The organism is Flavobacterium nackdongense, from assembly GCF_004355225.1.
Classification (GTDB): Bacteria; Bacteroidota; Bacteroidia; order Flavobacteriales; family Flavobacteriaceae; genus Flavobacterium; species Flavobacterium nackdongense.
This window is the reverse complement of sequence record NZ_CP037933.1, coordinates 1,499,457-1,612,526: the sequence shown is the minus strand read 5'-3', so window position 1 is coordinate 1,612,526 and position 113,070 is coordinate 1,499,457. Positions and strand designations below refer to the sequence as shown.

Annotated in this window: 126 protein-coding genes, 5 tRNA genes and 1 riboswitch (2 of these 132 running past the window's edge); of the genes, 67 read left to right on the top strand and 64 right to left on the bottom strand. The window is 36.3% G+C overall.

The genetic code is table 11. The annotated features are described in order from the left end of the window. The 6 genes from E1750_RS06795 to E1750_RS06770 form a co-directional block, all read left to right on the top strand. A protein-coding gene (locus E1750_RS06795; RefSeq protein ID WP_133276050.1) for a TetR family transcriptional regulator C-terminal domain-containing protein crosses the window boundary here: on the top strand, positions 1-430 show its 3' portion. The gene continues 230 nt to the left of window position 1, outside the view; 430 of the gene's 660 nt are visible here — the last part of the coding sequence; its start codon lies beyond the left edge, outside the window; its stop codon occupies positions 428-430. A 91-nt stretch (positions 431-521) separates the two neighbouring features. Continuing rightward, complete coding sequence (locus E1750_RS06790) at positions 522-1,832, top strand: ABC1 kinase family protein (protein ID WP_133276049.1); 1,311 nt, start codon at positions 522-524, stop codon at positions 1,830-1,832. Beyond that, positions 1,829-2,107: a TIGR03643 family protein gene (locus E1750_RS06785; protein WP_133276048.1), complete on the top strand. Its 279-nt coding sequence runs from the start codon at positions 1,829-1,831 to the stop codon at positions 2,105-2,107. The genes E1750_RS06790 and E1750_RS06785 overlap by 4 nt, the downstream gene beginning before the upstream one ends. 5 nt (positions 2,108-2,112) lie before the next feature. Then, a complete protein-coding gene (locus E1750_RS06780) occupies positions 2,113-2,796 on the top strand; it encodes an SDR family NAD(P)-dependent oxidoreductase (RefSeq protein ID WP_133276047.1) in 684 nt (227 codons plus the stop codon). A gap of 40 nt (positions 2,797-2,836) precedes the next feature. After that, positions 2,837-3,451, top strand: coding sequence for a GTP cyclohydrolase I FolE (gene folE / locus E1750_RS06775; protein ID WP_133276046.1), 615 nt, complete (start codon positions 2,837-2,839; stop codon positions 3,449-3,451). A 23-nt stretch (positions 3,452-3,474) separates the two neighbouring features. Further along, positions 3,475-4,893, top strand: a complete 1,419-nt coding sequence (locus tag E1750_RS06770) for an SDR family oxidoreductase (protein ID WP_133276045.1) — start codon at positions 3,475-3,477, stop codon at positions 4,891-4,893. Between the two features lie 158 nt (positions 4,894-5,051). Here E1750_RS06770 and E1750_RS06765 read toward each other — a convergent pair whose 3' ends face one another. From E1750_RS06765 to E1750_RS06735, 7 genes are all read right to left on the bottom strand, one after another. Then, entirely contained in the window at positions 5,052-6,347 is a 1,296-nt protein-coding gene (locus E1750_RS06765) for a cryptochrome/photolyase family protein (protein WP_133276044.1), read from the bottom strand. Next, positions 6,344-6,808, bottom strand: a complete 465-nt coding sequence (locus E1750_RS06760) for an SRPBCC family protein (protein ID WP_133276043.1) — start codon at positions 6,806-6,808, stop codon at positions 6,344-6,346. Before E1750_RS06760 ends, E1750_RS06765 begins: the two co-directional genes overlap by 4 nt. 2 nt (positions 6,809-6,810) lie before the next feature. Then, positions 6,811-7,488 (bottom strand): lycopene cyclase domain-containing protein, encoded by a 678-nt coding sequence (locus tag E1750_RS06755; RefSeq protein ID WP_165698013.1) that lies wholly within the window; start codon positions 7,486-7,488, stop codon positions 6,811-6,813. A gap of 1 nt (position 7,489) precedes the next feature. Continuing rightward, positions 7,490-7,930 (bottom strand): sterol desaturase family protein, encoded by a 441-nt coding sequence (locus E1750_RS06750; protein WP_133276041.1) that lies wholly within the window; start codon positions 7,928-7,930, stop codon positions 7,490-7,492. A 38-nt stretch (positions 7,931-7,968) separates the two neighbouring features. After that, complete coding sequence (locus E1750_RS06745) at positions 7,969-8,808, bottom strand: phytoene/squalene synthase family protein (RefSeq protein ID WP_133276040.1); 840 nt, start codon at positions 8,806-8,808, stop codon at positions 7,969-7,971. 302 nt (positions 8,809-9,110) lie between these two features. After that, complete coding sequence (locus tag E1750_RS06740; protein WP_133276039.1) at positions 9,111-10,673, bottom strand: phytoene desaturase family protein; 1,563 nt, start codon at positions 10,671-10,673, stop codon at positions 9,111-9,113. Positions 10,674-10,726: 53 nt separating this feature from the next. Further along, positions 10,727-11,635 carry a MerR family transcriptional regulator gene (locus tag E1750_RS06735; protein ID WP_133276038.1) on the bottom strand — a complete coding sequence of 303 codons (909 nt, stop codon included), beginning with the start codon at positions 11,633-11,635 and terminating at the stop codon, positions 10,727-10,729. Between the two features lie 157 nt (positions 11,636-11,792). On the opposite strand from E1750_RS06735, the gene E1750_RS06730 reads away from it, so the two are divergent. Beyond that, complete coding sequence (locus E1750_RS06730) at positions 11,793-12,032, top strand: CBU_0592 family membrane protein (RefSeq protein WP_133276037.1); 240 nt, start codon at positions 11,793-11,795, stop codon at positions 12,030-12,032. A gap of 60 nt (positions 12,033-12,092) precedes the next feature. Beyond that, the gene (locus E1750_RS06725; protein ID WP_133276036.1) at positions 12,093-12,701 is read left to right on the top strand and encodes a YkgJ family cysteine cluster protein; all 609 of its coding nucleotides are present in this window, start codon (positions 12,093-12,095) and stop codon (positions 12,699-12,701) included. Positions 12,702-12,912: 211 nt separating this feature from the next. Here the strand turns inward: E1750_RS06725 and E1750_RS06720 are convergent, their stop codons facing one another. Then, entirely contained in the window at positions 12,913-13,380 is a 468-nt protein-coding gene (locus E1750_RS06720; protein ID WP_133276035.1) for an Lrp/AsnC family transcriptional regulator, read from the bottom strand. 173 nt (positions 13,381-13,553) lie between these two features. On the opposite strand from E1750_RS06720, the gene E1750_RS06715 reads away from it, so the two are divergent. The 7 genes from E1750_RS06715 to E1750_RS06685 all read left to right on the top strand — a co-directional run bounded on the left by E1750_RS06715 (position 13,554) and on the right by E1750_RS06685 (position 22,252). Then, positions 13,554-14,843, top strand: a complete 1,290-nt coding sequence (locus tag E1750_RS06715; protein ID WP_133276034.1) for a Glu/Leu/Phe/Val dehydrogenase dimerization domain-containing protein — start codon at positions 13,554-13,556, stop codon at positions 14,841-14,843. Next, complete coding sequence (locus E1750_RS06710; protein ID WP_133276033.1) at positions 14,822-15,988, top strand: homogentisate 1,2-dioxygenase; 1,167 nt, start codon at positions 14,822-14,824, stop codon at positions 15,986-15,988. The genes E1750_RS06715 and E1750_RS06710 overlap by 22 nt, the downstream gene beginning before the upstream one ends. Before the next feature lie 18 nt (positions 15,989-16,006). Continuing rightward, positions 16,007-17,167: a 4-hydroxyphenylpyruvate dioxygenase gene (gene hppD / locus E1750_RS06705; protein WP_133276032.1), complete on the top strand. Its 1,161-nt coding sequence runs from the start codon at positions 16,007-16,009 to the stop codon at positions 17,165-17,167. Positions 17,168-17,183: 16 nt separating this feature from the next. After that, positions 17,184-18,935 carry an aromatic amino acid hydroxylase gene (locus E1750_RS06700; RefSeq protein ID WP_133276031.1) on the top strand — a complete coding sequence of 584 codons (1,752 nt, stop codon included), beginning with the start codon at positions 17,184-17,186 and terminating at the stop codon, positions 18,933-18,935. Between the two features lie 86 nt (positions 18,936-19,021). Next, a complete protein-coding gene (fahA, locus tag E1750_RS06695; RefSeq protein WP_133276030.1) occupies positions 19,022-20,257 on the top strand; it encodes a fumarylacetoacetase in 1,236 nt (411 codons plus the stop codon). A 10-nt stretch (positions 20,258-20,267) separates the two neighbouring features. Further along, the gene (locus E1750_RS06690; RefSeq protein ID WP_133276029.1) at positions 20,268-21,164 is read left to right on the top strand and encodes a flavin reductase family protein; all 897 of its coding nucleotides are present in this window, start codon (positions 20,268-20,270) and stop codon (positions 21,162-21,164) included. 194 nt (positions 21,165-21,358) lie between these two features. Beyond that, complete coding sequence (locus tag E1750_RS06685; protein WP_133276028.1) at positions 21,359-22,252, top strand: dienelactone hydrolase family protein; 894 nt, start codon at positions 21,359-21,361, stop codon at positions 22,250-22,252. A gap of 101 nt (positions 22,253-22,353) precedes the next feature. Here the strand turns inward: E1750_RS06685 and E1750_RS06680 are convergent, their stop codons facing one another. Further along, positions 22,354-23,313: an ion channel gene (locus tag E1750_RS06680; protein WP_133276027.1), complete on the bottom strand. Its 960-nt coding sequence runs from the start codon at positions 23,311-23,313 to the stop codon at positions 22,354-22,356. 236 nt (positions 23,314-23,549) lie between these two features. Here E1750_RS06680 and E1750_RS06675 point away from each other — a divergent pair, with 236 nt between their 5' ends. Further along, the gene (locus E1750_RS06675) at positions 23,550-24,497 is read left to right on the top strand and encodes a hypothetical protein (RefSeq protein ID WP_133276026.1); all 948 of its coding nucleotides are present in this window, start codon (positions 23,550-23,552) and stop codon (positions 24,495-24,497) included. 390 nt (positions 24,498-24,887) lie between these two features. Here the strand turns inward: E1750_RS06675 and E1750_RS06670 are convergent, their stop codons facing one another. The 6 genes from E1750_RS06670 to E1750_RS06645 all read right to left on the bottom strand — a co-directional run bounded on the left by E1750_RS06670 (position 24,888) and on the right by E1750_RS06645 (position 29,418). Further along, complete coding sequence (locus E1750_RS06670; protein ID WP_133276025.1) at positions 24,888-25,676, bottom strand: ABC transporter ATP-binding protein; 789 nt, start codon at positions 25,674-25,676, stop codon at positions 24,888-24,890. A 215-nt stretch (positions 25,677-25,891) separates the two neighbouring features. Continuing rightward, complete coding sequence (locus E1750_RS06665; RefSeq protein ID WP_133276024.1) at positions 25,892-26,305, bottom strand: GxxExxY protein; 414 nt, start codon at positions 26,303-26,305, stop codon at positions 25,892-25,894. A 144-nt stretch (positions 26,306-26,449) separates the two neighbouring features. Continuing rightward, the gene (locus tag E1750_RS06660) at positions 26,450-27,481 is read right to left on the bottom strand and encodes a FecCD family ABC transporter permease (protein ID WP_133276023.1); all 1,032 of its coding nucleotides are present in this window, start codon (positions 27,479-27,481) and stop codon (positions 26,450-26,452) included. A gap of 90 nt (positions 27,482-27,571) precedes the next feature. Further along, entirely contained in the window at positions 27,572-28,711 is a 1,140-nt protein-coding gene (locus E1750_RS06655; protein ID WP_133276022.1) for an ABC transporter substrate-binding protein, read from the bottom strand. A 315-nt stretch (positions 28,712-29,026) separates the two neighbouring features. After that, positions 29,027-29,215 carry a Txe/YoeB family addiction module toxin gene (locus E1750_RS06650; protein WP_133276021.1) on the bottom strand — a complete coding sequence of 63 codons (189 nt, stop codon included), beginning with the start codon at positions 29,213-29,215 and terminating at the stop codon, positions 29,027-29,029. Continuing rightward, complete coding sequence (locus tag E1750_RS06645; RefSeq protein WP_133276020.1) at positions 29,206-29,418, bottom strand: DUF2683 family protein; 213 nt, start codon at positions 29,416-29,418, stop codon at positions 29,206-29,208. Before E1750_RS06645 ends, E1750_RS06650 begins: the two co-directional genes overlap by 10 nt. A 63-nt stretch (positions 29,419-29,481) precedes the next feature. Next, positions 29,482-29,821: riboswitch (cobalamin riboswitch) on the top strand. Between the two features lie 31 nt (positions 29,822-29,852). Between E1750_RS06645 and E1750_RS06640 the strand changes: the two genes are divergently transcribed. Beyond that, the gene (locus E1750_RS06640; protein WP_133276019.1) at positions 29,853-31,682 is read left to right on the top strand and encodes a TonB-dependent receptor plug domain-containing protein; all 1,830 of its coding nucleotides are present in this window, start codon (positions 29,853-29,855) and stop codon (positions 31,680-31,682) included. A 4-nt stretch (positions 31,683-31,686) separates the two neighbouring features. Continuing rightward, entirely contained in the window at positions 31,687-32,757 is a 1,071-nt protein-coding gene (locus E1750_RS06635; RefSeq protein WP_133276018.1) for a YncE family protein, read from the top strand. Positions 32,758-32,956: 199 nt separating this feature from the next. On the opposite strand, the gene E1750_RS06630 is transcribed toward E1750_RS06635, so the two are convergent. Beyond that, entirely contained in the window at positions 32,957-34,414 is a 1,458-nt protein-coding gene (locus E1750_RS06630; protein ID WP_133276017.1) for a S41 family peptidase, read from the bottom strand. A 174-nt stretch (positions 34,415-34,588) separates the two neighbouring features. On the opposite strand from E1750_RS06630, the gene E1750_RS06625 reads away from it, so the two are divergent. Beyond that, positions 34,589-35,116 carry a DUF4252 domain-containing protein gene (locus E1750_RS06625; RefSeq protein ID WP_133276016.1) on the top strand — a complete coding sequence of 176 codons (528 nt, stop codon included), beginning with the start codon at positions 34,589-34,591 and terminating at the stop codon, positions 35,114-35,116. A gap of 76 nt (positions 35,117-35,192) precedes the next feature. Here E1750_RS06625 and E1750_RS06620 read toward each other — a convergent pair whose 3' ends face one another. From E1750_RS06620 to idi, 7 genes are all read right to left on the bottom strand, one after another. Next, complete coding sequence (locus E1750_RS06620; RefSeq protein WP_133276015.1) at positions 35,193-35,516, bottom strand: hypothetical protein; 324 nt, start codon at positions 35,514-35,516, stop codon at positions 35,193-35,195. A gap of 234 nt (positions 35,517-35,750) precedes the next feature. Then, a tRNA-Thr gene (locus E1750_RS06615) sits at positions 35,751-35,824 on the bottom strand. A 74-nt stretch (positions 35,825-35,898) separates the two neighbouring features. Beyond that, positions 35,899-36,168 (bottom strand): hypothetical protein, encoded by a 270-nt coding sequence (locus tag E1750_RS06610; RefSeq protein WP_133276014.1) that lies wholly within the window; start codon positions 36,166-36,168, stop codon positions 35,899-35,901. A 153-nt stretch (positions 36,169-36,321) separates the two neighbouring features. Continuing rightward, on the bottom strand, positions 36,322-37,284 hold the full coding sequence (locus E1750_RS06605) for a type I phosphomannose isomerase catalytic subunit (RefSeq protein WP_133276013.1): 963 nt from the start codon (positions 37,282-37,284) through the stop codon (positions 36,322-36,324). A gap of 78 nt (positions 37,285-37,362) precedes the next feature. After that, complete coding sequence (locus E1750_RS06600) at positions 37,363-37,818, bottom strand: peroxiredoxin (protein WP_133276012.1); 456 nt, start codon at positions 37,816-37,818, stop codon at positions 37,363-37,365. Beyond that, positions 37,818-38,228, bottom strand: a complete 411-nt coding sequence (locus E1750_RS06595; RefSeq protein WP_133276011.1) for a 6-pyruvoyl trahydropterin synthase family protein — start codon at positions 38,226-38,228, stop codon at positions 37,818-37,820. The genes E1750_RS06600 and E1750_RS06595 overlap by 1 nt, the downstream gene beginning before the upstream one ends. Positions 38,229-38,300: 72 nt before the next feature. Then, a complete protein-coding gene (idi, locus tag E1750_RS06590; protein ID WP_133276010.1) occupies positions 38,301-38,828 on the bottom strand; it encodes an isopentenyl-diphosphate Delta-isomerase in 528 nt (175 codons plus the stop codon). A gap of 262 nt (positions 38,829-39,090) precedes the next feature. Here idi and E1750_RS06585 point away from each other — a divergent pair, with 262 nt between their 5' ends. From E1750_RS06585 to E1750_RS06545, 9 genes are all read left to right on the top strand, one after another. After that, a complete protein-coding gene (locus E1750_RS06585) occupies positions 39,091-40,209 on the top strand; it encodes a bifunctional methionine sulfoxide reductase B/A protein (protein WP_133276009.1) in 1,119 nt (372 codons plus the stop codon). A 349-nt stretch (positions 40,210-40,558) separates the two neighbouring features. Then, complete coding sequence (locus E1750_RS06580; RefSeq protein ID WP_133276008.1) at positions 40,559-41,503, top strand: alpha/beta hydrolase; 945 nt, start codon at positions 40,559-40,561, stop codon at positions 41,501-41,503. A gap of 89 nt (positions 41,504-41,592) precedes the next feature. Continuing rightward, positions 41,593-42,819: a glycogen synthase gene (glgA, locus tag E1750_RS06575; RefSeq protein ID WP_133276007.1), complete on the top strand. Its 1,227-nt coding sequence runs from the start codon at positions 41,593-41,595 to the stop codon at positions 42,817-42,819. A gap of 170 nt (positions 42,820-42,989) precedes the next feature. Further along, entirely contained in the window at positions 42,990-43,526 is a 537-nt protein-coding gene (locus E1750_RS06570; protein ID WP_133276006.1) for a hypothetical protein, read from the top strand. Positions 43,527-43,597: 71 nt separating this feature from the next. Next, positions 43,598-44,464 (top strand): TolB family protein, encoded by an 867-nt coding sequence (locus E1750_RS06565; protein ID WP_133276005.1) that lies wholly within the window; start codon positions 43,598-43,600, stop codon positions 44,462-44,464. 251 nt (positions 44,465-44,715) lie between these two features. After that, the gene (locus tag E1750_RS06560) at positions 44,716-45,072 is read left to right on the top strand and encodes a bleomycin resistance protein (protein ID WP_133276004.1); all 357 of its coding nucleotides are present in this window, start codon (positions 44,716-44,718) and stop codon (positions 45,070-45,072) included. Positions 45,073-45,084: 12 nt separating this feature from the next. After that, positions 45,085-45,663 carry a peptidylprolyl isomerase gene (locus tag E1750_RS06555; RefSeq protein WP_133276003.1) on the top strand — a complete coding sequence of 193 codons (579 nt, stop codon included), beginning with the start codon at positions 45,085-45,087 and terminating at the stop codon, positions 45,661-45,663. A 259-nt stretch (positions 45,664-45,922) separates the two neighbouring features. Beyond that, positions 45,923-46,207 (top strand): rhodanese-like domain-containing protein, encoded by a 285-nt coding sequence (locus E1750_RS06550; protein WP_133276002.1) that lies wholly within the window; start codon positions 45,923-45,925, stop codon positions 46,205-46,207. A gap of 5 nt (positions 46,208-46,212) precedes the next feature. Further along, positions 46,213-46,530 carry a rhodanese-like domain-containing protein gene (locus tag E1750_RS06545; RefSeq protein ID WP_133276001.1) on the top strand — a complete coding sequence of 106 codons (318 nt, stop codon included), beginning with the start codon at positions 46,213-46,215 and terminating at the stop codon, positions 46,528-46,530. Between the two features lie 98 nt (positions 46,531-46,628). Here the strand turns inward: E1750_RS06545 and E1750_RS06540 are convergent, their stop codons facing one another. Beyond that, positions 46,629-47,756 carry an FKBP-type peptidyl-prolyl cis-trans isomerase gene (locus E1750_RS06540; RefSeq protein ID WP_133276000.1) on the bottom strand — a complete coding sequence of 376 codons (1,128 nt, stop codon included), beginning with the start codon at positions 47,754-47,756 and terminating at the stop codon, positions 46,629-46,631. A 79-nt stretch (positions 47,757-47,835) separates the two neighbouring features. Between E1750_RS06540 and E1750_RS06535 the strand changes: the two genes are divergently transcribed. Then, entirely contained in the window at positions 47,836-48,240 is a 405-nt protein-coding gene (locus E1750_RS06535) for an RNA-binding S4 domain-containing protein (protein WP_133275999.1), read from the top strand. Positions 48,241-48,297: 57 nt separating this feature from the next. After that, entirely contained in the window at positions 48,298-48,798 is a 501-nt protein-coding gene (locus E1750_RS06530; RefSeq protein ID WP_133275998.1) for a phosphoribosyltransferase family protein, read from the top strand. Here the strand turns inward: E1750_RS06530 and E1750_RS06525 are convergent. After that, entirely contained in the window at positions 48,790-49,308 is a 519-nt protein-coding gene (locus tag E1750_RS06525; protein ID WP_133275997.1) for a shikimate kinase, read from the bottom strand. The genes E1750_RS06530 and E1750_RS06525 overlap by 9 nt on opposite strands. Before the next feature lie 127 nt (positions 49,309-49,435). Here E1750_RS06525 and E1750_RS06520 point away from each other — a divergent pair. The 6 genes from E1750_RS06520 (at position 49,436) to E1750_RS06495 (ending at position 51,179) form a co-directional block, all read left to right on the top strand. Next, positions 49,436-49,508 (top strand) — tRNA-Lys (locus E1750_RS06520). Positions 49,509-49,546: 38 nt separating this feature from the next. Beyond that, positions 49,547-49,619 (top strand) — tRNA-Lys (locus E1750_RS06515). A 42-nt stretch (positions 49,620-49,661) separates the two neighbouring features. Continuing rightward, positions 49,662-49,734: transfer RNA gene (locus E1750_RS06510), tRNA-Lys, on the top strand. Between the two features lie 50 nt (positions 49,735-49,784). Further along, positions 49,785-49,867, top strand: a tRNA-Leu gene (locus E1750_RS06505). A 234-nt stretch (positions 49,868-50,101) separates the two neighbouring features. Then, positions 50,102-50,581 carry a hypothetical protein gene (locus E1750_RS06500; RefSeq protein WP_133275996.1) on the top strand — a complete coding sequence of 160 codons (480 nt, stop codon included), beginning with the start codon at positions 50,102-50,104 and terminating at the stop codon, positions 50,579-50,581. Between the two features lie 52 nt (positions 50,582-50,633). Further along, complete coding sequence (locus E1750_RS06495) at positions 50,634-51,179, top strand: transglycosylase domain-containing protein (RefSeq protein WP_133275995.1); 546 nt, start codon at positions 50,634-50,636, stop codon at positions 51,177-51,179. A 179-nt stretch (positions 51,180-51,358) separates the two neighbouring features. On the opposite strand, the gene E1750_RS06490 is transcribed toward E1750_RS06495, so the two are convergent. The 12 genes from E1750_RS06490 to htpG all read right to left on the bottom strand — a co-directional run bounded on the left by E1750_RS06490 (position 51,359) and on the right by htpG (position 64,601). Beyond that, positions 51,359-52,069, bottom strand: a complete 711-nt coding sequence (locus E1750_RS06490) for a DUF4369 domain-containing protein (protein WP_133275994.1) — start codon at positions 52,067-52,069, stop codon at positions 51,359-51,361. Positions 52,070-52,195: 126 nt separating this feature from the next. Further along, positions 52,196-54,055: a M61 family metallopeptidase gene (locus E1750_RS06485; protein WP_133275993.1), complete on the bottom strand. Its 1,860-nt coding sequence runs from the start codon at positions 54,053-54,055 to the stop codon at positions 52,196-52,198. A gap of 108 nt (positions 54,056-54,163) precedes the next feature. Beyond that, positions 54,164-54,442, bottom strand: a complete 279-nt coding sequence (locus tag E1750_RS06480; RefSeq protein WP_133275992.1) for a DUF2805 domain-containing protein — start codon at positions 54,440-54,442, stop codon at positions 54,164-54,166. A gap of 115 nt (positions 54,443-54,557) precedes the next feature. Further along, complete coding sequence (locus tag E1750_RS06475) at positions 54,558-55,394, bottom strand: sterol desaturase family protein (protein ID WP_133275991.1); 837 nt, start codon at positions 55,392-55,394, stop codon at positions 54,558-54,560. 44 nt (positions 55,395-55,438) lie between these two features. Then, positions 55,439-56,041, bottom strand: a complete 603-nt coding sequence (locus tag E1750_RS06470; protein WP_133275990.1) for an alpha-ketoglutarate-dependent dioxygenase AlkB family protein — start codon at positions 56,039-56,041, stop codon at positions 55,439-55,441. A 72-nt stretch (positions 56,042-56,113) separates the two neighbouring features. Then, on the bottom strand, positions 56,114-56,821 hold the full coding sequence (aqpZ, locus tag E1750_RS06465) for an aquaporin Z (RefSeq protein ID WP_133275989.1): 708 nt from the start codon (positions 56,819-56,821) through the stop codon (positions 56,114-56,116). A 151-nt stretch (positions 56,822-56,972) separates the two neighbouring features. Further along, positions 56,973-57,206, bottom strand: a complete 234-nt coding sequence (locus E1750_RS06460; protein WP_133275988.1) for a uroporphyrinogen decarboxylase — start codon at positions 57,204-57,206, stop codon at positions 56,973-56,975. A gap of 69 nt (positions 57,207-57,275) precedes the next feature. Next, on the bottom strand, positions 57,276-58,445 hold the full coding sequence (locus tag E1750_RS06455) for a DUF1501 domain-containing protein (protein ID WP_133275987.1): 1,170 nt from the start codon (positions 58,443-58,445) through the stop codon (positions 57,276-57,278). A gap of 11 nt (positions 58,446-58,456) precedes the next feature. After that, a complete protein-coding gene (locus E1750_RS06450) occupies positions 58,457-59,848 on the bottom strand; it encodes a DUF1800 domain-containing protein (protein ID WP_133275986.1) in 1,392 nt (463 codons plus the stop codon). Positions 59,849-59,913: 65 nt separating this feature from the next. Then, positions 59,914-60,324, bottom strand: coding sequence for a DUF2721 domain-containing protein (locus E1750_RS06445; protein ID WP_133275985.1), 411 nt, complete (start codon positions 60,322-60,324; stop codon positions 59,914-59,916). A 12-nt stretch (positions 60,325-60,336) separates the two neighbouring features. After that, positions 60,337-62,577, bottom strand: coding sequence for a M20/M25/M40 family metallo-hydrolase (locus tag E1750_RS06440; RefSeq protein ID WP_133275984.1), 2,241 nt, complete (start codon positions 62,575-62,577; stop codon positions 60,337-60,339). A 140-nt stretch (positions 62,578-62,717) separates the two neighbouring features. After that, the gene (gene htpG / locus E1750_RS06435) at positions 62,718-64,601 is read right to left on the bottom strand and encodes a molecular chaperone HtpG (RefSeq protein ID WP_133275983.1); all 1,884 of its coding nucleotides are present in this window, start codon (positions 64,599-64,601) and stop codon (positions 62,718-62,720) included. A gap of 250 nt (positions 64,602-64,851) precedes the next feature. Here htpG and E1750_RS06430 point away from each other — a divergent pair, with 250 nt between their 5' ends. The 14 genes from E1750_RS06430 (at position 64,852) to ftsY (ending at position 74,636) form a co-directional block, all read left to right on the top strand. Then, a complete protein-coding gene (locus tag E1750_RS06430) occupies positions 64,852-65,358 on the top strand; it encodes a lipocalin family protein (protein ID WP_133275982.1) in 507 nt (168 codons plus the stop codon). 12 nt (positions 65,359-65,370) lie between these two features. Continuing rightward, positions 65,371-66,057, top strand: coding sequence for an OmpA family protein (locus tag E1750_RS06425; RefSeq protein ID WP_133275981.1), 687 nt, complete (start codon positions 65,371-65,373; stop codon positions 66,055-66,057). Between the two features lie 90 nt (positions 66,058-66,147). Continuing rightward, complete coding sequence (locus E1750_RS06420) at positions 66,148-66,396, top strand: hypothetical protein (protein WP_133275980.1); 249 nt, start codon at positions 66,148-66,150, stop codon at positions 66,394-66,396. Next, a complete protein-coding gene (locus E1750_RS06415) occupies positions 66,396-66,686 on the top strand; it encodes a type II toxin-antitoxin system RelE/ParE family toxin (RefSeq protein ID WP_133275979.1) in 291 nt (96 codons plus the stop codon). The genes E1750_RS06420 and E1750_RS06415 overlap by 1 nt, the downstream gene beginning before the upstream one ends. 3 nt (positions 66,687-66,689) lie before the next feature. Then, entirely contained in the window at positions 66,690-67,856 is a 1,167-nt protein-coding gene (locus E1750_RS06410; RefSeq protein WP_133275978.1) for a glycosyltransferase family 2 protein, read from the top strand. Positions 67,857-67,948: 92 nt separating this feature from the next. Continuing rightward, the gene (locus tag E1750_RS06405) at positions 67,949-69,289 is read left to right on the top strand and encodes a dihydrolipoamide acetyltransferase family protein (protein ID WP_133275977.1); all 1,341 of its coding nucleotides are present in this window, start codon (positions 67,949-67,951) and stop codon (positions 69,287-69,289) included. A 137-nt stretch (positions 69,290-69,426) separates the two neighbouring features. After that, positions 69,427-70,197, top strand: coding sequence for a 3'-5' exonuclease (locus E1750_RS06400; RefSeq protein WP_133275976.1), 771 nt, complete (start codon positions 69,427-69,429; stop codon positions 70,195-70,197). Between the two features lie 73 nt (positions 70,198-70,270). Continuing rightward, on the top strand, positions 70,271-70,882 hold the full coding sequence (locus E1750_RS06395) for a fumarylacetoacetate hydrolase family protein (RefSeq protein WP_133275975.1): 612 nt from the start codon (positions 70,271-70,273) through the stop codon (positions 70,880-70,882). Next, complete coding sequence (locus tag E1750_RS06390) at positions 70,883-71,227, top strand: Hpt domain-containing protein (protein WP_133275974.1); 345 nt, start codon at positions 70,883-70,885, stop codon at positions 71,225-71,227. It begins immediately after the preceding gene. Positions 71,228-71,476: 249 nt separating this feature from the next. Next, a complete protein-coding gene (locus tag E1750_RS06385; RefSeq protein ID WP_133275973.1) occupies positions 71,477-72,727 on the top strand; it encodes a competence/damage-inducible protein A in 1,251 nt (416 codons plus the stop codon). A gap of 74 nt (positions 72,728-72,801) precedes the next feature. Beyond that, positions 72,802-73,038 (top strand): 50S ribosomal protein L28, encoded by a 237-nt coding sequence (gene rpmB, locus E1750_RS06380; protein ID WP_103806174.1) that lies wholly within the window; start codon positions 72,802-72,804, stop codon positions 73,036-73,038. A gap of 24 nt (positions 73,039-73,062) precedes the next feature. Continuing rightward, a complete protein-coding gene (gene rpmG / locus E1750_RS06375; RefSeq protein ID WP_103806173.1) occupies positions 73,063-73,251 on the top strand; it encodes a 50S ribosomal protein L33 in 189 nt (62 codons plus the stop codon). Between the two features lie 70 nt (positions 73,252-73,321). Beyond that, positions 73,322-73,474: a DUF4295 domain-containing protein gene (locus E1750_RS06370; protein WP_073370281.1), complete on the top strand. Its 153-nt coding sequence runs from the start codon at positions 73,322-73,324 to the stop codon at positions 73,472-73,474. Between the two features lie 208 nt (positions 73,475-73,682). After that, positions 73,683-74,636, top strand: a complete 954-nt coding sequence (gene ftsY / locus E1750_RS06365; protein WP_133275972.1) for a signal recognition particle-docking protein FtsY — start codon at positions 73,683-73,685, stop codon at positions 74,634-74,636. A 181-nt stretch (positions 74,637-74,817) separates the two neighbouring features. On the opposite strand, the gene E1750_RS06360 is transcribed toward ftsY, so the two are convergent. Next, the gene (locus E1750_RS06360) at positions 74,818-75,882 is read right to left on the bottom strand and encodes a serine hydrolase domain-containing protein (protein WP_133275971.1); all 1,065 of its coding nucleotides are present in this window, start codon (positions 75,880-75,882) and stop codon (positions 74,818-74,820) included. Positions 75,883-76,102: 220 nt separating this feature from the next. On the opposite strand from E1750_RS06360, the gene E1750_RS06355 reads away from it, so the two are divergent. Beyond that, positions 76,103-76,546: a lipocalin family protein gene (locus tag E1750_RS06355; RefSeq protein ID WP_133275970.1), complete on the top strand. Its 444-nt coding sequence runs from the start codon at positions 76,103-76,105 to the stop codon at positions 76,544-76,546. Continuing rightward, a complete protein-coding gene (locus tag E1750_RS06350) occupies positions 76,527-76,823 on the top strand; it encodes a DUF721 domain-containing protein (RefSeq protein WP_133275969.1) in 297 nt (98 codons plus the stop codon). The genes E1750_RS06355 and E1750_RS06350 overlap by 20 nt, the downstream gene beginning before the upstream one ends. A 234-nt stretch (positions 76,824-77,057) precedes the next feature. On the opposite strand, the gene E1750_RS06345 is transcribed toward E1750_RS06350, so the two are convergent. From E1750_RS06345 to E1750_RS06320, 6 genes are all read right to left on the bottom strand, one after another. Beyond that, positions 77,058-77,636: a PhnA domain-containing protein gene (locus E1750_RS06345; protein ID WP_133275968.1), complete on the bottom strand. Its 579-nt coding sequence runs from the start codon at positions 77,634-77,636 to the stop codon at positions 77,058-77,060. A gap of 254 nt (positions 77,637-77,890) precedes the next feature. Then, entirely contained in the window at positions 77,891-78,349 is a 459-nt protein-coding gene (coaD, locus tag E1750_RS06340) for a pantetheine-phosphate adenylyltransferase (RefSeq protein WP_133275967.1), read from the bottom strand. A gap of 1 nt (position 78,350) precedes the next feature. Then, entirely contained in the window at positions 78,351-78,929 is a 579-nt protein-coding gene (locus E1750_RS06335) for a TMEM175 family protein (protein ID WP_133275966.1), read from the bottom strand. Positions 78,930-78,944: 15 nt separating this feature from the next. Continuing rightward, entirely contained in the window at positions 78,945-79,187 is a 243-nt protein-coding gene (locus E1750_RS06330; protein ID WP_227873974.1) for a DUF433 domain-containing protein, read from the bottom strand. Between the two features lie 27 nt (positions 79,188-79,214). Beyond that, positions 79,215-79,826 carry a zinc ribbon domain-containing protein gene (locus E1750_RS06325; protein ID WP_133275965.1) on the bottom strand — a complete coding sequence of 204 codons (612 nt, stop codon included), beginning with the start codon at positions 79,824-79,826 and terminating at the stop codon, positions 79,215-79,217. A gap of 11 nt (positions 79,827-79,837) precedes the next feature. Continuing rightward, a complete protein-coding gene (locus tag E1750_RS06320) occupies positions 79,838-80,812 on the bottom strand; it encodes a D-alanine--D-alanine ligase (RefSeq protein WP_133275964.1) in 975 nt (324 codons plus the stop codon). Between the two features lie 119 nt (positions 80,813-80,931). Between E1750_RS06320 and E1750_RS06315 the strand changes: the two genes are divergently transcribed. The 5 genes from E1750_RS06315 to E1750_RS06295 all read left to right on the top strand — a co-directional run bounded on the left by E1750_RS06315 (position 80,932) and on the right by E1750_RS06295 (position 85,103). Then, positions 80,932-81,546: a PASTA domain-containing protein gene (locus E1750_RS06315; protein ID WP_133275963.1), complete on the top strand. Its 615-nt coding sequence runs from the start codon at positions 80,932-80,934 to the stop codon at positions 81,544-81,546. Next, positions 81,536-82,579: an RluA family pseudouridine synthase gene (locus tag E1750_RS06310; RefSeq protein WP_133275962.1), complete on the top strand. Its 1,044-nt coding sequence runs from the start codon at positions 81,536-81,538 to the stop codon at positions 82,577-82,579. The genes E1750_RS06315 and E1750_RS06310 overlap by 11 nt, the downstream gene beginning before the upstream one ends. Before the next feature lie 219 nt (positions 82,580-82,798). Next, a complete protein-coding gene (locus E1750_RS06305; RefSeq protein ID WP_133275961.1) occupies positions 82,799-83,287 on the top strand; it encodes a DUF4920 domain-containing protein in 489 nt (162 codons plus the stop codon). A 2-nt stretch (positions 83,288-83,289) separates the two neighbouring features. Continuing rightward, complete coding sequence (locus tag E1750_RS06300) at positions 83,290-83,742, top strand: hypothetical protein (protein WP_133275960.1); 453 nt, start codon at positions 83,290-83,292, stop codon at positions 83,740-83,742. A 263-nt stretch (positions 83,743-84,005) separates the two neighbouring features. Then, positions 84,006-85,103: a 6-phosphofructokinase gene (locus E1750_RS06295; RefSeq protein ID WP_133275959.1), complete on the top strand. Its 1,098-nt coding sequence runs from the start codon at positions 84,006-84,008 to the stop codon at positions 85,101-85,103. Between the two features lie 554 nt (positions 85,104-85,657). Here E1750_RS06295 and E1750_RS06290 read toward each other — a convergent pair. After that, positions 85,658-86,620, bottom strand: coding sequence for a TIGR01212 family radical SAM protein (locus tag E1750_RS06290; RefSeq protein WP_133275958.1), 963 nt, complete (start codon positions 86,618-86,620; stop codon positions 85,658-85,660). 26 nt (positions 86,621-86,646) lie between these two features. After that, positions 86,647-87,186, bottom strand: coding sequence for a GNAT family N-acetyltransferase (locus E1750_RS06285; RefSeq protein WP_133275957.1), 540 nt, complete (start codon positions 87,184-87,186; stop codon positions 86,647-86,649). Between the two features lie 119 nt (positions 87,187-87,305). Between E1750_RS06285 and yaaA the strand changes: the two genes are divergently transcribed. Together yaaA and E1750_RS06275 are read left to right on the top strand one after the other, a co-directional pair. Continuing rightward, entirely contained in the window at positions 87,306-88,064 is a 759-nt protein-coding gene (gene yaaA / locus E1750_RS06280; protein WP_133275956.1) for a peroxide stress protein YaaA, read from the top strand. Positions 88,065-88,123: 59 nt separating this feature from the next. Further along, positions 88,124-88,990, top strand: coding sequence for a M48 family metalloprotease (locus E1750_RS06275; protein ID WP_133275955.1), 867 nt, complete (start codon positions 88,124-88,126; stop codon positions 88,988-88,990). Between the two features lie 271 nt (positions 88,991-89,261). Here E1750_RS06275 and E1750_RS06270 read toward each other — a convergent pair whose 3' ends face one another. Then, a complete protein-coding gene (locus tag E1750_RS06270) occupies positions 89,262-90,065 on the bottom strand; it encodes an energy transducer TonB (RefSeq protein WP_133275954.1) in 804 nt (267 codons plus the stop codon). A gap of 538 nt (positions 90,066-90,603) precedes the next feature. On the opposite strand from E1750_RS06270, the gene E1750_RS06265 reads away from it, so the two are divergent. Both E1750_RS06265 and E1750_RS06260 read left to right on the top strand, forming a co-directional pair. Then, positions 90,604-91,434, top strand: a complete 831-nt coding sequence (locus tag E1750_RS06265) for a tyrosine-type recombinase/integrase (RefSeq protein ID WP_227873967.1) — start codon at positions 90,604-90,606, stop codon at positions 91,432-91,434. After that, a complete protein-coding gene (locus E1750_RS06260; RefSeq protein ID WP_133275953.1) occupies positions 91,419-92,528 on the top strand; it encodes an IS91 family transposase in 1,110 nt (369 codons plus the stop codon). Before E1750_RS06265 ends, E1750_RS06260 begins: the two co-directional genes overlap by 16 nt. 232 nt (positions 92,529-92,760) lie before the next feature. Here E1750_RS06260 and E1750_RS06255 read toward each other — a convergent pair whose 3' ends face one another. Further along, complete coding sequence (locus tag E1750_RS06255) at positions 92,761-93,120, bottom strand: hypothetical protein (protein ID WP_133275952.1); 360 nt, start codon at positions 93,118-93,120, stop codon at positions 92,761-92,763. Positions 93,121-93,465: 345 nt separating this feature from the next. Between E1750_RS06255 and E1750_RS06250 the strand changes: the two genes are divergently transcribed. Further along, positions 93,466-94,296 (top strand): tyrosine-type recombinase/integrase, encoded by an 831-nt coding sequence (locus E1750_RS06250; RefSeq protein ID WP_227873973.1) that lies wholly within the window; start codon positions 93,466-93,468, stop codon positions 94,294-94,296. After that, the gene (locus E1750_RS06245; RefSeq protein WP_133275951.1) at positions 94,281-95,390 is read left to right on the top strand and encodes an IS91 family transposase; all 1,110 of its coding nucleotides are present in this window, start codon (positions 94,281-94,283) and stop codon (positions 95,388-95,390) included. The genes E1750_RS06250 and E1750_RS06245 overlap by 16 nt, the downstream gene beginning before the upstream one ends. 234 nt (positions 95,391-95,624) lie before the next feature. Here E1750_RS06245 and E1750_RS06240 read toward each other — a convergent pair whose 3' ends face one another. Next, on the bottom strand, positions 95,625-95,861 hold the full coding sequence (locus tag E1750_RS06240) for a hypothetical protein (RefSeq protein ID WP_133275950.1): 237 nt from the start codon (positions 95,859-95,861) through the stop codon (positions 95,625-95,627). Between the two features lie 594 nt (positions 95,862-96,455). Here E1750_RS06240 and E1750_RS06235 point away from each other — a divergent pair. After that, positions 96,456-97,286 (top strand): tyrosine-type recombinase/integrase, encoded by an 831-nt coding sequence (locus tag E1750_RS06235; protein WP_227873972.1) that lies wholly within the window; start codon positions 96,456-96,458, stop codon positions 97,284-97,286. Then, positions 97,271-98,380 (top strand): IS91 family transposase, encoded by a 1,110-nt coding sequence (locus E1750_RS06230; RefSeq protein ID WP_133275949.1) that lies wholly within the window; start codon positions 97,271-97,273, stop codon positions 98,378-98,380. The genes E1750_RS06235 and E1750_RS06230 overlap by 16 nt, the downstream gene beginning before the upstream one ends. 235 nt (positions 98,381-98,615) lie before the next feature. Here E1750_RS06230 and E1750_RS06225 read toward each other — a convergent pair whose 3' ends face one another. Next, positions 98,616-98,960 (bottom strand): hypothetical protein, encoded by a 345-nt coding sequence (locus tag E1750_RS06225; RefSeq protein WP_133275948.1) that lies wholly within the window; start codon positions 98,958-98,960, stop codon positions 98,616-98,618. Between the two features lie 40 nt (positions 98,961-99,000). Then, positions 99,001-99,399: a hypothetical protein gene (locus E1750_RS06220; protein WP_133275947.1), complete on the bottom strand. Its 399-nt coding sequence runs from the start codon at positions 99,397-99,399 to the stop codon at positions 99,001-99,003. 307 nt (positions 99,400-99,706) lie between these two features. Between E1750_RS06220 and E1750_RS06215 the strand changes: the two genes are divergently transcribed. After that, the gene (locus E1750_RS06215) at positions 99,707-100,567 is read left to right on the top strand and encodes a tyrosine-type recombinase/integrase (RefSeq protein ID WP_227873971.1); all 861 of its coding nucleotides are present in this window, start codon (positions 99,707-99,709) and stop codon (positions 100,565-100,567) included. Then, on the top strand, positions 100,552-101,661 hold the full coding sequence (locus E1750_RS06210) for an IS91 family transposase (protein WP_133275945.1): 1,110 nt from the start codon (positions 100,552-100,554) through the stop codon (positions 101,659-101,661). Before E1750_RS06215 ends, E1750_RS06210 begins: the two co-directional genes overlap by 16 nt. A gap of 229 nt (positions 101,662-101,890) precedes the next feature. Here E1750_RS06210 and E1750_RS06205 read toward each other — a convergent pair whose 3' ends face one another. The 13 genes from E1750_RS06205 to E1750_RS06145 form a co-directional block, all read right to left on the bottom strand. Further along, positions 101,891-102,244: a hypothetical protein gene (locus E1750_RS06205; RefSeq protein WP_133275944.1), complete on the bottom strand. Its 354-nt coding sequence runs from the start codon at positions 102,242-102,244 to the stop codon at positions 101,891-101,893. Between the two features lie 10 nt (positions 102,245-102,254). Beyond that, positions 102,255-102,629, bottom strand: coding sequence for a hypothetical protein (locus E1750_RS06200; RefSeq protein WP_133275943.1), 375 nt, complete (start codon positions 102,627-102,629; stop codon positions 102,255-102,257). Between the two features lie 650 nt (positions 102,630-103,279). Then, entirely contained in the window at positions 103,280-103,810 is a 531-nt protein-coding gene (locus tag E1750_RS06195; RefSeq protein WP_133275942.1) for a hypothetical protein, read from the bottom strand. A 192-nt stretch (positions 103,811-104,002) separates the two neighbouring features. Next, positions 104,003-104,722: a class I SAM-dependent methyltransferase gene (locus E1750_RS06190; RefSeq protein ID WP_133275941.1), complete on the bottom strand. Its 720-nt coding sequence runs from the start codon at positions 104,720-104,722 to the stop codon at positions 104,003-104,005. Then, entirely contained in the window at positions 104,712-105,191 is a 480-nt protein-coding gene (locus tag E1750_RS06185) for an SRPBCC family protein (RefSeq protein ID WP_133275940.1), read from the bottom strand. The genes E1750_RS06190 and E1750_RS06185 overlap by 11 nt, the downstream gene beginning before the upstream one ends. Before the next feature lie 158 nt (positions 105,192-105,349). Beyond that, positions 105,350-106,393, bottom strand: coding sequence for a site-specific tyrosine recombinase/integron integrase (gene xerA, locus E1750_RS06180; RefSeq protein WP_133275939.1), 1,044 nt, complete (start codon positions 106,391-106,393; stop codon positions 105,350-105,352). 107 nt (positions 106,394-106,500) lie between these two features. Beyond that, positions 106,501-107,052: an RNA polymerase sigma factor gene (locus E1750_RS06175; protein WP_133275938.1), complete on the bottom strand. Its 552-nt coding sequence runs from the start codon at positions 107,050-107,052 to the stop codon at positions 106,501-106,503. Then, positions 107,043-108,149, bottom strand: coding sequence for a glycosyltransferase (locus tag E1750_RS06170; protein WP_133275937.1), 1,107 nt, complete (start codon positions 108,147-108,149; stop codon positions 107,043-107,045). Before E1750_RS06170 ends, E1750_RS06175 begins: the two co-directional genes overlap by 10 nt. A 106-nt stretch (positions 108,150-108,255) precedes the next feature. Next, positions 108,256-109,269, bottom strand: coding sequence for a UDP-N-acetylmuramate dehydrogenase (gene murB, locus E1750_RS06165; protein ID WP_133275936.1), 1,014 nt, complete (start codon positions 109,267-109,269; stop codon positions 108,256-108,258). Positions 109,270-109,287: 18 nt separating this feature from the next. Continuing rightward, a complete protein-coding gene (locus E1750_RS06160) occupies positions 109,288-109,971 on the bottom strand; it encodes a hypothetical protein (protein WP_133275935.1) in 684 nt (227 codons plus the stop codon). A gap of 55 nt (positions 109,972-110,026) precedes the next feature. Continuing rightward, complete coding sequence (asnB, locus tag E1750_RS06155; RefSeq protein ID WP_133275934.1) at positions 110,027-111,874, bottom strand: asparagine synthase (glutamine-hydrolyzing); 1,848 nt, start codon at positions 111,872-111,874, stop codon at positions 110,027-110,029. A 2-nt stretch (positions 111,875-111,876) separates the two neighbouring features. Next, entirely contained in the window at positions 111,877-112,941 is a 1,065-nt protein-coding gene (locus tag E1750_RS06150; RefSeq protein ID WP_133275933.1) for a glycosyltransferase family 4 protein, read from the bottom strand. 8 nt (positions 112,942-112,949) lie between these two features. Continuing rightward, a protein-coding gene (locus E1750_RS06145; RefSeq protein ID WP_133275932.1) for a DUF2461 domain-containing protein crosses the window boundary here: on the bottom strand, positions 112,950-113,070 show its end. 554 nt of this gene lie beyond the right edge of the window; the window shows 121 of its 675 coding nt (coding positions 555-675); its start codon lies off the right edge, out of view; the stop codon is at positions 112,950-112,952.

Genomic DNA, 113,070 nt, shown 5'->3' with positions numbered 1-113,070 from the left:
CGATAGTTATGACATGAAGACAAAAACCTTGAGTTTCTATTTCACATTTTTCGAAATGATGGCGGCCAATCGAAGCTATGTTCAATTGACGCTACAGGAGCACAAAAACCAACTCAAAAACCTGATGCAACTCGCCAGTTTGAGAGTTGAATTCAAAAATTTTATAGGCGAAATCTTTACAGACGATTTAAGAATTCAATATGAAAAATTTCATAACGTCCAAGAAAGAGCGCTCAAAGAATCGGCTTGGATTCAGTTTTTGATGATTTTAAAATTCTGGTTGGAGGATTCTTCACCGGCTTTCGAAAAGAGCGATATTTTTATCGAAAAATCAGTAAAAGCAAGTTTTGAATTAATGAATATGGCGCCAATTGAAAGCCTAATCGATTTTGGAAAATTTCTATTTAAAGAAAAAATACAGCATAACTAACGAACTGAGCATTGGAGGAAATACAATTCAATCGCCTATTAGGATAGATGCGAATTACATATGACCTTTAATAAACAATTAACAACGACATATGAAAACTATCGACTATATTCCCACGTCAAAAATTGAAAGAGCGACAAAACTCGTGCAAACGGGCGCTAAAGTTGGTGTCAACTACCTTAAATACTACAGTGAAAAAATGGTCAACACCGACCTGACTCGCGACAAACTGAACGAAGATAACGCTGAAGATATTTATGATGGACTAAAAAGTATGAAAGGCAGCGCATTGAAAGTGGCGCAAATGCTAAGTATGGACAAAAGTTTTTTGCCACAAGCCTATGTGGACAAATTTTCTTTGTCTCAGTTTTCGGTTCCACCGCTTTCTGCACCACTAGTATTGAAGACATTTAAGTCGAACTTCGGAAAAACACCTTATGAAATTTTCGATGAATTCAATCCCAATTCCGTAAATGCTGCGAGCATTGGGCAAGTTCATTTGGCCGTAAAAAACAATAAAAAACTAGCAGTCAAAATTCAATATCCAGGTGTTGCCAATAGTATTTCGTCTGATTTAGCCTTGGTAAAACCCGTTGCAATTCGAATGTTTAATCTTCAAGGCAAAGATTCTGATAAATATTTCAAGGAAGTGGAAGACAAACTTACCGAAGAAACCAACTATTTATTAGAACTTAAACAAAGTCAAGAAGTCGCCAAAGCTTGCCAGAAAATCGAAAACTTAGTTTTTCCTCAATACTATCCTGAATACTCTTCAGAGAAAATCATCACAATGGATTGGATGAGCGGAATTCACCTTTCGCAATTTACAACTAAAAACAAAGACGTAAAAGTCGCCCAAAAATTAGGTCAGGCACTTTGGGATTTTTATATGTATCAAATTCATATTTTAAGAAAAGTGCATGCCGATCCGCATCCTGGAAATTTTTTGGTCAACACTGAAAATCAATTGGTAGCCCTTGATTTTGGCTGTATGAAGAAAATTCCAAATGATTTTTACAATCCCTATTTTGAGTTGGTCAACAAAAAAGTCATCGACAACAAAATGCTTTTTGAAGAAATATTATTTGAATTAGAAATTCTTAGAAACGATGATTCGCAGGAAGAAATCGAGTATTTCAGCCAAATGTTTTATGATTTATTATCCTTGTTTACCAAGCCTTTTCAATCAGCAACATTTGATTTTTCGGACGAAGTGTTTTTTCAAAATATTGCCAAATTAGGAGAACGTTTCACCAAAGATACCACGCTACGAAAAATGAATGGCAATCGCGGTTCGAAACATTTTATTTATATGAACCGAACTTTCTTCGGATTGTACAATTTAATGTTTGATTTAAAAGCTGAAATTGTGGTCAATGAATTTAAAAAGTATAGCAATTGAAAAGAGATTTATCTGAAATTGAGATAGACCGCATCATAGAAATGGCTTGGGAGGATCGAACCACATTCGACGCGATTCAGATGCAATTTGGTCTAAAAGAACAAGAAGTTATCGACTTGATGCGACAAGAAATGAAACCTTCCAGTTTCAGAATGTGGCGAGAAAGAGTACAAGGAAGAAAAACAAAACACGAAAAATTGAGGGTTTTCGATAAAGGCAGATTCAAGTGCAGCAGACAACGACAAATCAACAACAATAAAATTTCTAAGAGATAGAATTTATGAGAAACATAGTAATCATAGGCGGTAGCAAAGGAATTGGCAAAGAAATTTTGCAACAGCAACTTGGCAGTAACCTAGTACATAACATCAGTAGAAATACGCCCGAAATTTCACATCCCAATTTAAAACATTATTCAATAAATGTGTTGCAAGACCCTTTACCCGAAATCGAAAATGTTGACGTTTTAATTTATTGTCCGGGATCCATCAATCTGAAACCCATTGGGAGTTTGAGCATAGAGGATTTCAGAAATGATTTTGAAATCAATGTGATCGGAGCGGTCAAAACAATTCAAAAATATTTACCCGCGTTAAAAAAAGGGAACAATCCCTCTATCATTCTGTTCAGCACGGTTGCCGCTAAACTAGGAATGCCTTTTCACGCCAGTGTAGCTGCGGCTAAAGCAGGGGTCGAAGGATTGGTAAAATCTCTCGGAGCCGAATTGGCATCGGTCGTTCGTGTCAACGCCATTGCGCCAACAATCACCGAAACTTCGCTTGCTGCAGGGATATTACGGAACGATCGAATGAAGGAAAATATGATGGAACGCCATCCGATGAAAAACTATTTGAAACCCGAAGAAGTGGCGAGTATGGCCAATTACCTCATTTCAGACCAAGCAAAATCAATATCAGGACAAGTATTTGAAATGGATTATGGAATCGTAAGCTTCAAAATCTAACCTCAATAAAATCAAATTCACTCACTAAAAAACGAATACAATGATCGCAAAAGAATTAAACGGATACGAAAAAATCGAAAATTACGATGAAGAGGCAGTACAAATAATGGCGGATAACTACCGTTCCATCATCGAAAACATCGGCGAAAATATTTACCGAGAAGGCCTATTAAAAACTCCGGAAAGAGCCGCAAAAGCAATGCTTTATTTGACCCACGGTTATGGTGTAAATCCGTTGGAAATACTGAAATCGGCATTGTTTACCGAGAATCATCAACAAATGATTGTTGTAAAAGATATAGAAGTGTACTCGATGTGCGAACATCATATGCTCCCCTTTTTCGGAAAAGCGCATATCGCCTACATCCCCAATGGCAAAATAGTAGGTTTAAGTAAAATCCCTAGAATCGTAGATGCGTTTTCAAGAAGAATGCAAGTGCAAGAACGACTCACTGACGAAATAAAAGATTGTATTCAAGAAGCCTTAAACCCGCAGGGAGTAGCCGTGGTTATTGAAGCCCAACATATGTGTATGTGCATGCGAGGCATCCAAAAACAAAACTCTGTGACTACCACCTCATCGTTCAACGGCGCATTTGAAAAAAATAAAACCAGAAAAGAATTTATTAGCTTGGTTTCCAATAAATTGAGTTAACTTTATGCATTAAAAATAAAACCATGAAAATCCTCTTAACCGGCGCAACAGGCTACATAGGCAAGCGACTTTTACCCATTTTGGTAGAACAAGGGCACGAAGTAGTTTGTTGTGTAAGAGATAAAAATAGGTTTTATGCACCAAAACCCTTGCTGAAAAGCATCAAAATTATAGAAGTTGATTTCTTAAAAAAAGAAAGCTTGACTGCTATTCCCGAAGATATCGATGCTGCGTATTATTTGATTCACTCGATGTCTTCATCTGCAGCGCATTATAATGAATTGGAGAGAATTTCGGCCGAAAATTTCGTGTCCCGAATCAACGAAACAAAGGCCCAGCAGGTCATCTATTTAAGTGGGATTGTTAATGACAGCTCACTTTCAAAACATCTTTCTTCGCGAAAAAAAGTGGAAGATGTATTGAATACTGGCAGTTTCGCCGTGACCACATTGAGAGCGGGAATTATTGTAGGTTCTGGCAGTGCTTCGTTTGAAATTATTCGGGATTTGATTCAAAAGCTCCCCATTATGATTACGCCGCGGTGGCTCGATACAAAATGTCAGCCCATAGCCATCAGTGATGTACTTGAATTTTTGTCGAAATCGCTGCTAAATCCTTTGACTTACGATCAAAATTTTGATATCGGCGGTCCTGATATTCTCACGTACAAAGAAATGCTATTGGGTTTTGCCAAAGCGAAAAATTTGAAAAGACGTATTTACACCATTCCGATAATGACGCCCAAATTATCATCCTATTGGTTGTATTTTGTAACTTCAACCTCCTACAAATTGGCTACGGCATTGGTCAGCAGTATGAAAGTGGAAGTAATTTGCAAAGACAACAGAATTAATACATTGCTTGATGTACAGCCTATGACCTACGAATTAGCCGTGTCGAAAGCGTTACTAAAAATAGATAAAGACGACGTCACTTCGAGCTGGAAAGATTCATTAATTAGCGGACGGTTTAGAGGGAACATTTCTAAATTTCTAAAAGTTCCGAAAAAAGATTGTTATATCGACCGTCGAAAAAAAGAAATCATCAACAAAGCCTTTACCATTGAAAGAATTTGGTCCATTGGCGGAGAAACAGGCTGGTATTATGGCGATTGGCTTTGGAACCTGAGAGGATTTATTGACAAATTATATGGAGGCGTGGGTTCTCGAAGAGGCAGAACGAACAAACACGACATACACGCTGGAGATGCCTTGGATTTTTGGAGGGTTTTGTATGCCAATAAAGAAGAAGGGAAATTAGTTTTGTTTGCTGAAATGAAGTTGCCAGGCGAAGCTTGGCTAGAATTCAAAATCATCAACAATACCTTGTATCAATCGGCAACTTTTAAGCCAAAAGGCATTTGGGGAAGACTCTATTGGTATTCCGTTTTACCTTTTCACGGCTTTATTTTTCAAGGAATGTTGAATAAATTAATTCAATAAATTCGACACTGCCACCATAGTGACTGCCCACATTTTTTTAAACCATTAAGCATAAAGAGCATTAGGTTTTTTTAGTTTTACTTAATTCCTTCTTGAAAGCTTAATGGTTTAAAAATCTTAAAGAAACTACCAGATTACTCCAAAAATCGGCGCCGTATTTACTTCAAAATCCCAGCCTTATAAGTAGCAATCGCTCTATCTCTGGCAAAGGCGTGATCAACCATCGGCGCACCATAACCCAAATCAAATTCGGGTATCCATTTTCGGATGTAAATTCCTTTTTCGTCAAATTTCTTTTGTTGAATTTCGGGATTGAAAACCCTGAAATATGGCGCAGCATCACAGCCTGTACCGGCGGCCCATTGCCAATTACCAACATTGGCAGACAATTCAAAATCCAATAATTTTTGGGCAAAATACGCCTCACCCCATTGCCAATTGATTAATAAATGTTTGCACAGAAAACTCGCCACCACCATTCGCACTCGGTTGTGCATATAGCCTGTGGCGTTCAATTCGCGCATGCCAGCATCGACCATCGGATAACCTGTAGTTCCAGAACACCACCGTTTGAAATCTTCCTCATCATTGCGCCATTGAATGCCATCATAAGCTGATTTGAAATTATGTGAAACCACTTTAGGGAAGCTGAACAGTATTTGCATAAAAAATTCTCTCCATATCAATTCACTCAAAAAAACTTGATTTTTCCGAGCTGCCCAATTCACTAATTTTCGAATACTGACGGTTCCAAAACGCAAATGCGGCGAAAGATGACTGGTAGTATCCAAGGCAGGAAAATCGCGGGTTTCATGATAATTGCCAATATTTTTGAGATTATGAGGAATGACTTTTATGGCACTTTCCTCAAATCCAATTTGGCCCAAAGAGGGAAATGCAAAATGGCCTTTATGAAAATTAAAAAATGTATTCGACGCATCGTATTCGGCTGCAGGAGCAATGGAGTTGTACTTTTCTAGCCATTTATTTTTATACGGGGTGTAAACCGTATAGGGCAAACCATCGGATTTACTGATTTCTTTTTCTTCGAAAATAACTTGGTCTTTATAGGCAAATGAGCTGATGTTTTTGGATTTCAAAAGTGCAACAATTGCCATATCTCTTGTGATGGCGTAAGGTTCGTAATCTTTATTGAAATAAACTTCTTTGACATCAAATTCTTGTAAAAGCTGCCCCCAAACCTCCTGAGTTTTACCTTTTTTTATCAAAATAGCGCTTCCTAATTCTTCCAATTGCTGATTTATTTTAGCCAACGACTCGTGTATAAAGCCAACGCGGGGATCATCTTTTGGCAAATTATCCAAAATTGCCAAGTCGAAAATAAACAACGGAACCACAGGAAACTTCGATTGCAATGCAAAAAAAAGACCTACATTATCTTCTAATCGCAAGTCTCTTCTGAACCAAAAAAATGTAATTTCTTGTTTGCTCATTTTTTAGAATTAAATATTTCGTCCACTTTTACTACTCGGTAATCGAAAATTTGTTTCAATTTATTTTTCACAACTAAAGTGTTCATTATTCTGCCAAGGAATCCCAAAGGCAAGGCATAATGAACGACATCGGTCATTTTTACGCCACTTTCGGTAGGCTCAAAAAAATGTTTGTGATGCCATAAAGCATAAGGTCCAAAGCGCTGTTCGTCGATAAAATAATGATTTTCCTTAACCGAAGTAATCACGGTCATCCAACTCAATTTTAGACCCAAAAGAGGCGAAACCTTGTACTGAATAACTTGTCCGGCATACACGCTCTTTCCATCATAATCAGTAATTTGAAAACCCATATCTTCGGGTGTAATCTTCTGTAAATTTCTTGGACTCGAAAAAAAGGCCCAACATGCTTCGATGCTAGTACTGATGTGCTGAACGGTTTCTATTTTGTAAATTTTCATTATTATTTATTTTCAATTTTAGTAATCAAAACCACACTCATCAACAGCATCGAAAAGGCGTAGCCAATATCTTCGATAGGAATAGTTCCGAGGCGAATTCCTAGATTTTCAGCATTGTTGTAGCTCACTACTGGCTCGTCTATAAAACTTCCGGTAAGAATCCCGTTGACAATAGAAAACGGAATGAGCACAATCAGGAAAGTGATAAAAAAAGTATTCAAAACATGGGGCACTTTAAAAACGGTATAAGTCAAAAGAAGTACCAAAACACTATAATTTATTACTGTATATAATTTAGTATAATTGAATATAATGGTAGGAATCAATAGTACAACCAAAGCCCAATATATCCTTTTCACCAATTGGTCAGAAAGCGCTACGGCTGGAAAGAAAAACCGAAAAGCAAAATGAATAAAAAGACTGGCATAAGGGATACAAATAAAAAACAACCATTCCTCGATGGGTAGTTCAAAAAATTCAACACCCAAATGGTAACGGGGATTGAAACTCCAGACTCCCAATTTGGTAAAAATAATATCCCAAACAATAAAGAAAATCGCCGTGATGAGTATAGCCGAAAAAACCGCCTTGGCTCTTTTAATATAGCGCATCCTGCTTTCGAAACTGTACAAGAATGGTATGATGAAAGAGGCTATATTTAAAAAAAAATATAAAGACATACTAAATCTTAAAGTATTTGAAAGGAACGAAAAGCATTCCAAAACATTCACCATCTTCTTTTCCCAGATGCTTGTGATGTACCTTGTGACCTTTGCGCAGGGCTACCAAATATTTGTTTTTAGTATTTTTAAACAATTTAAAACGTTGATGAATGATGATGTCGTGAACAATGAAGTAACTTAATCCATAAGCAAAAATTCCAAGTCCAATAAAAAATCTATAGTCGAAGCCCGCTTGCGCACCAAAATAAAATAACAAAATACTTGGGATGGCAAAAATTACGAAGAACACATCATTGCGTTCGAAAACATTAGCGTATTTAGGCTGATGATGATCTTCGTGCAAATACCACAAAAATCCGTGCATTACATATTTATGTGTACACCAAGTCACACATTCCATCAATAAATAAGTGCCTAGAAAAATTAAAAAAGAAATCATTTTGAATCGTTTTAGAGTTTCAATAAAGGTATAAAAAGTTACACCATTTTAAGTTTATAGGTCACAAAAGAATTGGCGAACAAAATTCCCTTGGTATAATTAGAAATCCTAACTCTTGAATTTCTGATTTCGAAATAAGGAGTATTTTCCAATTTTTTTAATAATTTTTTGTAATATACATAGGCGGTGTAAACACCAAACTTGGCTTCGATTGGTAATTTTTTAATTCCTTGAAGCGCCACTTTAAAATCTTCTTCGATTTCTTGAATAATCATGAGTTTATCTTTTTCATCAAAAGAGCGCAGATCTACTCCGGGAAAATAATTGCGATTCAGCACCAAATTATCATCTTTCAAATCACGCAGAAAATTGACTTTCTGAAAAGCAGATCCCAAACGCATGGCCTCGTCTTTCAATTCATCGTATTTGGTGTCGTCACCGTTCACAAAGACTTTCAAACACATTAAACCCACAACATCTGCTGAACCGTAAATGTATTCATCGTATTCTTCTTTACTATGATAATCTGATTTAATCAAGTCCATCTTCATACTCTTCATAAAAGATTGAATCATATCGTCCGGAATATTATATTTAGTGACCGTTTGCTGGAAAGAATTCAAAATGGGATTCAAACTAATACCCATTTTTTGGGCTTTATAGTACTCGTTTTCAAAATCCTCGATCAAAGTTTTTTTGTCGAAGCCGTGAAAGGAATCGACGATTTCATCAGCAAAACGAACAAAACCATAAATACTGTAAATGGCCTCACGAATACTTGGGGCAAGCATATATACCGCCAAAGAAAATGAAGTGCTATAACTTTTAGTCACTAACACACTGCATTTAAACGATACATCATCAAATAAATTTTTCATAGAAATAGTATTTTTGGTTGGTTTAGAATACTTTATAACCCGTTGGGTGTAATTCAATTTAATTTTTTTAAACACATAGAATCATAGTTTTTTATTAATTTTATTAAGACGCTTCGCTTGATTTTAGTAAATCATAGCTATGTGAACCCAAGAACTGGGCTATCCAACTCTTTTTTCTATGATTCTATGCGTTTCAATTTTACTATTTCTAAAAATTTAATAATTTCACCCAACGAGTTACTTTATAATATAAAACTAGTACAAGTAATTCTAATTTCAAAATCAATTAACAAATAAAATAATCAAACAAAGTAAGCCTTAACACTTCGCAAGCTTGAATCCGCTTTAATTTCCTTTGAATTTGTCTCCGCGCCATCAGATTTGCTACCCTTTTCGGATTGATTTTGAAATGATTTTTTAATCAATTCCGACACAATCTTTCCAGATATTATTGATGGAGGAACACCGGGTCCAGGCACAGTCAGTTGTCCGGTAAAGAATAAGTTTTTCACTTTTTTGCTAATGATTTTCGGTCTCAGAAAAGCTGTTTGCGTCAGGATGTTGGCCAACCCATAAGCATTGCCCTTGTATGAATTATAATCATTGATAAAATCAGTAACACAGAAGCTTTCTTTGAAGATGATATTATCCATCACTTTTTGGTGGGTCAAGGATTCAAATCGCTCCATTATACTGTTAAAATATTTCTCTCTAATTTCAGGCGTATCTTCGATTCCTGGCGCAATCGGGATTAAAAATATTCCAGCTTCTTTGCCTTCTGGTGCCACGGTTTCATCAGTTTTGCTTGGAAAACTAGCGTAAAATAGTGGTTTTTCAGGCCATTTTGGATCATCATAAATCGCTTGTGCGTGTACATCAAACTCAGTATCAAAAAATAAAGTATGATGCGACACATTTTTTATTTTTTTGTCGAAAGCCACATAAAACAATAATGAGGATGGAGCAAAGATTTTCGAATTCCAATATTTTTCGGAATAGCCGCGGTATTTTTTATCCAATAAAGTTTCGGTATGATGGTAATCTGCACCACTCAAAACCACATCTGAAAAAATGGTTTCGCCATTGGCAACCACACTTTTTACTGTGCCGTTGTCGACATTTATTTTTTCGACATTCTGATTGGTTTTAATTTTCACGCCCAATTCCATCGCCAAAACATAAATCGCTTTGATGACTTCATACATTCCGCCTTTGGGATGCCAAGTTCCTAAACCAAAATCAGCATAATTCATAAAACTGTAAAAAGAAGGCGTGTTGGATGGTTTTGCACCCAAAAACAACACTGGAAACTCCATAATTTGCTGCAAGCGACTGTCTTTTATATTTTCGCGAACTGCAGTACGAATGGTGCTAAAAAACTGATTGGCTTTTTTTATGGTAACAGGAGTAATTAATTCCGTAATAGAAATACCCGGACGATAAACCAAATCCTTGATAGCTACATCATAATTGTGCTTGGCATTGTCCAGAAACGATTGCAAGTGTTTGGAACTTCCTTTTTCTTGAATTTCAAAAATATCCAATATATCGGGTAAATTATCGGGAATTTGAACCGTGTCTAACTCATCAAAATAAACCACATACGCAGGATTTAATTTTTCGAGCTGATAATAATGAGAAGGCTCCTTGCCGAAATCAGCAAAAAATTTCTCGAACACATCGGGCATCCAATACCAAGTAGGCCCAATATCAAAAGTAAAGCCGTCTTTGATTAACTGCCGTGCTCTACCACCTATTGTGGCATTTTTTTCGAGGATAGTGACTTCATATCCTTCTTTCGCCAAATAGCAAGAAGCCGCTAAAGACGAAAACCCAGAACCGATTATTGTGATTGATTTTTTCATTTGTTTAGCAAATATACGTAAAAGTTAAACAGAATATTGATTTTAACAAAAAATTACAATTCTAATACAAAATCCGCAATCGAATCAAAGACTTTAACTTTATCTGATTTGAACTTGTCGTCGATGCATTCGATTTGGCGCCCTAGGAAACAAATTTCCGCATTCGAATCAATAATTTCGTCGGATATTTGCTTGATATAATTGGGCATTTCGTCTTTGGTTGGCTCAACGGTAAGATACGATACATAGACAATTGTATCAAAATATTTTTTCATATCCTTCAAGCTTTCAATCGGAACACTTTCGCCAAGATAAATCGTTTTGTAGCCATTTAACAAAATTTCATAATTCAAATACATCAACGCCAATTCGTGGATTTCATTTTCGGGCAGATACAAAACAAAGACTTTGTCGGTTCGAGTGGGTTCTAAGATTTGTAATTTCTCGGTATTCAAAAGCAATTTTTGTTTGATTAAAAAACTAATAAAATGCTCTTGCGCTGGTGTAATTGTTCCCGCCTGCCACAACAAACCAATTTCTTCCATTAAAGGGACAACCACTTCATAAAAAACATCACGAAAACTTTTTTCGGCTAGCAAGCTATTATAAGTATTAAAAAACAAAGCTTGATCAAAATTGATCATTGCCATTTTAAAAGCATTTAAAGCATGATTCTTGGTGCTTTTTTCGGAAATAATTTCACGCACCAGAATTTCTATCTTTTCGGATGAATGTTCCGCAATTCTGGATATCTTGTACCCATAATCATTCAACAAAACTACATTGAGTAGTTTTTGCAAGCTTTTTAAATCGTAATTTCTGATATTGGTATCAGAACGCATAGGTTCAAGGATATTGTATCTTTTTTCCCATATTCTAATGGTATGAGCCTTTATCCCCGATAAGTTTTCAAGATCCTTGATACTGAAAACACTCTTTACATTGTATGTACTGTTTATCATTTTTTGAAATTTATTAAACAAATGTATAAAAAATATATTAATTGATACTACTAAACCTAAATAAAATTTTAAAAGAAATAGAATTATATTTGAAATTTGCAATTTGGAGCAATCAAATCGAAGTTCTTTTCCCTTAATCACTAATTGTAAATGCATTATGACAAACGTAGATATCATTGGCTTCATAGGTGTCGCCATCCTATTATTTGCTTACTTTTTGAACCTAAATAACAAACTTGACAAGGATAATTTATCCTATTTGATGATGAATTTTATCGGAGCGGGTTTGGCATGTTTGGCTTCGGTGCTGATGCATTATATGCCATTTATAATTCTGGAAGGAAGTTGGACAATAGTTTCAGGTATTGGCATACTAAAACACATCCGTGCCAAATAAAACACAAATAAACCCTTTCTTTTCCTAAAGCCATTTTTAATAGACTACCTTACCAAAAAAATGGCAATTGAACAAAAAGTTCGGCAGGTTGAAGCATTGTATAGTCGACTTGAAAAAGAAATTACCGCTTTCAAATCCGCAACCAATTTACATTGCCTTGTTGGCTGTGGCAAATGTTGCTCCAAACCCGACATCGATGCATCGCCCTTGGAATTTCTACCTTGGGCATTTCATTTATTTTTAAACGGAAAAGCCGAAGAAGTCTTATTAGAATTAGACAATTCTCCCATCACAACTTGCCACATTTACCGACCTCTAGCCCTTTTGGAAGAATACAACGGAAGTTGCAGCAACTATAGCTATCGTGGAATGATTTGCCGACTTTTTGGCTATGCCGCCAGTCGAGACAAATACGCCAAACTCCGATTAGCCATCTGCAAAATCATAAAAGAAGACCAACTAGAAAACTTCAATTCGACTGAAAAATTAATAAGCGATGGACTCTATGTACCTATTTTTACCGATTACTATATGCAATTGGCACAAATAGATTACCAAATGGGAACCATTTTGGTCCCAATAAACGAGGCTTTGAAAATGGCGATTGAAGAGGTGCTACATTATTATGCTTACAGACCCTTCCCGGGCGGATTAGAGAATATTGCTTAATTTTATTTTAACCCGTTGGGTGAAATTATTAAATTTTTAGAAATAGTAAAATTGAAACGCATAGAATCATAGAAAAAAGAGTTGGATAGCCCAGTTCTTGGGTTCACATAGCTATGATTTACTAAAATCAAGCGAAGCGTCTTAATAAAATTAATAAAAAACTATGATTCTATGTGTTTAAAAAAAATTAAATTGAATTACACCCAACGGGTTATTTTAATTTAATTTTTGTTGAATTTTTGGATTCAGAAAGCGCAATATGACTTTGCACATTACCCAGATTGGACAACAGCGAAAGTTTGGTTAAAATAAATGTTTCGTAACTCTCAATATCTTCGACCAATACCTTTATTAAAAAATCGAAATTACCAGTAATTCGATAACATTCGATAACCTCTGGAAACTCTTTCACTTCTTTGACGAATTTTTCTAAGTAACTCCGCGTATGTTCTTTTAAGGTTAAATTGATAAAAATAACTTGTTTCAAACCCAATTTGCGTTCACTCAGTAAAGCCACATATTTCTTGATATAGCCGTTTTTTTCTAATTTTTTTATTCTTTCAAAAACGGGTGTCGCTGATAGTTTTAAAATTTCCGACATGCTTTTTATGGTGATGCGGCTATCTTCTTGCAATAAATCAAGAATTTGTAAATCGATAGGGTCTAATGGTGGATTCATATTCAGAATAAAATAATTGTTTCAACAAATCTACACAACTTTTTTAGAATAATATTCTGCTAAAATACATTTATACAGTCTAAAATACCAAAATTAAACATTATTAATAGTGATTTGTTCAATTATACAAGGGTTAATTTATGTTTGTTGCACGTAATTCTAAACACAATCACATGCCGAACCTAATTGAGATTTTCGAACATACTGCGCCAGAAATTATTTTTGAATGGAATGATAAAGAGACTGAGGCAAAAGGTTGGGTTGTTATTAATTCCTTGCGAGGGGGCGCCGCTGGAGGTGGAACGAGAATGCGCAAAGGGTTAAATAAAGATGAAGTGGTCTCTTTAGCAAAAACAATGGAGGTAAAATTCACCGTTTCTGGCCCTCAAATTGGGGGCGCAAAATCGGGTATTGATTTCGATCCGCACGACACTAGAAAGCTTGGTGTTCTAAAAAGATGGTATAAAGCCATTCTTCCCCTATTAAAAAATTATTACGGAACGGGCGGCGATTTGAATGTTGACGAATTGCATGAAGTTATTCCTATTACAGAAAATCTTGGATTAGCTCATCCACAAGAAGGTGTTGTAAACGGCTATTTTAATTTAGACCGAAGTCAAAACCAAACGAAAATAGAACGACTGCAATATGGAGTATCCAAAATCGTTACGGATAAAAATTATATTCCGTCGGGAACTGTTCGCTATAAAATAGCAGATTTAATCACAGGATTTGGCGTTGCAGAAGCAGTTAAACAGTATTATTCCATTTGGGGTGGCACGCTAAAAGGCAAAAGAGCCATCATCCAAGGTTGGGGAAATGTAGGCGCTGCGGCCGGATTTTATTTAGCCCAATATGGTGTCAAAATCGTTGGAATTCTCAATTATAACGGAGGATTTGTTAATGCAGAAGGATTTAATTTTGAAGAAATACAACATTTGTTAGCAAAAAAAACTAACTTAGAGTCGGAATTGTCCTTTCTTTCTTTTGAAGAGGTGATGCAAAAAAGTTGGTCCATTGGCGCAGAAATTTTTATACCAGCGGCTGGATCCAGAATGGTCGAAAAATCACAAATGGATACTTTAATTCAAAACGGATTAGAAGTAGTAAGCTGCGGAGCAAACGTACCTTTTAATGACAAGGAAATCTTTATGGGGCCTCTTTTGTCTGAAATAGACCGTAAAGTAGCCGTTATTCCAGATTTTATTGCCAATTGTGGTATGGCACGAGTTTTTTCCTATTTAATGGAACACGAAGATGAAATAACGGATGAAATTCTATTCGAAGACACCGCCGCCATTATTAAAGGCGCACTACTAAAAACCTTTGAATTATGCCCGAACGGTCTTAACCTAGCTGAAAATTCGCTACATTTAGCCATACAAAAATTACAGAACAATATCGAAAAGGGAAGTGAAACTATTAATTTTAATGAAAAATTATGCCATTTTATCACAAACTAGGAAATATACCCGCTAAAAAGCACACTATTTTTAAGAGCGAGCAAGGAGATTTCTACTACGAAGAGCTTTTTGGCACTGTCGGTTTCGATGGTATGTCTTCGCTATTATATCATACACAACGTCCGACCCAAGTAAAAGAAATTTTGAAATCTTACGATGTTTTACCAAAAATTGCGGTCGAAAAAAATATGAAATCTTTGAGCCTCAAGGGATTCAATATTACGCCAACAGATGATTTTTTAGAAAGCAGAAAAACAGTTTTAGCAAATAGTGATTGTTACATCGTTTTGGCCGCTCCAAAAAAATCCTTGCGCGACTATTTTTATAAAAACACTGATTCAGACGAAGTTATTTTCGTTCATAAAGGTACCGGTAAATTAAGAACGCACTTAGGGAATATTGACTTTAAATACGGTGATTATCTTGTCATTCCCCGTGGAATCATTTACCAAATCGATTTTGACTCGGAAGACAACCGACTTTTTATTGTAGAATCTAAAAGCCCTGTGTATACTCCTAAAAGATACCGCAATTGGTTTGGCCAACTGTTAGAACATGCTCCCTACTGCGAACGCGACATTCACGGACCTTCCGAATTAGAAACGCATAATGAACAAGGTGATTTTATCATCAAAGTCAAAAAGCAGAATACGATTCACGAATACGTTTATGCAGCACATCCCTTTAGTGTAGTGGGTTGGGATGGCTATAATTTTCCATACAAATTTTCGATTCATGATTTTGAACCCATAACAGGTCGCATTCATCAGCCGCCACCTGTGCACCAAACTTTTGAGACAAAGGCGTTTGTAATATGTTCATTTGTACCGAGGCTTTACGATTATCATCCCCAAGCTATTCCAGCACCGTATCATCACAGCAATATCGATTCCGACGAGGTTTTGTACTATGTTGATGGTGATTTTATGAGTAGAAAAAATGTAGAAAAAGGTCAAATCACTCTGCATCCTGCGGGTATACCACACGGACCACATCCGGGAACAATGGAAAAAAGTATTGGCAAAAAAGAAACTTTGGAGTTAGCGGTGATGGTCGATACATTCAAACCCCTTATGGTTACTGACGAAGCATTGAAGATTGCCGATGAAGACTATTATCAATCTTGGCTTGATAGCCATCATTAAATCCTAATAACAAACAAAATGGCAGAAATTAAACAATTAAAAGGGCTCCAAAACACAGAATACGGACTTAAAAAACTGTTTTCTGATGCGGAAGACTTTCTTCCTTTGTTAGGAACCGATTATGTGGAGTTATATGTAGGAAATGCAAAGCAAAGTGCTCACTTTTACAAAACCGCTTTTGGATTTCAGTCGCACGCTTATGCCGGTCTAGAAACAGGACTTAAAGATCGTGTTTCTTATGTATTAAAACAAGATAAGATAATACTTGTGCTAACCACTCCGTTGGGAAAAGATGGATTAATTAATGAGCACATAAACAAACACGGAGACGGCGTTAAGGTCATTGCACTCTGGGTTGAGGATGCTACAAAGGCTTTCGAAGAAACCACCAAAAGAGGTGCAAAACCCTTTATGGAGCCTACAAAAGAAGCCGATGAAAAGGGCTATGTCATTCGCTCAGGAATTTACACTTACGGCGAAACAGTTCACCTTTTTGTAGAACGAAAAAATTATAATGGAGTATTTTTACCCGGTTATAAAAAATGGGAATCACACTATAATCCCGAACCTATTGGGTTAAAATTTATAGACCACATGGTAGGCAACGTCGGCTGGAGCGAAATGAATACTTGGTGTAAATTTTATGCGGAAGTGATGGGATTTGCCCAAATTATTTCTTTTACTGACGACGATATTTCTACAGATTACACGGCACTAATGAGCAAGGTGATGAGTAACGGAAATGGCAGAATCAAATTTCCAATTAATGAACCTGCCAAAGGAATAAAGAAATCCCAGATTGAAGAATATTTAGATTTCTATGGTGGTCCTGGAGTCCAACATATCGCCGTAGCCACTGACGATATTGTCTCGACTGTTTCAGCAATGCGAGACCGAGGAGTAGAATTTTTGTATGTACCCGAAGCCTATTATGATGATTTAATAGCCCGAGTGGGAGCCATTGATGAAGATGTAGAAACACTAAAAAAACACGGAATTTTAATTGACCGGGACGAAGAAGGCTATTTATTGCAATTGTTTACGAAACCCATTGTCGATCGTCCGACGATGTTTTTTGAAGTGATACAGCGAAAAGGTGCACAATCTTTTGGTGTAGGAAACTTCAAATCTTTATTTGAAGCTATCGAAAGAGAACAACAAAATAGAGGAACATTATAAATTTATAAAAGCTACTATGGAAAGGGGTCTAAGTCATCAATTGAAATGGAATACAGTAACAAAACGACTGCCCAAGCATTTGCATGAATTTATTGTCAAGCAGCCCTACGAGCAATACACCGCGCAAAATCAAGCTGTTTGGCGTTATGTGATGCGATTAAATACGAATTATTTGCCAAATGTAGCTCACGGCTATTATCTGGAAGGGATTGCCAAAACAGGAATTTCCATCGACAAAATTCCTGAAATGGAAGGCATGAATCGCATCCTGAAGGACATTGGTTGGGCAGCGGTTTCAGTAGATGGTTTTATTCCGCCAAATGCGTTTATGGAGTTTCAGGCTTATAATGTACTCGTAATCGCCTCTGATATTCGTACCATTGATCATATTGCCTATACTCCAGCCCCCGATATTATTCACGAGGCTGCAGGACATGCTCCAATTATTGCAAACCCCGAATATGCAGAATACCTGAGGCGATTTGGCGAAATTGGCAGTAAAGCAATTTCTTCCTCTAAAGATTATGAATTATATGAAGCCGTCAGAAAAGTATCTATTTTAAAAGAGGATCCCAATACGCCCGAACCAGAAATAGAAGAAGCACTTGCCGTTTTAAATGATATTCAAAACAATATGGGTGAATTATCAGAAATGGCTCAGATTCGAAATCTCCATTGGTGGACCGTCGAGTATGGTTTAATTGGGGAATTATCGAATCCGAAAATATATGGTGCTGGATTATTATCTTCTATTGGAGAAAGCAAATTATGTTTGCAAGACAGTGTCAAAAAAATACCTTTTTCAATAGAAGCGGCAAATGTAAGTTTTGACATTACAAAGCAGCAACCACAGCTTTTTGTAACACCCGATTTTGCTTATTTAAGTTACGTTTTGGAAAAATTTGCCAATAAAATGGCTTTGCGGACTGGCGGACTTTCTGGAGTTGAAAAATTGATTCAATCCAAAAACATTGGTACCATCGAGCTGAGTACAGGAATTCAAATTTCTGGACTATTTTCGAAGGTCATCAGTAGTGAAAATAAACCGATTTATATTCAAACCAGTGGGAAAAGTGCTTTGGCTTCAAGAGACAAAGAACTAATCGGACACGGAACCAGTTATCACGCGGCAGGTTTCGGAAGCCCGATAGGAAAATTAGAAGGAATCAATTTGGCCATCGAGGATATGTCGCCCCGCGATTTAGAAATCTACGGCATTTATGAAGGAAAGCGAACTACTCTTTTATTCGAAGGTGGAATAAAAGTGGAAGGCCAGATTATTACTGGAAAGCGTGATTTAAGAGGGAAAATAATCCTAATCTCGTTCCAAGATTGTACCGTATCGCATTATGAAAACATCCTCTTTCAGCCTGAATGGGGCGTTTATGATATGGCTATCGGAAAAGAAATTATTTCGGCTTATGCAGGTCCTGCAGCGGTTGAATCTTTTCAGGATTTATACCAAGTTTCTACTGTTAAAACCCATAAAATAAACTATTCGGAATCCGAATTAAATCTGCACCAACACTATCAAACAGTGAGAGATATGCGCGATACTAAAATTGTGGATATCGAATTGCTGTCCAAAATATTAGACGAGTTAAAAGACAAATACCCCAAAGATTGGCTTTTGCCCTTGGAGATTTACGAACTAGTTTTCAATGCTGATACTCCACTAAAAAAAGTGGTTTATGACCATTTAACCCATTTGAAATCAGACAGTAATCTCGAAAAATTAATTTCTAATGGAATGAATTTAATTAGTTAACCAAAATTGATACTTTAATTTGATGGCCAAAAAGAGAATCTTTTAACCTCCGTTGTAAATAATTTCGAAACCTAAAAAATCACCTTATGAAAACTTGGATTTCCATACCCGATCCATCCGATTTTACAATTTATAATATTCCCTTCGGAATTTATTCCACTCCTTCCACAAAACCGAGAGTTTGCATTGCAATTGGAAATCAAATTTTAGATCTCACTATTGCACGAAAATTAGGCGTTTTTAAAGGATTGAAAATTAAAAAAAGTGTGTTTAAAAATAATTTTTTAAACGACTTTATTGCTTTAGGAAAAGAGAAAACCAATACCGTTCGCGAAATTATTCAAAAGGAATTGTGCGACGAAAATTCTGTTTTTAAAAAGAGTAAAAACCTATTTCATTTGCAAAGCGAGGTTCAAATGCATCTGCCGATTGCGATTGGCGATTACACCGATTTTTATTCCAGCATCGAGCACGCAACCAATGTAGGAATGATGTTTCGAGATCCCGATAATGCGCTTTTACCCAATTGGAAACATTTGCCTGTGGGATATCATGGCAGAGCCTCTTCGATTGTCGTGAGTGGTGAAAACATTCATCGACCGATGGGACAAGTTCAACCACCTAATTCAGATGCTCCAGTGTTTAAAGCCTCGTGTCGTGTCGACTTTGAATTAGAAATGGGTTTTATTATTGGCCAAAATACTAGTCTAGGTACAAAAATAAATACGGCTGATGCCGAGAACTATATTTTTGGAAAAGTGTTATTCAACGATTGGTCGGCAAGGGATATTCAAAAATGGGAATACGTTCCGCTAGGCCCCTTTTTAGCAAAAAACTTCGGCTCCTCAATGTCTCCGTGGGTAGTAACTTTAGAAGCTTTAGAACCATTTAGAATTAAAGGACCAGAACAAAATCCAAAAGTATTGCCGTACTTGGAGTATGATGGTCTAAAAAATTATGACATAAATTTGGAAGTAGCGATTGAGCCAAAAGACAAGTCTGAAACGATAGTATCACATTCTAATTTTAAATATATGTATTGGAATATGTCACAGCAATTGGCCCACCACACCAGCAATGGCTGCAATGTAAAAATAGGCGACTTGATGGCATCGGGCACTATTAGCGGGAAAGAATCCAATAGTTTTGGTTCTATGCTAGAACTCGCTTGGGGAGGTCAAAAACCAATCACTTTAAATGATGGCGAAAAAAGAACTTTTATCGAAGATTTTGACACCGTGATTATGAGAGGTTTTTGCGAAAAAGACGGCATTCGAGTGGGCTTTGGCGAAGTCAAATCGCAATTATTACCGGCATTATAAAGTATTTCAAATGGAAGAAAAAACGACCACAATAGACCCAAACACGATCTCCACAGTGGAGTTACAGCAACTATTGCTAACAGCCGTTGCGCCAAGACCTATTGCATTAGCAAGTACCGTGGACAAAAATGGAAATGTGAATTTGAGTCCATTTAGTTTTTTTAATGTTTTTAGTGCCAACCCGCCTATCCTGATATTTTCGCCCGCTAGAAGAATAAAAGATAGCACGACAAAGCACACTTACGAAAATGTCAAAGAAGTCAATGAGGTAGTGATCAATATTGTCAATTTTCCAATGGTGGAACAAATGTCACTCTCCAGCACAGAATACAAAAAAGGAATAAATGAATTTACAAAATCTGGATTTACTCCCGTTGCCTCCGACAAGGTAAAACCACCACGAGTTGCCGAAGCCCCAATTTCATTTGAATGTATTGTCGAAAATGTGATTGAATTAGGTGCCGAGGGTGGCGCCGGCAATTTAATCATTTCGAGAGTAGTAAATATTCATATCAGAAATGAATACAAAGGAAACGACGGCAATTTAGCTACCGAAAAACTGGATTTGGTGGCGCGAATGGGCGGAAATTGGTATTGCAGAGCAGGTAAAGATTCGCTATTTGAAATTCCAAAACCTATTTATAGCAAGGGAATTGGCGTAGATGCTTTGCCAATACACGCCATAAATAGTAAAGTCTTAACTGGAAATGATTTGGGAAGGTTAGGAAATATGGCCGAGAAACCTTCGCTTGAATCCATTGCAAAATGCAAAAAAATACCAGAAGTTATTGCCGCTTTACAAACTCCTGATTCAGAAGAAAAATACAAAAAACTGCATAGCATTGTAAAAAACCAATTGGATAATACGAATGTTGAACAAGCCTTGAGCATCTTATTTTGCATCTAATTTTTCGGTAGCCGAATACATTCGATTGCCAGCACGCACCACATTTTAAAGTTGTTTTTTGAAACAAGACGTCGGAGGTCGACTTTGCATATATTGGCAGATGCTCAAAAAAACTCTCTGACTTATTGCGCTTTAAAAAAAATAAGGCGACAATCATATTATTTGCTAAATTGTAGGCTTCAAAAACAGCTATTATGAAAAAGATAACTAAAGAAGCTATTAGTCAAGAAGTATTTGACTTGTACGACGACTACGCCCACAACAAAATCGAAAGAAGGGAATTCATCGAAAAACTATCCGTTTTTGCCGTGGGAAGCCTCACTTTGCCCACCTTACTCAGTTTTATGACACCCAATTACGTGGATTCGATTACTATAAAACCGGAAGATCCAAGGCTAAAATCAGAATTCATAACCTACGAATCTCCAAAAGGCGGAGGAAAAATAAAAGGGCTTTTATCACAACCCACGGGAACCAAGAAAAAATTACCGGGAATTATTGTTGTACACGAAAATCGCGGCCTAAATCCCTATATTGAGGACGTAGGAAGAAGAGCCGCTTTGGAAGGTTTTATTACTTTGGCTCCCGATGCATTGTCACCCTTGGGAGGTTATCCCGGCAATGATGATGCGGGAAGAGAATTACAAAAAAAACGAACTCGCGAAGAAATGCTCGAAGACTTTATTGCCGCCTACGAATACCTCAAATCGCACAAAGATTGTACTGGTTATGTTGGCGTGGTAGGATTTTGTTTTGGCGGTTGGATTTCGAATATGATGGCCGTGAAAATCCCCACTTTACCGGCCGCAGTTCCTTATTATGGAGGACAACCTACCGCTGAAGATGCCGAAAAAGTAGCCACTCCACTACTCTTACAATACGCCAGTTTAGACAGCAGAGTAAACGAAGGCTGGCCCGCTTATGAGGCCATTCTCAAAAAGAATAAAGTAGAGCACACCGCTTATTTCTACGAAGGTGTGAATCACGGTTTTCATAACAATACTACTCCACGTTATGATGAAAAAGCAGCTAGTTTGTCCTGGACAAGAACTATTGATTTTTTTAAAGAGAAATTGAAGAAAAAATAAATTCAGAATATGATAGTCAGAAAGTCCCTTTATTGGGACTTTTTTTATGTGAAGTTTGAAATTTTAAGAAAATACTTTGGAACTGAATTTGTCCAAATTATTTAAAAACTAACGTGCTCAAATTCGTTTAGCATATTCAAATGCAAAACAGTCTTGGAATTATCATTACTTCTAGTAAACATTGGCTTAAATTTAGCGCCATAAACTACCTCAGCAAAAGTGTAAGAAGTTCGAGTACTGACGACCGTGCTATACATATCGTCAAAGACTTTTACGAAAACCATTATTTCGCCCGTAGTATTGGTGAAATTCTCCTTTAAAAATCCATACAACGGACTCTCTTCTGTGATAGGATGCACCAAGGTCCAACTTAGATTTAAGGAATTTACTCTATCCATCTCCAAATCCAAGGTATAGAATTGATTCTTCATTACACCATTTTCAGGAACATTCATTCCTAATGTCACTTTGACCTCGGCCTCAGTAAAATTAGTGTTTTTAAAAGGTGTAACCCTTAGCATCAAGGCGGTACCATCTCGATAAGGAGCAATGATTGCGTTATGAGAAAATTTCAGAAACGCTACTGGTTTACTAAATCTCCCAAAGAATAAACCTGTAGCAATGGCAAAACTTAGCAAACCCGTCAACGCTTCGGCTGCCGAAATGGCACTTGTCAAAAATCCCGACGGACTGATATGACCGTAACCCACCGTTGTAAAAGTTTGGGCGCTAAAAAAATAAGCCTGTCCAAATTGTACCCATAAAGAACTAGAAGTATTAATACCATTTAAGTGCTCGACCCCTATTGCAAAGTAAATAAGCGCAAAGACAAGATTAATAACAATATAAAAAAATAAGATAACAGAAATAAACTTCCAAGAAGGCATATCGAGCAAAGTGTGAAACCAACTGATGTGGTTAAAAAAACCCATTCCACGTTTTTGAACATTTGCCGTACCATCTTTATTGAGAAAACGCCCACCGTAACTACTAGAATTGGTGCCAAATCCAGAATTAAGCAATGCTTTTGCTTTACTATTAATGCTATTTAAAAACGCCATTGCTTCTAATTTTTTGAAAAGTAAATTTAACTAAAAATAGCATACAAAAAAGGCCACTGTTTAGGGCTTATTTATAGCAAATTTGAATATTTTTTTTAGGAAAATACATTGTAAACATAAAGGAATTTAGCTATATTTGAATACTAATAAAGTCTGATTGCTGTCAGACCTATCCACTCATAATTGGAGTGATAAGTCTGATTTTGTCGGACCTATAAACGAGTTATAAGCCATTTATGAGAAACCTAAAAATAACAACATTCTTTTTGTTAATACTCCTTTTTTCTTGTAAAGAAAATGCTCCTGATATGACATTTGAAAAAAGTCATATTGCAATGCATCAAGAAGACGAAAAAATTTCAGAAGAAATGCGAAATTTCGAAGTTGTTTTAACTAAATTATATCGCGAATCTGAAAAGAATCCTAATAGAGTGCTTTTAAAAATTGACAGTTTATTTACTGCAAACCAAAATAAAACAGATAAATACAAATCCCAAATTAAACCTAACATAGACCAAAGCTTACATAGTTTTAAGGCAGAGTTGTTTTATCATATTGGCAAGTACAAAGAATCGATTAGGGAACTAAATTTCGAAGATGACAAAACTGGAAATACAGCTATTTCCTATGCAGCAAATTATGTCAAATTAAAAGACTTCAAGACAGCTAAATCATTTATTGACAGCATTGGCAATTCGAATGGTGATTATTATGCGATTGGGAATTATTATGAAAGTATAGGAGACAAAACATCTGCTCTTAAAACTTATAAGTATGGTCTCAAAGATGATAAATCGAGAAAACATTTTATTTATTACATATGGACTCAAAAAAGAGTTGACGAACTTGAAAAAAATAAGCCTCTATTGAATGAAATTTTTTTTCCTACTGGAAATCCAAATTTTGAAATTTGTGAGATTTGTAATGTTGATAATGAAAAACGACACAAGATTACGCAATTACTGATAAAAATGCCTGAAAATCAACATTGGTCTTCAACTACCATTTTAGAATCTCCATATGATACTGGAAAAAGTTATTATTGGATTAGAGTAGAAGCCGAGAATAAAGAATTAAATTATTATGTAGACCAAAAAACTTTTGAAATAAAATACTTCAATCCAAAAACTAAAACTTTGAAGACACTGGAAGAGTGGCGAAAAGGAAATAAAAACGGCTTATAACCGTCGTTTGGCAATATGGCGGGATTAGGCTTAATTTGAAGTTGGTTTTGTACTTGTAAAATTAGTCATTAACCGAAAGATTTCGCTTGCTTAATCCGCCACATTGCCAAGCGACCAAACGTTAAAAAAAAATTAATAAAGTACTTATGGCTACTAGCCATTTTTATATTTAACATAAAAAAGCCCCGAAATTGCAATGCCCCCAAAAAGTTAGACACTATTTGGGGGCATTTTATGAAAAGAAAAGTCTCTACGCAGATGAGGTGGGATCCTCTCTAGCATTACAAACAGACTAGTCAGATTTGGTTAAAATATAATTTTATTTAGTATTAGTAAATGCTACTCCAAATAAACTTTTAAAACGCTTTGCCTTTTTTGGAGGTTTTGTTGTTATGAACTTATCACAAACTTACCCTTTTCTCTATCAAAAACAATATGTTCGTCTTTGAATAAAGTATTGAAACTGCCTTTCAAAATCAAATTACAAGGCTGATCTTGTACTGTATTTTCGGGAGTCATAATTATCATTTCGTCGCTCAGTTGTATCGCCATATCGATGTCGTGAGTTGAAAACAAAATGCATTTTCCTGTTTCTTGGGTTAGTTTTTTCAGGAGTTTAAAAAGCACGACTTTGTGTAGTAAATCCAAGTGGGTAGTGGGTTCATCCAAAATGATTAAAGGCGTATCTTGAGCCAAAGCTCTTGCAATCAAAACGATTTGCAATTGTCCGTCGCTGATTTCGTAATGCCTTTTGGATATCAAATGCTCAATTTGAGTCAGGGCAATAGCTTCGTTTATTTTGGCAATATCATTGTCTGTAAGCGTTCCAATCCAATTCGTGTACGGTTGTCTACCCAAAGCGATGAGTTCCCAAACCGTCAAATTGCTTGGCGGCAATTTTTCGGTCAAAACGACACTTAAATTTTGTGCCAAGGTCAAGGAATCCATTTCGTGAATGTTCTTTTCGTTCAACGAAACCGTTCCTGCAAGTGGTTGTTGAATTCCCGTGATGGTTCTTAAAAGTGTTGATTTTCCAATACCGTTGGCACCGATTAAAGCGATAAGTTTTCCTTTTTTTAAATTCAATTTGAGATTTTCGGCAATGGTTGTTGTTGTTGCACTTTTGGTTTTGTAACCAATGCTTAAATTTGAAGTTAAAAGAATATTAGTATTGTTCATTTTGATAAAGATTTTTTAAACGCATAGAAACATAGTTATTTGATTCTAAATAAAGAGTTTATAGTTGAAACTTTGTTTCAAACATAGGGAAATTGTTTATTTTTCGGGTAAAATTTATTCATAAAATTATTATTTTAAACTCACAGAAACATAGCTATTTGATTCTAAATAAAGAGTTTATAGTTGAAACTTTGTTTCAAACATAGGGAAATTGTTTATTTATCGGGTAAATTTTTAAAATATTCGTTGACATAAGTCTTTTGCCCATCTTTAAAAATATTGAAACAATTAAAATTGATTAAAATTCCTTTTGGAGCTTTTAAAAGTTTCATATACGTTAAAAGTTGAGCTTCGAATATGGGATTTGGTTGTATTACGGATTTTAATTCTACAACTAAACAATTTTCAATAAATAAATCACATTTAAAATCTACTTTGAGTTCTTTTGTTTTATAGACTAGAGGAACTTTCATCTCTGTAGAAAAGTTTATTTTTCTAAGAGCTAATTCTTCTTTTATGCACTGATGATAAACACTTTCGAGCAAACCTCTCCCCATTATTTTATGCACTTCAATCGCAGATCCAATGACTTCATAAGTCAAATCATCTAAATATTTTTGTGTTATCATAGTAGTGCTTTTTTTAATATTAAATAAATAGAATCTTAAGGTTATTTAACCCAATTCGTCGTTTATAAAACTATGAATTACTTCAATTAAGCGAAGCGTCTTGATAAAAGTAATAAAAACTATGTTTCTATGCGTTTAAAAAATCTAGTGCATCATTTTACGTTTTCGAATGAGTAGCCAAATCACTATTGGCGCGCCAAAAATCGAAGTAACAGCATTAATTGGCAAGGTAATATCACTGCCCGGAAGTTGCGAAATACTGTCGCAAACCAACATAATAATTGCTCCTAATAACAAAGTACTCCAAAACAAAATGGTGTGATTGCTGGTTTGAAAAATCAATTTGGCAATGTGAGGCACAGCCAACCCTATAAAGGCAATCGGACCGGCAAATGCAGTAATACTTCCAGTCAAAATGCTGGTGGCCAAAATGATAATCATTCGGGTTCTTTTGTAATTCATTCCCAAACTTCGGGCGTAGTTTTCGCCAAGCAGTAATGCGTTCAAGGGTTTGATGTTTGCAAGACTTAAAAGCAAACCAATACCCACACAAACGGATAAAATCACAATGGATGACCAAGATAAATTTCCGAGGTTTCCAAACGACCAAAAAGTGAATTTTTGCAATTGTTCGGCGGAACTGAAATAAGTTAGTGTTCCCACAAAAGCACTAGTTAAACTACCAAACATCAAGCCAACGATCAAGATGGCCATTGTGTCGCGTAATCTTTGCGAAACCGACAAAACCGCCAATAAAACCAAGAAACTACCTAAACTGGAAGCGAGAATAATTCCATAAGATGAAAGCAAAAACGAAGACAAAATTGGTGGCAGAAAAGCCGCACCTAAAATAACCGTTGCCACGCCCAAACTCGCCCCGGAACTTAATCCCAAAACATCAGGGCCGGCCAATGGATTTCGGAATAAAGTTTGCATCAACAAACCGCTGATGGCGAGTCCCATTCCTACGAGGATGGCTGTAATGGCTTTGGGTAATCTATAATTGACGATGATATAATCCCAGGTTTCTTTGCTGGAATTTCCTCCAATTAGGTTATTGAAAACGTCTTTTATTGGAATGGAAACCGATCCCAAACTAATGTTTACCAACAAAAAAGTTAGTAATGACAAGGTCAATAGGGCGAATAGAAGGGTATTTCGGTTTTTGTTTTGCAAGCTTGTTTGTTTTTTTGCCACGAAGGCACCAAGTCGCAAAGTTTTTATCTTTAAAATTTTCTTTGAGTCTTCGTGTCTTTGTGGCTCTTTTTAATCCAATTTCTGAAAGAAATAAAGTTTATGATTCGGTAGCAATTCCGGATGAAAAATCTTGATTAAATCTTTCAAAACCAAGTCAGGTCGCGTTGGCGATAATTCGAAATAAAGAATTCCACCTTTTGCACCTTTCTTTACAGCATACGAATATACTTTTTTATTTTTAAACGAGGCAAACTCATTGTAATGCGGATTGCTGTCGCTCATTTCTTTTAGGGAGGAAAAGTTACCGGGAGCAATCCAAAATTCGGCATTTTTCGCTTTTTCTAGTACTGCTTCAAAGGGAACAGATAAACTTCCAGTTCCTTTCGTTTTTGCCCATAAATAAGAGGATTTCGCATCTTTCAAAAATAGAGAAGCCCAACTTTCACCTTGTGGAACATACCATATTTTCTGATACATTGCGCCGCTGAGAACCGTTGGTTTGTTTGGTGCTTTTTTAGCCAAAGCCAAAGTAGTATTGTATTCCTTTTCAATCTCGGAAAAGATGGTGTTTGCCTTGGCATCCAATCCATATAAGGCACCAAAAAACTTAATCCATTCGGCTTTTCCCAATGGAGATTGTTCGGTCCAATCGCCGTTGAGCATTACTTTTAGGCCACTTTTTTGAAGATTATCCAATGTAGGATTGCTGTTGTTCAAGCCAAAACTAACAATCACATCGGGTTTCATATCGATTAAAACTTCGGTGTTTAGGTTTTCATTGACGCCTACTTCTCTGACTTTTCCAGTGTCAATGCGCTTTCTGGTTTTTTCTGAAGAAATGTAATCGGTATTCGGGAACCCGACCAAGGTATTTTCGACGCTCAACAATTCCAGTGCAGGAATGTGAGTCGTTGAGGTCACGACAATCGATTTTAAAGGAACTGGAATTACTGTGAATTGCTTCAAGCTATCCGGAATAATTCCGTTTTTTTCTTGGAGAATATAGGTGAAATTTTCTTTGGCGTTGGGCCAAGGATTTGTGATTTTCAGTATTGTAAAACCTTTGTGTTTGTAGATTTCTAGGCCTTTGGCATATTGAATTTCATTTTTTGAAGAGGCAATTTCATTTTCATTTTTAGGGACTTCTTTGCATTGGATGAAAAGCAAAAAGACTAAAAAGCAGATAGCATTATTATGTAAAGATTTCATCTAAAGTGATTTTCTACAAAAGTATCATTTTTGTTTTTACAAAATTTAACTTGTGTAACTTTTGATACATTAAAGCCCAATCAAAGAAAGTAAATTTGTTAAAAAGGAAGTGATGAGAGGCGATTCAAATACTTTTATGTACGTCGTTGCAGGAATTATCGTCTTGCATTTTCTGATTGGTTTTGTTTGGCTAATTATCAAACTTTCAAAGAAAAAGGAGGATGAGTAATAATGGTGATTTTAATAATGACCTTTTAGGGAATCTATTAAAATTAAATTATCAGCTACTAGGACTTCGTAAACTAATCGATGTTCTTAATTAATCCTTCTGCTCCAAAGTCCAGACAAATAATGTTTTAATGGTTCTGGCTTTCCAATTCCAGAATAGGGAGTTTCTACAATTACTTCTAAAAGTTGACGGATTTTCTTCAGAATCATTTGGTCATTTGTTCTTTTGAAATAGTTCAAATGATCTGTTGCTTCTTTAGTAAAATCTATTTCCATATATCATCAAGTTTGATTCTAGTAACTTTTCCTTCTTTCGCATCTTGGATACTTCGTTCCATAGTAGCAACAAATTCAGGATTATAATCAATCTTCTCGGATTTGGTTTTAGGGTTTTCAAACTTAATTTTCAATGCTTCTAGAAAAGCTTTGATCACTTTTTGTTCTTTGTTGTTTTTTGGATGGACGATAATCGGTTCCATAGCGTTTTTATTTATTACAAATATATAAACAAATTGTAATGAATTTAAAATTCAAATATTCTATATTTGCAACCGAATTAAGGTTGTGTTTTTACTTTTTACGAAAACACATTAAAAGGGAATTGGGTGAGAGACCACTGATTTCGGAGTTTAGTCTTCAGGTTTTTTTTAAATCTGCAATCTAAAATCTGCAATCTAAAATCTTAAATCCCGAGCTGTTCCCGCAACTGTAAGCTATAAAGCTTGTTGTTATCTACAAAACCACTGTTCTGTAAGTGGGAAGTAGGAAGAGGAAAGTTAGAAGTCTACTACTTCTAACCTCTAACTTCTAACTTCTAACTTCAAATGGGAAGGTCAACAACAAGACGCAAGCCAGGAGACCTGCCTTTTTTCATGACGAATATCGAACTTTCGGGAAAAAAGGTTCAGAAATTATGACTTTAAAAAACTGCTTTGTTTTTTGTTTATTATTGCTGTGCCAATTTATATCGGCGCAACAAGATTCTATTATCAAATTACAAGAAGTTTTAATATCGGATTCCCAACTAAAAAAATTCTCTAATTCACAGTCTGTTGCAAAGCTGACCGATTCCGTTCTGTCAAAAAACAGAACTTCGCTGACTAGTTTACTGAATTACAATTCCGTTATTTATTTTAAAGAAAACGGACTGGGAATGGTTTCTTCGCCTTCGTTTCGGGGAACCACAGCCTCGCAAACAGCCGTTATCTGGAACGGAATCAATATCAATTCGCAGTTAAACGGTCAGACGGATTTCAATACCATTTCAGCCAAAGATTTTAATTCGGTGGCTATTCGTGCGGGCGGCGGAAGCGCTATTTATGGCAGTAGCGCCATTGGCGGAAGCATCCATTTAGATAGTGATTTGAGTTTTACAAACCAATTTGATAATAGGCTGCAAGTCAATTACGGCAGTTTTAATACGCTGGGTGTACACTATAAAATGCAAATGGCAACGGAAAAATTCAGTACTCAAGCCAGCATTTCCCGCAATAGTTCTGATAATGATTTTCAGTATTTGGATACCAATCTAAAGAATGAAAACGGACAATTTTACAATACGAGTTTCAATGTGAACTTGGGATATAGAATGAATTCGAAAAACGTTTTGAAATTTTACAGCTATTTGTTTGAGGGCGAAAGGCATTTTTCCGGGACACTTGCTGCTCCATCAAAAAGCATTTATGTGGACTTGAATACTCGAAATTTACTCGAATGGGTGGGGAGTTACGATCAATTCACTTCTAAATTGAAAATGGCTTTGCTGTCTGAGAAATATAAATATTTTGAAAATGCCTCTACTTCAATTTTTAGCTACGGTGAGGCCAAAACAGCTACTTTCAAATATGATTTGTTGTACAAAATAAATTCAAGGATAGAATTCAATTCTATCTTAGATTACACTCAAACTAATGGTTCGGGCAGTGATATAGGGGAGGATAAACGGCAAATAGGCTCTGGTATTTTACTTTTGAAACACAAACTTTTTTCAAAATTTCTTTATGAAATAGCCATTAGAAAAGAAATAACTACTAATTACGATAGCCCTTTGTTGTTTTCTATCGGGACTAATTATTCGCCATTCTCCTTTTACCAATTAAAGTTTAACGGATCACGGAATTTTAGAATCCCCACTTTTAACGATTTATATTGGCAGGGCAGTGGCAATCCAAATTTAAAACCGGAAAGTTCCTATCAAGGGGAGCTTGGTCACGTTTTTAAATTTAATAACACTAGTTTTTCTATAACCAATTATTATATTAAAATTCAAGATTTGATCCAATGGTCACCCGATGCTGGCGGAAATTGGAGACCCAATAATGTTGCTGAAGTCACCACTTACGGTCTAGAATTTTTATTTAATCATACCCGAAGACTGGGCAAAAATCAATTTGATTTCAACGGAACTTATGCCTACACCGTTTCAGAAGATGAGTTAACGGAGAAGCAATTGATTTATGTTCCCTTTCATAAAATGACGGCTTCGTTGGCGTATTCCTTCGAGAATTTTGGTGCTTACTATCAATATTTGTATAATGGCGAGGTATTCACTTCACCAGACAACTATTATTCGCTGGAGGATTATTGGGTTTCTAATCTAGGAATCGATTATCGTTTTGGCAAGAAAAAAAACCTACAGCTTGGGTTGGATGTGCTCAATATTTTCAATAAAAACTACCAAAGCGTTAGTATGCGACCAATGCCGGGTAGGAATTACACAATAAATTTAACCTTTAATTTTTAATACGATGAAATTCAGTAAATTAGTTTTAGTAGCTTTTGTTAGCTCTGTTTTTTTTGTTTCTTGTACCGATAATGACGATAGCAAGGAAACGCCCTTGGGGGATTATGACAATGGTGCTTTGATTTTAAATCAAGGCGGATTCCTCAAAGGAAACGCCAGCGTTTCTTATTTGTCGGATGATTTGCTTGTTCAACAAAATAATATTTTTTCATTGGTAAACCCAACAATTACCCTTGGTGACACCGCGCAAGATATCGGTTTCAATGGTGATTTGGCATTTATCGTTCTGAATGTTTCCAATAAAATCGAAGTGGTCAATCGCTATACAATGAAGCACGTGGCTACTATTGCAACAGGGCTGGATAATCCGAGATATGTAGCCTTTTCGAATGGAAAGGGATTTGTAACCAATTGGGGCGACGGCGGCAATGTATCCGATGATTTTATTGCTGTTTTAAATCTGTCGAACTACACGGTTTCATCTAAAATTGCTGTGGTCGAAGGTCCCGAAAGAATAATTGCCAACAACAATAAATTATATGTTGCTCATCAAGGTGGATATGGTTATGGCAATTCTATTTCAGTAATTGATGGCGCTACCAATGCGGTATCGGCTAAAGTTTCCGTGGGTGATGTTCCGAATTCTTTAGAAATTAGCAATGGGTCGTTGTATGTGATTTGTGGCGGGAAACCAAGTTATGCGCCAACTGAAACCGCCGGTAGTTTGGTTAAATTTAATATTTCTACTAATACAGTTGCTAATGCCCTAAATTTCGCAGCAAAAACACATCCTTCCAATTTGGATATTGTCGATTCGAATGTTTTTTACACCGTTGGTTCAGATGTATATAAATCAACCTTGTCTGCGACTTCTTTACCTACAACGCCCTTGTTTACTACAACTCCACAAGGTGTGTATGGTGTGTATAGTTTTGCGGTGCACAATAACAAAATCTATGTGGGCGATGCTGGGAATTACAGTTCCAATGGAAAGGTTTTTATTTATTCGTCAACTGGAGCTTTAGAAAAAGAGTACACTGTGGGAATTATCCCTGCCGGATTTTATTTTAACTAAACAAATAGCCTAAATTAAGTACTGCGCGGAAGTTTTCAAGATGTATTTTTTATAATGAAGTGAAAGTTTCAAAAATAGAAGAAGTACTTGAGATTTGACTATTTGAGGAACCATATTCTGAAAGGAGTTCAACAATAAAATAAAAAGAGGCTATTGCACGATTGATGCGATAGCCTCTTTTCTTGTGTGATAATTGTTATTATTCTAGAGCTTTCATCAAGCCTTCTGGTGCTTTTTCAAGGTACATCTGATTTCGCATACCGTTGGCTGATTTACTATCGCTGAAGAATTCGAAATCCATTTCAGGAGTACTTTTTGAAATCTTAGCAGTTCCGGTAATTTTCCCAATAGCTAAGTTTAACAAGGGCTCGGTCGAGGTTCCTAAAACACCTAAATTGCTTACCGATTCCGCTTTTTGAAAGGTAGGAGTTAACCCGCTTTGATAATCACCAAAACCGTCTTTGTTGACAATCTTCAGTGTAAGAGGTTGCATTGCGTAGCGGTGGTTAGGGTTTCTTTTGTCTTTGCCAAAGGTTGGTGAATCGTACAAAGTAACAGATCCTACGTTTTTACCCACAGTTACATCGCCTATCTGAACTACATTGATATAGGGTTTTAATCCGTTGATTACTAATTCGCTCGCCGAGGCTGTGTTTTTTGAGGTCAAAATATAAACTTTTGTCATATTCAAACTATTGATTGGTGTGGTGCCAATTTTGTCGACAAAATAATTTTTCAATGATTCGGGATCGTTAGCAGCATAATACGATTCTATTTTGGCGTTCCATTGTTGTTTTGCAAACACTTGTCCGGTGTAGGATCCTGTAATCATACTTGCCAATCGTGCTGCGGTTTGCACAGAACCACCACCGTTGTATCTTAAATCCAATACTAAATCTGTTATTCCTTGGGTTTTCAATGTTCCAAAAGCATCATTAAGCTTGTTGTCATAGTTGGAGTAAAAGCCATTATACATTAGATATCCAATTTTTTTAGCCCCCGAAGTGATCACTGTATTGACCAAAATAGGGTTTTCATCTAGGACCGTTTTGGTCAAAGCCACGGTTTTTCCGTTAGGTACAATCGCGCCGGCGCTAATGTCTGCCATATTTAAAGTATAGTCATTATTGGAGCCGAATAAAAGACTTTGATAATTAGAGGTGGTTAGTTGCGTGCCATTGACAGCGTAAAATATATCGCCTCGTTTGATATTTTTTGTTGAAGCATCTGAATTGGGAATAATATAACGAACCCAGCCAACTACGTCGGTCGAGCCGGAAGCTTTTAAACTTAAACCAAATTCTACTCCGTTGTTATTTGTTGTGCCTTGAAGTTGGCCTTCGAGTTCTAAATAGTCATCGACAATCCAACTGAATCTATCGATGGTTTTGTCTACTCTCAAGGATTCAAACAAGTCTTCAGGTTTTGGATAACCAGAAAGGAATGAATTTAGTTCGGCTTGATTTTTAAATTTGGTATCAGATAAATTTGGCACATCGGCTTGCCATAAATAATAGAGGTTGAGTCCTTTCCAAACAAAATTTTGAACTTCAATATTCATTGGCGGAGCAACATCATCTTGATCCTCATTTTGGCAGCTTACAAAGACAATGGCTGCAAAAACAACTAATAAAAAGTATTTGAAAATTGGTTTCATAGGGTGGTTTTGATTTATGGTGAAAAATAGTTGTTCAATTATTTATATCTTTATCAAAAGTTATTCCAACTTAGTTTAAAAATTATATTTCTACATTTATACACTAAATTGGCACAAGCTTTGTTTTAATTTTTAAAGGTACAGTTTTTACAGTATATACATTAACTTCAAATTATGAAAAAAATTATATTAACATTGGTTTTCTCTATAGTTTCTATTCTCCTAACGGCCCAATCTGTTTTGGATAAATATGCGAAACAAGAAGGAGTTAGTTCTATTTTGGTCAATAAGAAAATGTTTCAAATGATGGGCAATGTCAAGGTCGATAGCAATGATCCCGAAACACAGCAATATTTGGCATTGATTAAAAAATTAGACAATCTAAAAGTATATACCACTTCCAATGCAAAAATTTCATCCGATATGCAGGTTACTGTGGGTCAATATGTCAAATCGTCTGGTTTAGAGGAAATGATGACCGTAAATGATAATGGGAACACGGTCCGGATTTGGGTTAAATCGGGCGCAACCGAAAACGAGATTAAAGAACTGCTGATGTTTAATGACGAACCCAATGCCAAAAATGAAACCATACTGATGTCGTTGACTGGTAATTTTGACTTGAATGAAATTGCGGTATTAACCGATAAAATGAAAATTCCCGGCGGTGATGATTTGAAAAAGGCTACCAAAGGCAAATAAATGCTGCGTTTTTTTTCAACGGAAAAGCCGTCTCAAAAGGTTGCGACGGCTTTTTTAGTATTTTAAAAATGATGTTTTACAAGGTTTTGTAGATCTCGATACTTTTTTGCGAAATTTGCGACAATTTGTATTTTTTGAATAACATATCAAAGTACATTTTCGATTTTTGATAATCTTTATCGTGATAATAATAATTCCCTAAGTATTCATACATTTCAATTGAAGCATACCCTTTATCAATAACCCTTTCGTATGTTTTTCGTACATCTACCAATGCTACCTTTTGCTTGCCGATTGAATCATATATTATAGATTGGGCATTAGTATTCAAGGAACTCAAAACCGCAAAAGCAATAGCTAGGAAAAGGAATATACTGCTTTTTGAATGGGCTTTAATCATTTGAAATTCATTGGTGAAACTGTAATTGGGGTAACAAATGTACGAGTGTGAATTTAATATGCAAATTTTTTCGGCTTTTTTTTAACTTAGAATCGACATTAGATTTTCTGGCTAGGCTGCATTATTCAAGAAAAGCAAGAGTTCACGGACTATTTTGGATGCCCGTAAACTTCAGGTATCATTTTCTTTTAAAATAAAAAAACCGCCTCGATTTATCGGGACGGTTTCTGATTGAGCCGGCGGAGGGACTCGAACCCACGACCTGCTGATTACAAATCAGCTGCTCTAGCCAACTGAGCTACGCTGGCGACTCATTACGGGTGCAAATATAAGTCTGATTTTTAATTTTCCAAAAAAAACCAGACTTTTTTATTGACTTTTTTTATTGCAATTCGTTGATTTTAGCAATCAATTGATTAGCAGTTTGTTCCAATTCAACATTGATTTGTTTGAAATGGGCTTTTTTATTTTCAACATTTTTCGCGTTTACTTTTGTGATTAAAGCATCGAAAGCTGCAATTGCCTCATCGATTAAAGCATTAGTTTCTGTTGTTGGTTGTCCTGAAGTTGAAAGTTCGAACAAGTACACTGCTTCAATAATATCTCCTAAAACGTAGTTGATGTCTTTTTTTAAATTCTTAACGTTTGCCATTTTATTTTTATTTTAATTTGCGATTGCAAAAGTACACATAATCTTTGTATTAACGACTATGAAATCGCCACAAACAACAAGTTTGTTGCAAACAAACACCAATAAGTAAAAAAGCGATACCATAAATGACCCCTAAAAAATCAAAATTTACATTTATGAAATGTATATTTCTAAAAGCGACCCTTTCCCGCTAAGGGCAAAAGTTTTTAACGCTGCAGGAATTAAAACAGTATCCCCTTTGCTGTAGTTGAATTTAGAACCTTCATACTCTAATTCGAAACCACCATCGACACACATATACACCGTAAAGGATTCCCCTGATTTGTTTACTGCGATAGTTCCATCCAACGGGATAAAATTAGTGGTGAAATAAGGACAATCTACAACCGTATTCGATTGATTCAGGTTTTTATTGTATTTTTTATAGGTGTCAATTTTATCATAATTGATCGCGTCCAAAGCCAAATCTACGTGCAATTCCCTGTGATTTCCTGCAGCATCTACTCTATCAAAGTCATACAAACGATAGGTAATATCAGAAGTCTGTTGAATTTCGGCAATTACTAATCCAGCTCCAATGGCGTGAACCGTTCCTGTTTCAAGAAAGAATACATCACCTTCTTTTACGGCAACATAGTCAAGAATCGAAAGTAAGGTTTTGTTTTCTAAATTTTCAACATATTCAGCAGCATTGGAGTCTTCTTTGAAACCCACAATCAATTGAGCATCTTGATCCGCTTGCAGCACATACCACATTTCGGTTTTCCCAAAAGAATTGTGACGTATTTTAGCCAATTCATCGTTAGGATGCACTTGTATCGATAAATCTTCGCGGGCATCGAGGTATTTAAATAATAATGGAAATTGGTTTCCGAATTTTTGATACACTTCAGTCCCCAAAACTGCCGTTGGATTGGAATGAATCAAATCATTGAGTGATTTTCCAGCTAATGCGCCGTTGGCAACCACACTTACATCGCCTTCGACAGTCGATAATTCCCAACTTTCGCCAGTGATTTTGGAACTAATAGGCTTATTTAAAATCGTTTTTAGTTTTTCGCCTCCCCAAATTCTTTCTTTCAGAATGGGTTCAAATTGTAATGGATATAATTTCATTTGTACTATAATTCAAAAGATTAATGCAGCGCGAAAGTACAAAAAATCTCCGAATACTAGGACAAAAACAAGTGTAATTTATACAAATTTACGAAGGAGCGTCAATGCTTTGGGGATATGGCTTGTCGCGTTCATACTATCGAAAATCAATCGAATAATTCCGTCTTTGTCGGCAACATAAGTTACACGACCAGGCAGCAAGCCAAACAAGTTGGTTTTTACACCAAATAGTCTTCTCAATTTACTAGAATCATCCGATAGCAAGAGAAAAGGGAGTTTGTATCGTTTGGCAAACTTTTCGTGCGAAGACACGCTATCGCTACTAATTCCGATTACCTCGGCTCCAATATCTTTAAAATCTTCATATTGATCACGGAAACTGCAGGCTTGAGCCGTGCAACCCGGTGTATTGTCTTTGGGATAAAAATATATGACTACAGTCTTTTTACCCACAATGCTAGCGCTGTCAAAATCTTGTCCATTGCTATCTTTTGCGGTGAAGTGCGGAATTTTATCGCCAAGTTGTACTGCCATTATTCGCCTTTATAAGTTACAAAATTACGTGGAGTTTCGTATAAAACCACTTCTAAATCCATTTTTGTTGCAATCTTTTTCCGGAGTTTGTTCCAAATAACCACCACAATATTTTCGGCGGTGGGATTTATATTTTCAAATTCCGGAACATCCAAATTCAGATTTTTGTGGTCAAAAGGTTTTTCGACTTCATCTAAAATCAAATCGCTTAAATGTTTCACATCCATCACATAACCCGTTTCCGGATCGATTTCTCCGGTAACACTGACGATCAATTCGTAGTTGTGTCCGTGAAAATTAGGATTGTTGCATTTGCCAAAAACGGCCTGATTCTGTTCGAAAGTCCAATCTTTTCGATACAATCTATGGGCTGCGTTAAAATGGGCTTTTCTGGATATGGTAACTCTCATGCTGATTTATGATTTTAGAGTTTAGATTTTAGAGTGTGGATTTCTGAAATCTGAAATCTACAATCTGCAATCTTACATTTTATGTTCTTCTAAGAAATGATAGAATTCGTCAAATATAATTTTGAACCAAACGGTATAAATTTCAGGATGCAACTGCATGTCTTTGGAGACCGCTTCGATGCTCATCCATTTCCAGCTTTCGACTTCATCTGGATTTATTTTCGGCTCTTCATTAGAATATCCAATCATCACATGGTCGAGTTCATGCTCGGTCAATCCGTTGTCGAAAGGCGCTTTGTAAATGAAATGAAATAGTTCCTTCAGCTCGGTTTTGAAACCCATTTCTTCCCATAATCTTCGGCTGCCAGCCTGAATATTGGTTTCGCCTTCACGTTGATGGCTACAACAGGTATTGGTCCACAATAGCGGGGAATGGTATTTATGATGCGCCCTTTGCTGCAACATGATTTCATTTTTATCATTCAATACAAATACCGAAAAGGCGCGATGTAAAACTGCTTTTTCGTGCGCTTCCATTTTAGGCATTAAACCAATTTGTTCGTCATTATGGTTGACCAATATTACGTTTTCTTCTTCCATTGTGCAATTATTGAAACAAAAATACAAAAAAAGCCTTCGCTTTTAGGCTTCTCAAAAGTTTGTGAAAAGTTTAACGACTGTTTACGAATAATAAGTTTTAATTTTAAACTTTGGAATTCACAAGATGGATTTGCGGTGCAATCATTTTTTAAATCTCTTAAAACACGTAGCGTTAAGTATTTATTAAAGAAAATGCTTTTGTAAAGTAGCAGACATTTGGTATGTGGCATCCGCCCTACTTTTGAAAATAAAAAATAACAAAATGAAAACAAAAAATCAATTTCGAATGTTCCTATTCTTGATGCCGATGTTTATCCTTCAAGCTTGCGGACAAAGTACCAACAACAAAAACAAAAAACCTCAAACGACCACATCTATGGAAAATGTAATTATTAAACCCGAAAATCCGTATTATTCGAATACAGACCAAACTAAACTTCATGTCAGTAATGTTATTTGGAAAAAAATACTATCGCCAGATTTGTATGCTGTTTCCAGAAATGCCGACACCGAAAGAGCTTTTACAGGTAAACTTTGGGATTTAGATGCAAAAGGCACTTACTATTGTGCGGCCTGTGGCAACAAGCTGTTCAAATCCGATCAGAAATTTGCGAGCAGTTGTGGTTGGCCTAGCTTTTTTGAACAAGACAATAAAAATAGTGTGGTGTACAAAGACGACAATTCGTTTGGTATGCGAAGAATAGAAGCGCTTTGCGGCCGCTGCGACGGACATTTAGGACATCTTTTTGATGACGGCCCAGCACCAACAGGCAAAAGATATTGTATGAATTCTATTGCATTGGATTTTGTTCCCGAAGGCTTTGTTTCAGCTACCAACAACAAAAGTAATATTGAAACCATCACTCTTGGCGGCGGTTGTTATTGGTGTGTGGAAGCGGTTTACGAAAATTTGAAAGGAGTCCAATCCGTAGTTTCGGGTTATGCTGGAGGAAAAAATCCAAATCCTACTTACGAGGAAGTATGCAGCGGTCAAACCGGACACGCCGAAGTAGTTCAAATTACTTACGACAAAACAGTGACTAATATTGATGAGATTTTCAAGGTTTTCTTCACCGTTCATGACCCAACAACTTTGAACCGTCAAGGTGCGGATAGAGGCACGCAATACCGTTCTGTGATTTTTTATGCCAACGAGGAACAGAAAAAAGAAGGACAATCGATTATCGCTCAATTGAGTGCCGAAAAAGTCTATGACGATCCTATTGTCACTACTTTGGAACCCTTGACTCAATTTTACAAAGCCGAAGACTACCACCAAAATTATTACCAAAACAATAAAAGGCAGCCCTATTGCGAAATGGTAATTCAACCCAAAATAGCAAAATTCGAAAAGATTTTTAAAGACCGATTGAAGAAATAAGCCTAAAATTGAATAGAAAAACCGGAAAGAAATTTTCGGTTTTTTTATTGGTTGCCATTAGATTTTGTGACCAGCACTATAAAATTGCAATCGGATGTATGTAATTTATTATATTTGAATAGATAAATAACTCGTTGGGTGAAATTATTAAATTTTTAGAAATAGTAAAATTGAAACGCATAGAATCATAGAAAAAAGAGTCGGATAGCCCAGTTCTTGGGTTCACATAGCTATGATTTACTAAAATCAAGCGAAGCGTCTTAATAAAATTAATAAAAAACTATGATTCTATGTGTTTAAAAAAAATTAAATTGAATTACACCCAACGGGTAAGATAAATATAAAAAAGATGGATTTAGAAGACAAATTCAATTATCACACCATTAATTTAAAGAACGATTACGAAGGAAAAGTAATTGCCACCTTAATCTCTTCGAAATCAAATACGGATAACCGTAGTCCGGTTTTATACATTCACGGTTTTATTGACTATTTTTTTCACCCTCACTTGGCCGAAGAATTTCACAAAAACGGTTATGATTTTTATGCTTTGGAACTCCGAAAATATGGACATTCTTTACAAGGCCATCAACATCCCAATTATTGCAAATCCATTGAAGAATATTTTGAAGAAATTTCAATTGCGATCCAATCCATTTACGACAAATCCCAGAAAAAAATGGTTTTGATGGGGCATTCTACAGGAGGTCTAATCACAAGCCTGTATATGAATTTAGGAAATAAAAGAGATCTAGTTTGCGGCTTGGTCCTAAACTCCCCTTTTCTAGAGCTTAATATGCCTCCCTTAGCCAGAATATTGGCACCAGCTTTCGCAAAAATTATTTCATTTATTGCTCCTTTTTCTAAATTAAATAAGGCCATTTCTCCCGTGTATGGGCAAAGTGTACATAAAAATTATTTTGGTGAATGGGATTTTAATTTGAAATGGAAACCAATCAACGGTTTTCCTGCTTATTTTGCTTGGTTTGTTGCTGTTGTTAATGCCCAAAACCTACTCAAACAAAAATCCTCAATCAGTGTGCCAATTCTGGTCCTGTTCTCTTCCAATTCCCTTTTATTGAAAAAATATACTCCCGAAGCACAGACTGCAGATATCGTTCTTAATGTAAAACAAATCAAAAAAATTGGAAGAAATTTAGGTTCAAATGTAACCTTACAAGAAATAAATAATGGAATGCACGATCTGTTTTTATCAAAAAAAGAGGTGCGAAATTTGGCCTTTACAGCACTTTTTGACTGGATTTCGGCTCAGGAAAAAAAATTTAAACATTAGGTCAATAAAAACAGTGGAACTCGCTATATTTACAATGGTAACGAACAAAGAAAAATTGTATTATTAACTTAAACACACCAACTATACTAATGAAAATAGCTTTATTTACCAACGAATTTCCTCCAAACATTTACGGAGGCGCCGGTGTTCACATCGATTTTTTAAGTCAAGAATTAGCCAAATTAGGTCAGGTCGAAGTACGTTGTTTTGGCGACCAAAACGTAGATACCGATTCGATGCATGTTCGCGGAATTAATTCCTCGCTGACCAAAATGGTCGATGATGCCAATCCGCACATCAAAATGTTTCACAATATGAGTCGAAATGTAGAATTGTCGCAAGCCACGCCAGAAGCTGATGTCATTCATTGCCACACTTGGTACACACATCTTGCCGGAATTATGACCCGCGAATTGTTGCAATCGCCATTGATTTTGACCACGCACAGTTTAGAAACGCATCGTCCTTGGAAAGTAGAACAACTAGGAAACGGTTATTTTCTGTCACGTTGGATCGAAAATAGCGCTTACAACACGGCCGACGGAATTATTGCCGTGAGCCAACAAATGAAAGAAGATGTCATCGAAGCCTATGGTGTAAATCCTGAAAAAGTGACCGTAATTCATAACGGAATCGAACCAGAATTTTACCAACCAACATTTGACAATGAGTTACTTTTAGAATTAGGTATTAATCCCAACATTCCTTTCGTGTTATTTGTAGGACGCATCACGCGCCAAAAAGGGATTTCGCAATTAATTTCTGCTGCTAAATATTTCAATAAAAATTGCCAAATCGTACTTTGTGCTGGAGCTCCTGATACCAAAGAAATTGCAGAAGAAACCGAAGCTTTAATTGCCGATTTGAAAAAAGATAGAGACGGCGTTATCCTCATCTCGGAAATGCTGCCACGAGAAAAAATAAAAGTGTTATACAGTCACGCTCGTGTTTTTGCCTGTCCATCATTGTACGAACCTTTTGGTATCATCAATCTCGAAGCGATGGCTTGCGAAACGCCTGTTGTTGGAAGCCACGTTGGCGGAATTCCGGAAATCATTGTCGAAGGAGAATCAGGATATTTGATACCGCTCGAAAGTGTTTCCAGAACTGATTTTAATCCTGCCTATCCAGAAGCCTTCCAAAAAGCTTTTGCTGCCAAAATAAATATCTTGCTAGAAGACGAAGCCTTGGCAACCCAAATGGGAAAAGCCGGAAGAGAACGCGTTTTGAAAAATTTTAGTTGGGAATCTATCGCCAAAACTACATATGATTATTACCAAAAAGTGATTGATGGGTTTGTGAAGGAGAAGGCGTAAAGAAATATATATTCTTTTGAGAGTTGGCATTTTATTAAGTATGACTTTTATCACTACAAACTGCCCAAAATCGATGGTATATTGGCGTCTAAGTCATTACTGTAAACAAGTTGGCAGAGATTTCTGCCTAAAAAGTGAGAATAAATAAAAAAAATTTAAAATTACTAATTATGAAAAATATTATTTTAATTTTAGTAGCACTATTTTGTTTTACAAGTTGTACCCAAAATGATGTTGAAATTTCAAATCAATATGTTTATAATGGACGAGGCGGAATAAAATGTGAAGTTGATGGTGTTTTGTTAAAACCAAGTACTGCAATAATTTATAGTAATGCAGAATTAAGATTTGATTCTGACAATAATAACATAAATTTTATGAGTATTAGTTTCCATAATAGTAATACCAGCACAGGATTAGGATTCCAATCAGTAAGGGTGAAAATAATGAATGTTAATTCAAATACAGATTTGAAAGGAAATATTTACTCACTAAAAGATGAAATTAATAATGAAAGCTTTGGAAATTATTTTAGAGAAGATTTAGATGATAAATATAGGACAAATAACATTGTTAACGGTGAATTGAAAGTTTTATATCACGACCTAAAGAAAAGCAAAGTTGGAGGAACTTTTTGGTTCGACGCCATAAATGATAAAGGAGTAATAGTGAAAGTTAGAAACGGACAGTTCGATTTAACAAATTAAAACCATCCATAGCGGGAGCTTCTAGCTCTAGCCCACAAACAAAAGCAATACAAAAAATAAAATATTACTATATGAAATTAAACCGCTTACTGTTTTTAATTGTATTGCTACATCAATATGGATTTGCACAACCAGCAACCGAAGTATATTTACTCGATATTAAAAATAATGCAACTTCGTTTAGTATCGACCCAAGTACAAAACCAGTAAACATCAGTAATAATGAAGGCTACGATAACCAACCCAGTTTTATCGAAAAGTTAAATGCGGTGGCCTATGTAAGCTCCAGAAATAAAAAACCAACGGATGTTTATTTGTACGATTTAGCTACTGCCAAAACCCAACAATTTACCAATAATAAGGAAGCGGAATATTCGCCAAAAACGACTCCAGACGGTAAATTTATTTCTGTGGTAAAAGACACAGACCAAAATCTGACCCGAATTTCGTTAGATGGTTTAGTTACTGAAAAACTCTATACTTCAAAGGATTCTATAGGATATTATTGTTGGTTGAATAAGTCCGAAATTGCTGCATTTACCTTGTCGAAACCAAAAATTACATTGAAATTAATCCATATTAAAAACAAAACTGAACAATATTTGACGGATAGCATCGGTCGTAGTTTGTATAAATACCGTGATGGAATTGTAATTTGTCAAAAGCTAAAAAAAGGAAGTTATGTCTCATTTATTGACAAAAAAGGCGCCATAACGCAACTGATTGAATTACCAAAAAATACCGAAGATTTTTATTTAACTGCCGATGGTTGGCTGTTTTCTTCGAATGAATCTAAGCTCATTTATTGTAATCTTACGGCTAAAACTAAAGTTTGGCAAGAAGTAGCCAATTTGAAAGCAATGGGAATTTCTAAAATATTTCGATTGGCTGTAAACCAAGACAAGAACAAACTTGTTTTTGTTGCTGAAGGAAAATAGTAAAATAGAACCCGTTGGGTGAAATTCAATTTGTAAAGTTTTTTAACCACATAGAAATATTATTATTGTGATTTCTAAAAGGCGTTTCACTTTATTTGAGAAAACATAGCTATGTGAACCCAAGAATTGGGCTATCCAATTCTTTTTTTCTATGTTTCTATGTGGTTTAATTTTTTATTTAATCCATTAATTGAAATTTTAATAATTACACCCAACTGGTTAAAATAGACATAAAAATCAATCCATCAACTATGCTCACAGACATTCATCCAAAGTTGCCCATGCGGGACAAAAAGGCAACAAGGAACTTTTACAGCAACAAATTAGGCTTTCAAGAATTTGGAAGTGCTGACTTTGATGGTTATTTAATGATGCAAAAGGACGGCATTCAAATTCATTTTTTTGAGTTCAAAACATTGGATCCAAAAGAAAACTATGGCCAAGTGTACATCCGAACGGATGCTATTGATAACTATTACCAAACTTTGTTGGACAATAAAACAAGCATTCATCCCAATGGACAATTGCAACTAAAACCTTGGGGACAAAAAGAATTTTCAGTTCTTGACCCAGATAACAATTTGCTGACTTTCGGACAAAGTATCTAAGCTAACAATACAATGAAAAAAATCTCTCTATCTTTAGTAGTTTTGCTTTTTGCAGTCTCAATTCTTAGTGCACAAAAAAAGGAAACTTGCCTTATTAAAACCTCTTTGGGTGATATTACGGTAGAATTGTATCCTAAAAAAGCGCCAATTACGGTCGCCAATTTTTTGAAATATGTCGATGCACGTTTATACGACAACACGACTTTCTTTCGATCGGTAACTTTAAACAATCAGCAGAAGGATTCTGTAAAAATTGAAGTCATTCAAGGTGGCGAAGTCGATTCGACAAAAGTATTTGCAGCGATCCCACTCGAAAGAACCTCAAAAACAGGCCTTCTTCATAAAAACGGAGCTATTTCTATGGCGAGAGGCAAACCCGATTCAGCAACCTGTAGTTTTTTTATTTGCATCAATGACCAGCCTTCTTTGGATTATGGTGGCAAAAGAAACAAGGACGGACAAGGTTTTGCCGCTTTCGGAAAAGTTATAAAAGGAATGGATGTGGTCCAGAAAATTCAACAATTGGCACCTAATAATGAGCAATATTTTAAACCTCCAGTAGTGATTTTGTCCATCATTCGAAAAAAATAAAAATTCGATAGCATTTTAACCATTAAACTATGCTTTAAAATTCTTGAACCATTACAAATAAAATTTCCAATTTTCCTTAATGAAACTTAATGGCTCCAAATAATGGTATTCTCAAAATACCAACAAAATTAATATTTCGTAGAAATAGCATCTTGTGTAACCAAAGTTACTGTTTGAGCACAATCCTAGCCTTACTTTTGTGCCATAATAATTCGTGAAGCATTTTATATAACGGGTAAAATCATTAAAATCTGAGAAAATGGATATTGAAAAAATAATTTTAGAAAATCAAGGCACAATAGTAGATGTGCGATCTTATGGAGAATTTCAAGGTGGCAATGTAGCTGGTTCTATCAACATTCCGTTGAATGAAATTCCCGAAAGAATTAAAGAACTCAAAGCGCTAAATGCACCACTGGTCCTGTGTTGTGCTTCAGGCGGCAGAAGCGGTCAAGCCCAACATTTTCTATCACAATACGGCATCGAATGTTACAATGGAGGCTCATGGTTAAACGTAAATTACTACAAATCTAAATCAATTTAATAATAATGATAAACACAATCAAAAAATTATTCGGTCTTGGCCCCAGCGTCAACTATGCCGAATTGGTAAAAAACGGCGCCATAATATTGGATGTACGTTCAAAAGGAGAATATGCTGGCGGTCACATCAAAGGTTCTTTAAACATTTCGGTAGATACTTTGAGAAACAATCTAGGAAAACTAAAGGACAAAAATAAACCCATCATCACCTGCTGCGCTTCGGGAATGCGGAGTGCTTCGGCCAAAAGTATTCTGATATCAAACGGATACACTCAAGTTTACAATGGTGGCGGATGGAGCAGTTTGCAAAATAAAATAGGATAATCTTTTTTGAAACAGGAATACCAATTCCTATCTCCTTTAGCATAAAAAAACCTCGAAAATTGATACTTTCGAGGTTTTATTTTTTCGTGAAAACAAAATTATAGTTTAATTGGGTAAGCAGAATCAATATGTATTCTCGTTCTGCCGGGTGTTGTATAATCAAATGTCTTATTTATTTTATCATACGATGGAATCCCTTTAGTTTCGGTTTCGATTGCTGTAGTCAAAGGATCATCTGCAATCGGGTCGTATGGAAAATAGAGACTCAACCCTGAAATTGTTCCTGCTGGTTTTGTGATTTCGAGTCGGGTGGTATAATTATCTCCATCGTCATCTACATCTAAAAAGTCTGGGATGCCATCTTTGTCTGTATCGTCTATATTGGTTGTAGGAGTTGTTGGGTATGCAATAGTATTTCTGTAATCATAAACATATCCGTCCTTATTTAAATCCTCCTGATACGAAAAAACGCCATCATTATCTTGATCTAATCGCTGAACATTGTATAATTTGATGCTAAAAACCAAGGGCGAATACGACGGAATGGCACCGGAACCGCTATTGTAATATGCTAAGCCTGAAGGCAGAAACATCACCCCAGAACCAAAGTCAAAATAAGATACTGTACCATCATTATTAATTACGGAAGTACCCGACTTAAATTTTGGAAAAGCCTCGCTCCAACCCGTTATAACGCTGTACAAACTAAAAGTAGTTTGCGGGAATTTGGATTCTTCAAAGAAAGTGGCTGTGAGTTCGGAAGGTGCCGTGGCTGTAGCAGCACTTTTCGATAAATACGTTCCTCTATACGAGGTCAAGACGCCATCGACATTGCAAGGCGACACTCCGCCATATCCAGTAACCACATCTTTTTTACCTTCTCTCAGAACCAAATAGTATAAATTATAAACGATGTTGTGCAATTTTACTTCTTTTATCAAAAGTTTTGGAAAAGTAGCTGCATTCAAATAAGAATAAATAGAAGGTTGAGTTCCTCCTGTTGGAATTTTTGTAATTGTAACATCTTGATCATCAAATTTTCCAGGATTACTGACGACGGTAATATAGTTGGTTTTCAAATACTCTTCAATTAGGGCAATGTCGGCATCGTATTGAACCTTGTAATCTCTTGGCGGCTCTACGGTTACACCTGAACTATCATTGTTTGAACACGAAAAAGAAAGGACTGCAAATACTACTAAAAAATAAAACTTAAATTTGTTCATTATAACTCATTATTTAGGTGCGCAAGATACAATTTTGATTTATTTTTGCGTAGAATTTAACTTCGATTTTTGAAAATATATGAGAATAGATAAATATTTATGGTGCGTGCGCTATTACAAAACTCGGAATATGGTTACCGAGGCTTGTAAAAAAAATCACGTTACTGTAAATGGACAACTGGCCAAACCGTCGAAAGAAGTTTTTCCTACAGATAAAATCACGTTTAGAAAAGACCAAATCACCCAAATCATCACTGTTTTGGACATTCCTGACAATCGAGTTAGTGCTAAATTGGTCGATATGTATCGAAAAAACGAAACCCCTGCCGAGGTATACGAACATTTAGAATTATTGAAGTTATCGAAAGAACATTATCGAAAAAACGGCACAGGAAGACCTACCAAAAAAGACAGACGTGATATAGATGAGTTTGGCAATAGCCCCAACCCAACCCTTCCCGAAGGAGAGGGCGACGAGTCTTGATAATTTTAATTACTAATTTTAACAAATCTGAAATCTAACATCTAAAATCATTTTAAAATGAGCAAAAATATCATCTTAACGAATCAGGAAATCGAACATACTATCAAGCGAATAGCCTATCAAATCTATGAAACTTTTATAGACGAAGAGGAAATTGTTATCGCAGGTATTGCCTCCAATGGATTTGTATTTGCCAAAAAAATTGCAGATTCGCTCAATACAATTTCCAATTTGAAGGTATCACTTTGCGAAGTACAAATTAACAAGCATCAGCCTGTATCCGATGTACAAACATCACTAACTAAAGAGGAATACTCGAATAAAGGATTGGTTTTAGTCGATGATGTGCTGAATTCAGGAACCACACTGATTTATGCGGTTCGACATTTCTTGGATGTCCCATTGAAGAAATTCAAAACGGCAGTACTTGTCGATAGAAATCATAAAAAATACCCCGTAAAAGCGGATTTCAAAGGAATTTCACTCTCAACATCTTCCTTAGACAATGTTGAAGTAGTTTTTAACGAAGAGGGTGAAAATTATGCGTATTTAAGTTAAAAGGGCTATTATATCCTGGGTCGTTTCGTCTTTGCTTTTGCCGTCGATAATCACCTTATATTGTGCTTGACTGTAATAGTAGCTTCTTTCAAAAAGATGGATAGCAATAAATTCCTTGAGTTCTTCGTCTGTTTTGGCAGCAATAATCGGGCGCTTACTTTTATTAGCGACCAATCTTTCAAACAAAGTATCTACTGAAGCCTTGAGGTAAACTGAAAGTATATTTTCACCTCGCAGCAATTCGTGATTATTCGCATAACAAGGAGTTCCTCCCCCTAATCCAATAATTAAAGATTCTGGAGCAGCTAATAATTCGATTAAAACTTCACGTTCTAGCTTTCGAAAATATATTTCCCCACGCTGCTTGAAAATTTCATTTATAGTCAAATTTGTTCTTTCTTCGATGCTTTTATCCAAATCCACGAAGGGTAAATTTGTAATTTTTGATAATCTATTGGCAATTGTGGACTTTCCACAACCCATATAACCTAATAAAATAATTTTTCTCATCTGAATAAAGCCTTATATATTAAGGCATTAAGTACTTTTGTTTAAAAAAGACAAATTTATAATAAAATACCTTTGAAAAATAGAAAATAAGACCTTATATTTGCACCCGCATTCAAGAAAAGAGAAAGACTCGATAGCTCAGTTGGTAGAGCACAACACTTTTAATGTTGGGGTCCTGGGTTCGAGCCCCAGTCGGGTCACAAATTTTGTGATTATAAAATACTTTTCTTGAAGCAATGACTCGATAGCTCAGTTGGTAGAGCACAACACTTTTAATGTTGGGGTCCTGGGTTCGAGCCCCAGTCGGGTCACAAAATAATGCGCATACGTTAATAGAATCTTGATAGTCTGTCGACTTGATAGCTCAGTTGGTAGAGCACATCACTCTTAATGTTGGGGTCCTGGGTTCGAGACCCAGTCAGGTCACACGAAGAAAAATATAGAGACGTTGCAATGCAGCGTCTCTATATTTTTTAGGCCACGTGGAGAAACGGTAGACTTGCCATCTTGAGGGGGTGGTGCTCGTAAGGGCGTGTGGGTTCAAATCCCACCGTGGTCACTTTTTTATCAAATTTAAATCCTAATCACATAGCAACGAGGTGATTAGGATTTTTTTTATCTGTTGAAGATTGTATCCGCCCATCGAATGTTTGTTTAAAATATTTCATTAAACAAAAATGTATTTTTTGTTCTAGACCATTTTTTGCAAAAGAAACAAAAGATAATATTTAAAAAAAATAGTGTACAAGCAATTGTTTTTTAGGAAATTTCATTAAATTTGAGAAAAAAAACTATGGAAGTATATAATGAAATAGAAGAAGAAGTAACTGAATTGCAATTGAATGATTCCGCAAAAGGATTTTTGAAGGAAGCGGCTAAATGGGCCTATTTCTTATCGATATTAGGGTACATTATGATTGGATTTTTTGTTGTATTTGCCTTGTTTGCCGGGGCGATTTTTTCATCGGTCGGACAAATGATGCCTTTAGGACAAATGGGGATGTTTGGTTCCTCTTTTGGGATTATCGTAACTTTTTTTTACTTGTTGATTGCGGCGCTCTATTTCTTCCCCATTTATTATCTAAATAAATTTTCGTCGAATCTGAAACTTGCCTTGAAAAATAAAGATTCGGCTGCGCTTGCCGGTTCATTCGAATATTTGAAATCGCATTATAAATTCATTGGAATTATGGCAATTGTTACCCTAAGTTTCTATGCATTGTTCATCATTGGTGCAATCGTAGTAGCTGTAGCGGCTGCTTTTAGTCATTAATCAGTAGTTGCCTGCAAGTTTGCCGAAAAAACGCTGAAAACAACACCTTAAATTGAAAAAAACCTTAAAAATTATTATATTAATTATTGTTGCGCTTTTTGTAACATATAGTTTTTTGTTAAGCGATTTTAATCCAATGTTTAAAAATGCAGAATTTGTTTATTTGACAAATGCTTTAAAAGAAAGTCGAAAAGAGAATTTTAAATCAGTATTAGATATTGAAAATAAAATTTATAAAGTAGTTAAACAAAGAAGATGTAATTGTGAAACAGCAACTACATATATTGGTCCATACAGACACGGATTTTCTTTGACAAAAAAAATATATTTATTAAAAATTGAAAAGGAATTTTCGAATAACGAATGTTTAAAATTTCAATTACTAAACTATGATTTTGGAAATAATATCATTGGATTAAAAAAAGTTTCAAAATTTTATTTTGGCAAAACGGTTGATAAATTGAATGAAGATGAAATAATGACAGTTATAATAATGCTTGAAAATTCGCGCCTTTATAACCCTGTTCGTAATAAAGAAGGAGTTAGGAATAAACTACTTGTTTATAAAAGAATACTAAATAAAAATACAAGCTGGTAACAAATAGGGTTCGGTGCGGCTGAATATAAAGTTGCCTTTGTACTTGGAAAATTTGTCCGTAATGGAAAAATATCGCATCTTTAGTCCCAAACCTCGTGTAGCTGCGGGACTTTTATATCAACAAAAAACCCGTCATGATAATACATCGTGACGGGATTTTTGCTTTCTAAAAGATTGCTTTATTGCTGTGCTTTTATTTTGGATAAATATTCAGTTAGCTTTTTGCCATAGAGTGATTGTGCTACTTTTGGTGTCATCGATTTTTGAATGGTATCTAAATATTTTACATTGATATCGTAAATATCAGTCAATGCGATATAAGGGGCCACTTCGTAATCCTTGTTGTTGATAGCAAAATTGGTGGCGAATAAGTATTTTCTTTTTGTATTATTCTCCTGCTTGGCGTTCAAACTATCTAAAGTCGCGGTCTTGCCATTTTTTAAAGCAAGAAATTTTTGTTGAATCAAATCTAAATTTTCATCTCTATAACGAGCATTTATTTTTTGATATTCTTGGTATTTATCTTGATTTTTTGAACCCGTAATTTTTGCACTTACAATATAAGAATCTAAATTAGTGTCGATGTTGATGTTGCCCGCTTCGGCAAAAAACAAAATATTATTGTCCAATGAGTTGGTTACTCCTCGATCTAAAAATAAATACAACATTTCAGGCGACTTTAAGTCAATATTGCTTTCAAATTTTGAATCTCCGTCAATTTTTATGGTGTCAATTGCTACAAGACTTGTGTCTACCACTCTTTGGATGTACAACACTCCGTTTTTCAGTCCTTTTATGTTTCCAGTGAGGTGAAGATTGGTTTTTGACTCTTCTTTGTTGCAAGAAGCTAAAACCAAAAGCGTAAAGATCGCTACAATAGATTTTTTCATTATGTGTTTTTTATTTTTTTTGCAAAATAAAGCAAATTGAAGGATATATTTGCCTTTTACGAATGTAAATTAATAAAAAAACCAATCTATTTCTAAATTGGTTTTTACTTCGGTTTTTTTATTTAATTAGCCTTTTAACCAAGCATTTTTCAGCGCAGATTTTGTTGCATCTGTCGCTTCAAAACTTTCTTTATCTTCATACGGAAGTTTTACTTTTCCGTTGATGGTTTGTTCTTTTCCGTCTCTTTTAATTTTGACCGCGATTGCGTCGTTTTCTTTCCAATTTTCGCTTTCCAAAATCATATCATAGATATTGTCTAAAGTATAATTTTTGTCGTTGATACTCAGCAAAATATCGCCTCCTTTTAGTCCTAGATTGGTGTAAAAATCATTCAATTCGATATTGGGAACAACGATAATTTCTTTGGTCGATTGATTTACAGTAATGTAGGGAACTTGACCTTTTAAGAAAACATTTGTGGGCGATTTTTTGATTGCTTTGGTAACTCCCACTTTTGCTAAGTATTTGTCATAAGGAATTGGGGTTGGACCTGCCACATAAGTCTTTAGGAAATCGCCCACTTCAGGGTAAGTTAATTGGGTAATTTTTGCAAAAAGTTCTTCGTCATTAAACGCTTTCGAAACCCCGTATTCGTCAGATAATTTATGCATCAAATCAAGAATGCCTCTTTTGCCATTGCTGTTTTCTCTGATGATAATATCCAAGCACATTCCAATCATGGCGCCTTTTTCATATACATTTAAATATTGCGCTTTATAAGGTTCTACAAATACGTTTTTACTCATAGTCGTAAATGGCATAGTATCATTGAGCTTTTTTGAATTTTCAATTTTCCCTGCAATTCGAGTATAAAATTCACTTTCCTCAATTAGCCCTTGGTTGATTTGAAATAGATTGGCAAAATATTCTGTTACTCCTTCATACATCCATAAATGTTCCGACATTTTCGGGTCATTATAGTCGAAATTTTGAATTTCCTGTGAATGAATCGTCAACGGAGTCACGATGTGAAAAAATTCATGCGAAACGACATCCTTCAGTTCTTTGTTTAAGGCTTCTTTAGGCATTAATTCAGGAAATACGACTGTTGTTGCTGTTGGGTGTTCTAAGGCTCCAAATCCTTGTGCGTCTTGATTCATTGTCGATAAATACAATAAAACACTATATTTTTTTGTTGCATTTACAGGGCCTAAGAATTTTTTTTGAGCGGTCATCATGGTTTTCATGTCAGGGGTAATATCCTCGGCAGTGATTTTTCCGGAAGGAGAATAGACTGCAATTTGAATTTCCATATCATCAACCGCGAAAGTGGTATAATTGGGTTTAGAATACATAATCGGATTTTCGACCAATTCCGCGTAACGTGAGGTCATAAACAAATCATTGGTATTCGCTGGGTCTTGGTCCTGCATTGAGGTAGCTCCCCAAAGTTCGGCAGGATGCGAAACGCTAACTTTGTAGGGTACAGCCATATAATCTGTAAAATAACCAACAAAACAATGTGTGTTAAGCATAATATTTTTACTTGCATCGATATTGGAGCCTGCTGGCGAAAAAATCTCATCACTACCAAAACCTTTTCCGGTTTCGAGATCGTAAGTATCATTGACTAGATACGTGATCTTATCTAAATTTTTAGCATTCGAAATAGACCAGGAATTTGTATCTTTTTTAGTGACATTCAAGGCATTTCCTTTTTTGTCATAAGCTTTTAGATCATCAATATATCTGCCATAATTGTCTTGTGAATAGGTGCCAGGAACCGTTTTGGGGATATGGTACGATATTTCATCCGTTTTGATTTTAGGTGATTTGACCGTAACCAAAACTTTGTCTTCTTTGATTTCGTTAAGATTGATGTTTACTTGGATGTCTTCTTTTGGAGCAGCGCTAGTCGACGAACTTGTGGATTTACAACTCCATAGAACGGTTGCAAATGCTAATGCAAATACTATTTTTTTCATTTTGTGTTTTTTTGTTTTTGATAGGTCTTTGTCAAGACGGAAATGTTACGGAGGATTGTAATTTAGGATGGTATTTTAAGAAAAAAACTCCCAAACAGGAGTTTTACTTTAATCGAGTTTATTTTTTATATAATATTTGCCGTCTAAATCTTCATCAAAATCATCAATTTTTGCCGGTTTTGGTTTTGGTTTACTGGCTAAAGCTTTCTTTTTCCACATTTCGTATTTTTCTGCGGGCATCTTTTTTTTCATGATTTCAAGAACCTCTTTTTCAGATAACCCAAATTCTTTTTTGATGATTTCGAAAGGGTTTCTTTCTTCTAAGGCGAACGTAACCAGTTTTTCGGTTTGTTCCCAATTTAATTCTATGCGGCTGCTCTTCTTCATTAGGTGAAAATTAATTCAATTTTAGTAAGGTTGGTTAATGAATAGTTTTGTTTTATAAATCTTTGACCAATATTAATAAAAAAAATAATTACTTTTTATTTATAGCTAATTTTTTTTATGCTTTTTGATTGTTTTCAGTCAATCGGGGTTTTTCAAATGGTATTTTTAGTAATTTTCCCAATCGATTATGCTCTTCAGGGCTCCTATACGTGTCGATTCCGTAAACAATTTCTTGTTTAGGGAGGTACATAAAAGTCCCAAATAGCCGGTCCCAAATCGAAAAAATATTCCCGTAATTACTGTCTGTATAAGGTAATTTGTAATGATGGTGTACTTTATGCATATTGGGTGACACCAAAAAACAACTCAAAAAAGCGTCTAGTTTTTCGGGTAATGCAATATTTGCGTGAGTAAATTGTGTAGAAATTACCGAAATAGTTTGGTACATAAAGACCAACCAAATTGGGCATCCAATGATCAAAACCCCAAAGGTGGTAAAGACAAATCGAATAACACTTTCACCCGGATGATGTCTATTTCCTGAAGTGGTATCTATCCAAGTGTCGGTATGGTGAATCAAGTGAAATCGCCATAGGAATTTGACCTTATGCTCGATAAAATGCACCAAGTAAGCGCCAACGAAATCTAATAATAGCAAACCAACAAGCGCATAAAGCCAAGCCGGCATCTTGGGCAACCATTGTAAAAGACCAAAATTATTGGCAATTGTCCAATTGGATGTTTCTAATAAAATAAAAGCCAAGGCGAAATTGATGGCAATGGTTGTAAAGGTCATGAAAAAATTAATTCCCGCATGTTGCCATTTTTTATAAGATAAATTAAAAAGTGGAAATCCATTTTCGATTAGCCAAAAGAAAGTAATTCCGCCCACAAGAATCAAACTTCTATGCGAGGAGGGAATGGTAGCAAAATAAGTAATAATTTCATTCATAATCAAAGAATTAAAGTTCAAAGCTAGTCTTTTTTACAGCATCTTTAAACAATATGGCGAAAAGTTAGATTTATTCTTTTGCCAATGGGTTTTGAAGTTTTCGGAATTTGGTGTTTCCAAAAATGTTGTGTCGTTCCTTTCATTAGCAATAAACTTCCGTGTTCGAGTACAATATTTAGTTTGGCATTTGAAATTGAATTGTGTCTCAATTGAAACATTCTTTCGGCACCAAAACTAACGGACGCAATTATTGGATTCTGACCTAATTCTTTTTCATTGTCGGCGTGCCAGCCGTTGCTGTCTTTTCCGTCCCGATATTGGTTGAGCAAAACTGTTGTAAAATTTGTGTCAGAAGCACTTTCGACCTTTGATTTTATCTTTTGCAAAATCGGAGTCCAAGGCTGCGGATGCATTTTTATATTCGAATAGGAATAGGATTTTCCTTCATTTCCAAATAAAGCCGTCAATCGAGGTTGCGGATGAATTTTTCCAAAAACTCGAATGTCGTCCTGTTGCCAGGGAATTTCAGCAACTAATTGATTTAAAAGGATATCAGCATCTTTTATGTCGAAAAAATGAGGAAAGTAGATGATTTCTGCATCGGGCAAGTTAAAAATAATCGGCTCTGGTTGAAATGGTAAATTCATTAGACAAAAATAAAGAGAAAAACGAAGATTTTCATCTTTGCTTTTCTCTTTAGTATGTTTTAATATAAAAAATTAGGCTTCGGAAGTGTCTTGAAGTAAGTTTTTATAAATCAATCCAGCTACAATTGCGCCTAAAATGGGGGCTAACCAAAACAACCAAACTTGTGATAATGGTTCGCCACCTACAAAAACGGCTTGCGACAAAGATCGTGCTGGGTTTACAGAGGTGTTCGTAATTGGAATACTGATTAAGTGTATTAATGTCAACGCGAGTCCGATGGCAATGCCTGCAAATTTACCATTGGCAAATTTATCTGTGGCTCCAAGGATTACTAATAAGAAAAACATGGTCAATATGAATTCTGCAATAAATGCCGCTTGCATAGAATAACCATCAGGGGAAAAAGCGCCAAAACCATTCGAAGCAAAAGCACCTGCTTTTGAGGCATCAATGGCAAATCCGGCTTTTCCTGTAGCAATAGCAAACAAAGTACCTGCCGCAGCGATGGCTCCTGCACATTGCGCGATGATATAAGGCACTAATTCTTTGGCAGAAAATCGTCCTCCAGCCCATAATCCAAAAGAAACTGCGGGATTAAAATGTCCTCCTGAAATATGCCCGACAGCATAAGCCATTGTAAGAACAGTTAAACCAAAGGCGAGGGAAACGCCTACAAATCCAATTCCTAAATCTGGGATTCCAGCCGCAAAAAGAGCGCTACCACATCCGCCAAAAACCAACCAATAGGTTCCGAAAAACTCGGCCAATAATTTTCTCATAATGTAATTTTTAGATTGTTACTACATACGAAGTTAAGGGAAATGTACTGTATAATCAAAAAAAAATGTTAATTTTTTTAAATATTAGCAAAAATAGAGGCGAAAATGCTGTTGCAATTGCTTTGCGATTAGAAAAAGATGAGGATCTAATTCAGGACTTGGTGCTAAAATGCTTTGTCAAATAGTATATATTGACACCCAAAATAAAGGTATTGGAAATGATAATCGGCCAAGATGTGGACAACATAAATCCATAGATTACAAATAACAGACATCCCGTCGAATTGATGATTCGTAAGGTGTTGATGTTTTTCATTAAAAATGAAATCATTAATACTAAAGAGGCCAAGTAGCCTACCCATTCTGTCAGTGGAATATCGAACATAAATTTACATTTTAGTGGAGGGCAAAAGTAGGCTATTGTTGCGGTTTTTATATAGAAATCATTGATTTTTTAAAACAAACCCTCCAGAACTCTGTTTTGAATGCCAATTTTGGAGGCATCGAAATTCAATTTATTTTTCAAAATGGAGGCATATACACTCCTGAAATCAATTTCGTGTTTCAAATCCCCATTGTCCAAATCCGAAAGATTAGGATTTTTTCCAATGATTTGTCCTCGATTGTTTCCTCCGATGACAAACATTGGTGCAGCGGTGCCGTGATCGGTTCCTCGTCCGTTGTCTTTTACTCGACGGCCAAATTCCGAGAAAACTACAATGGTCACGTTCTGTAATTGCTGCGCTTTTTTCAAATCCTGATAAAAACTATATACAGCATTATTCAATTCGGTTAGTTTGTTTTTGTGGATGGCCAATTGATTGTCGTGCGTATCAAAACCACCAAGCGAGGTGTAATATACCTTCGAGTTCAAGTTTCCTTTGATCAATTTCGAAATCCATTCGAGGTTTTTTGCCAAATCCGTTTTGGGATACACAACATCCGAAGGAGCCGATTTAGCTAATGCTTTTTGAATATCATCGGCGCCTTCGACGACGGAGTTGGCAATTTTCCGAACAAAATCCAATTGCGGATTATCCGATAATTGACCTTCGTTTTCCAACTTGTTTTTGGTTTTGAATCGGTTAGGGTCTTTTACAGTAATCGAATTGGGTTCTTCGCCTTTCAATGCTAAATTGTCGATATTGTCAATATTGATACCCGCTGTGGGTTGGTGTTCTTTGCATTGCAAATCAAGATAACGACCCAACCAACCATCACTGAGATATTCTTGTTTCGTGGGGGCAGTTTGCCAAATTTCCTGACTTCGGAAATGGGAGCGAACCGGATTCGGATAACCAACGTTCTGAATCACCGATAAGTCGCCACTTTGTTGCATCGTAGCAAATCCGGACAATGCGGGATGAAAAGCCATTCCTTTGTGCGAATTTAAAACTTCATTTTTCGAAAGTGAGATAGCGGGGCGTAAATTATGATAAAGAGAGTCCTCAAAAGGGATAAAGGTGTTCAATCCGTCATTCCCACCATTCAACTGCACGAAAACAACACATTGCTCGCCTAAAACCAAATTATTTTGCGAACCAAACGAATATAAAAAATCAGGAAGTAGGAGTGAACCTCCGGTAAATGTTCCTGTGATGGCTAAAAATTTTCTTCTGTCCATTTTCTTGATTTTTAAATGAGTTGAAATTCGGGTGTTTTTACCATAAAATTGAACAAGCGCAGGACGGCATTTTCGGAACCGTCTGTTTTGCTGTCGAAATCGTATTTTAGTAGTTGCTCGAAATCGGTTTGATTATTTTTGTCCGTTTGAAATAGCAAACGGTTGGTGAGTTCAGCAATAATTTCTTTGTTGTTTCCTTCTTTATTCCAATCTAATTTTACATTCAGTTGTTTTTTTGGATTTTGTTTCATCATCGAATTTTCATCCATTTCTTTCTTGCCTGGGGTTAAACTTCTGCCATTACAAAGCAAATCGGCGACATTGTTTCGTTGCAGAAATATTTGAGAGGTGAGCCAAGCATTTCCGCCATCCCAGCCTTTTACATTGGGCTGATTGAACAAATCCATTCCTTGTGCTCTTAGGAAAAAGGCAATAGATTTTTCGTTTGGGTCTTCAATACTGAGCTCGTTCATCAGTTGTAAACTGAATTCCAAAGGATTTTTTATCTTGGAACCGGAGTTGTTTTTAGCAAATTCCTCTGTGAAAATTTTAATTAGTAAGGGTTGAATTTCAAAATTCATCGCCTTCAAATAAGCGCCATAATAGTGCACTAATTCTTCCTTCGGTTCATCATAAATAAACCATTTTAGAATTTTTCTAGTAATTAAATACGGAATATTAGGTTGTTCAAAAATGATATCAACCATTTCATCCGCTTTGAAATTGCCGTTTTTTCCCAAGTAATCGAAGTTTTCATTGTTTTCGAAAAATTTGCGGTAAATGGCGTTTTCTTCTCCAATTCCTAGGCCAGCGAGTCCCTTAGCTCCATTTTTTATGTCTTGTTCGGTATAATTTCCGATTCCTAGCGTAAAAAGTTCTAGCAATTCCCGACTTAAATTTTCGTTGAGTTTGTCTTTTCGATTGTCAACATTGTCCAAATAGCGGACCATTGCATTGCTTTTGATGATTTTCTTGGTCAAGGTTTTGAAGTTGCCAAAAGCATTTTCTCTTAAAATTTGATTGTGTTGAAATACCCAATAATTGACCTTTACTTTTTGAAAAGTCGACACATAATGATTGTGCCAGAAACAAGTCATTTTTTCGCGAAGCGGAAATTCTTCTTGATTCATTTTTCTGATCCACCAGGCTTTCATTGCTGCCGAAGTTTGCCCTTCTTTTTTGAGCATTTGTTTTTTTTCGTCGGGACTTGATTTTATTTTTTTTCGAATTTCCTTAAATTCGGCATAGGTTTTAGGACTTTCACTTAGAAAATCAGGAATTTTAGAATCGAAATTGGTGGCAAAAGAAAGATCCAAGAATTTTTTCAAGCCATTTTTTTCAATGCTTTTGGCTTGTTTTGCCGAAAAACCGAGTCGCAAGGACCAGAGAATGTTTTTGTCCATAATCAAGAGTGCTTTGGGATTCTGACTTAAATTTTATGAAAAGGTTTAATCGATTGAATTCAAGATTACCATTGTTCGGTTTCTTTTTTTTCGGTCAAATCGCTCAAATGTACTCGAAGTGCGCCAACAGAAATATTGATTTCCCAGAAGGATAAACCCAATGAAATGAGCAAACTCAATAAACTCAACCCGAATACATAAACACCAAATTCTTGCTCGTCAATAAACAACAACAGCATCGAAAATACTGATAAAAATAAGCTTAGAACACCCGCCATTTGCATAAAGCGAATGAGCGTTAGTCTCAAGTTGAGGTTTTTTATTTCGAGTAAAACCATACTACTTGCCTTTTCTTTATATGCTTTTTTTAAACCTCTTATGATGGTTGCTATGGTCAGAAAACGATTGGTATAGGCCAATAGAATCAATGAAGTTGCAGAGAAAAGCAGGGCAGGGGTTTCGATTTGTAAAGTCATTTTGAGCTGGTTTTAGAATTTTACTGTAACTGTTTTGGTCTCTCCATTTCTTTTAAAGGTTACAGGAAGCTCCTCGCCTGACTTTATTTTCGAGAGACATTCCATATAACTATACACTTCTTTTACATCGCAGCTCCCAATTTTAGTGATGATGTCGCCCGCAAGAATTCCAGCTTTTTGTGCTGGTCTGTCTTCGGTTACACCATCTACGTGCAGCCCATCGCTACTGTCGGCGTAATTGGGCATAATACCTAGTGTTACTTTGTATTTTGCCCCGGTTTTTGCTGCTGTGATTTTGGTTTTTGTGAATTCAACTTTATCTAAATCGGCAATGGAGTTGGTAACTCTAAAAACATAATCTACAATATTTTTTTCACCGGTATAATTTATTTTGTCTTCGTCGTCAGTCGGTTTGTGGTAGTCTGAATGTGTTCCGGTAAAGAAAAACAATACTGGAATATCTTTCAAATAAAACGAAGTATGGTCTGATGGGCCTACACCACTTTCGTCTAGGCTGATATTAAATCCAGCCGGTTTGTTAAGTTCAACACTATTTTTGAATTCGGGACAAGTTCCAATTCCGCCAACTGTCAATTCTTTTTTGTCATTTAATCGCCCAATCATATCCATATTAATCATTGCGATTACATTTGGATACTTATTTTTCAAAGTTTCAGCCATAAATTTAGAACCAATTAAACCATCTTCTTCACCTGAAAAAAGAGCGAAAATATAATTTACGTTTTCGATGGTTTTGTTTTGAGAATACATTCTGGCTAATTCTAAAACGCCAGCAACGCCAGAAGCATTGTCATCGGCACCATTGTGGATTTCTCCTTCCGAATTCATTTTGGTCGAATTATGGTGTTGGTTCAAACCTAAATGATCGTAATGGGCGCCTATAACAATAGTTTTACTCGCTTTATTATCTAAATAGGCAATGACATTTTTTCCAGTATTTTCCAAACCGCTATTAGCAATAGTGTCGTGAGGATTTAATTTTACTTTGTAATTAAAATTTTGAAAGTAATTTTTGCCCTCGTAAGGTTTTAATTTTAAGCTTTTGAATTGATTAACCAAATAATTAGCGGCTATTGTTTCTTCTTTTGAACCTGTTAGCCTTCCTTTCAAATCATCAGAAGCCAAGAAAGAAATATTCTTTTTGAGATGGACTGATTTGGCGAGTTCCGTATCATCAGTATCGATCCAATCGGCAATAAAAACATTCGTTTCACGTGCTGCATTTTGTTGGCGATTACTGGAGAAAACTAATTTTTTTCCGTCAGGGGAAAACATTGGGAAGGCATTGAATTCACTTTCCCAAGTAATTTGCTCTAAATTTTCGCCATCGATATCTATCATATACAACTGAAAATCATACCCACGAGTGGAATGATGGTTAGATGAAAATATAATTTTTTTGTCCGATGGGTGGAAAAATGGAGCCCAATTGGCTTTGCCTAATTGCGTGATTTGTTTTAGATTGCTACCGTCAACATTGCATGTGTAAATTTCCATTTCGGTCGGCATTACCACATTTTCTTTCAATAATGCTTTGTATTCGGCTATGTCTTTTTCGGTTTTGGGACGCGAAGAACGAAATACTAGTTTTTTGCTATCGTGCGAAAAGAAACTTCCGCCATCATATCCTAAACCATTGGTGATTTGTTTCAAATTTGTTCCATCAATATCCATTGTCCAAAGTTCTAAATCACCACTTCGGCTGCTGGTAAAAGCGATTTTCTTTCCGTCAGGAGAAACCACAGCTTCGGCATCATATCCCGGAGAATTTGTCAATTGTTTTACAATTTTTCCAGTTAAATCAGCCATATAAATATCGAACTCCGGATAAACTGCCCAAAGGTATTTTCCATCTTTTGGTTTCGGTGGAGCGGGACATTCATTGGAAGCAGCGTGAGTTGATGCGTAGAGAATGTGCTTTCCATCCGGCATAAAATAAGAGCAAGTGGTACGCCCTTTTCCGGTGGAAATCAATTTTAAATTATCTGAAGAATAGGTATTGCTTTGCAAATCATACAAAAAGATTTGGTCGCAAGGAATTCCAGCCTTGGGATTGGAAACTTGCATAGTCAACAATTGACTATTGGGACTAAAATAAGCTTCGGCATTATCTCCTCCAAAAGTTAGTTTCTGTATGTTTTTAAGGTGTTTTTCTTGTCCAAAACTAATTTGAAAAATGGAAGAAAGTAAAAAAAATAAAATTAAATTTTTGTTTGAGGATACTAGTCGCATATTTTGTGTTTTAACAATTTTTGTTTGAATATTCAAATATCGTAATTCTTTATTGAAATTCTTTTTTTAAACAAAAAAAAACCTGCAAATTTTCATTTGCAGGTCTCAATTTCCGCTCCTTTGGAGGAGTTAGGCTAGGATTATTTTATCAATTCAAAACTTCTTTTCACGAAAGCCGTAAGTTCTTCGCCTTTCAATAAATTTTGAGATAATTTGGCCAAATCCAAAGCTTGTTTTACCAAGTTTTCCTGAGCCGATTTGTCTTCGGTGTTTAAGATATTGGAAGCCAAATCAGAGTTGGTATTGACTACCAAATTATACATTTCTGGCATATTCCCCATTCCGAACATTCCGCCTCCACCGGTTTGGCTCATTTCTTTCATACGACGCATAAATTCTGGTTGCGTGATGATGAATGGCGCCGCCTGACTGTCCATAGCTTGCAGTTGCACTGTGTATGCCTTTGGAATATAGGCTTCAAGTGAGGTTTTTAAAGTTTCTTTTTCGGTATCCGATAATTTGGAAATGGTAGTTTCCTCTTTTTTAATCAAATTATCTATATGGTCTGAATCGACACGAACGAAAGTCATATCATTATTATTGCTTTCAATTTTTTGAATCAAATGCGGAATAATAGGAGAATCCAAAAGTAAAACTTGGTATCCTTTTTCTTGAGCAATTTCTATATAGGAATGTTGAGCTTCTTTATTTCCAGCATATAAAACGACTAGTTTTCCATCTTTATCGGTTTGATTATCCTTTAGATTTTCTTTCAATTCTGCTAAAGTGTAGAATTTATCATCAACCGTTGGATACAAAACGAAAGCATCGGCTTTTTCGTAGAATTTCTCTTCAGACAGCATTCCGTATTCCAGTACAATTTTGATGTCATTCCACTTTTGCTCAAACTCTTCGCGGTTTTCAGTGAATAAAGATTTCAATTTATCGGCTACTTTACGAGTAATATAGTTCGAAATTTTCTTCACAGCTCCGTCTGCTTGCAAGCTAGAACGAGAAACATTCAATGGAATATCTGGAGAATCAATTACACCTTTCAGCATTGTCAAGAATTCAGGTACGATTCCTTCGACGTTGTCCGTTACAAATACCTGATTTTGGTACAATTGAATCTTGTCTTTTTGGATTTGTAAATCAGCACCTAATTTTGGGAAATAGAGAATACCTGTCAAATTGAAAGGATAATCAACATTTAAATGAATATGAAATAAAGGCTCTTCAAATTGCATTGGGTACAATTCGTGATAAAAACTTTTATAATCTTCATCAGTTAAGTCCGCTGGCTGTTTGGTCCAAGCCGGATTTGGATTGTTGATAAAATTGTCAACTTCGATAGTTTCATTTACATAATCTTCAGGGGCGTCTTCCGGTTTAGGAAGTGTTTCTGTTTTAGTTCCAAATTTAATTGGAATAGGCATAAACTTATTGTATCGGTTCAATAGTTCTCTGATTTTGAACTCTTCCAAAAATTCTAATGAATCTTCAGCAATGTGCAAAATGATTTCAGTTCCACGAGAGGTTTTATCGGCAGGCTCCAAAGTAAATTCAGGGCTTCCGTCGCAAATCCAGTGGGCTGCTGGTTCGTCTTTGTATGATTTTGTAATGATTTCCACTTTTGAAGCGACCATAAAGGCAGAATAGAAACCAAGTCCAAAATGACCAATAATTCCAGAATCTTTGGCAGAATCTTTGTATTTTTCTAAGAATTCTTCGGCTCCTGAAAAGGCAATTTGGTTGATGTATTTTTCTACTTCATCGGCGGTCATCCCCAAACCTTGGTCGATAATATGCAATTTCTTGCCTTCTTTATCAATTTTTACTTCTAGAATTGGGTTGCCATAGTCCACTTTGGCTTCGCCAATGCTTGAAAGGTGTTTTAATTTTAAGGTGGCATCCGTTCCATTAGAAATCAACTCACGCAAAAAGATTTCGTGATCGCTGTATAAGAATTTCTTAATCAAAGGGAAGATGTTTTCTACAGAAACATTAATTTTTCCAGTTGTCATAGTTGAAGTTTTTTAAAAATTATTTGAATTGTTTTTATGCTTTCAAATAGAATACCAAATCCTATGAATGTGACAAAATGACATTTTTTTATAAGTTGGAAGTAGGGCTTTGCTTGAGATTGTTTTGTGAATGGACGATAAAAAAATTAAGAATTATTTTTTTTGGGTTAGGTCGCTGTTTTTTCAAAAATTAAATAATAACTTTATAGTCTGTAATTTAATTATTTACTTAATCCAAAAAAAATAAATTATGAAGAAATTTGCCGCATTATTTTTGTTAGTATTGTTTGCGATTGCTTGCAAGTCTACGTCTACATCTACACCTGCACCTGCGCCGGTTGCCAACACGAAGTTGGACAAAAGTTCTCAGGTTGCCATCAAGGGTGATTGGAAAATCACAAGTGTTGCCTATCCGGGTTCAGACTATTTTAAGGTAGATTCCTTCGGAATTGCCGATTCACAATGCTTCGTGGGTAGTGTTTGGAACTTTATCTCGAATAACAATAAAGGGTATATGAGTATTGCCACTGCCAATTGTCCCGCTTTTAGTTCGCCGATAGTTTGGAGTATCAACAAGGATGGAATGTTTGTTTTGAAAATTGTTGAAACTGGAGTGAAATCAAAAACCGTTACTTCGGGTTATGTATTGCGTGTTGCCAATCAAACAGAAACCTCTTTTCAGTTGATTGATAAGATTGATGTAGGCGGGCAAAAAAAGGATATTACCTATCAATTCGAAAAATTAAATAACAAATAAAGTCAACTTATTATGAAAAAAACAATATCATTTGGATTAGCTATTTTGTTTGTATTGGCCAATCTTACTACAAGTTGTAGCTCTGTAAAAAATGCTAATAATGCACAAAAAGGAGCCGGAATTGGTGTGGCTGCAGGAGCTTTGGTCGGAGGATTAATTGGTGCTAGTTCAGGAAATGCTGCGGCTGGGGCTGCTATTGGTGCCGCCATAGGTGGAGCCGCCGGTGGATTGATAGGTCATAAAATGGACAAACAAGCCAGAGAAATAAGTCAATCTTTGCCCGGTGCCGATGTGCAACGAGTAGGCGAGGGGATTCATTTGACATTAAAAGAAGATTCGGTACTTTTTGATACTGGAAAAGCCACCTTAACCGATAGAGCCAAAACCAATTTGGACAAATTAATACCTGTTTTTACTGAATATTCAGATACCAATATTGAGATTTATGGGTATACCGATAATACTGGATCGGCAGCATTCAATCTTACGCTTTCTGAAAAACGAGCCGAATCGGTTAAAACTTATTTAATCTCAAAAGGCCTAGTAGCCTCGCGTTTCAAAACCACTGGATTGGGAATTGAGCAACCCATCGCGACCAATGACACTCCAGAAGGTAGAAGTCAAAACCGTAGAGTTGAATTTGCCATTACAGCCAATGATAAAATGAAAGAGGATGCTAAAAAAGAAGCTGGACAATAATATTTTAGGAATTTAAGTAAGGCTGCTTTGTAATGAAGCAGCTTTTTTTTGGAATAATTTTGTACATTTGAATTTTAAAGTTGTTTTACAATGAACAAATCAAATAAAAATTCTCTACCTACTAAAATAGATGGAGTTCAGGAGTCTGAACTCATTTACAAACCTGAGAATTTGAATCAAACTTTTCGTCAGGAAAACATCATAGGTTATGCTATAGACGGTTCATCAGTATCTGAAAAAGAATTTGTAACTGATATCGTTGATGCATTAGATTGTCTTGCCAAAGGAACATTGGAAACCTATTCTAGTGAAGTAGTGAAAAAGAAAATTTTAGGTTAATGGAAGTCCTTTGGAGAAAAAAGGCTTTTTATGAATTAGAAGCAATTTATAAATATATTAAAAAAGAAAGTCCGCAAAATGCAATATTGGTTTTCAATGGCATTTATGATTTGGCAGCCTCACTCACAGATTTTCCTTATAAATTTCCGATCGATCCATTTGTTAATATCGAAAAAGTTAGGTTTGCAGTAATATGGAGTTTTAAAATTATTTACGCTGTTGAAAAAGATAAGGTCGTAATTTTAAGAGTTTTTAATACTAAGCAAAATCCAAAAAAACTTAAAAAGTAAATTTTGCAACTATCCATCATCATTCTCAATTACAATGTTCGGTACTTTCTCGAACTTTGCGTTCTAAGTGTTCAAAAAGCAGTCGAAAATATAGACGCTGAAATTATTGTTATAGACAATAACTCAGCAGATGACAGTTGCGCAATGATAAAACAGCGTTTTCCGAACGTTAAACTCATAGAAAATTCTGAAAATTCAGGTTTTCCAAAAGGAAATAACGTCGGTGTAGCTGCGGCTAAAGGTGAATATATTTGTATTTTAAATCCCGATACTGTTGTAGCAGAAGATACTTTTTCGAAAGTTTTGGCTTTCGCCAAAAGACAAAATGATTTAGGTATTGTAGGTTGTAAGCTCATTGATGGGACGGGGAATTTTCTGCCTGAATGTAAGCGTGGTGTTCCAACGCCATTTGTGGCTTTTACCAAAATTACGGGTTTGTATAAAGTGTCACCAAAATTATTCGGAAAGTATTATGCTCAACATTTATCGGAGAATGAAACGGGTAAAGTGGATATTCTTGTCGGTGCTTTTATGGTGATGAAGAGAGATTTGTACAATGAAATTGGGGGTTTCGACGAGGATTGTTTTATGTATTCTGACGATATAGATTTGTCATATATGGCCTTGAAAAAGGGAAAGTCAAATTATTATTATCACGAAACTTCGGTTATACATTATAAAGGGGAGAGCACCGTAAAAGACGGAGCCTATATGAAACGCTTTCAGGAAGCGATGAATTTCTTTTACAAAAAGCATTTTAAAGTGTCTTTTTTATTTTCAGTTTTTATGAAATTGGGAATTTTCTTTTTTTCATTGGTCAAAATGATTCAAGGAAACCCATCCCGAAGTTTCGGGACAAAGCCTAATCCTGAAAAATATATTCTGGTATCAGATTCGGAAACTTCAGGCGCAATTTTGAGAAAAAAAATAGAAAATCAATTGAAAAAACCAGTCGTTTGTCAACTAGGTTCGCAATCGTTTTCGGTAAGTTCAACTGCAGAAATCATTTTTGACCAAAATTATCTCAAGTTTAAGACCATAATTACTACTTTGGAAGCCAATAAAAAAAAGGGTTTAACTTTTAAAATTCATCCCGAATCCTCTGACTTCTTGATTGGTAGCAACAGTAGTTTTGACAGGGGAGATGTCATAAAATTCAGTGTTTTTTGAATTCACGTAAATTTGTGTAATTCGTGACTTAAACTAAAAATAATTACTAATTTTGCACTCATAAAATCAAAATCACCTTTTGGGTTAATAATATGGCAAGATTTGAATTGAAACTTCCAAAAATGGGAGAAAGTGTTGCAGAAGCGACAATCACAAATTGGTTGAAACAAGTGGGCGACAAAATTGAGGTTGACGAAGTAGTGATTGAAATTGCGACAGATAAGGTAGATAGTGAAATTCCCAGTGAAGTTTCAGGGATATTAGTTGAACAATTATTTGCCAAAGACGATATGGTTCAAGTAGGACAAACTATTGCAATTATTGAAACTGAAGCCAATTCTGTTCCGGAAATTGCAAAACAAGAAGTTGTAATTCCAATAGAAGTTGCCGCAATTGAAAAAAGTATAGAAGTTGCCAAAGAAACCGTATCAGCTCCAATTAATTTTTCTGATTCTGAAAAATTCTTTTCTCCATTAGTAAAAAACATTGCTAAAGAAGAAGGAATTTCTCTAACTGAATTAGAAAATATTTCCGGTTCAGGTAAAGAGGGCAGAGTGACCAAAGAAGATATTTTAAATTATATAAAAAGCCCCCTAACCCCCAAAGGGGGAACTCCTAGCGGAAGTACTCCATCAGATATTCAAAATCTGAATGAAATCAGAGTGGAAAGTGTCATAAAAAGTCCTCAATCAACTCCCCCTGTGGGGGTTGGGGGGCTTAACAGCGGAGATGAAATCATCGAAATGGACAGAATGCGCAAACTCATTGCAGGGTATATGGTGGCTTCGGTTCAAACTTCGGCACACGTTCAGTCGTTTATCGAAGTAGATGTAACCAATATTGTAAAATGGCGTGATAAAGTAAAAACTACTTTCGAAAAAAGAGAAGGCGAAAAACTGACGTATACCCCCATTTTTATGGAGGCTGTTGCCAAAGCTTTAAAGGATTTTCCAATGATGAATATTTCTGTTGATGGCGAAACCATCATCAAAAGGAAAAACATCAACTTGGGAATGGCTGCCGCTTTACCCAATGGAAATTTAATCGTTCCTGTTATAAAAAATGCCGACCAACTGAATTTAGTGGGTATGGCAAAAGCGGTCAATGATTTAGGAAATCGAGCTAAAACTGGAAAATTAAAACCAGACGATACGCAAGGAGGAACCTATACAGTAACCAATGTGGGAACTTTTGGCAGTGTTTTCGGGACGCCCATTATCAATCAACCGCAAGTTGGAATTTTAGCTCTTGGCGCCATTCGAAAAGTGCCCGCGGTTATCGAAACCCCAGAAGGAGACTTTATTGGTATTCGCCAGAAAATGTTCCTTTCGCACAGTTACGACCATCGTGTTGTGGATGGTGCGCTTGGTGGAAGCTTTGTGAAACGAGTTGCCGAATACCTGGAAGCCTTTGATGTCGAAAGAAGTTTTTAATTCGATATAAAGCAGAATACAAACCCGACTGTTTTTTTGAACGAGTCGGGTTTTTGGTTTTATTTGTCCAAAACTTTTTTAAATAATCGACGAACGGTAAGTTCAAAAAGATATATTTGTCATTCTAAAAATTTAAAATGGAGCTCAAGCTTAACAAACCAATTTGTTTTTTCGACCTCGAAACCACAGGGACTGATGTTGCCAAAGATCGAATCGTTGAAATAGCAATTTTTAAAGTTTTTCCAAACGGAAATAAAGAAAGCAAAACTTGGTTGGTCAACCCAACTATTCCTATTCCTCCTCAATGTACAGCAATTCACGGCATCAGCAATGAGAAAGTGGCTAATGAGCCTAGTTTTAAGGAATTGGCGTCTCAGATATACACTATGATAAAGGATTCCGATTTGGCGGGATACAATTCTGACCGTTTCGACATTCCGTTGTTAGCCGAAGAAATGCTGCGTGCCGGAGTAGATTTCGATATGAAAAATAGAGTTTCGGTTGATGTTCAAACCATATTTCACAAAAAAGAGGAGCGCACATTGAGTGCAGCTTTGAAGTTTTATTGTGGTCAAAATCTCGAAAATGCACATTCTGCCGAGGCCGATACGATGGCAACTTACGAAATTATGTTAGCACAATTAGAGCGGTATCCCGATTTAGAAAATGATATAAAGTCATTGGCAGAATATACCACTAGAAAGAAGATAGCTGATTTTGCAGGGATGATCGCTTTCGACAAGGATGGCGAAGAGATATTCACCTTCGGAAAGCATAAAGGAGCTAAAGTGGATAAAATATTAGAGACTGAACCTGGTTATTTTAGCTGGATTCAGAATGCTGATTTCCCATTGTATACTAAAAAAGTGTTGACAGCGATAAAGTTAAGAAAATTGAATACGAAATAGGTTGCAGATGGCAGGTTTCAGATAGCAGATTGCAACCTGAAACCTGCTATCTGAAATCTGAAATCTAAAAAGAATGAAGATTATCTGTATCGGCAGAAATTATGCCCAACATATCGCGGAGTTGCAAAACGAAAGACCAACCGAACCGGTTATTTTTATGAAACCCGATTCGGCTATTGTATTGAAGCAACATCCTTTTGTGATGCCCGAGTTTTCAAATGATATTCATCACGAGATTGAGCTGATTGTCAAGATCAACAAGGTTGGGAAATACATAGACGCGAAGTTTGCGCATAAATATTATGATGAAATCAGTGTTGGAATAGATTTTACAGCGCGCGATTTGCAAAACGAATTAAAAGCCAAGGGATTGCCTTGGGAAAAAGCCAAAGCATTTGACGGTTCAGCCGTTATTGGCGAATTTTTACCAAAAAGTAAATTCAATTCATTAGAAAATATTACATTTGAATTAACCAATAATAATCAAACAGTACAAAAAGGCAATACAAGCCATATGTTGTGGAAGATTGATGAACTAATTGCTTATATTTCGCAATATTTTACATTAAAAATTGGTGACATCATTTTTACTGGGACGCCTGCAGGAGTTGCTGCAGTAAAGCCAGATGATGTTTTAGAAGGATTTTTAGAAGGAAACAAATTATTTAGCATACAAATCAAATAAATGGCACTATATTACAACTTAGCAAAAGTGTACGCACTTTCAGATAACGACCCAGAATTTGTTCTTCAAATCGTAACGTTGTTTGTAAACGAAATTCCCGAAGATATCGCACAAATCAAAGAAGGAATCAAAAAGAAAGATCACAAACACGCCTATTCTTATGCGCACAAAGTAAAGCCATCTCTGGATTTGCTTGGTTTAAAAGTGGCTTTCGAAGAAATTCTTCAAGTCGAGGCCTGGACGAAAACGGAGGGTGAAACTAAAGAAATCAAAGAAACATTCAAGAGTATCAAACATCAGGTGAAAGATGCGGTAAAAGAATTAAAGAAAGATTTCGATTTATAAGAAGCTCATCCTGCTGTACGTTACAAGTTTTTTTTAAATCACTTTTTTTCTAAAAAAATAAAAAAGGAGCTTCCTCTGGTCGCTCTTTTTTATTTAGAAAAAATAGTGATTTTGGCAAAAAAGCTTTCCACTTCCATCAGGGCTAAAAAGATTTCAGATTGTAGATTTCAGAATTTAGATTGAAATTTCAAAATTGACATTCTTTAACTCCCAACTTCCAACCTCAAACTTCAAACTTCCGACTTCAAAATGAAAGCATCCATAATAACCATTGGCGACGAAATCTTAATCGGGCAAATTGTTGATACCAATTCGGGATTTATTGCCAAATCATTGGACAGAATAGGTGTCGAAATTCACGAAATGATTTCAATTAGTGATAACAAACAGCACATTCTTTCCACTTTTGAAAAACTGCAGGACGAAGTTGATTTGGTCATCATTACAGGTGGACTTGGTCCCACAAAAGATGATATTACTAAGAAGACTTTTTGTGATTATTTTGATGATGAACTCATTCAAAACGACCAAGTACTGAAGCATGTAACCCAGATTATAGAAGGTTTTTATAAGCGGAAGATTACCCAATTGAATATTGATCAAGCCTTAGTTCCATCAAAATGCACAGTGCTTCACAACCAAGTAGGAACAGCGCCAGGCATGTGGATGAAAAAAGGAAACACCGTCTTTATTTCGCTACCAGGAGTTCCATTTGAAATGAAATATTTGGTCGAAAACGAAATTATTCCAAAAATTGTCATCGAATATCAACGTCCTTACATCATTCATAAAACGGTTTTAACCTATGGGATTGGCGAAAGTTTATTGGCCGAAACCATCGAAAATTGGGAAAATAATTTACCCGATTTCATAAAATTAGCCTATTTGCCAAGTCCGGGTCGAGTACGATTGCGACTATCAGCACGTGGTAACGATAAAGAATTTTTGGAGAAATCCATTTCTAAAAATGTGACCTCTTTATCTAAAATACTCGGCAACAGTATCGTGGGTTTTGAAGATGATGAGACCTTGGAAATAGTCATCGGGCGACTTTTGACGCAGCAAAACAAAACCATTGCTACTGCCGAAAGCTGTACAGGAGGGAAAATCGCTCAGATTTTGACTTCGGTTTCTGGAGCTTCCAATTATTTTAAAGGGAGTGTAGTTTCCTATGCGACAGAGGCTAAAATAGCGATTTTGGGAATTTCCGAGGATAGTATCAAAAAACATTCGGTAGTAAGTGCGGAAGTGGTGAAGGAAATGGCGATAAATGTTCAGAAAATGATGAAAACAGACTATGCAATTGCCACAACTGGGAATGCTGGACCATCAAAAGGGGATTCAGAGGCCGAAGTAGGAACAGTATTTATTGCATTGGCAACACCAAATGAGGTGATAATTGAAGAGTTTAATTTTGGTCAACCCCGTGATAAAGTCATAGATAGAGCGGCTATCAAGAGTTTAGAAATGCTTCGAAAAGAAATTTTGAAAAATGTCTAATATTTTTTTTGCACCATCCATTTATTTTTCTTTTCTTTGCACCCTGATTTTGAATAACGATAAAAGATAAGATAATGTCAAGAGTTTGCGACCTTACAGGTAAAAGAGCGATGGTAGGAAATAACGTTTCTCACGCTATGAACAAAACTAAGAGAAAATTTTCTGTAAACTTAGTTAAAAAGCGTTTTTATCTTCCAGAAGAAGATAGATGGATTACTCTTAGAGTAGCTGCATCTACGGTAAAAACAATTAACAAAAATGGAATCGCTGCAGTTTTGAAAAAAGCGCAAGCAGGCGGATTTATTAAATAATCCATTCCTAAAAAATAGATCAAGATGGCAAAGAAAGCAAAAGGAAATAGAATCCAAGTAATTTTAGAATGTACTGAACACAAAACAACAGGTGTTGCAGGAACTTCTCGTTATATTACAACAAAGAACAAAAAAAATACTCCAGACAGATTAGAGATTAAAAAATTTAATCCAATCTTGAAACGTGTAACAGTTCACAAAGAAATTAAATAATAATTAGAGATTTTGAGATAATCTTAGATGTCGCATTTGAGATTTATTAAAATACAAACAACATAGAATCATGGCAAAGAAAACCGTAGCATCCTTACAGACATCTTCTAAGAGATTATCAAAAGCCATCAAAATGGTAAAATCTCCTAAAACTGGCGCATATACATTCGTAGAATCTATTATGGCTCCTGAAGCAGTTGATGAATTCTTGAAAAAGAAATAATTAACTATCGCATTATATAGAAAAGCTACTTTCATTCGGAAGTAGCTTTTTTATTTTCTATATTTGCCTCGATTGATTGCTGTTGTATAGCCTTTGCGCCAATTTTTTGTGGACTTAAAACGTTTTTAGATTTTGTACTAAATGAAAAGCGGAAGTGGAGTTTTCTAACTTCTAACTTCTAACTTCTAACTTCTAACTTTTTACTATAATGAGTTTTTTTAAAAAAATATTTTCTTCCGAAAAAAAGGAGTCCCTCGACAAAGGTCTTGAGAAAACAAAAACATCTTTTTTTTCTAAGTTAACCAAAGCTGTTGCAGGTAAATCTAAAGTTGACGATGAGGTTTTAGATAACTTGGAGGAAGTCTTGGTTGCTTCTGATGTGGGCGTGAATACTACACTAAAGATAATCACCCGGATTGAAAAACGAGTTGCCGAAGATAAATTCCTTGGAACAGACGAACTCAACCAAATTTTACGTGAGGAAATTGCAGGTTTGCTTTCTGAAACTAATTCAGGAGAAGCAACTGAATTTGTAATTCCAATCAAAGCCAAACCTTATGTTTTGATGGTTGTTGGTGTAAACGGTGTTGGAAAAACGACAACTATTGGGAAATTAGCTTATCAATTTAAAAAAGCAGGACATAAAGTAGTGCTTGGCGCAGCCGATACGTTTCGTGCCGCAGCCATCGATCAACTACAAATTTGGGCAGACAGAGTGGGCGTTCCTATTGTAAGACAAGATATGGGAAGTGATCCCGCTTCAGTAGCTTTTGATACTTTGCAATCGGCTGTTGCTCAAAATGCAGATATTGTTATTATTGATACAGCGGGTCGTTTGCATAATAAAATCAATTTGATGAACGAGTTGACCAAAGTAAAACGAGTAATGCAAAAAGTAGTTGGCGATGCACCACACGATGTTTTGTTAGTTATTGACGGCTCGACAGGTCAAAATGCTTTCGAACAGGCCAAACAATTTACAGCTGCCACCGAAGTGACTTCACTTGCTGTCACAAAACTGGACGGTACTGCCAAAGGTGGAGTGGTTATAGGGATTTCAGACCAATTTCAGATCCCTGTTAAATACATTGGAGTTGGCGAAGGAATTGAGGATTTACAAGTCTTCAATAAATATGAATTTGTAGATAGTTTTTTTAAATAGAAGTCTAGTGAGTTTTTATGAGAACATCAAACCGATTTATTTCTACTTTGCAAGTATTATAGCATTTGTATTATCTAATGTTGTGCGAGACAAAAACATACCTCTTTATTATATTTGTTTACTATTAGGGGCTGTTTTTTTTATTCTTGGTTTTTTTAAAGGGATGAAAAGCAAATAATACTTATTGGTATAAAGCATTTATTTTTTGCCAAAGTACATCATCAAAATCAGATAAGGCTAGATTTACTGAATCGGCAGCCTCTCCCATCCTGATGACTACCATTTTTTTGCTTGGAATTACGTAGATTTTTTGATCATTTTTCCCTAAAGCCATAAACATGTCATTGGACCCAGTTGGAATTAAACTTCCTTTAAATTGTAGTTGAGACTGAGGCAAATGATAACTTTCTTTTCCATTTAGCCACCACAAATAACCATAACCTAAATTGATGTTTTGAGAGGTGTTCGTGGCTTCGTTAAAAAAGGTTTCGTTGAGAATGGTTGTGTTTTCCCATTTCCCTTTGTTGAGCATTAATAAACCAAAGCGAGCCATACTTCGGGTTGTGCTCCAATAGACGCTATTGTTGCCATCTTGTATCCAAGCGCCCGTCATTCCTAGTTTATCTCTCAATTTGCTATTGAAATAGTTGGACCAAGTTTGTCCGCTGGCTTTGGCAATGACATCTTGCAATTTTACATATACATTGTGATATGCCCATCGTGTTCCTGCATCGGCTTTGTAAATCAGTTTTGCAGGAGTTACATCATCAGTGGTGTCATCAAGACCTGAAGTCATTGTGAGCAAATGTTTATTGGTAATCAAGTTTTCTTTTGCCAATGGTATACTTGTCCAACCGGTTCCGATGTAATCAGAAACTTTATTGTTGATGTTGAGCAAGCTTTCCTGTTGGGCGATTCCTGTCATTGTTGCCGTTAAAGTTTTGCCTGCACTAGCCCAATACCAAGGAGTTGCAGCCGAATGCCCGTTGAAATAATTTTCCATAACGATTCTGCCATTCACCAATATGATAAAACCTTTGGAGTTTTTGAGTGCTAAATAATCTAAAAGTGGTTGAACGGCAGTTTGTTTCCAACCTAAGTCGGCTATAGATTTAGTTTCCCAAACATCACCTGTCACTGGTGGGAAATACATGGTTTCGCTTGGTGTAGGGGTTTGTTCTGGGTTTTCAGAACTGCAGGAAGTACATAGTACAACGATTAGTAAAAAGTAAAATAGTTTATACATAGTTCGAAAGTTTGGATGTAAGACCAAAAATATCAAAAAAAGTTTAATGAGTTTTTTTAAATTTTGTTTGCGTTGAATTTTTTAAGACTAACTTTGTCGTAAAGAAAAAAATATTTTATTTCTAATATCCTAGCCCCGATGGAAGCGGCATCCTTTTTATTTTTTTTCTTTAAAAAAATAAAAAGATACAGTGTACAGCGGGAAGAAGCTCCTAATAATTATGAAAAATACCGTTTGCATTTTATTCCTCTCATTACTATTTGTTTCTTGCCAGCAAAAGATAAATCCTTCCGCTATTTCCAAAATCAATGGCTATTGGGAAATAGAGAAAGTGGTTTTTGAGGAAGGTGAAGACAAAAATTACACGGTCAACGAAAGTTATGATTATTTTGAAATTGACGCCAATAATAACGGTTTTAGAAAAAAAGTGATGCCACAATTGGACGGTACTTTTGTGGTAAACGATACTCAGGAGAACCTAAAAATTCGATTCGCAAATGATAAGGTATTCTTTGATTATAACACGCCCTATGCTAAATGGTCGGAAGAATTGATTGCAGTTTCGGAGGAAAAATTAGTATTCAAAAATACAGAGGACAAAGAATACCATTACAAAAAAGCAACCCCGATAAATATTCTAGGCGATGGCAAAAAGACTAAATAATCAAAGCACTGTTGGTGATGTTTTGAAACAGATTATACAAGTCAACAAATTGCAACCCGGAATGGATCAGATCGACGTGAGGGAGGCATGGAAAAATCTGATGGGGAATGGCGTGAATTATTATACTAAAAATGTGGTTTTAAAAGGCAGTACACTGTATGTAGAACTTTCATCGGCTGTTTTGAGGGAGGAATTAACGCACGGAAAATCGAAAATTGTGGCTATGATTAACGAGGAATTGCGTCGTGATGTGGTGAAAGAAGTGGTTTTGAGGTAAAATTTAAGTAGCCCATTTCAGGAACTAATTTCTGTTTGTTTAGAAACGGGTCGAAGTTATTGTCATCCAGAATATTTTGGATTTGGATATTGAAAAGTAGCTGTTTTAAAATCAGAACAGTGTTGTTTTAGGAAGTAACGACTTTTTTAGCTATACGATTATTAATCATTTTTTTTGCCTAACTGCTGAATACTGTTTCCTAATTACTCAGCACTTCTAATTGCTCACTGAATACTAAATTTTCTTCACATATTGCGTTATAATCACAATCGTTTGACCATCAACACGACCTTCAATATATTCGGCATTTTCGTGGTCTAGTCTAATATTTCTGACCGCAGTTCCTTGTTTTGCCACCATACTCGAGCCTTTTACTTTCAAATCTTTAATCAAAACTACAGAGTCTCCAGTGGTAAGAATTACTCCGTTGCTGTCGCGGTGAATTACTTTGTTTTCGTCGTCTTCGCCTTCGCCTGTGGCTTGCGCCCAAGCTAAAGTGTCTTCGTCAAGATACATCATATCTAATAATTCTTGCGGCCAACCTGCTGCGCGCATTCTGCTCAACATTCTCCAAGCCACAACCTTAACCGCTGCGTGTTCGCTCCACATACTGTCGTTTAAGCATCTCCAGTGGTTCAAATCTACATTTGCTGGATTTTCTATTTGGTCGATACAAGTACTGCAAGCCAAAATACTTTCGTCTGCGCCTCCTTTTTTGGTTGGCAAAACCTGGTATACTTTTAAGTTTTCTGTGGCTGCGCATAGTTCACATTGAGAACCGCTGCGTTTATTTAATGTTCTTTCCATTTCTATTTTGTCAAATTTTTTGCGAAAGTAGTGTTAATTGAAGCTTTTTACAAATTTGAGGAAATGTAACAGTGTATTCTCTTTTAAAAAAAAGGCAGACACGAATTTCACAAATTTACACGAAATAACAGTATTTTTAAATTTCACAAATACAAAAAAATCAGAAAATTCGTAAAATTAAATTTTGAAATATTTAAAATTTGTGCTAATTCGTGAAATTCGTGTCAATAAATCTTAAATGCGAATGCCGTGACGCATCGCTATTTTTTTACTCTTACCGCATCAGGAACCAATATTTCATATTCTCCGTTGTGTCGAATGACGTCTCTAACAATGCTGGAACTAATAAATGAGGTTTTTGCAGCGGTTAATAAAAAGACTGTTTCGATTTTTGACAATCGCCGGTTGGTGTGGGCGATGGCTTTTTCGAACTCGAAATCGGCTGGATTTCGTAAGCCTCTGAGGATAAAATTGGCTTTAATTTTATGACAAAGTTCAATAGTCAAACCTTCATACACGATGACTTTGACTTTGGGTTCATCTTTGAAAGTTTCTTCGATAAAACGTTGCCGCTCTTCAAGCGAAAACATATATTTTTTCTCGGCGTTGACACCAATGGCAATGACAATTTCGTCAAACAAGGGAATCCCCCTTCTAATAATATCTTCGTGACCTAGAGTAATGGGGTCAAACGATCCAGGAAAAATAGCTTTTCTCATTTTAAAGTTTATTTATTTGATTTTCGATTCTTTTATCTGGAATAATCCAAATCAGAGCCACTGCGATGTATAACAATCCAGATATCCAAGGCGAAACAAACGCCAATGGAACTGCAGCAATATAACAAGCTAAAGATATTTTTCCCTTTTTATCTTTTTCAACGGCTTTGTATAAGGTCGAATCTTTACCTTCGAGTTTTATAATTTTATTTTGTAGAGAAAAATAGGAAACAGCGCACATTAGCAAGATAAATCCATATATGCTCATTGGGACTGATGCAAATAATTGTGAACCAATCCAACTCGTGCCAAAGGGAATCAAGGACAACCAAAAAAGTAAAAACAGATTATGCCACAAAATAGAGCCGTTAACTTTTTTAACTGCTTGCAGCATATGATGATGGTTGTTCCAATAAATTCCAATATAAACAAAGCTCAAAACATAACTCAAAAAAACAGGAATAAGCGGTTTCAATGATTCGAAACTATGGTCTTCGGGTACTTTTATTTCCAAAATCATTATGGTAATGATAATGGCTAATACTCCATCGCTAAAGGCTTCGAGTCTGTTTTTGGTCATAGTTTATCTATTTAGTTAGCTGTTAATTTCACGATTCAATTTGAATATTATGTTTAGTTTATTATCTGCTGCGTAAAAAAGACAAGCCTTGATTTGGGTTTCGTTAAGCTCGGGGAAATCTTCAATAATTTCATTTATGGTCATTCCATTTGCTAGCCAATTTAAAACGTCAAAAACAGTAATTCTAGTTCTGATTATAATTGGCTTGCCAAAACGTCTATCGGAATTTAAAGTTATATATTGTTTGTAATCTATCATATTAATTTATATTGAAAAAGAACGAAACTATTTTTTTATTCTTCTTTTAATTTCTATAATTTCATCCTCCTGATAAAGTTTTATTATGTCTTTCTTAGAATAATGTACTTTTCTATTAGAATAGTTTTCAGGCTTGTCGATATCATCGATTTCGTATGGCAAATAGGCGTTAAAATTATTATGAGTGGTATAAACACTGTCGTTTGTTACCTTGTCTATCCTCATAGAGGAATAATAGCCATTTGAAAATTTTAAATTATATACGTCGCCTATAATCGGATTTTTTATTAAAACGCTAGTTTCATCATTTTTTTGAATGTATTTATTTATTGTAAAAATGATAAACAAAGCTAAAATAAATGAACCTGTAAACATCCAAATTGAACTTTTTAGTTTTTGATCTTTTAGTTGATTTTGAATGTTTTCAGATAAATCTTCATATTCAAAGGATTCGTTACAATTATTACACTTAATATTAACATATTTTCCAACTGGAAATAAAGGGATTAAAGTTAGATGAGTATATCTTTTATAAATACTAAAATGTAAAGCATTTTTTGTTTCACATTTTGGACATTTCTCATTTATAAGTTTTCCATTTTTAACATTTGAATCCCGAGTTCCAACTATAACTATCATAAAATTATAACTTATTTTTCTAAAGCCAATTCAATAGCATTACTAAACAAATCGGTCAGCGTAATTCCAGCAGCTTTGGCTTGTTGCGGAATCAAACTTTCGGTAGTTAATCCGGGAATAGTGTTCATTTCGAGCATATGAGGTTCGCCATCCACAAAGATGAATTCGCTTCTAGAGAAACCTTTCATTTTCAACACTTCGTAGGCACGTTGGGCAGCTTCGCTCACTTTTTGAGTCATTTCTTCGGAGATTCTAGCCGGAGTGATTTCCTGTGATTTTCCTTGGTATTTGGCTTCGTAATCGAAGAAATCATTCTCCGAAACTATTTCGGTGATAGGCAAAACAGTTACTTTTCCTTGGTAATTGATTACTCCAACCGAAACTTCAGTTCCGTCAAGGAAACTTTCGATGATAATTTCGTTGTCTTCTTGATAAGCCACTTCTATAGCGATTGGTAATTCGGCTTCGGTTTTTACTTTTGAAATTCCAAAACTGGAACCCGATTTGTTGGGTTTGACAAAACAAGGTAAACCTACTTTTTTTACAATTTCGGCAGTATCGATATGGTCGCCTTTGTTGATGTAGTATGAGGTCGCCGTTTTGATTCCATAAGGTTTCAATACCGAAAGCATATCGCGTTTGTTAAACGTTAGCGCGGCTTGGTAATAATCGCAGGAAGATTGTGGCATTCCTATCAATTCGAAATAAGCTTGCATTAAGCCATCTTCGCCGGGGGTTCCGTGTATGGCGTTGAAAACACAGTCGAAAGTGATTTTTGTGCCGTTTACGGTGGTTGAAAAATCGTTTTTGTCTATTGGAAATTCGGCTTCATTGTCATCGACATAGACCCATTTTTCTTTGAAAATATGGATTCGAAATCCGTTGTATTTGGTTTTGTCAAGAAATTGATACACAACGTTACCGCTGATTAAGGATATTTTGTATTCGCTTGAATATCCGCCCATTATGATGGCAATGTTTTTCATTTTTAAAGTTTAATCGGTTAATCGTTTAACCGATTAATCGATTAAACATTTTCTAAACAAAATTAGAATTTTTTTTCAAACGAAATAGCTTTATCTTTGTGACTTATAAAAATATATTTATGAGTTTAGGAAAATATCTTAGTAGTCGTGTGTTTTTCGGACAACTAGTAGCCGCACTTTTGATTCTTGCTTTTTTGACCTATTTGTTTATGCATTGGTTGACTTTTACCACCGATCACGGGCACGAAATTACCGTTCCGAATTTGGCCAAATTGACCGAGGAACAAGTAGAAGACAAACTAGACGAGTTGGACTTGGATTATGTGCTTTTGGACAGCGTAGATTTCAATAGTGATTATCCAAAATATAGCGTAGTAGAGCAAGATCCGTTGCCGGGTGCGAAAGTGAAAGAGGGTAGAAAAGTATACATCAAGATTAATGCTTCGGGATTTTCATCAGTAAAAATTCCAGATTTGATTGACAAAACCTATCGTGAAGCGGTTCCAACACTCAAAGCTTTGGGACTGGAAGAAGGCACGATTACTTATATTCCAAATCTTGGCAAAGATATGGTGCTTGAAATGCGTTTCAAAGGCAGAAACCTCAAAGTGGGTGACCGCGTTTTGAAAGCCTCCAAAATCGATTTGGTGCTAGGAGATGGTAAGGAGAGTTATGTTGAAGAAGTGGACACAACCACCACACCAATTGAGGAAATGCCAGCAAATGAACAGTAATAGTGAACCTACCGAAGATTTAGAAGACGAATTATTCGAACATTATCGATTTGACGTTCCCAAAGGACAATTGCTCTTGAGAATCGACAAGTATCTGATGAATATGATTCCGAATGCGACTCGAAATAAAATCCAGAATGCGGCCACAAATGGTGATATTTATGTCAATGATATTCCTGTAAAATCGAATTATAAGGTAAAACCCTTTGATGTAATTCGCATAATGCTCTCACATCCACCGTTTGAAAACCGAGTAGATCCTGAAGATATTCCGCTTGATATTGTCTATGAAGACGATGCGCTTTTGCTTATAAACAAACCACCCGACTTTGTAGTACATCCCGGTCACGGCAATTATACGGGAACTTTGGTGAATGCTTTGGCGTTTCATTTCGAAAATTTGCCAATGAACAGCAGCGAACGACCAGGATTGGTGCACCGAATTGACAAAGACACTTCGGGACTGTTGGTGATTGCCAAAACCGAAGCCGCGATGACGCATCTCGCCAAACAATTTGAAGCCAAAACTACCGAAAGAGAATATATTGCCTTAGTCTGGGGCAATGTCGTTGCCGAGGAAGGAACAATTGAAGGCAACATTGCCCGACACCTAAAAGACCGTATGCAAATGGCGGTTTTTGCCGATCCCGAAATCGGAAAACCTGCCGTGACTCATTATAAAGTGTTGGAACGTTTTGGTTATGTGACTTTGGTTTCGTGTAAGTTGGAAACGGGAAGAACGCACCAAATTCGAGTGCATATGAAGCACATCGGTCATCCGCTTTTTAATGATGCCCGCTATGGTGGCGATTTGATTCTGAAAGGAACCACATTTACCAAATACAAACAATTTATAGAAAACTGTTTCAAGGCTTTGCCACGTCAGGCTTTACACGCGAAAACGCTTGGATTTATGCATCCAAATACTGGGGAATATATGCGTTTTGACACGGAATTACCACAGGATTTTCAGGATTGCTTGGAGAAATGGAGAGGCTATTCGAAAACACATTCGAGCGAGGACGACGAATAATTTATATTGATTTTAGTAGAAATAAAATAAAGACTGAATCCAAAATAGCGGATTATTTATTTTAGATTATTCGTCAATGTACTTTGGTTGCACTGTCAAAAATTAGAATGGATTTAAATAGTGTTTTTTAGTAGTAATAATGCGATAATAGCCTTTAGCGAAAAGGATTAGCTTGTGAAAACTTCTTACTTTTGTAATTAAAAATAAACTCCAAGTACAATGAAAAAATTAATTTTATCTCTGATCGTTTTAGCAACATTATATAGTTGCAAAGAAAATGTTACTGCACCGAAACAAGAAAAAGTAAACTATGCGGTTTTTGGTGATTCTATTTCGGCAGATGCTGCTATTACGGAAGCAAAAATGCTTGAAAAATACCAAACCTTGAAAGAAGGCGATACGGTTGAAGTAGTTTTTAAATCAAAAATTGTTGATGTCTGTCAGAAGAAAGGGTGTTGGATGAATTTAGCCTTGAGTGATAATGAATCTTCGTTTGTAAAATTTAAAGACTACGCGTTTTTTGTTCCTTTGAATGCAGCCCAAAAAGAAGTAGTTGTGAAGGGGAAAGCTTTCGTCAGTATTGAATCGGTTGATGAATTGAAGCATTACGCGCAAGATGCTGGTAAATCACAAGCGGCTATTGATAGTATTCTAAAGCCTAAAACTACCTTTGGTTTTATGGCGGATGGCGTTTTGATAAAAAAATAAGGATGAATAGAATACTAATCTTTTTCGTTACTCTTTTATTGGTCTCCTGCCAATCTAAAGAAAATAAAACTGTAGATAAAGCCGTTTGCAAAACCGATTCCACTACAAATGATGATGGTTTTAAAATGTATCAAATGTCGGAAATGGGTGCCTTGATGGAACAAATGTATGTAGACAATCAGCGACTGAAAGACCGAATTATAAAAGGGGATACCATCGGAAAATTTCCGCAGCATTTTGAAAGAATTCACCAAGCGGTAATGACTGACGGCAAAGATAGAGATGCCTTTTTTGAAGAACAAGCTCAAAAATTTATCATTGCACAAGAGCAAATTTACAAAGACCCTAAAAACGCTAAAGCCCATTTCAACAGAGGAGTTGATGCTTGTATTCAATGCCATCAACAGAAATGCGGCGGGCCAATTCCTAAAATTAAAAAGCTGTATATTAAATAATTAATGCACTTGCAACTCATTTCTCAAAAGTTGCATTTAATTTTGAATTCAAGCTTCATTACAATATATTTTTTAATATTTCATCAGCTTTTCACTGTTTAGTCTATTTATTGGTTCTGATTTCTATGCCAGACAGGTGAAAAAATACTTTTAACATTTTTTAAGACTTGCAACCTGATATAAATCATTTTTAAGCACTTTATTTTTTTATACATTTACCGTGTATTTAAAGATAAAGAACAAAATTAATTTAAAAATATAGAATGAAAAGAGTATTAGTAGCCACAGGAGGTGGTGATTGCCCCGGATTGAATGCCGTGATTAGAGCCATCGTAAAAAGAGCCGCACAAGAAAAAGATTGGGAAGTAATAGGCAGTGTTCAATCCTTTGATGGGATTCTTCGCGAACCAACCGAAATAATGATTTTAGATGACAAAGCCGTTGCAGGAATTCACGTCGATGGTGGAACGATCATCGGAACAACCAATAAAGGAGGCCCTTTTGCTTGGCCAATTAAAAATAATGACGGAAGTTGGGATTATGTAGATCGATCTGACGAGATGATTCGCAAGCTACAGTATATGGGAGTTGATGCGGTAATCAGTATTGGAGGTGATGGTTCTCAGCGAATTTCGCAAGCACTTTTCGAAAAAGGCTTGAATATTATTGGAGTGCCAAAAACAATTGACAATGATTTATCCGCTACCGATTTTACTTTCGGATTTCAAACGGCCGTTCACACCGCTACCGAAGCGGTCGATAAATTAGTGACTACAGCAGCCAGCCACAATCGGGTTTTAGTTTTGGAGGTAATGGGTAGAAATGCGGGATGGATTGCCTTAAATGCTGCCATTGCTGGTGGTGCTGAAGTTTGTTTGATTCCTGAGATTCCTTATGACTTGGAAGCTGTTGCCAAGAAATTGCAAAGCCGATACAATAGTAAAGGCAAAGGAAATGCTATTGTGGTGATTGCCGAAGGAGCAATGCCGAAGGGCGGAACTTTATTATCCGAAAAAAGTGATGAAATAGGCTATGAAAACCTACGTTTGGGTGGAGTGGCGCGCAAATTGGTAAACGATTTAAAAGCTATTGGTTTTGAGGCGGATATGCGTGAAACGGTGCTTGGACATTTGCAAAGAGGAGGAAGCCCAATTGCTTATGATAGAATTTTGGCAACACAATTTGGAGTGAAAGCCTTCGAAATGGTGTTGGAAGGAAAATTTGGTGAAATGGCAGCCTATCGTCATCCGGATATTATTTCGGTTCCGTTCAAAGACGCGATCGATAATCCGAAATTAGTAGATCCAACCTGCGATTTAGTTAAAACGGCTAAAGGTGTTGGAATCGGTTTTGGAGATTAAACTAGTTTATTTCAGACACAAATTACACAGATTTACACAGATTAATTCGTGAAAATCTGTGTAATTTGTGTCTTTTTTGTTTTTAATGATAGCTATTTTGTGTAATAACGGCAAGCCTAAATATAAAAACTGACGACCTATCGCTATCTTCGTGAGGGCTTTTTTTTGATGGTTATTTTTGTGATTTTTTGATCTTTGAGGTCTCTTATCTTCTAATCATTGTCTTCCCAAAGGAATATTTTATTAAAATAATATTGTAAAAAAAGAATTATGGGAGAGAAAAACAATGGAAATATCATAAGTGGGAAATGACATCTAATTTTATCACTTTCTGGCTGAAAAAGGGCGTATATCCAATCAAAGAGAATTGAATAAGCAAAAACAGCAACAATTGTGAAAAAGTAAGTTAATCCCCTGTGTCTATATTCAAATCTAGTAAATAGTTTAGCCATAAGGTATGGAATTAGAAAGAAAGGTAATAAAGTTAAAATTACTTCCATAGGTTATTTTTTTTTAATGAATATTGGTTTTTATTCTTCTAAACGTTATGAATTTTATAATCTAAACTCCGCTTCTTTATAAAGCGAACCCTGCACAATTCCCCTACGTTCGATTTCTTGCTCCATATAGCTTTGAATTTGGGTTTTTTTCAAACCCCAGTTGGGTGCAATGAGCAAATCCCAATCCGAAATTCCGAACAAACGTTGGATGACAATATCAGGGCGCAAGAGCGGAATCAATTCGCAAAGCAAATCGGTGTATTCCTCCAAAGTGAAGAGTTTAAAAGGTTCTCTTTTGTATTTGACACCCATAATCGAGCCTTCGACAATATGCAAATGATGGAATTTTACGAACTTTATTTGCGGAAAACGGTTGATTTCGTGAATGTAATTCAACATCATTTCTCGAGTTTCCCATGGAAAGCCAAAAACAGTGTGGACACACAAATCGATGGGGCTATCTTTCAATAATTCTACCGTCTTTATGAATTCGGAGTGGCTGCAACCACGGTTGATTTGTTCTAAAGTTTCGTCATAAATCGATTCCATTCCCATTTCTAAATCGACGTCGAAACGGTCGCAATAACTTTCTAGCAAGGCCACTTTTTCGGCATCGATGCAATCGGGACGTGTGCCTACTGAAAAACCCACAACTTTCTCAGTGTTGACAGACAATGCCTCGTCGTACATTGGTTTCAAAATCGAAACAGGCGCATAAGTATTGGAATTCGGCTGGAAATAAACAATAAATTTATCCGCTTTGTAGTGGTTTTTAGCACGTTCCATTCCCTCGATTAACTGCTTTTTCATCGTTAAAGCCGTTCGGGATATTTCGGGCGTAAACGAATCGACATTGCAATAGGTGCAACCGCCGTAGCCTTTGTTTCCGTCGCGATTGGGACAGGAAAAACCGCCATCGACTATGACTTTATAAACGCGTTGATTGTTGTATTTTTTGCGCAGGTAGGCACCGTAATTTTGGTATCCTTTGGCTGCTGTTGTAGGTGTATTATTCATTCGTCAAAATTACGAAATCCGAAGCATTATAATAAATTGGCTTGGTTGATTATTCGGAGTTCCATCAATAAATCGGTTTGAACATCGCCACCTAATGTGAAGGTATGTTTATCGAATTCGATAAAATCATTTTTGCTGTAAAATTCTATTGCTTTATGGTTTTCTTCCCAAACGCCAAGCCAAATCGAATCGACTCCAGATTGCTGCCCAATTTTTACGGCATGATTCAGAAATAATTGTCCAATTTTCTTGCCATGAAATGCTTTCAAAACATAAATCCGTTGAATTTCCATCGCCTGAGGGTTGTGGATTTCGGTTTGAGCATTGCCGAAATTTAGTTTAAGGTACCCCAGCGTATCAGTTCCTAAAGTAGCCAGATAAAATAGTGATTCCGGATGGTTTATTTCGGAGGCGACTTGTGCGGCATTGAAATGTTCTTGAATGTAATTTTCTAAATTTTCAGAAGTGTTTGATTCTGCAAAGGTTTCGACAAAAGTTTTCGTGCTAATTTCTTGTATGATTTCAAGGTCGGCTATGCTTGCTTTTCGGATTCTAATGGTATTCATGTCATTTCACTTTAATAGAATTTCATTGTATCCAAATATACTACAAATAAATGGTATTCAGTTTTCATTTTAAGATTTTCAATTTGTACTTTTGAAATCGCATTCAATAAATATAGAAAATGAAAATCGTTCTATCGCCCGCTAAATCTTTAAATTTCGAAAGCGCCTTGCCAACAGCGGCTTTTTCAGACTCGTTGTTTCTGAAAGAGTCTCGTCAAGTGCACAAGGTGTTGAAACAAAAATCTCCTGCTGAACTTTCTGAATTAATGGATATTTCAGATAGATTGGCCGAATTGAATTGGCAACGCAATCAGGAATGGAGAACACCTTTCTCGGCGGAAAATGCTCGGCCCGCTGTTTTCGCTTTTGATGGGGATGTTTATACCGGTTTGGAGGCACATACCATTCCGTTGGAAAAAATAGAGCTTTTGCAAGACCGTTTGCGCATTTTGTCAGGTTTGTACGGACTCCTAAAACCGTTGGATTTGATGCAAGCTTATCGTCTGGAAATGGGAACCCAATTGTCTATTGGCGAAAGCAAAAACTTATACGAATTTTGGAAGCCCATTATCACCAAAGCCTTGAATAAAGAACTCAAAAAAGGGGAGTTGTTTGTCAATCTGGCGAGCAAGGAGTATTTTTCGGCTATTGATGTCAAAGGATTGAAAGTCCCTGTAATCACTCCTGAATTCAAAGATTATAAAGACGGAAAACTAAAAATCATCAGCTTTTTTGCCAAGAAAGCCAGAGGGTTGATGGTGCGTTATATCATCGATACCAATGCCGAAACCGTAGATGATTTGAAAGGATTTAATTATGAGGGTTACTGTTTTGACTCCAATTTATCGAAAGGAAATCAGTTGGTTTTTACGAGATGAAGCTTCTAGGAGTCCAAACTTATTTTATATTTGCGTCAAACAATTTAATAGTGATAAAGATGAGAAGAATGATAGTGGTTTTAGGGATTGCGATTTTAAGTTTTTCGAAATCAAATGCTCAAATCAAATTGGACGAAAATCTGATGGGAGCGGTTCAAAAAGGAGTTGCAGGATTGACTTTTAGCGATGCTGATGCTCAAAAATTATCCAAAGCTACGGTCGATAAATTGGATTCTGAGCACATTATTGCTGGACCAACGGATCCGTATACTGTTCGTTTGAATAGAATTTTCGGTAAATACACCAATGGTTACGGGATGACTTTGAATTACAAGGTTTATATTCTCAAAGAAGTGAATGCTTTTGCAACAGCAGATGGCAGCGTTCGTGTTTATTCCGGTTTAATGGATGTTATGGATGACAATGAATTGCTCGTGGTTATTGGTCACGAAATTGGGCACGTAGTCAACAAAGATACGCGCGATGCTATCAAGGCGGCCTATCAGAAAGAGGCGTTGATGCAAGGCGCTGCTTCACAATCACGAACTATTGCTTCGGTTACCGATAGTCAGTTGGGGCAATTAGGGAGTGCAATGATTGATAGTAAACACAGCAGAAAACAAGAGTCGGAAGCCGATTTATTTGCCTACGATTTTATGAAAAAAAACGGATACGATGTCAATGCTGTTGAATCCGCATTTGCTATTTTGGCTAAGATGAGTGGCGGAAAGCAAGCTGATTTTTTTACTCAAATGTTGAGTTCGCATCCTGACCCTTTGGCAAGATCAGAAAACGCTAAGAAAAAAGCGCAAAGCGATGGTTTGTATAAGCCGTATGTTCGTCAATTGCCAGTGGCAACTACTGCGAAACCAACTACTAAAACAGCAACAAAAACAACGACTACAAAGACTGCTACAAAAAAGTAAATTAGATTTTGGTTTTTAATAATTGAAAAGCATCCCGGTTTTCGGGATGCTTTTTTTATATTTTTAACTCGTTGGCTGTAATTGTTGAATTTAAAGAAATAGAAAAATGAAACGCATAGGGTCATAGAAAAAAGAGTTGATAGCCCCGTTTTTGGGTTCACATAGCTATGATTAACTAAAATCAAGCGAAGCGTCTTTTTAATTTTACTAAAAAAACTATGAATCTATGCGTTTTAAAATAGAAAATTGAATTACACATAGCCTGTTGTTTTCAATTCATTTCAACCGTAATAGGTAAATTATACGAAGTGCGTACCGGTTTTGAACCCATCATTCCCGGAGACCATTTGGTTTTCAAAGATTTCAAAACTCGAATCGCTTCTTTTCCAAGGCCAAAGCCTGGATCTCGGATGACTTTGATGTCGGTCATACTGCCGTCCCTTTCGATTACAAAAGAAACATAAACGCGATACGTATTGCCACCGTCGATATCTGGTTTTTCGAAATTATTGCCAACGTAGCTGTAGAATTTGTTGATTCCGCCCGGAAATTCAGGTAGTTTGTCTAAGGCAGTCGTATTGACGATTGTTTTTTCATCGATAGGAATTGACGGAGTTTCTACTGTTCCAGAAGGCAAACTGCTTGTTGCTGTTCCAGTTTCTGTTCCGCCTTCGCTGCCTGAATGGCTGTTCAAAAGTTCTTTAGTGGTGGGCACTTCAACCGTTGGGTCAGGAGTAGCCGAAACCACCAAGGGCAAATTGGCTTTCGTTTCATCAGGAGCCTTTGTTTGCGGGCTGCTAGCTGTTGTTTTAGGCTTTTCGGGCAGCACAGTATACGGTGTTACTGTGATGGGTTCATCAAAAATTGTTGGCGTGGCAACAATAATAGGTTTGTTCATCAGATTTGAAATCGAAAAAAGGACACCGAGAGCGGCAATCAATGCTATTCCGGACACAAAAGCCATTGCCAAAGTTTTGGAACTGTCGCGACGCAATTGGTAAGCACCATACTCTTTGTTTCGGTCTTCGAAAACAAGATCAATCCAGCCGGTTTCGTAAATACTTAATCTAGACATAATTTATGGTTTTAAAGGTTAAGTATTTATCGCATCATAAGCTATCTTTTAACATATAACGTAAAAGATATTCGAAATAATATATAAAATAGTGATTATTTTCAAAATATTTTAACAAGAAGTTGGAAGGCTTTTGTTTGCTGGGTTTTAAGTGAAATACAAACAAAAGGACAACTTCACTAAAACCGCTTTCTGTGACTTGAACAACCCATTTTTAGGGCTCTTTATTTTTAAAAACTACAACTTAAAACTAAAAATAAACCTCGCTTAAATGTGCTTAAACGAGGTTATTTTTTATACTTATTTTGAAAGTTTAGTTTTTGAATGAGGTTGCGCAACAGCTACCGCTGTTGAACTAAACCTTCGGTAGCACTCGCGCTGATTTTGTACCTTTCAAAGATAATTAAAACTTTGAAATTATGACTACAAAAAAAAGCATCCAGATTTATTAAGAGAAAACAAAATTATCAACCAAGCCAAGCGCGAAGTTCCCGGTTTTGAGGAACTATTAGCTCGTTTTGAGCGCACGGTTTCGGTATTGGGACGAAGCCAAAGCACGTTTAGCAATTATTCGCGGCACGTGGCGGCTATTTCGTTGTATTTTGGCAAAATTCCAACGGAATTGGATCCTGAACAAGTGCAGGACTACTTGTTTTACCAACAGAAAAAGTCCAAAACCCCATCGCAAACGTACTTTAAACACTGTGTTTATGGGCTTCGGTTCTTGTTAAAATCAGAAGGACTTCCGTATGAATACCTTCGATTGCCGTCGATAAAACACGAGAAAACGCTTCCAGTTGTTTTGAGCAAAGAAGAAGTCTGGGCGATGCTTCAAAACGCAAAATTGCTCAAACACCGCATTCTTATTGGCTTGCTTTATGGTTGCGGCTTGCGTTGTATGGAAGCCAGAAGTGTACGTTTGCAGGATTTAGATTTCGACAGACAACAACTCAAAGTAGTGCAAGGCAAAGGCAAAAAAGACCGTTACGTGCCGCTTTCGGAACACTTGATTCGGGGATTAAAAAAGTACATCGAAGCCGAAAAACCCAAGGATTATCTTTTCAACGGTCAGCCCATTGAAAGAGCCGGAGGCGATTTTGACAGTCGGTACAGCCAGAGAGGCGTACAATGGGCAGTCAAACAAGTAGCCAAAGCTGCTGGTGTGAAAAAAGAAGTTCATACCCATACGCTTCGGCACTCTTACGCCACACATTTGCTCGAAGATGGTATGGATATTATGACCCTGAAAGACCTTTTGGGACATCAAAATATCGAAACTACGATGGAGTATTTGCAGATAGCCCAGCTCGCGAGCCAACGCATTTTTAGTCCACTCGATACGCTTTTCGAGAAATGCAGACGGAAGTAGCCGATGTACTGAGAAAGGTAGGCTCGAAGATCGAGAGCTATGGATTGAATACTTGGCAATTGCGCACTCTTTCTGCTATCAAAAAATGTCGAACAGCCCAGTTGGGTGGTCATATCGATGCTTGCGATCAATGTGGAAATCTGACTATTAGTTACAACTCTTGCCGCAACCGTCATTGTCCCAAGTGTCAGGGCAACAAACGAGAAGATTGGATAGAGGCTAGAAGTACGGAACTCTTGCCAGTGCCATATTTTCACCTGGTTTTTACTTTACCCGATAGCATTAATGCATTGGCGATTCACAGTCCAAAATTGGTTTATGACACGCTCTTTGAAGCGACTTGGGAAACGATTCAAACTTTTGGCAAAACCAAGGAAATGCAAATGGGAATGATTGCGGTTTTGCACACTTGGGGGCAACAATTGAGTTTACATCCACACCTGCATTGCATTGTTCCTGGCGGCGGAATAGCTAAAAACGGACAATGGCAAAATAGCCGAACCGATGGCAAATTCTTGTTTCCAGTCAAAGCCTTGTCAAAAGTGTTTAGGGCTAAATATTGTGCAAAACTCAAAGAAAAAGAACCCATAAAGTATGAGCAAATCCGGCAAGAGTTGTGGCAAAAACCTTGGATTGTTTTTGCCAAAAAACCTTTTGGAAGTCCCAAATCAGTGGTGGAATATTTAGGGAGATATACCCATAAAATAGCCATTAGCAACCGAAGAATAAAAACTATCGACAACGAAAATGTAACTTTTGAGTACAAGGATTATCGAGTGGCGGGAGTCAAAAAGCAAATGACGCTCACGCATCAGGAGTTTATTAGGCGATTTGCTTTGCACATTTTGCCCAAACGCTTTGTCAAGATTCGTCATTATGGTTTTTTAAGCAGCAGTTGGAAGCGGGAGAAGCTCAAACTTTTGCAGGAGAAACTCGCAGTAAAAGTACTAGAAAAACGCGAAAAAAAGCTCTTTTTGCCCAAGTGTCCTTGCTGTAAAACGGGCAATTTGCACCGAATAGCCGTTTTTGACCAGCGTGGGCCGCCTGCTTGGTATCTTGGCGGTAGCCAAAGCTCTATTCCCTATAAAAACTAAATAATGGGTAAGGGATTTTATGCTCAAAAGTGACCGAAAACACTATAAAACGATTTTGAAATCGCTCCAAAAAAAAAGAGGCGCACTTGCCTCTTGATCCCGACCCTTCGGGGTTCTCTCAAAACTTTACGAAAACTCCATAGTGTTGAAGGACATGTAATCGGTTCCGTTCAACACGGGTTTCATTGTTCGGCTTGCAGCCGCAACGAAACCCTAGCTGTTAGCGGTAGGCCTATTCGCCCAAACTTGTTACTACTTCTAATCTGTCAAATGTTGAATTCAAAATTTCCAATTCCCAACTTCCGTCAACGCATTTTAATTTAAAGTTTTTTTTGTCGGTTAAAGTTAACCATATCACATTCAAGTTCTTTTCTGCGCATAGATTTTCTAACTCATTCGTTGAAAAATCAAGTTCAACTTCTTTATTTTCGAGCAAACTATGCTTAATAAACCAATATTCTGCGGCAAATTCTGTTGACCATTTCGTAAACGGTTCAACTTCAAATTCTCCAATCAAGAACGAATCGAATTTATTTCCAAGAGTTTTTAGAAAGCTTAGAGAATTAATTTCTTTGTTGATTGAATATTGCATAAGTTCTATTTACAGGGATTTTAGGCTTACCGCTAACGTTCCGGCACTACAGCGGGTTTGGGACTAAATTAAGCCTATTCTTCGGATTTGCCAAATCATAACAAGTACAAAACTATTTTCCCATTAAGCCAATTGCCCAAATCCGTTGTAGTGGCTGTTGAACTAAACCTTCGGTAGCACTCGCGCTGATTTTGTACCTTTCAAAGATAATTAAAACTTTGAAATTATGACTACAAAAAAAAGCATCCGGATTTATTAAGAGAAAACAAAATTATCAACCAAGCCAAGCGCGAAGTTCCCGGTTTTGAGGAACTATTAGCTCGTTTTGAGCGCACGGTTTCGGTATTGGGACGAAGCCAAAGCACGTTTAGCAATTATTCGCGGCACGTGGCTTCGATTTCGTTGTATTTTGGCAAAATTCCAACGGAACTCGATCCCGAACAAGTACAAGATTATTTGTTTTACCAACAGAAAAAGTCCAAAACCCCATCGCAAACGTACTTTAAACACTGTGTTTACGGACTACGATTTTTGCTAAAATCAGAAGGACTTCCGTATGAATACCTTCGACTTCCGTCGATAAAACACGAGAAAACGCTTCCAGTTGTTTTGAGCAAAGAAGAAGTTTGGGCAATGCTTCAAAAAGCCAAATTGCTCAAACACCGCATTCTTATTGGCTTGCTTTATGGTTGCGGATTGCGTTGTATGGAAGCCAGAAGTGTACGTTTGCAGGATTTAGATTTCGACAGACAACAACTCAAAGTAGTGCAAGGCAAAGGCAAAAAAGACCGTTACGTTCCGCTTTCGGAACACTTGATTCGGGGATTAAAAAAGTACATCGAAGCCGAAAAACCCAAGGATTATCTTTTCAACGGTCAGCCCATTGAGAGAGCAGGAGGCGATTTTGACAGTCGGTACAGCCAGAGAGGCGTACAATGGGCAGTCAAACAAGTAGCCAAAGCTGCTGGTGTGAAAAAAGAAGTTCATGTGCATACGCTTCGGCACTCTTACGCCACACATTTGCTCGAAGATGGTATGGATATTATGACCCTGAAAGACCTTTTGGGACATCAAAATATCGAAACTACGATGGAGTATTTGCAGATAGCCCAGCTCGCGAGCCAACGCATTTTTAGTCCACTCGATACGCTTTTCGAGAAATGCAGACGGAAGTAGCCGATGTCCTTAGAAAAGTAGGTTCTAAAATCGAGAGTTATGGACTCAATACTTGGCAATTGCGCACTCTTTCTGCTATCAAAAAATGTCGAACAGCCCAGTTGGGTGGTCATATCGATGCTTGCGATCAATGTGGAAATCTGACTATTAGTTACAACTCTTGCCGCAACCGTCATTGTCCCAAGTGTCAGGGCAACAAACGAGAAGATTGGATAGAGGCTAGAAGTACGGAACTCTTGCCAGTGCCATATTTTCACCTGGTTTTTACTTTACCCGATAGCATTAATGCATTGGCGATTCACAGTCCAAAACTGGTGTATGATACTTTGTTTGAAGCGACTTGGGAAACGATTCAAACTTTTGGCAAAACCAAGGAAATGCAAATGGGAATGATTGCGGTTTTGCACACTTGGGGGCAACAATTGAGTTTACATCCACACCTGCATTGCATTGTTCCTGGCGGCGGAATAGCTAAAAACGGACAATGGCAAAATAGCCGAACCGATGGCAAATTCTTGTTTCCAGTCAAAGCCTTGTCAAAAGTGTTTAGGGCTAAATATTGTGCAAAACTCAAAGAAAAAGAACCCATAAAGTATGAGCAAATCCGGCAAGAGTTGTGGCAAAAACCTTGGATTGTTTTTGCCAAAAAACCTTTTGGAAGTCCCAAATCAGTGGTGGAATATTTAGGGAGATATACCCATAAAATAGCCATTAGCAACCGAAGAATAAAAACTATCGACAACGAAAATGTAACTTTTGAGTACAAGGATTATCGAGTGGCGGGAGTCAAAAAGCAAATGACGCTCACGCATCAGGAGTTTATTAGGCGATTTGCTTTGCACATTTTGCCCAAACGCTTTGTCAAGATTCGTCATTATGGTTTTTTGAGTAGCACTTGGAAGCGGGAAAAGCTCAAACTTTTGCAGGAGAAACTCGAAGTAAAAGTTCTGGAAAAAGCAGAAAAAAAGCTCTTTTTGCCCAAGTGTCCTTGCTGTAAAACGGGCAATTTACACCGAATAGCCGTTTTTGACCAGCGTGGGCCGCCTGCTTGGTATCTTGGCGGTAGCCAAAGCTCTATTCCCTATAAAAACTAAATAATGGGTAAGGGATTTTATGCCCAAAAGTGACCGAAAACACTATAAAATGATTTTGAAATCGCTCCAAAAAAAAAGAGGCGCACTTGCCTCTTGATCCCGACCCTTCGGGGCTCTCTCAAAACTTTACGAAAACTCCATAGTGTTGACCGATATGTAATCGGTTCCGTTCAACACGGGTTTCATTGTTCGGCTTGCAGCCGCAACGAAACCCTAGCTGTTGTGTGCTGGTTTTTATTCACTTTTTGTTGTTGTATTGCAATTACTACACCACCAAAATTCCGTACTATTATCTTTCAGTTTAGTTTCGGATTTATGATTACACACTAAACAATTTCTTTCGTCGCTTTCATTTTCAAATACAACATAATTACAATTTAGACAACTCCATTTTGTTAATGAAGTTTCTTCCTCATCAATATTCCAAACAAAATTATCTGTTTTGCATTTTGGACAAATTTGTGTAGCCATTTTTAATTTTGCTAAGTTTTTGCTGTTGTTTAATGTTCGCGGTAATACTTTACAATTCTAATAAGAATCAATATTATTGTTATTGGGACTAATAGAAATATCATCGCAAATCCTCCGCCTGGATTACACATATCTCCCGGAACCAAAATATTTACAAGTATTGCCAATAAAAAGTATGCTACAAAGAATATGATTGTGGTTTTAATTTTGTTGAAAGGATTTTCCATTAATTGATTTTATCTGTTTTCTTTTAACCGTAAATTTTCTGATAAACTTGCACACAACGTTCTGGTACTACAGCGGGTTTGGGTTCTAAATTAAGATTTATTTTTCGGTTATCACAAAACTGCCAAATACAAAACCATTTTTCCATTAAGCCAAATGCCCAAATCCGTTGTAGTAGCTGTTGAACTAAACCTTCGGTAGCACTCGCGCTGATTTTGTACCTTTCAAAGATAATTAAAACTTTGAAATTATGACTACAAAAAAAAGCATCCAGATTTATTAAGAGAAAACAAAATTATCAACCAAGCCAAGCGCGAAGTTCCCGGTTTTGAGGAACTATTAGCTCGTTTTGAGCGCACGGTTTCGGTATTGGGACGAAGCCAAAGCACGTTTAGCAATTATTCGCGGCACGTGGCTTCGATTTCGCTGTATTTTGGCAAAATTCCAACGGAATTGGATCCTGAACAAGTGCAGGACTACTTGTTTTACCAACAGAAAAAGTCCAAAACCCCATCGCAAACGTACTTTAAACACTGTGTTTACGGACTACGATTTTTGCTAAAATCAGAAGGACTTCCGTATGAATACCTTCGACTTCCGTCGATAAAACACGAGAAAACGCTTCCAGTTGTTTTGAGCAAAGAAGAAGTTTGGGCAATGCTTCAAAAAGCCAAATTGCTCAAACACCGCATTCTTATTGGCTTGCTTTATGGTTGCGGATTGCGTTGTATGGAAGCCAGAAGTGTACGTTTGCAGGATTTAGATTTCGACAGACAACAACTCAAAGTAGTGCAAGGCAAAGGCAAAAAAGACCGTTACGTTCCGCTTTCGGAACACTTGATTCGGGGATTAAAAAAGTACATCGAAGCCGAAAAACCCAAGGATTATCTTTTCAACGGTCAGCCCATTGAAAGAGCCGGAGGCGATTTTGACAGTCGGTACAGCCAGAGAGGCGTACAATGGGCAGTCAAACAAGTAGCCAAAGCTGCTGGTGTGAAAAAAGAAGTTCATGTGCATACGCTTCGGCACTCTTACGCCACACATTTGCTCGAAGATGGTATGGATATTATGACCCTGAAAGACCTTTTGGGACATCAAAATATCGAAACTACGATGGAGTATTTGCAGATAGCCCAGCTCGCGAGCCAACGCATTTTTAGTCCACTCGATACGCTTTTCGAGAAATGCAGGCGGAGGTAGCCGATGTACTGCGAAAAGTAGGTTCTAAAATCGAGAGTTATGGACTCAATACTTGGCAATTGCGCACGCTTTATGCCATCAAAAAATGCCGAACAGCCGAATTGGGTGGTCATATCGATGCTTGCGATGAATGTGGAAATCTAACCATTAGTTACAACTCTTGCCGGAACCGACACTGTCCCAAATGTCAGGGTAAAAATCGAGAGGATTGGATAGAGTCTAGAAGCACGGAACTCTTGCCAGTACCATACTTCCACGTTGTTTTTACCTTGCCTGAAGCGATTAATTCATTGGCTATACATCAGCCCAAAGTAGTGTACGATACTTTGTTTGAAGCGACTTGGGAAACCCTGCAAACTTTTGGCAAAACCAAAGAAATGCAAATGGGAATGTTTGCGGTTTTACACACTTGGGGACAACAGTTGTCTTTACATCCGCACCTGCATTGTATTGTTCCTGGTGGAGGAATAGGTAAAAACGGACAATGGCAAAATAGCCGAACCGATGGCAAATTCTTATTCCCAGTCAAGGCATTATCGAAAGTGTTTAGGGCTAAATATTGTGCAAAACTCAAAGAAAAAGAACCCATAAAGTACGAGCAAATCAGGCAAGCGTTATGGCAAAAACCGTGGGTTGTTTTTGCCAAAAAGCCTTTTGGAAGTCCCAAATCGGTGGTGGAATATTTGGGAAGATATACGCATAAAATAGCCATTAGCAATCGGAGAATCAAAAGCATTGACGACCAAAACGTGACTTTTGAATATAAAGATTATCGAGTGGCAGGAGTCAAAAAGCAAATGACGCTCTCGCATCAGGAGTTTATAAGGCGGTTTGCGTTGCATATTTTGCCCAAGCGGTTTGTGAAAATCAGACATTATGGTTTTTTAAGCAGCACTTGGAAGCGTGAGAAGCTCAAACTATTGCAGGAGAAACTCCAAGTAAAAGTACTAGAAAAGCGAGAAAAGAAGCTTTTTTTACCCAAATGTCCCTGTTGCAAAACGGGCAATTTGCACCGGATAGCGATTTTCGACCAGCGTGGGCCGCCTGCTTGGTATCTTGGCGATAGCCAAAGCTCTATTCCCTGTAAAAACTAATTTATGGGTAAGGGATTTTATGCTCACAAGTGAAGGAAAACACCAAAAAACCAAGCTGAAATTACTCCAAAAAAAAGAGGACTCTAAATCCTCTTACTCCCGATAGCTATCGGGACTCCAAATATTTTACGATAACTCCATAGTGTTGACGGACGTGTAATCGGTTCCGTTCAACACGGGTTTCATTGTTCGGCTTGCAGCCGCAACGAAACCCTAGCTGTTAGCAGTAGCTTTTTTAGATTTTTAAACGGTTAGTAATTCTCTGAAGCAATACTTCCAATTCAAGTTCTCCATCAACAATTTCATTGCGCTCGATTTTAAAGATATTCAATATTGAACTCAACGATTCCATTTTCCACGCATCTTTTTCCACTCTTTGAGTTTTCAGAAACCTTTCAATGTTTTTAAATGTAAGCTTTGAATTTATATGGAGTTTCAATTCTGTTACAAGTTCACTTGGCTCACTTATACTTGTAGGCCAATCGCTTATAGCTTCTAATAAACTTTCTGCAGCAGATTTTAAGTCAGCTTCTGTCGCATCATTGTCTAAAGTGTCAATTAATTCTTCTACGGTTATCATCTCTAGTTTTATATTACGCTGTTTGCAGTAGCTTTTATTGTTAATCAAGCACATATCCAAAATACCAATTCATATAGCTAAAACAACAGAATTGGATATAAACGAATATATTTATAGTTATTAGTATTAAAGCTAATTTTTTATATAGATTAATATTATTGTTGAAAAAATTTAAAATGAAAAGTAATGGTACAAATCCGAAGGAAATAGCAATTGTAAATAAATATGCTAACATAATAATTGTTCCAGCTTTTTCAGGAAAAATATTGAATTGCTTTCCAGAATCTACAAATTCTTGAGTAAAATCAATTGAAGAAGGAACTTCTCCATATCGCAAATAAACATTTAAATATGAAGCAACAGAAACTATTACGAAAACTAATATAATAGTGAAAATTGAGTAATAGATAATTTTGATAGATTTATTTATAAGTTTCATCACGAAAGTTTTTTAAAGTTACTGCTAACGTTTCGGGGCTTTGCGTTCGGGCGGGAAATCGAAGCACAAAAGTTGATATTATTATTAATGTTCAATTGAAATACTACCGTTGAATTTTGCACTTCAGCCCGCCTGACGCAAAACCCTTGTTGAACTAAACCTTCGGTAGCCCTCGCGCTGATTTTGTACCTTTCAAAGATAATTAAAACTTTGAAATTATGACTACAAAAAAAAGCATCCGGATGATTTAAGAGAAAACAAAATTATCAACCAAGCCAAGCGCGAAGTTCCCGGTTTTGAGGAACTATTGGCTCGTTTTGAGCGCACCGTTTCGGTTTTAGGCAGAAGCCAAAGTACGTTTAACAATTATTCGCGCCACGTAGCGGCTATTTCGCTGTATTTTGGCAAAATCCCCACAGAACTCGATCCTGAACAAGTTCAGGACTACTTGTTTTACCAACAAAAAAAGTCCAAAACCCCATCGCAAACCTACTTTAAACATTGCGTTTACGGGCTTCGGTTTTTGCTAAAATCGGAAGGGATTCCTTATGAATACCTTCGACTTCCGTCGATAAAACACGATAAGAAATTGCCTGTTGTTTTGAGCAAAGAAGAAGTTTGGGCAATGCTTCAAAACACCAAACTACTCAAACACCGCATTCTTATTGGTTTGCTTTATGGTTGCGGACTTCGTTGTATGGAAGTTCGAAGCGTTCGTTTACAGGATTTGGATTTCGACAGACAACAACTCAAAGTAGTTCAGGGCAAAGGCAAAAAAGACCGTTACGTTCCACTTTCAGTACATTTAATTCGGGGACTCAAAACCTACATTGAAGCCGAAAAACCACAAGATTATCTTTTCAACGGTCAGCCTATCGAAAGAGCTGGCGGAGACTTCGATTCTCGGTACAGCCAGCGAGGTGTGCAATGGGCAGTCAAACAAGTAGCCAAAGCTGCTGGTGTGAAAAAAGAAGTTCACGTACATACGCTTCGGCACTCTTACGCCACACATTTGCTCGAAGATGGAATGGATATTATGACCCTGAAAGACCTTTTGGGACATCAAAATATCGAGACCACGATGGAGTATTTGCAGATTGCCCAACTCGACAGTCAACGCATCTTTAGTCCACTCGATACGCTTTTCGAGAAATGCAGACGGAAGTAGCCGATGTCCTTAGAAAAGTAGGTTCTAAAATCGAGAGTTATGGACTCAATACTTGGCAACTTCGAACGCTTGATGCTATCAAAAAATGCAGAACAGCCAAATTGGGCGGTCATATCGATGCTTGCGATGAATGTGGCCATCTGACCATTAGTTATAATTCTTGCCGCAATCGTCATTGTCCCAAGTGTCAGAGCAACAAACGAGAAGATTGGATAGAGGCTAGAAGCACGGAACTCTTGCCAGTGCCTTATTTCCACGTTGTTTTTACCTTGCCTGAAGCGATTAATTCATTGGCTATACATCAGCCCAAAGTAGTGTACGATACGCTCTTTGAAGCGACTTGGGAAACGATTCAAACTTTTGGCAAAACCAAACAAATGCAAATGGGTATGATTGCGGTTTTGCACACTTGGGGACAACAATTGAGTTTACATCCGCACCTGCATTGCATTGTTCCTGGCGGCGGAATAGCTAAAAACGGACAATGGCAAAATAGCCGAACCGATGGCAAATTCTTGTTTCCAGTCAAAGCCTTGTCAAAGGTGTTTAGGGCTAAATATTGTGCAAAACTCAAAAAAAAAGAGCCTATCAAGTATGAGCAAATTCGGCAAGAATTATGGCAAAAACCTTGGATTGTTTTTGCTAAAAAGCCATTTGGAAGCCCCAAGTCGGTGGTGGAATATTTGGGGAGATATACGCACAAGATTGCCATTAGCAACCGGAGAATCAAAACTATCGACAACGAAAATGTGACTTTTGAGTACAAGGATTATCGAGTGGCAGGAGTCAAAAAGCAAATGACGCTCACGCATCAGGAGTTTATTAGGCGATTTGCTTTGCACATTTTGCCCAAACGCTTTGTCAAGATTCGGCATTATGGCTTTTTGAGCAGCACTTGGAAGCGTCAAAAGCTAAAACTTTTACAAGAAAAGCTGAAGGTAAAAGTATTGGAAAAGCGAGAAAAGAAGCCTTTTTTTCCCAAGTGTCCGTGTTGCAAAACGGGCAATTTGCATCGGATAGCGGTTTTTGACAAGCGTGGTCCGCCTGCTTGGTATCTTGGCGGTAGCCAAAACACAATTCCCTGTAAAAACTAATTTATGGGTAAGGGATTTTATGCTCTAAAGTGAAGGAAAACACGAGAAAAACCAATAAATATCTACTCCAAAAAAAAGAGGCTCACTTGCCTCTTGTAATTCTCTCTAAAATTTTTACGATAACTCCATAGTGTTGACGGATATGTAATCGGTTCCGTTCAACACGGGTTTCATTGTTCGTGCTGCGCACGCAACGAAACCCTAGCTGTTGTGCGATCGCTTTTCTTTTTTATAATTGCCAAGTTGTTATTAATTCTTTTACAGTGATATTTTTTTTAGTTGTTCCATTTAATAACTTTCCGTTTTCTGAAATATAAATTATAAATCCACCTTTATTTATTTCTAATTCGTTTGGATAATTAAATAATCCAAAATCTAGACGTAATCTTTTTGAGATTATAGGAAATTTTATATATGGTTGTTCGCTTTTTCCGAATATTCTGTAATGCTCATTAAAATTTTTTATCCAAGTAAGAATACTTACAAATTCATCTTCGGTAAATTCAAAAGATGTTTCGTTCTGTATAATTATATCGTCAGGCAATCTTTTTTGAATTTCTATTAAATATTTTGAGGTTTTCATAATTTGCAATTTATTCGTTTAGATTATTTAGATATTTTTGGAAATTTCCATATCCATTTTCTTCGGGTTTTTCGAGGTTTATCATTTTGTCATTTCCGCTATCATAAATTTGCCAATTTTCCACTTTTGCAATTTTGATTAATTCAAACAATCCATTTTCGCCGTATAAACTTAACATTTTGTTACTAACCAATTCTTCATCATCAAAAAAATCAATAGAGAAATCTTTGCCAATAATTTCGTTATGGTTTTCGGATTTTTTTATGTTTTCAAATTTTGATTTCAAAACTTTGTCAAAATCAATTGGTTTTAGTAAATCTTCGTTTAGATTTTCTAAAGAAACTAAATTTTGTTCTGAACTAAATAATACAATATCCCAACTCATTTTTCTATTTTTATTTTCGGTTTCTGTCGCTCGAAAGTGTCGCACAACGTACCGGCCGCTTGGTGAAGGGAAAAAAGGCCTTGACGGTGTCAAGAATTTGGCCTTTTTTTCTTTCTCCAATCGGCCTGTTAGGCGAAGTTACTAATTTTTTAGTAATGGAGTTGGCGATCCTACTCCAAATAATTTTCAATGCAACTATTTTAATGAAACTATTATTTATTGCCCTTAGCAAGCCTGCTAGGCGCAGTTAATAATAGGGTTTTAGGGCTCTATTTTTTATGCGATTTTTAAGTTCTCGAAGATAAACTCTTGACTTTGTCATTTATTTTCGATAACTTAGCCAAGTCTTTTACGTTGTCAAACGTATTGAAAGTGAACTTTCTACGATTCTCAATCGAAAGACTTGAAGCCTAAATGCTTTATTCTTCTTAAAATCACAATAAAAATATCTCTAAAATTCATTGCGCATTGTACGCGTAGGACTCGCCAATTTCGCTCTAACGTCCCGCTACTACAGCGGGTTTGGGACTAAATTAAGCCCTATTTTCGGATTTGCCAAATCATCCCAAATACAAAACCAACTTTCTATTAAGCCAATTGCCCAAATCCGTTGTAGTAGCTGTTAGCAAACGTTTTTTTAGCCCTAATTTTTATTTCCAAAAATCATTTATTTTGCTAAATTGTTCTTCGTTATTGCCTTGGTTTTCATATTTATATAAATTATCCCAATATATTTTTCCACCAATTTTAACGAATACTTTATAATATCCTTTTGCAAGAGTTCCTATGTTCATTTTAAAACTGTTTGAAGATTGTCCAATAAGAGAAAAATTTGAATTTGAGATAATTGATTGTTCGTTATACAAATTTGTATTCAAAACATTGCTGAAGTTTACATCTTGATGAATTTTTTCTGGATTTGCTGATACAAACCAAACATCTGTAACATTTTCTTCTGCTAAAATATAAACCGATTCGTTTGCCGGATTAGGATAAAGTAAAAACTTGTTATTTACTAAAACATTTGGGTTTCCAAGTTTTAATCCTGTATCGTTTGTGTCTTGTCTAAAATTAACTCCTGTGACTAAATTTATTGAACTCTTATCAGTTTGAACATCAGTTTCATCTTTATTACAGCTTATTGCCAAAATAGAGATAAGGATAAAAAGTTTTTTTTTCATATTAATTATGTTATATTTCTGTTTTTCAGTTGGTTGTGGTAAAATGTTTGCTAACGTTTTGCCGCTTTGCGAAGGCGGGGATTTTCAGCACTAAACTTCATTAGAAGCACAAAGCTTGAATTTAGCACTTCACTGTCATAGAAGCACAAAACCCCCGCTTTTGCAAAACGGCTGTTAGTGGCTGGGCTTTTTCTAATCATCTGTTTTAGTTCCATAAAATCCTGTCGCACAACCGTAAAAATAAGAATTGAATTCTGTTTTTAAACCCGTGTCTGCAAATATCTCTGTCGCCTTTTTTGCATTGTCAAACTTGTTAGTGTATTGCCAAAGCATTTTATATTCTTCTGGGTTTCCAAGTAATAGTCGTCCTAAAATTGGAATGATTTTCCCAAGGTAAAAGCCATATAGTGTTTTTAATATTCTGTTGTTTGGCTTAGAAACTTCTATAAATGAAAACTGTCCACCAGATTTTAATATTCGCTTTGTTTCTAAAGCTAAAACATTTAATTGTTCATCATTAAATGTTTTAAGTCCGAACGCACAAGTTACAAAGTCATAATGATTGCTTGGTAGCTTGTTTTTTAAAATGTCTTGTTGCAATACAATAATTTCATTGTTGTATTTTGTTTCGCTTTTCTGTTTTGCATATTTCAACATTCCATCTGAAAAGTCAAGAACTGTCAAGGTAGAGTTCGGTAATTTATTTTTTGTTGCATTCCAAGTTTCACCCATTCCTGTTAGCAAGTCAATTATTTCTGCTTTATGTTGTGTCTGTTTAAAAGTTTCCAAAAATTGTCTTCTCCAACGAATTGAAAATCCAAATGAAGTAATAAAATTCATTCGCTCATAAGAACTACTCATCTTGTTAAAAAGTCCTTTTACATATTCGGGATTGTAAATATTATTCTCCATCAAGTACTTCTTTCCATTTTTCCGTCTCCGCAAATTCTTTTATTATTTGGTTTCGATTGATAAGTAATCTTTTCAGATAGTTTGTTAGAACGAGCTGATTGAATAATTTACCTAAAAAACCAAACGGTGAATGAAATTCAAAAATATCTTTCATTATAACCATATTTCCAACTTTTTCAAATTTGTGTTCGTGAACAATTGACTTAAAAATACCTTTTACTTGTTTGTCAGTAAAATAATTTGGTCTTTCCAATGCAGTAATTTTTGAAGTCAGTTTTTGTTTAACTCCAAAGTGTGTTGCTTGCCAAGTTACAGTCTCATTTAAATTTATTAGTCCGCTCGTTCTCCCTGCAATTGCTTGTTCATTTGTTTGAGCAGTAGAAATTTTATGGAGGTCAATACTTCGTGACAAGTCAAAGCAAATTTCAAGTGTAGAGTTTATTTCAGTTATGAGTTCAATTTTAGGCATCTGTTTTTTGTCTGTTTGTCTTTTTGGTGCAGTTCTCGTTTAGCCTTGCCACTAACTAGTATATAGGTCTGACAAAATCAGACCTATCACTCCATATTCGGGTGGATAGGTCTGACAGCAGTCAGACTTTATTAGTATTCAAATATAATAATTTTTTCTTACAAATCATCAAAAGGACTTTTTATTTGTTGAATACTTTTCGTACTAACGTGAGTGTAAATCTCGGTCGTTTTACTACTACTATGTCCTAATAGTTCTTGTATATATCTCAAATCGGTGCCGCTTTCGAGTAAATGTGTAGCGTAACTGTGTCTTAACCAATGCAAGGTCACTGGTTTAGTAATACCAGTTTTTTGCAGAGCTTGTTTCAATACGCTTTGCAAACTCTTTTCAGAATATTGTTCGCCTTTAATTTGTCCTTCAAATAGCCACACTGCTGGTTTGTAGTCTTTATAATATTCTCGTAGTATTTGCAGAATTTTTGGCGATAATGGCGCAATTCGGTCTTTTTTGCCTTTGGCATTTTTGAGCAAAACTATATTTCTATTGGAATCGATGTCCGAAAACTTAAGATGCAATAACTCGCTGCGACGTAATCCACAACTATAAATCATCGATAGCATCGCTTTGTGTTTGATGTTGCTGTGGGCATTCAAAATCAATTTAATTTCTTCTTTACTCAAAACATTAGGTAAAACCTTAGCGCGTTTGGGTCTGTGTATTTTATCGACAATCATTTTAGTGTTGCGAATGGTTTGAAAGAATAGCTTTATTGCATTCGTTACCTGATTTTGATACGAAGCCGAAAGATTATTTTTCAAAATATACTCGTTGTTGTACACAATCACATCCTCATTGGTAATTTCGGCAACGGCTTTGTCACGATAAAAAACCAAGAAGGATTTCAAGGCTTCACTATAAGTAGCAATCGTGCTTTCGCTATAGCGTTTGGAACGCATCCATTGTTTGAACCTTTCTATTTGTGCGATGCCTTCCTCCGAAGGAATAGTGTGTTGTAGGGGTGTAAGTTTAAACCGAATTCGGTTTTCCTCAGTATCAGGTAGGTGCCAAGCGCGCAAGGTTTGACTCCAGCGAACGCCATCAATTTGTTTGATTCGAGCAATCAAGTCAGCATTCTTTTCGAAATAGACTGCTATTCTCTTTACTTTTTTATGGGTGATGATTTTTGCGCTCCAGTTCATAATCAGAATTTAATGGTCTCAAAAATAGTTAAAAATTTGTGCTCTTTTAAAATTCTACTACTGTTCAACGCAGATTGTTGGTTGTTTCAGTTTTGTGAACACCCAAATTACCGCTTATCCTGAATGATTTCCGCCAATAATTTCTTGGCGCGAAGCAGTTTTATTTTCACATTGCTCAGGGGTTCGTCAATTTTGCTGGCAATTTCCTGATAGCTCATTTCCTGAAAATAGCGCAGTTGTATGACTTCCTGATAATGGGGTTTGAGTTCTTTGATAAACTGCAATAATTGCGACAAATTTTGTTCGGTAATCAGTTCATCCTCAGCCGACGGAGTAGTGTCGGCAATATTGTACGCTTGCTGGTTTTCATCGTCCGTAATTTCGATGAAAAGACCCGATTTTTTTTTGCGTAACAAATCGATATGAACGTTTTTGGCAATAGCAATTAGCCAAGTATTGAACTGAAATTCAGGATTGTAACTCGCTATTTTGTCAAAAGCTTTCGAAAAGGTTTCTATGGTAATATCCTCGGCATTGGTTTCGTTTTCGGTGCGTTTGAGCATAAAACCGTACACTTCATTCCAATAAAAATCCAACAGAAAAGTGAAGGCAACTTGATCCCCTTTTTTTGCTTTTTCTATCTGTTTGTTTATTTCCAATGGACGGGTTTTGAGAAAATATTGCTAATGAAGATATTTAATTGTGTGAAGATAAGAACTATTTCGATAATGGGAAACCAATACATCACATCTTTTTCTTTTAATTTTCCGGCTGAGAAGCCAAGAACTATCCAAGTGCATAAATAACGAAAGCCTATTAAACTCAAAACGATAATCCATTGAAACTGAAAAGCAAGTAAAACAGTTGCTAAAGTGATAAATAGCAATTGAGTTAAATAAAATAGGGCCAATTGAATTTTGTCGAAAGTTTTATAATGTTGCGCTGTTGATACGTGTCGGCGTTTTTGCGTAAACCAACCTTTGAAAGTGGTTTTTGGCTCCGAATAAGTGAAACTTTCCGGCGAAAAACAAATCGTCGTATTTTTTTTGGTCGCCACCTGATTGATGAATAAATCATCGTCGCCTGAACGAATTTGAATGTGACTGATAAACCCATTTACATTGAAAAATTCCTCTTTTTTGTAAGCCAAATTGCGACCGATTCCCATATAAGGCTGGCCGATTTTTGCCCAAGAAAAATACTGAATTGCGGTAAGCATCGTTTCGAAACGGATGATTTTATTTAGGAAAGAATTGGCAACTTTTTCGTAGGCTCCATAACCCAAAACAATGGTTTTTTGCATGGTAAATTGGGAACTCATGCTCGTAATCCAATCTTTCGAGAAGGGGTAACAATCGGCGTCAATAAACAATAAATAATCTTTTTTAGCCGCTTTTATTCCAAGTGTCAATGCATATTTTTTGTTTCCCCAAAAGGCTTCGTTGTTTTTTACTTTGACCAATCGGATATTGGAATATTGTTTTTCAAATTCTTCGAATATTTCCAAAGTGTGGTCACTCGATGCGTCGTCAATCAAAATGATTTCGTAATCGTGATAGTCTTGTTCCGCAAGCAACGGAACGAATCGAATGGCGTTTTCGGCCTCATTTTTGGCGCAAACAATGACAGAAACCGATATTTTTTTTGGTGTTGATTTTTGCGCTTTGGCGAAAGCAAATTTCGCAAAAACTAGGAGGTAATATATAAGTTGGATAGCAACTACAACAATAAAAAAGTATAGAGTGAACAGTAACATATTGGTTTGGCTTCTTTTTAAAATGGGTACAAAGATAATTATCAATCACCAATTTCTCATTGTCAAACTGCAATTAGTTTTATATTTTAATTGGACCGGTTTAAATTTAGATGATATTGACTTCGGCTTCGATAGCAATGCCAAAGGTTTTAAAAACAGTTTCTTGAATGTTTTTGGACACATTTAAAATTTCTTGTCCGCTTGCATTTCCGTAATTGACCAATACTAAGGCTTGATTTTTGTGAATTCCCGCATCGCCAAAACGTTTTCCTTTGAAACCTGCTTGTTCAATGAGCCAACCTGCTGGAACTTTCACTTCGGTTGCTGAAACTTCATAGTATTTCATTTCGGGAAATTTTTGGTGAATTTTCTCGAAATCTGTTTTCAATAGAATCGGGTTTTTGAAGAAACTTCCGCTGTTGCCCAATTCTTTGGGGTCGGGCAATTTACTTTGTCGAATAGCGATAACCGCATTGCTTACGTCCCTTAAAGTTGGGGTTTCGGCATTGTTTTTTGCTAATTCTGCCTTGATATCGCCGTACGAAATGTTTATGTTGTGATTTTGTTTGGTCAATTTAAAAACCACCGAAGTAATGATGTATTGGCCTTTCACTTCATTTTTGAAAACACTTTCTCTGTAACCAAAATGACAGTCGGCTTTGGTAAATGTTTTCATTTCCTGATTTTCAATTTTCATAGCTTCGCAAGATTCGAACGTGTCTTTGATTTCAGTCCCGTAAGCGCCAATATTTTGCACTGGTGTTGTGCCCACATTTCCCGGAATGAGTGACATGTTTTCCAATCCGCCAAAATTTTGTTCGATAGTCCAAAGCACAAATTCGTGCCAATTTTCGCCGGCTTGACTTTCGACCCAAACAAAATCATCGGTTTCTTTGATGATTTTTTTGCCTTTCAAATCCACGTGAATTACCAGGGCATCGATATCTTGAGTCAAAAGCATATTGCTTCCGCCACCAAGAATAAATTTTTTTTCGGTTTTGTATTCTTGTAAAACAACACCTAATTCGGCAATAGAATGTACGGCAACAAATTGTTTGGCACGGGCTTCGATACCAAAAGTATTGAAGTTTTTAAGAGAAAAATTGGTTTGTATTTCCATAAAAGGAGAGGAGTTTTTTTAATACATCAGTTGCATCAAATTTGATTTGTTCCCTTTGTATAGATTAAAAAACGCAACAATATCGTTTGCGATTTCCTTGACTTTTTCGATGTTTTTATGGTTTAAACGATAGACTTTACCGCTTTTGTTGACGGCTATATAGTTGCCCTCATCCATATCTAATATCGTGTAGTACACGTTTTTATTGATTTCGATTTCAATTGCTTTTTCGATATCTAATTGACTTAGTTTTTCTTTTGAAATATCTTTAAGAATAGCTAAAGTTATTTTTTCGTCCTGATTTTGGTCAAATACTTCTTTTGATGACAATTTGCCAATTTGTAACTTTTCATAATCATAATTGGCGTGAAATCTTGTGGGACTTTTCAATTCAATCAGTGTTAGAAGGTTAGAATTGAAAAACAAGGTCACTTCTTCGTATTCTTTCCTTTTTTTATTGAAAACTTTTAATCCATAAATATCAAAATTCGCCGCTTTATTTTCGGATTTTGGTTCAAAATTATCATTACTTAAATTTCGCGATAGATATATTCCGCTAGGTTTTTTTAGAAATTGTAACGAATAATCATTTGACGAAGAGACCCACGATTCGTGAATAGCAGGGAAATTGGTTTTTAAAATTTCCGCAACATTGCGTTCGAAAATTTCAATTTGTTTCTTAGTAGTTTTAAAATTGAACATAATTATTCTATTTTAATTGTTAATTTGGGCAGTCTTGGGACCTCAAATATAATAATTAAAATTGAGTTGCATAGGTTTTTTGCCAAATATGCATCATAAATAGCGGCATAATGTAAGAAATCATTGTCAAGTCACCTTTCTGTAAGTCGGAAACCAATTTTTTTACATTAATATTTTCAAAATAGGGCTGAAGGAATAAATCACTTTTTGCAAAGGATTCTAGTTCTGCCATAAATTCAGGGCTTTTTATCAAATAATCGCCCCAAGGAACACTCAGTCCCACTTTTTTGAATTTCAAGATTTCCTCGGGCAGCCTTTCTTTCATTGCTGATTTCAGGATGTATTTCCATTTTTTTCCTTTAAAGAGCCATTTATCATCCAAGGAACCCAAACCTGCTACCAATCTTTGGTCTAAAAACGGTTCTCGACATTCGATAGATGCTCCCATTGTGCAACGGTCGTTTCTGTCAAGCAAGGAGCATAAATAGGTGTGCTGGTCGAAATACAGGGCTTGGCGCCGCAAATTGTTGGGATATAATGCTTTGGCGTCGGCTAAAATTTGCTTTCGGTATTCGTTTTTTGGAGCATGACTAATTCCAAAAGTCTTTCCGATATCCTTTGGATAAATATTAGAACCATTGTAGAGAATCAAATCATCAAAATCATCTATTTGGGAGTAGCGTGCCAATTTTTCGAATCTTGGCTTAGTAGTGAAATAATCCATATGACCAATTGTGGCGATTGCTTTTAGAATCGAGGGATACTTCAGGGCTTTGTACCGCACATAACCACCCATCAATTCATCCGCTCCTTCGCCTGAAAGTAAGACTTTTACTTGTGGTTTTGCCAATTGCGCAAGGGCCAAAATATGGGGTTCGCTCAAATGCATAATCGGTTCGTCTTGAAAATAAGTGGAACTAACGAGTTTGTCAAAAAGCGAGTGATCTTCTAATTGCATGGTGTGAAATTCGTAATCGAATTTTTTTGCCATATTTTGCGCCAAATGCGATTCGTTGTGCTCTTTTTCTTTAAAACCAATATTAAAAGTCTGAATGTCTCTGAAATTCTGATGGTTTAGTGATGCTAAAATGGAGGATGAATCTAGTCCGCCGCTCAATAAAACGCCCACAGGTACATCGCTGACCATTCGAAGTTTTATGGAGTCATCAAAGGTTTCCCGAAACCAGTCGACCGGATTTTTGATTTTGGGTTGGTTTTGAATTTCAGTTTTCAAATCCCACCACTTTTCATTGGTGATTTTTCCACTTTCGTGAATGCTTAAAATGTGTCCCGGAAGTACTTTTTTTACATTTTCATATAAAGTATTTTCGCCAGCCACAAAACGATTGAAAATATATTCTTCCATTCCTTCTGCTGCCATTTTCAGCGGAACTCCAGCAGTAAAAAGCGCTTTTTGTTCAGAACCGAAATAGAAAGTTTCGTTGTAAAATGAATAATACAGAGGCTTAACACCCATTCGGTCGCGAACAGCGATCAATTTGCGTTCCAGTTTGTCCCAAATCACAAAGGCGAACATTCCGTTGAGCCTCGGTAGTATTTTCAATCCGTGCAATTGAAATAATTTCAATAAGACTTCGGTATCTGAATTGGTTTTTATATCAAATCCGTGGCTTCTCAGTTCAGGATAAAAATCTCTAAAATTGTATATTTCGCCATTATAGGTCATTACGAAACGACCATCATCGGATAAAAAAGGTTGGTGTCCTGCTGCCGAAACATCCAAAATCGAAAGTCTTCGATGGCCTAAACCAATATTATTTTCAATAAATATTCCTTGATCATCTGGTCCACGATGTGCTAGCGAGTCGCGCATTTTAATCAAAAGGCGTTCGTCCACTTTTTTCTGCAATTGCAAATGAAAAATACCATTAATTCCACACATAATTAATCGATTTTTAATGTGTTAATTAATTGGTGATACGCGTCGGCAATGATTTTCATATTGGTTTTGTAATTCGCATTTTCTTCTACAAATTTTCTGTTTTGTGCTACAGCTTCCGCTCTGATTTCTTTATTTTCGAATGCCCAAAGTATTTCATTAGCCAGCATTTCAGCATCGCCAAGCGTTATCAATTGTCCGTTTTTTCGATGGGTAATCCAACTTTGGTTTCCCGGAATATCAGAAACAATAGGGTAGCACTTGCAAGCCATTGCTTCGAACAAAGAGGCCGAAACCCCTTCGGTAATAGGCATACTGATATATAAATTAGATTTTTGTAAAAGTGCTGGCAATTGCGTATTTTGAATCCTTCCAGCGAACTGAACTTTGTTCGCAATCTTTAATTTTGTTGCTAATTCTTTTAACATTGGTAGCAATATTCCATCGCCAACTATGGTCAATTCAAAATCGATGCCTTTTTGGTTCAGAATCCAAAAAGCTTGTAAAATGATGTCATGGCTGTATTCGGGCATCAACGAACGCGTGATTATGGCGGAAATTTTCTCGGATGAGGTGTTGTGGTCTCCAAATTTTTCCAAATCGATTCCTTTGGGCAAAACCATCACTTTGCTCATATCGACCTGAACCTTTTTCATTGAAATCGCCATCACAGGACCCCAAGCGTGAATCAAATCGGCTTTGCGGAACGCATAATTTTGGGTTATTTTTTTTAATGGCAATAAAATCGATTTTTCCGGCCATAAATCGGTTCGGCCTTGTTGAGCGATGGCTATTGGTTTGAAATTTAAAAGTGCCGCCAGAAAGCCATAGCTCGTGGTTCTCTCGGCAATGACCATATTGGGCTGCTGTAATTTGATGATTTTTTTTACTTGAAAAAGACCTGTAGAAAATTCCAAAAGACGCAGACAGCGACTAATAAAGGAATGATTCGAAGATTTTAATTCCCAAGTGATGATTTCGAAATCGCCAAATTCTTTGAGGCCATTCATCCACGTAATAGCATCTGCTCTGTAGGTTTCTCCTAGAAATAGTATCTTTCTTTTTGGCATACACTGACTTATTCTTCCGAGGTTAATGCCCTGTTAATAAAAGCATTCAAGGGTTTTAAACTAATTAGTTTTTGGCTCATTTTAGCAACAAAATCGGCTCTAGTAACTTCTTCAATGTCGAATTTTTGC

What these genes read in the sequence shown, in the direction of transcription:
- E1750_RS06790 (WP_133276049.1), top strand. Translation starts at nt 522, where the DNA reads ATGAAAACTATCGACTATATTCCCACGTCAAAAATTGAAAGAGCGACA.
- E1750_RS06780 (WP_133276047.1), top strand. Translation starts at nt 2,113, where the DNA reads ATGAGAAACATAGTAATCATAGGCGGTAGCAAAGGAATTGGCAAAGAA.
- folE (WP_133276046.1), top strand. Translation starts at nt 2,837, where the DNA reads ATGATCGCAAAAGAATTAAACGGATACGAAAAAATCGAAAATTACGAT.
- E1750_RS06770 (WP_133276045.1), top strand. Translation starts at nt 3,475, where the DNA reads ATGAAAATCCTCTTAACCGGCGCAACAGGCTACATAGGCAAGCGACTT.
- E1750_RS06765 (WP_133276044.1), bottom strand. Translation starts at nt 6,347, where the DNA reads ATGAGCAAACAAGAAATTACATTTTTTTGGTTCAGAAGAGACTTGCGA.
- E1750_RS06760 (WP_133276043.1), bottom strand. Translation starts at nt 6,808, where the DNA reads ATGAAAATTTACAAAATAGAAACCGTTCAGCACATCAGTACTAGCATC.
- E1750_RS06755 (WP_165698013.1), bottom strand. Translation starts at nt 7,488, where the DNA reads ATGTCTTTATATTTTTTTTTAAATATAGCCTCTTTCATCATACCATTC.
- E1750_RS06750 (WP_133276041.1), bottom strand. Translation starts at nt 7,930, where the DNA reads ATGATTTCTTTTTTAATTTTTCTAGGCACTTATTTATTGATGGAATGT.
- E1750_RS06745 (WP_133276040.1), bottom strand. Translation starts at nt 8,808, where the DNA reads ATGAAAAATTTATTTGATGATGTATCGTTTAAATGCAGTGTGTTAGTG.
- E1750_RS06740 (WP_133276039.1), bottom strand. Translation starts at nt 10,673, where the DNA reads ATGAAAAAATCAATCACAATAATCGGTTCTGGGTTTTCGTCTTTAGCG.
- E1750_RS06735 (WP_133276038.1), bottom strand. Translation starts at nt 11,635, where the DNA reads ATGATAAACAGTACATACAATGTAAAGAGTGTTTTCAGTATCAAGGAT.
- E1750_RS06730 (WP_133276037.1), top strand. Translation starts at nt 11,793, where the DNA reads ATGACAAACGTAGATATCATTGGCTTCATAGGTGTCGCCATCCTATTA.
- E1750_RS06725 (WP_133276036.1), top strand. Translation starts at nt 12,093, where the DNA reads ATGGCAATTGAACAAAAAGTTCGGCAGGTTGAAGCATTGTATAGTCGA.
- E1750_RS06720 (WP_133276035.1), bottom strand. Translation starts at nt 13,380, where the DNA reads ATGAATCCACCATTAGACCCTATCGATTTACAAATTCTTGATTTATTG.
- E1750_RS06715 (WP_133276034.1), top strand. Translation starts at nt 13,554, where the DNA reads ATGCCGAACCTAATTGAGATTTTCGAACATACTGCGCCAGAAATTATT.
- E1750_RS06710 (WP_133276033.1), top strand. Translation starts at nt 14,822, where the DNA reads ATGCCATTTTATCACAAACTAGGAAATATACCCGCTAAAAAGCACACT.
- hppD (WP_133276032.1), top strand. Translation starts at nt 16,007, where the DNA reads ATGGCAGAAATTAAACAATTAAAAGGGCTCCAAAACACAGAATACGGA.
- E1750_RS06700 (WP_133276031.1), top strand. Translation starts at nt 17,184, where the DNA reads ATGGAAAGGGGTCTAAGTCATCAATTGAAATGGAATACAGTAACAAAA.
- fahA (WP_133276030.1), top strand. Translation starts at nt 19,022, where the DNA reads ATGAAAACTTGGATTTCCATACCCGATCCATCCGATTTTACAATTTAT.
- E1750_RS06690 (WP_133276029.1), top strand. Translation starts at nt 20,268, where the DNA reads ATGGAAGAAAAAACGACCACAATAGACCCAAACACGATCTCCACAGTG.
- E1750_RS06685 (WP_133276028.1), top strand. Translation starts at nt 21,359, where the DNA reads ATGAAAAAGATAACTAAAGAAGCTATTAGTCAAGAAGTATTTGACTTG.
- E1750_RS06680 (WP_133276027.1), bottom strand. Translation starts at nt 23,313, where the DNA reads ATGGCGTTTTTAAATAGCATTAATAGTAAAGCAAAAGCATTGCTTAAT.
- E1750_RS06675 (WP_133276026.1), top strand. Translation starts at nt 23,550, where the DNA reads ATGAGAAACCTAAAAATAACAACATTCTTTTTGTTAATACTCCTTTTT.
- E1750_RS06670 (WP_133276025.1), bottom strand. Translation starts at nt 25,676, where the DNA reads ATGAACAATACTAATATTCTTTTAACTTCAAATTTAAGCATTGGTTAC.
- E1750_RS06665 (WP_133276024.1), bottom strand. Translation starts at nt 26,305, where the DNA reads ATGATAACACAAAAATATTTAGATGATTTGACTTATGAAGTCATTGGA.
- E1750_RS06655 (WP_133276022.1), bottom strand. Translation starts at nt 28,711, where the DNA reads ATGAAATCTTTACATAATAATGCTATCTGCTTTTTAGTCTTTTTGCTT.
- E1750_RS06650 (WP_133276021.1), bottom strand. Translation starts at nt 29,215, where the DNA reads ATGGAAATAGATTTTACTAAAGAAGCAACAGATCATTTGAACTATTTC.
- E1750_RS06645 (WP_133276020.1), bottom strand. Translation starts at nt 29,418, where the DNA reads ATGGAACCGATTATCGTCCATCCAAAAAACAACAAAGAACAAAAAGTG.
- E1750_RS06640 (WP_133276019.1), top strand. Translation starts at nt 29,853, where the DNA reads ATGACTTTAAAAAACTGCTTTGTTTTTTGTTTATTATTGCTGTGCCAA.
- E1750_RS06635 (WP_133276018.1), top strand. Translation starts at nt 31,687, where the DNA reads ATGAAATTCAGTAAATTAGTTTTAGTAGCTTTTGTTAGCTCTGTTTTT.
- E1750_RS06630 (WP_133276017.1), bottom strand. Translation starts at nt 34,414, where the DNA reads ATGAAACCAATTTTCAAATACTTTTTATTAGTTGTTTTTGCAGCCATT.
- E1750_RS06625 (WP_133276016.1), top strand. Translation starts at nt 34,589, where the DNA reads ATGAAAAAAATTATATTAACATTGGTTTTCTCTATAGTTTCTATTCTC.
- E1750_RS06620 (WP_133276015.1), bottom strand. Translation starts at nt 35,516, where the DNA reads ATGATTAAAGCCCATTCAAAAAGCAGTATATTCCTTTTCCTAGCTATT.
- E1750_RS06610 (WP_133276014.1), bottom strand. Translation starts at nt 36,168, where the DNA reads ATGGCAAACGTTAAGAATTTAAAAAAAGACATCAACTACGTTTTAGGA.
- E1750_RS06605 (WP_133276013.1), bottom strand. Translation starts at nt 37,284, where the DNA reads ATGAAATTATATCCATTACAATTTGAACCCATTCTGAAAGAAAGAATT.
- E1750_RS06600 (WP_133276012.1), bottom strand. Translation starts at nt 37,818, where the DNA reads ATGGCAGTACAACTTGGCGATAAAATTCCGCACTTCACCGCAAAAGAT.
- E1750_RS06595 (WP_133276011.1), bottom strand. Translation starts at nt 38,228, where the DNA reads ATGAGAGTTACCATATCCAGAAAAGCCCATTTTAACGCAGCCCATAGA.
- idi (WP_133276010.1), bottom strand. Translation starts at nt 38,828, where the DNA reads ATGGAAGAAGAAAACGTAATATTGGTCAACCATAATGACGAACAAATT.
- E1750_RS06585 (WP_133276009.1), top strand. Translation starts at nt 39,091, where the DNA reads ATGAAAACAAAAAATCAATTTCGAATGTTCCTATTCTTGATGCCGATG.
- E1750_RS06580 (WP_133276008.1), top strand. Translation starts at nt 40,559, where the DNA reads ATGGATTTAGAAGACAAATTCAATTATCACACCATTAATTTAAAGAAC.
- glgA (WP_133276007.1), top strand. Translation starts at nt 41,593, where the DNA reads ATGAAAATAGCTTTATTTACCAACGAATTTCCTCCAAACATTTACGGA.
- E1750_RS06570 (WP_133276006.1), top strand. Translation starts at nt 42,990, where the DNA reads ATGAAAAATATTATTTTAATTTTAGTAGCACTATTTTGTTTTACAAGT.
- E1750_RS06565 (WP_133276005.1), top strand. Translation starts at nt 43,598, where the DNA reads ATGAAATTAAACCGCTTACTGTTTTTAATTGTATTGCTACATCAATAT.
- E1750_RS06560 (WP_133276004.1), top strand. Translation starts at nt 44,716, where the DNA reads ATGCTCACAGACATTCATCCAAAGTTGCCCATGCGGGACAAAAAGGCA.
- E1750_RS06555 (WP_133276003.1), top strand. Translation starts at nt 45,085, where the DNA reads ATGAAAAAAATCTCTCTATCTTTAGTAGTTTTGCTTTTTGCAGTCTCA.
- E1750_RS06550 (WP_133276002.1), top strand. Translation starts at nt 45,923, where the DNA reads ATGGATATTGAAAAAATAATTTTAGAAAATCAAGGCACAATAGTAGAT.
- E1750_RS06545 (WP_133276001.1), top strand. Translation starts at nt 46,213, where the DNA reads ATGATAAACACAATCAAAAAATTATTCGGTCTTGGCCCCAGCGTCAAC.
- E1750_RS06540 (WP_133276000.1), bottom strand. Translation starts at nt 47,756, where the DNA reads ATGAACAAATTTAAGTTTTATTTTTTAGTAGTATTTGCAGTCCTTTCT.
- E1750_RS06535 (WP_133275999.1), top strand. Translation starts at nt 47,836, where the DNA reads ATGAGAATAGATAAATATTTATGGTGCGTGCGCTATTACAAAACTCGG.
- E1750_RS06530 (WP_133275998.1), top strand. Translation starts at nt 48,298, where the DNA reads ATGAGCAAAAATATCATCTTAACGAATCAGGAAATCGAACATACTATC.
- E1750_RS06525 (WP_133275997.1), bottom strand. Translation starts at nt 49,308, where the DNA reads ATGAGAAAAATTATTTTATTAGGTTATATGGGTTGTGGAAAGTCCACA.
- E1750_RS06500 (WP_133275996.1), top strand. Translation starts at nt 50,102, where the DNA reads ATGGAAGTATATAATGAAATAGAAGAAGAAGTAACTGAATTGCAATTG.
- E1750_RS06490 (WP_133275994.1), bottom strand. Translation starts at nt 52,069, where the DNA reads ATGAAAAAATCTATTGTAGCGATCTTTACGCTTTTGGTTTTAGCTTCT.
- E1750_RS06485 (WP_133275993.1), bottom strand. Translation starts at nt 54,055, where the DNA reads ATGAAAAAAATAGTATTTGCATTAGCATTTGCAACCGTTCTATGGAGT.
- E1750_RS06480 (WP_133275992.1), bottom strand. Translation starts at nt 54,442, where the DNA reads ATGAAGAAGAGCAGCCGCATAGAATTAAATTGGGAACAAACCGAAAAA.
- E1750_RS06475 (WP_133275991.1), bottom strand. Translation starts at nt 55,394, where the DNA reads ATGAATGAAATTATTACTTATTTTGCTACCATTCCCTCCTCGCATAGA.
- E1750_RS06470 (WP_133275990.1), bottom strand. Translation starts at nt 56,041, where the DNA reads ATGAATTTACCATTTCAACCAGAGCCGATTATTTTTAACTTGCCCGAT.
- aqpZ (WP_133275989.1), bottom strand. Translation starts at nt 56,821, where the DNA reads ATGAGAAAATTATTGGCCGAGTTTTTCGGAACCTATTGGTTGGTTTTT.
- E1750_RS06460 (WP_133275988.1), bottom strand. Translation starts at nt 57,206, where the DNA reads ATGTTCGATATTCCACTGACAGAATGGGTAGGCTACTTGGCCTCTTTA.
- E1750_RS06455 (WP_133275987.1), bottom strand. Translation starts at nt 58,445, where the DNA reads ATGGACAGAAGAAAATTTTTAGCCATCACAGGAACATTTACCGGAGGT.
- E1750_RS06450 (WP_133275986.1), bottom strand. Translation starts at nt 59,848, where the DNA reads ATGGACAAAAACATTCTCTGGTCCTTGCGACTCGGTTTTTCGGCAAAA.
- E1750_RS06445 (WP_133275985.1), bottom strand. Translation starts at nt 60,324, where the DNA reads ATGACTTTACAAATCGAAACCCCTGCCCTGCTTTTCTCTGCAACTTCA.
- E1750_RS06440 (WP_133275984.1), bottom strand. Translation starts at nt 62,577, where the DNA reads ATGCGACTAGTATCCTCAAACAAAAATTTAATTTTATTTTTTTTACTT.
- htpG (WP_133275983.1), bottom strand. Translation starts at nt 64,601, where the DNA reads ATGACAACTGGAAAAATTAATGTTTCTGTAGAAAACATCTTCCCTTTG.
- E1750_RS06430 (WP_133275982.1), top strand. Translation starts at nt 64,852, where the DNA reads ATGAAGAAATTTGCCGCATTATTTTTGTTAGTATTGTTTGCGATTGCT.
- E1750_RS06425 (WP_133275981.1), top strand. Translation starts at nt 65,371, where the DNA reads ATGAAAAAAACAATATCATTTGGATTAGCTATTTTGTTTGTATTGGCC.
- E1750_RS06420 (WP_133275980.1), top strand. Translation starts at nt 66,148, where the DNA reads ATGAACAAATCAAATAAAAATTCTCTACCTACTAAAATAGATGGAGTT.
- E1750_RS06415 (WP_133275979.1), top strand. Translation starts at nt 66,396, where the DNA reads ATGGAAGTCCTTTGGAGAAAAAAGGCTTTTTATGAATTAGAAGCAATT.
- E1750_RS06405 (WP_133275977.1), top strand. Translation starts at nt 67,949, where the DNA reads ATGGCAAGATTTGAATTGAAACTTCCAAAAATGGGAGAAAGTGTTGCA.
- E1750_RS06400 (WP_133275976.1), top strand. Translation starts at nt 69,427, where the DNA reads ATGGAGCTCAAGCTTAACAAACCAATTTGTTTTTTCGACCTCGAAACC.
- E1750_RS06395 (WP_133275975.1), top strand. Translation starts at nt 70,271, where the DNA reads ATGAAGATTATCTGTATCGGCAGAAATTATGCCCAACATATCGCGGAG.
- E1750_RS06390 (WP_133275974.1), top strand. Translation starts at nt 70,883, where the DNA reads ATGGCACTATATTACAACTTAGCAAAAGTGTACGCACTTTCAGATAAC.
- E1750_RS06385 (WP_133275973.1), top strand. Translation starts at nt 71,477, where the DNA reads ATGAAAGCATCCATAATAACCATTGGCGACGAAATCTTAATCGGGCAA.
- rpmB (WP_103806174.1), top strand. Translation starts at nt 72,802, where the DNA reads ATGTCAAGAGTTTGCGACCTTACAGGTAAAAGAGCGATGGTAGGAAAT.
- rpmG (WP_103806173.1), top strand. Translation starts at nt 73,063, where the DNA reads ATGGCAAAGAAAGCAAAAGGAAATAGAATCCAAGTAATTTTAGAATGT.
- E1750_RS06370 (WP_073370281.1), top strand. Translation starts at nt 73,322, where the DNA reads ATGGCAAAGAAAACCGTAGCATCCTTACAGACATCTTCTAAGAGATTA.
- ftsY (WP_133275972.1), top strand. Translation starts at nt 73,683, where the DNA reads ATGAGTTTTTTTAAAAAAATATTTTCTTCCGAAAAAAAGGAGTCCCTC.
- E1750_RS06360 (WP_133275971.1), bottom strand. Translation starts at nt 75,882, where the DNA reads ATGTATAAACTATTTTACTTTTTACTAATCGTTGTACTATGTACTTCC.
- E1750_RS06355 (WP_133275970.1), top strand. Translation starts at nt 76,103, where the DNA reads ATGAAAAATACCGTTTGCATTTTATTCCTCTCATTACTATTTGTTTCT.
- E1750_RS06350 (WP_133275969.1), top strand. Translation starts at nt 76,527, where the DNA reads ATGGCAAAAAGACTAAATAATCAAAGCACTGTTGGTGATGTTTTGAAA.
- coaD (WP_133275967.1), bottom strand. Translation starts at nt 78,349, where the DNA reads ATGAGAAAAGCTATTTTTCCTGGATCGTTTGACCCCATTACTCTAGGT.
- E1750_RS06335 (WP_133275966.1), bottom strand. Translation starts at nt 78,929, where the DNA reads ATGACCAAAAACAGACTCGAAGCCTTTAGCGATGGAGTATTAGCCATT.
- E1750_RS06330 (WP_227873974.1), bottom strand. Translation starts at nt 79,187, where the DNA reads ATGATAGATTACAAACAATATATAACTTTAAATTCCGATAGACGTTTT.
- E1750_RS06325 (WP_133275965.1), bottom strand. Translation starts at nt 79,826, where the DNA reads ATGATAGTTATAGTTGGAACTCGGGATTCAAATGTTAAAAATGGAAAA.
- E1750_RS06320 (WP_133275964.1), bottom strand. Translation starts at nt 80,812, where the DNA reads ATGAAAAACATTGCCATCATAATGGGCGGATATTCAAGCGAATACAAA.
- E1750_RS06315 (WP_133275963.1), top strand. Translation starts at nt 80,932, where the DNA reads ATGAGTTTAGGAAAATATCTTAGTAGTCGTGTGTTTTTCGGACAACTA.
- E1750_RS06310 (WP_133275962.1), top strand. Translation starts at nt 81,536, where the DNA reads ATGAACAGTAATAGTGAACCTACCGAAGATTTAGAAGACGAATTATTC.
- E1750_RS06305 (WP_133275961.1), top strand. Translation starts at nt 82,799, where the DNA reads ATGAAAAAATTAATTTTATCTCTGATCGTTTTAGCAACATTATATAGT.
- E1750_RS06300 (WP_133275960.1), top strand. Translation starts at nt 83,290, where the DNA reads ATGAATAGAATACTAATCTTTTTCGTTACTCTTTTATTGGTCTCCTGC.
- E1750_RS06295 (WP_133275959.1), top strand. Translation starts at nt 84,006, where the DNA reads ATGAAAAGAGTATTAGTAGCCACAGGAGGTGGTGATTGCCCCGGATTG.
- E1750_RS06290 (WP_133275958.1), bottom strand. Translation starts at nt 86,620, where the DNA reads ATGAATAATACACCTACAACAGCAGCCAAAGGATACCAAAATTACGGT.
- E1750_RS06285 (WP_133275957.1), bottom strand. Translation starts at nt 87,186, where the DNA reads ATGAATACCATTAGAATCCGAAAAGCAAGCATAGCCGACCTTGAAATC.
- yaaA (WP_133275956.1), top strand. Translation starts at nt 87,306, where the DNA reads ATGAAAATCGTTCTATCGCCCGCTAAATCTTTAAATTTCGAAAGCGCC.
- E1750_RS06275 (WP_133275955.1), top strand. Translation starts at nt 88,124, where the DNA reads ATGAGAAGAATGATAGTGGTTTTAGGGATTGCGATTTTAAGTTTTTCG.
- E1750_RS06270 (WP_133275954.1), bottom strand. Translation starts at nt 90,065, where the DNA reads ATGTCTAGATTAAGTATTTACGAAACCGGCTGGATTGATCTTGTTTTC.
- E1750_RS06260 (WP_133275953.1), top strand. Translation starts at nt 91,419, where the DNA reads ATGCAGACGGAAGTAGCCGATGTACTGAGAAAGGTAGGCTCGAAGATC.
- E1750_RS06255 (WP_133275952.1), bottom strand. Translation starts at nt 93,120, where the DNA reads ATGCAATATTCAATCAACAAAGAAATTAATTCTCTAAGCTTTCTAAAA.
- E1750_RS06245 (WP_133275951.1), top strand. Translation starts at nt 94,281, where the DNA reads ATGCAGACGGAAGTAGCCGATGTCCTTAGAAAAGTAGGTTCTAAAATC.
- E1750_RS06240 (WP_133275950.1), bottom strand. Translation starts at nt 95,861, where the DNA reads ATGGCTACACAAATTTGTCCAAAATGCAAAACAGATAATTTTGTTTGG.
- E1750_RS06230 (WP_133275949.1), top strand. Translation starts at nt 97,271, where the DNA reads ATGCAGGCGGAGGTAGCCGATGTACTGCGAAAAGTAGGTTCTAAAATC.
- E1750_RS06225 (WP_133275948.1), bottom strand. Translation starts at nt 98,960, where the DNA reads ATGATAACCGTAGAAGAATTAATTGACACTTTAGACAATGATGCGACA.
- E1750_RS06220 (WP_133275947.1), bottom strand. Translation starts at nt 99,399, where the DNA reads ATGAAACTTATAAATAAATCTATCAAAATTATCTATTACTCAATTTTC.
- E1750_RS06210 (WP_133275945.1), top strand. Translation starts at nt 100,552, where the DNA reads ATGCAGACGGAAGTAGCCGATGTCCTTAGAAAAGTAGGTTCTAAAATC.
- E1750_RS06205 (WP_133275944.1), bottom strand. Translation starts at nt 102,244, where the DNA reads ATGAAAACCTCAAAATATTTAATAGAAATTCAAAAAAGATTGCCTGAC.
- E1750_RS06200 (WP_133275943.1), bottom strand. Translation starts at nt 102,629, where the DNA reads ATGAGTTGGGATATTGTATTATTTAGTTCAGAACAAAATTTAGTTTCT.
- E1750_RS06195 (WP_133275942.1), bottom strand. Translation starts at nt 103,810, where the DNA reads ATGAAAAAAAAACTTTTTATCCTTATCTCTATTTTGGCAATAAGCTGT.
- E1750_RS06190 (WP_133275941.1), bottom strand. Translation starts at nt 104,722, where the DNA reads ATGGAGAATAATATTTACAATCCCGAATATGTAAAAGGACTTTTTAAC.
- E1750_RS06185 (WP_133275940.1), bottom strand. Translation starts at nt 105,191, where the DNA reads ATGCCTAAAATTGAACTCATAACTGAAATAAACTCTACACTTGAAATT.
- xerA (WP_133275939.1), bottom strand. Translation starts at nt 106,393, where the DNA reads ATGAACTGGAGCGCAAAAATCATCACCCATAAAAAAGTAAAGAGAATA.
- E1750_RS06170 (WP_133275937.1), bottom strand. Translation starts at nt 108,149, where the DNA reads ATGTTACTGTTCACTCTATACTTTTTTATTGTTGTAGTTGCTATCCAA.
- murB (WP_133275936.1), bottom strand. Translation starts at nt 109,269, where the DNA reads ATGGAAATACAAACCAATTTTTCTCTTAAAAACTTCAATACTTTTGGT.
- E1750_RS06160 (WP_133275935.1), bottom strand. Translation starts at nt 109,971, where the DNA reads ATGTTCAATTTTAAAACTACTAAGAAACAAATTGAAATTTTCGAACGC.
- asnB (WP_133275934.1), bottom strand. Translation starts at nt 111,874, where the DNA reads ATGTGTGGAATTAATGGTATTTTTCATTTGCAATTGCAGAAAAAAGTG.
- E1750_RS06150 (WP_133275933.1), bottom strand. Translation starts at nt 112,941, where the DNA reads ATGCCAAAAAGAAAGATACTATTTCTAGGAGAAACCTACAGAGCAGAT.